Origin of the sequence: Paenibacillus radicis (ex Gao et al. 2016), assembly GCF_014641555.1 — a bacterium.
GTDB lineage: Bacteria > Bacillota > Bacilli > Paenibacillales > Paenibacillaceae > Pristimantibacillus > Pristimantibacillus radicis.
This window is the reverse complement of record NZ_BMHY01000003.1, coordinates 327,367-442,709: the sequence shown is the minus strand read 5'-3', so window position 1 is coordinate 442,709 and position 115,343 is coordinate 327,367. Positions and strand designations below refer to the sequence as shown.

At 51.8% G+C, this 115,343-nt stretch carries 97 protein-coding genes, 1 tRNA gene, 1 pseudogene and 1 riboswitch (1 of these 100 running past the window's edge); of the genes and pseudogenes, 74 read left to right on the top strand and 25 right to left on the bottom strand.

What is annotated here, in order from left to right; translation table 11 throughout:
- From IEX98_RS10585 to IEX98_RS10505, 18 genes and pseudogenes are all read left to right on the top strand, one after another.
- Window positions 1–709 carry the 3' portion of a flippase gene (locus tag IEX98_RS10585; RefSeq protein WP_188889015.1) on the top strand. It extends 689 nt beyond the left edge of the window, so the window shows 709 of its 1,398 coding nt (coding positions 690–1,398); its start codon lies beyond the left edge, outside the window; it ends in the stop codon at window positions 707–709.
- A gap of 5 nt (window positions 710–714) precedes the next feature.
- Window positions 715–1,872 carry a glycosyltransferase family 1 protein gene (locus IEX98_RS10580; RefSeq protein ID WP_188889014.1) on the top strand — a complete coding sequence of 386 codons (1,158 nt, stop codon included), beginning with the start codon at window positions 715–717 and terminating at the stop codon, window positions 1,870–1,872.
- Entirely contained in the window at window positions 1,862–3,166 is a 1,305-nt protein-coding gene (locus tag IEX98_RS10575) for a hypothetical protein (RefSeq protein ID WP_188889013.1), read from the top strand. Before IEX98_RS10580 ends, IEX98_RS10575 begins: the two co-directional genes overlap by 11 nt.
- Window positions 3,147–3,800, top strand: coding sequence for an acyltransferase (locus IEX98_RS10570; RefSeq protein ID WP_229692085.1), 654 nt, complete (start codon window positions 3,147–3,149; stop codon window positions 3,798–3,800). The genes IEX98_RS10575 and IEX98_RS10570 overlap by 20 nt, the downstream gene beginning before the upstream one ends.
- Window positions 3,778–5,013, top strand: coding sequence for a glycosyltransferase family 4 protein (locus IEX98_RS10565; RefSeq protein ID WP_188889012.1), 1,236 nt, complete (start codon window positions 3,778–3,780; stop codon window positions 5,011–5,013). The genes IEX98_RS10570 and IEX98_RS10565 overlap by 23 nt, the downstream gene beginning before the upstream one ends.
- On the top strand, window positions 5,010–6,056 hold the full coding sequence (locus IEX98_RS10560) for an NAD-dependent epimerase (protein WP_188889010.1): 1,047 nt from the start codon (window positions 5,010–5,012) through the stop codon (window positions 6,054–6,056). The genes IEX98_RS10565 and IEX98_RS10560 overlap by 4 nt, the downstream gene beginning before the upstream one ends.
- Window positions 6,053–7,108: pseudogene (locus IEX98_RS29120) on the top strand (glycosyltransferase family 4 protein); the annotation flags it as partial. The gene IEX98_RS10560 and the pseudogene IEX98_RS29120, both read left to right, overlap by 4 nt.
- A 126-nt stretch (window positions 7,109–7,234) precedes the next feature.
- Window positions 7,235–7,843, top strand: coding sequence for a sugar transferase (locus IEX98_RS29115; protein WP_268237829.1), 609 nt, complete (start codon window positions 7,235–7,237; stop codon window positions 7,841–7,843).
- On the top strand, window positions 7,840–8,517 hold the full coding sequence (locus tag IEX98_RS10550) for an acetyltransferase (protein ID WP_229692084.1): 678 nt from the start codon (window positions 7,840–7,842) through the stop codon (window positions 8,515–8,517). Before IEX98_RS29115 ends, IEX98_RS10550 begins: the two co-directional genes overlap by 4 nt.
- Window positions 8,518–8,699: 182 nt before the next feature.
- Entirely contained in the window at window positions 8,700–9,839 is a 1,140-nt protein-coding gene (locus IEX98_RS10545) for a DegT/DnrJ/EryC1/StrS family aminotransferase (RefSeq protein ID WP_308421780.1), read from the top strand.
- Entirely contained in the window at window positions 9,826–10,728 is a 903-nt protein-coding gene (gene galU, locus IEX98_RS10540) for a UTP--glucose-1-phosphate uridylyltransferase GalU (protein WP_042168343.1), read from the top strand. Before IEX98_RS10545 ends, galU begins: the two co-directional genes overlap by 14 nt.
- The gene (tuaD, locus tag IEX98_RS10535) at window positions 10,729–12,072 is read left to right on the top strand and encodes a UDP-glucose 6-dehydrogenase TuaD (protein ID WP_188889005.1); all 1,344 of its coding nucleotides are present in this window, start codon (window positions 10,729–10,731) and stop codon (window positions 12,070–12,072) included.
- Between the two features lie 170 nt (window positions 12,073–12,242).
- Entirely contained in the window at window positions 12,243–13,025 is a 783-nt protein-coding gene (locus tag IEX98_RS10530; RefSeq protein ID WP_188889002.1) for a hypothetical protein, read from the top strand.
- A 1,210-nt stretch (window positions 13,026–14,235) separates the two neighbouring features.
- On the top strand, window positions 14,236–15,591 hold the full coding sequence (locus IEX98_RS10525; protein WP_229692082.1) for an extracellular solute-binding protein: 1,356 nt from the start codon (window positions 14,236–14,238) through the stop codon (window positions 15,589–15,591).
- 179 nt (window positions 15,592–15,770) lie between these two features.
- Window positions 15,771–16,664 carry a carbohydrate ABC transporter permease gene (locus IEX98_RS10520; protein WP_188889001.1) on the top strand — a complete coding sequence of 298 codons (894 nt, stop codon included), beginning with the start codon at window positions 15,771–15,773 and terminating at the stop codon, window positions 16,662–16,664.
- 104 nt (window positions 16,665–16,768) lie between these two features.
- Complete coding sequence (locus IEX98_RS10515) at window positions 16,769–17,581, top strand: carbohydrate ABC transporter permease (protein ID WP_188889341.1); 813 nt, start codon at window positions 16,769–16,771, stop codon at window positions 17,579–17,581.
- A gap of 280 nt (window positions 17,582–17,861) precedes the next feature.
- The gene (locus tag IEX98_RS10510; protein ID WP_188888999.1) at window positions 17,862–18,614 is read left to right on the top strand and encodes a DUF5986 family protein; all 753 of its coding nucleotides are present in this window, start codon (window positions 17,862–17,864) and stop codon (window positions 18,612–18,614) included.
- A 30-nt stretch (window positions 18,615–18,644) separates the two neighbouring features.
- Window positions 18,645–19,829, top strand: coding sequence for a helix-turn-helix domain-containing protein (locus IEX98_RS10505; RefSeq protein ID WP_188888996.1), 1,185 nt, complete (start codon window positions 18,645–18,647; stop codon window positions 19,827–19,829).
- A 549-nt stretch (window positions 19,830–20,378) separates the two neighbouring features.
- Here the strand turns inward: IEX98_RS10505 and IEX98_RS10500 are convergent.
- Window positions 20,379–21,404: an acyltransferase family protein gene (locus IEX98_RS10500; RefSeq protein WP_188888994.1), complete on the bottom strand. Its 1,026-nt coding sequence runs from the start codon at window positions 21,402–21,404 to the stop codon at window positions 20,379–20,381.
- Between the two features lie 352 nt (window positions 21,405–21,756).
- Here IEX98_RS10500 and IEX98_RS10495 point away from each other — a divergent pair, with 352 nt between their 5' ends.
- The 9 genes from IEX98_RS10495 (at window position 21,757) to IEX98_RS10455 (ending at window position 30,526) form a co-directional block, all read left to right on the top strand.
- Window positions 21,757–22,662, top strand: coding sequence for an NAD(P)/FAD-dependent oxidoreductase (locus tag IEX98_RS10495; protein WP_188888992.1), 906 nt, complete (start codon window positions 21,757–21,759; stop codon window positions 22,660–22,662).
- Window positions 22,663–22,800: 138 nt separating this feature from the next.
- Window positions 22,801–23,415, top strand: a complete 615-nt coding sequence (locus IEX98_RS10490; RefSeq protein WP_188888990.1) for a TetR/AcrR family transcriptional regulator — start codon at window positions 22,801–22,803, stop codon at window positions 23,413–23,415.
- Between the two features lie 237 nt (window positions 23,416–23,652).
- Window positions 23,653–24,435, top strand: coding sequence for an ABC transporter ATP-binding protein (locus tag IEX98_RS10485; RefSeq protein ID WP_188888988.1), 783 nt, complete (start codon window positions 23,653–23,655; stop codon window positions 24,433–24,435).
- Between the two features lie 24 nt (window positions 24,436–24,459).
- A complete protein-coding gene (locus IEX98_RS10480; RefSeq protein WP_188888986.1) occupies window positions 24,460–25,458 on the top strand; it encodes an aliphatic sulfonate ABC transporter substrate-binding protein in 999 nt (332 codons plus the stop codon).
- Window positions 25,459–25,474: 16 nt separating this feature from the next.
- Window positions 25,475–26,347 (top strand): ABC transporter permease, encoded by an 873-nt coding sequence (locus IEX98_RS10475; RefSeq protein WP_188888984.1) that lies wholly within the window; start codon window positions 25,475–25,477, stop codon window positions 26,345–26,347.
- Complete coding sequence (locus IEX98_RS10470; protein WP_188888982.1) at window positions 26,344–27,162, top strand: ABC transporter permease; 819 nt, start codon at window positions 26,344–26,346, stop codon at window positions 27,160–27,162. The genes IEX98_RS10475 and IEX98_RS10470 overlap by 4 nt, the downstream gene beginning before the upstream one ends.
- 27 nt (window positions 27,163–27,189) lie before the next feature.
- Window positions 27,190–28,620, top strand: a complete 1,431-nt coding sequence (locus tag IEX98_RS10465; RefSeq protein WP_188888981.1) for an LLM class flavin-dependent oxidoreductase — start codon at window positions 27,190–27,192, stop codon at window positions 28,618–28,620.
- Window positions 28,621–29,198: 578 nt separating this feature from the next.
- Window positions 29,199–29,333 carry a DUF4023 domain-containing protein gene (locus IEX98_RS10460; protein ID WP_188888980.1) on the top strand — a complete coding sequence of 45 codons (135 nt, stop codon included), beginning with the start codon at window positions 29,199–29,201 and terminating at the stop codon, window positions 29,331–29,333.
- A 212-nt stretch (window positions 29,334–29,545) separates the two neighbouring features.
- A complete protein-coding gene (locus tag IEX98_RS10455) occupies window positions 29,546–30,526 on the top strand; it encodes a cation diffusion facilitator family transporter (protein ID WP_188888978.1) in 981 nt (326 codons plus the stop codon).
- Window positions 30,527–30,682: 156 nt separating this feature from the next.
- On the opposite strand, the gene IEX98_RS10450 is transcribed toward IEX98_RS10455, so the two are convergent.
- From IEX98_RS10450 to ytxJ, 4 genes are all read right to left on the bottom strand, one after another.
- The gene (locus IEX98_RS10450; protein WP_188888976.1) at window positions 30,683–31,885 is read right to left on the bottom strand and encodes an MFS transporter; all 1,203 of its coding nucleotides are present in this window, start codon (window positions 31,883–31,885) and stop codon (window positions 30,683–30,685) included.
- Between the two features lie 116 nt (window positions 31,886–32,001).
- Window positions 32,002–34,155, bottom strand: coding sequence for a YhgE/Pip domain-containing protein (locus tag IEX98_RS10445; RefSeq protein ID WP_188888974.1), 2,154 nt, complete (start codon window positions 34,153–34,155; stop codon window positions 32,002–32,004).
- Window positions 34,156–34,284: 129 nt separating this feature from the next.
- Window positions 34,285–35,889 carry a sensor domain-containing diguanylate cyclase gene (locus tag IEX98_RS10440; protein WP_188888972.1) on the bottom strand — a complete coding sequence of 535 codons (1,605 nt, stop codon included), beginning with the start codon at window positions 35,887–35,889 and terminating at the stop codon, window positions 34,285–34,287.
- Between the two features lie 156 nt (window positions 35,890–36,045).
- Entirely contained in the window at window positions 36,046–36,387 is a 342-nt protein-coding gene (gene ytxJ / locus IEX98_RS10435) for a bacillithiol system redox-active protein YtxJ (RefSeq protein ID WP_188888970.1), read from the bottom strand.
- Window positions 36,388–36,715: 328 nt separating this feature from the next.
- Here ytxJ and IEX98_RS10430 point away from each other — a divergent pair, with 328 nt between their 5' ends.
- The 12 genes from IEX98_RS10430 to IEX98_RS10375 all read left to right on the top strand — a co-directional run bounded on the left by IEX98_RS10430 (window position 36,716) and on the right by IEX98_RS10375 (window position 47,672).
- Window positions 36,716–37,852 carry an ABC transporter ATP-binding protein gene (locus IEX98_RS10430; protein WP_188888968.1) on the top strand — a complete coding sequence of 379 codons (1,137 nt, stop codon included), beginning with the start codon at window positions 36,716–36,718 and terminating at the stop codon, window positions 37,850–37,852.
- Window positions 37,842–38,669 carry an ABC transporter permease gene (locus IEX98_RS10425; protein ID WP_188888966.1) on the top strand — a complete coding sequence of 276 codons (828 nt, stop codon included), beginning with the start codon at window positions 37,842–37,844 and terminating at the stop codon, window positions 38,667–38,669. Before IEX98_RS10430 ends, IEX98_RS10425 begins: the two co-directional genes overlap by 11 nt.
- Entirely contained in the window at window positions 38,644–39,450 is an 807-nt protein-coding gene (locus IEX98_RS10420) for an ABC transporter permease (RefSeq protein ID WP_188888964.1), read from the top strand. The genes IEX98_RS10425 and IEX98_RS10420 overlap by 26 nt, the downstream gene beginning before the upstream one ends.
- Complete coding sequence (locus tag IEX98_RS10415; protein WP_188888962.1) at window positions 39,447–40,517, top strand: ABC transporter substrate-binding protein; 1,071 nt, start codon at window positions 39,447–39,449, stop codon at window positions 40,515–40,517. The genes IEX98_RS10420 and IEX98_RS10415 overlap by 4 nt, the downstream gene beginning before the upstream one ends.
- A 430-nt stretch (window positions 40,518–40,947) precedes the next feature.
- On the top strand, window positions 40,948–41,610 hold the full coding sequence (locus IEX98_RS10410) for an HAD family hydrolase (protein ID WP_188888961.1): 663 nt from the start codon (window positions 40,948–40,950) through the stop codon (window positions 41,608–41,610).
- A gap of 152 nt (window positions 41,611–41,762) precedes the next feature.
- Entirely contained in the window at window positions 41,763–42,935 is a 1,173-nt protein-coding gene (locus IEX98_RS10405; RefSeq protein WP_188888958.1) for a mannitol-1-phosphate 5-dehydrogenase, read from the top strand.
- A 174-nt stretch (window positions 42,936–43,109) separates the two neighbouring features.
- Window positions 43,110–43,793 (top strand): TerC family protein, encoded by a 684-nt coding sequence (locus IEX98_RS10400; RefSeq protein WP_188888956.1) that lies wholly within the window; start codon window positions 43,110–43,112, stop codon window positions 43,791–43,793.
- Window positions 43,794–43,958: 165 nt separating this feature from the next.
- Window positions 43,959–44,150, top strand: a complete 192-nt coding sequence (locus tag IEX98_RS10395; protein ID WP_188888954.1) for a hypothetical protein — start codon at window positions 43,959–43,961, stop codon at window positions 44,148–44,150.
- Window positions 44,151–44,277: 127 nt separating this feature from the next.
- Window positions 44,278–44,724, top strand: coding sequence for a Fic/DOC family protein (locus IEX98_RS10390; protein ID WP_229692080.1), 447 nt, complete (start codon window positions 44,278–44,280; stop codon window positions 44,722–44,724).
- A 198-nt stretch (window positions 44,725–44,922) separates the two neighbouring features.
- Complete coding sequence (locus tag IEX98_RS29425; protein ID WP_188888950.1) at window positions 44,923–45,288, top strand: zinc ribbon domain-containing protein; 366 nt, start codon at window positions 44,923–44,925, stop codon at window positions 45,286–45,288.
- A gap of 75 nt (window positions 45,289–45,363) precedes the next feature.
- Window positions 45,364–46,158, top strand: coding sequence for an arylamine N-acetyltransferase family protein (locus IEX98_RS10380; protein WP_188888948.1), 795 nt, complete (start codon window positions 45,364–45,366; stop codon window positions 46,156–46,158).
- 71 nt (window positions 46,159–46,229) lie between these two features.
- Window positions 46,230–47,672, top strand: a complete 1,443-nt coding sequence (locus IEX98_RS10375) for a nicotinate phosphoribosyltransferase (RefSeq protein ID WP_188888945.1) — start codon at window positions 46,230–46,232, stop codon at window positions 47,670–47,672.
- 103 nt (window positions 47,673–47,775) lie between these two features.
- On the opposite strand, the gene IEX98_RS10370 is transcribed toward IEX98_RS10375, so the two are convergent.
- Complete coding sequence (locus tag IEX98_RS10370) at window positions 47,776–48,663, bottom strand: helix-turn-helix transcriptional regulator (protein WP_188888943.1); 888 nt, start codon at window positions 48,661–48,663, stop codon at window positions 47,776–47,778.
- Between the two features lie 206 nt (window positions 48,664–48,869).
- Between IEX98_RS10370 and IEX98_RS10365 the strand changes: the two genes are divergently transcribed.
- The 6 genes from IEX98_RS10365 (at window position 48,870) to IEX98_RS10340 (ending at window position 55,655) form a co-directional block, all read left to right on the top strand.
- Window positions 48,870–50,267 carry an MATE family efflux transporter gene (locus IEX98_RS10365; RefSeq protein ID WP_374705336.1) on the top strand — a complete coding sequence of 466 codons (1,398 nt, stop codon included), beginning with the start codon at window positions 48,870–48,872 and terminating at the stop codon, window positions 50,265–50,267.
- 45 nt (window positions 50,268–50,312) lie between these two features.
- Window positions 50,313–50,798 (top strand): translation initiation factor IF-3, encoded by a 486-nt coding sequence (gene infC, locus IEX98_RS10360; RefSeq protein ID WP_188888941.1) that lies wholly within the window; start codon window positions 50,313–50,315, stop codon window positions 50,796–50,798.
- Window positions 50,799–50,977: 179 nt separating this feature from the next.
- The gene (locus IEX98_RS10355; protein ID WP_188888940.1) at window positions 50,978–52,696 is read left to right on the top strand and encodes an ABC transporter ATP-binding protein; all 1,719 of its coding nucleotides are present in this window, start codon (window positions 50,978–50,980) and stop codon (window positions 52,694–52,696) included.
- A 198-nt stretch (window positions 52,697–52,894) separates the two neighbouring features.
- Window positions 52,895–53,356: a cupin domain-containing protein gene (locus tag IEX98_RS10350; RefSeq protein WP_188888939.1), complete on the top strand. Its 462-nt coding sequence runs from the start codon at window positions 52,895–52,897 to the stop codon at window positions 53,354–53,356.
- Window positions 53,357–53,416: 60 nt separating this feature from the next.
- A riboswitch (cyclic di-AMP (ydaO/yuaA leader) is annotated at window positions 53,417–53,567 on the top strand.
- Window positions 53,568–53,689: 122 nt separating this feature from the next.
- Complete coding sequence (locus IEX98_RS10345) at window positions 53,690–54,322, top strand: hypothetical protein (RefSeq protein ID WP_188888938.1); 633 nt, start codon at window positions 53,690–53,692, stop codon at window positions 54,320–54,322.
- A 97-nt stretch (window positions 54,323–54,419) separates the two neighbouring features.
- Window positions 54,420–55,655 carry an MFS transporter gene (locus tag IEX98_RS10340; RefSeq protein WP_188888936.1) on the top strand — a complete coding sequence of 412 codons (1,236 nt, stop codon included), beginning with the start codon at window positions 54,420–54,422 and terminating at the stop codon, window positions 55,653–55,655.
- A gap of 432 nt (window positions 55,656–56,087) precedes the next feature.
- Here IEX98_RS10340 and IEX98_RS10335 read toward each other — a convergent pair whose 3' ends face one another.
- Window positions 56,088–57,896 carry a 5'-nucleotidase C-terminal domain-containing protein gene (locus IEX98_RS10335; protein WP_188888934.1) on the bottom strand — a complete coding sequence of 603 codons (1,809 nt, stop codon included), beginning with the start codon at window positions 57,894–57,896 and terminating at the stop codon, window positions 56,088–56,090.
- Between the two features lie 206 nt (window positions 57,897–58,102).
- On the opposite strand from IEX98_RS10335, the gene deoC reads away from it, so the two are divergent.
- Both deoC and IEX98_RS10325 read left to right on the top strand, forming a co-directional pair.
- Entirely contained in the window at window positions 58,103–58,792 is a 690-nt protein-coding gene (gene deoC / locus IEX98_RS10330; protein ID WP_188888932.1) for a deoxyribose-phosphate aldolase, read from the top strand.
- A gap of 243 nt (window positions 58,793–59,035) precedes the next feature.
- Window positions 59,036–60,457 (top strand): SulP family inorganic anion transporter, encoded by a 1,422-nt coding sequence (locus tag IEX98_RS10325; RefSeq protein WP_188888931.1) that lies wholly within the window; start codon window positions 59,036–59,038, stop codon window positions 60,455–60,457.
- Window positions 60,458–60,472: 15 nt separating this feature from the next.
- On the opposite strand, the gene IEX98_RS10320 is transcribed toward IEX98_RS10325, so the two are convergent.
- Window positions 60,473–61,342 (bottom strand): aldose epimerase family protein, encoded by an 870-nt coding sequence (locus IEX98_RS10320; protein ID WP_188888929.1) that lies wholly within the window; start codon window positions 61,340–61,342, stop codon window positions 60,473–60,475.
- Between the two features lie 144 nt (window positions 61,343–61,486).
- The gene (locus IEX98_RS10315) at window positions 61,487–62,626 is read right to left on the bottom strand and encodes a peptidyl-prolyl cis-trans isomerase (protein WP_188888927.1); all 1,140 of its coding nucleotides are present in this window, start codon (window positions 62,624–62,626) and stop codon (window positions 61,487–61,489) included.
- A gap of 194 nt (window positions 62,627–62,820) precedes the next feature.
- On the opposite strand from IEX98_RS10315, the gene IEX98_RS10310 reads away from it, so the two are divergent.
- The 6 genes from IEX98_RS10310 (at window position 62,821) to IEX98_RS10285 (ending at window position 73,913) form a co-directional block, all read left to right on the top strand.
- Window positions 62,821–64,851: a bifunctional diguanylate cyclase/phosphodiesterase gene (locus tag IEX98_RS10310; RefSeq protein ID WP_188888924.1), complete on the top strand. Its 2,031-nt coding sequence runs from the start codon at window positions 62,821–62,823 to the stop codon at window positions 64,849–64,851.
- A 24-nt stretch (window positions 64,852–64,875) separates the two neighbouring features.
- Window positions 64,876–66,333: an HD-GYP domain-containing protein gene (locus IEX98_RS10305; RefSeq protein WP_188888922.1), complete on the top strand. Its 1,458-nt coding sequence runs from the start codon at window positions 64,876–64,878 to the stop codon at window positions 66,331–66,333.
- Window positions 66,334–66,424: 91 nt separating this feature from the next.
- Window positions 66,425–67,417, top strand: coding sequence for an L-glyceraldehyde 3-phosphate reductase (gene mgrA / locus IEX98_RS10300; RefSeq protein WP_188888920.1), 993 nt, complete (start codon window positions 66,425–66,427; stop codon window positions 67,415–67,417).
- A gap of 137 nt (window positions 67,418–67,554) precedes the next feature.
- Window positions 67,555–71,397 (top strand): response regulator, encoded by a 3,843-nt coding sequence (locus IEX98_RS10295; protein WP_229692102.1) that lies wholly within the window; start codon window positions 67,555–67,557, stop codon window positions 71,395–71,397.
- Window positions 71,398–71,536: 139 nt separating this feature from the next.
- The gene (locus tag IEX98_RS10290) at window positions 71,537–72,277 is read left to right on the top strand and encodes a response regulator transcription factor (RefSeq protein ID WP_188888916.1); all 741 of its coding nucleotides are present in this window, start codon (window positions 71,537–71,539) and stop codon (window positions 72,275–72,277) included.
- A gap of 172 nt (window positions 72,278–72,449) precedes the next feature.
- Window positions 72,450–73,913 carry a putative bifunctional diguanylate cyclase/phosphodiesterase gene (locus tag IEX98_RS10285; RefSeq protein ID WP_188888914.1) on the top strand — a complete coding sequence of 488 codons (1,464 nt, stop codon included), beginning with the start codon at window positions 72,450–72,452 and terminating at the stop codon, window positions 73,911–73,913.
- Between the two features lie 757 nt (window positions 73,914–74,670).
- Here IEX98_RS10285 and IEX98_RS10280 read toward each other — a convergent pair.
- A complete protein-coding gene (locus tag IEX98_RS10280) occupies window positions 74,671–74,889 on the bottom strand; it encodes a hypothetical protein (protein WP_042168206.1) in 219 nt (72 codons plus the stop codon).
- Window positions 74,890–74,978: 89 nt separating this feature from the next.
- Window positions 74,979–75,620 (bottom strand): TraX family protein, encoded by a 642-nt coding sequence (locus IEX98_RS10275; protein WP_188888912.1) that lies wholly within the window; start codon window positions 75,618–75,620, stop codon window positions 74,979–74,981.
- A gap of 357 nt (window positions 75,621–75,977) precedes the next feature.
- On the opposite strand from IEX98_RS10275, the gene IEX98_RS10270 reads away from it, so the two are divergent.
- A tRNA-Thr gene (locus IEX98_RS10270) sits at window positions 75,978–76,049 on the top strand.
- 179 nt (window positions 76,050–76,228) lie between these two features.
- On the opposite strand, the gene IEX98_RS10265 is transcribed toward IEX98_RS10270, so the two are convergent.
- The 4 genes from IEX98_RS10265 to mscL all read right to left on the bottom strand — a co-directional run bounded on the left by IEX98_RS10265 (window position 76,229) and on the right by mscL (window position 80,486).
- Window positions 76,229–76,402 (bottom strand): hypothetical protein, encoded by a 174-nt coding sequence (locus IEX98_RS10265; RefSeq protein WP_188888910.1) that lies wholly within the window; start codon window positions 76,400–76,402, stop codon window positions 76,229–76,231.
- Window positions 76,403–77,300: 898 nt separating this feature from the next.
- Window positions 77,301–77,879, bottom strand: a complete 579-nt coding sequence (locus tag IEX98_RS10260; RefSeq protein WP_229692079.1) for a superoxide dismutase family protein — start codon at window positions 77,877–77,879, stop codon at window positions 77,301–77,303.
- A gap of 1,474 nt (window positions 77,880–79,353) precedes the next feature.
- Window positions 79,354–79,989, bottom strand: coding sequence for an NUDIX hydrolase (locus IEX98_RS10255; RefSeq protein ID WP_188888908.1), 636 nt, complete (start codon window positions 79,987–79,989; stop codon window positions 79,354–79,356).
- Window positions 79,986–80,486, bottom strand: a complete 501-nt coding sequence (mscL, locus tag IEX98_RS10250) for a large conductance mechanosensitive channel protein MscL (RefSeq protein WP_188888906.1) — start codon at window positions 80,484–80,486, stop codon at window positions 79,986–79,988. The genes IEX98_RS10255 and mscL overlap by 4 nt, the downstream gene beginning before the upstream one ends.
- Window positions 80,487–80,698: 212 nt before the next feature.
- Between mscL and IEX98_RS10245 the strand changes: the two genes are divergently transcribed.
- Together IEX98_RS10245 and IEX98_RS10240 are read left to right on the top strand one after the other, a co-directional pair.
- Window positions 80,699–82,468 (top strand): ATP-binding protein, encoded by a 1,770-nt coding sequence (locus tag IEX98_RS10245; RefSeq protein ID WP_188888904.1) that lies wholly within the window; start codon window positions 80,699–80,701, stop codon window positions 82,466–82,468.
- 90 nt (window positions 82,469–82,558) lie between these two features.
- Window positions 82,559–83,644 carry an FUSC family protein gene (locus IEX98_RS10240; RefSeq protein WP_188888902.1) on the top strand — a complete coding sequence of 362 codons (1,086 nt, stop codon included), beginning with the start codon at window positions 82,559–82,561 and terminating at the stop codon, window positions 83,642–83,644.
- Between the two features lie 113 nt (window positions 83,645–83,757).
- Here IEX98_RS10240 and IEX98_RS10235 read toward each other — a convergent pair whose 3' ends face one another.
- The 6 genes from IEX98_RS10235 to IEX98_RS10210 all read right to left on the bottom strand — a co-directional run bounded on the left by IEX98_RS10235 (window position 83,758) and on the right by IEX98_RS10210 (window position 88,580).
- Complete coding sequence (locus tag IEX98_RS10235; protein ID WP_188888901.1) at window positions 83,758–84,060, bottom strand: transposase; 303 nt, start codon at window positions 84,058–84,060, stop codon at window positions 83,758–83,760.
- Window positions 84,061–84,081: 21 nt separating this feature from the next.
- The gene (locus tag IEX98_RS10230) at window positions 84,082–84,225 is read right to left on the bottom strand and encodes a hypothetical protein (RefSeq protein WP_188888899.1); all 144 of its coding nucleotides are present in this window, start codon (window positions 84,223–84,225) and stop codon (window positions 84,082–84,084) included.
- 985 nt (window positions 84,226–85,210) lie between these two features.
- Complete coding sequence (locus IEX98_RS10225) at window positions 85,211–85,513, bottom strand: hypothetical protein (RefSeq protein ID WP_188888898.1); 303 nt, start codon at window positions 85,511–85,513, stop codon at window positions 85,211–85,213.
- Window positions 85,514–85,539: 26 nt separating this feature from the next.
- Window positions 85,540–86,145: a TVP38/TMEM64 family protein gene (locus IEX98_RS10220; protein WP_188888896.1), complete on the bottom strand. Its 606-nt coding sequence runs from the start codon at window positions 86,143–86,145 to the stop codon at window positions 85,540–85,542.
- A 47-nt stretch (window positions 86,146–86,192) separates the two neighbouring features.
- Window positions 86,193–87,377 carry an MFS transporter gene (locus tag IEX98_RS10215; RefSeq protein ID WP_188888894.1) on the bottom strand — a complete coding sequence of 395 codons (1,185 nt, stop codon included), beginning with the start codon at window positions 87,375–87,377 and terminating at the stop codon, window positions 86,193–86,195.
- Between the two features lie 27 nt (window positions 87,378–87,404).
- Entirely contained in the window at window positions 87,405–88,580 is a 1,176-nt protein-coding gene (locus IEX98_RS10210) for an MGDG synthase family glycosyltransferase (protein WP_188888892.1), read from the bottom strand.
- A gap of 135 nt (window positions 88,581–88,715) precedes the next feature.
- Between IEX98_RS10210 and IEX98_RS10205 the strand changes: the two genes are divergently transcribed.
- Complete coding sequence (locus tag IEX98_RS10205) at window positions 88,716–89,693, top strand: aldo/keto reductase (RefSeq protein WP_188888890.1); 978 nt, start codon at window positions 88,716–88,718, stop codon at window positions 89,691–89,693.
- A gap of 39 nt (window positions 89,694–89,732) precedes the next feature.
- Here IEX98_RS10205 and ilvA read toward each other — a convergent pair whose 3' ends face one another.
- A complete protein-coding gene (ilvA, locus tag IEX98_RS10200) occupies window positions 89,733–90,995 on the bottom strand; it encodes a threonine ammonia-lyase IlvA (protein WP_188888887.1) in 1,263 nt (420 codons plus the stop codon).
- A 122-nt stretch (window positions 90,996–91,117) separates the two neighbouring features.
- Between ilvA and IEX98_RS10195 the strand changes: the two genes are divergently transcribed.
- The 6 genes from IEX98_RS10195 to IEX98_RS10170 all read left to right on the top strand — a co-directional run bounded on the left by IEX98_RS10195 (window position 91,118) and on the right by IEX98_RS10170 (window position 96,282).
- The gene (locus tag IEX98_RS10195) at window positions 91,118–91,669 is read left to right on the top strand and encodes a hypothetical protein (protein WP_188888885.1); all 552 of its coding nucleotides are present in this window, start codon (window positions 91,118–91,120) and stop codon (window positions 91,667–91,669) included.
- Window positions 91,670–92,925: 1,256 nt separating this feature from the next.
- Window positions 92,926–93,114, top strand: a complete 189-nt coding sequence (locus tag IEX98_RS10190) for a hypothetical protein (RefSeq protein WP_188888883.1) — start codon at window positions 92,926–92,928, stop codon at window positions 93,112–93,114.
- Window positions 93,111–93,959: a hypothetical protein gene (locus tag IEX98_RS10185; protein ID WP_188888882.1), complete on the top strand. Its 849-nt coding sequence runs from the start codon at window positions 93,111–93,113 to the stop codon at window positions 93,957–93,959. Before IEX98_RS10190 ends, IEX98_RS10185 begins: the two co-directional genes overlap by 4 nt.
- Window positions 93,960–93,992: 33 nt before the next feature.
- The gene (locus IEX98_RS10180) at window positions 93,993–94,439 is read left to right on the top strand and encodes a flavodoxin (RefSeq protein ID WP_188888880.1); all 447 of its coding nucleotides are present in this window, start codon (window positions 93,993–93,995) and stop codon (window positions 94,437–94,439) included.
- A 254-nt stretch (window positions 94,440–94,693) separates the two neighbouring features.
- The gene (locus IEX98_RS10175; protein ID WP_188888878.1) at window positions 94,694–95,545 is read left to right on the top strand and encodes an AraC family transcriptional regulator; all 852 of its coding nucleotides are present in this window, start codon (window positions 94,694–94,696) and stop codon (window positions 95,543–95,545) included.
- 65 nt (window positions 95,546–95,610) lie between these two features.
- Window positions 95,611–96,282 carry an SOS response-associated peptidase gene (locus IEX98_RS10170; RefSeq protein WP_188888876.1) on the top strand — a complete coding sequence of 224 codons (672 nt, stop codon included), beginning with the start codon at window positions 95,611–95,613 and terminating at the stop codon, window positions 96,280–96,282.
- A gap of 92 nt (window positions 96,283–96,374) precedes the next feature.
- Here IEX98_RS10170 and IEX98_RS10165 read toward each other — a convergent pair whose 3' ends face one another.
- From IEX98_RS10165 to IEX98_RS10155, 3 genes are all read right to left on the bottom strand, one after another.
- Window positions 96,375–97,439, bottom strand: coding sequence for an S-layer homology domain-containing protein (locus IEX98_RS10165; protein WP_188888874.1), 1,065 nt, complete (start codon window positions 97,437–97,439; stop codon window positions 96,375–96,377).
- 248 nt (window positions 97,440–97,687) lie between these two features.
- Window positions 97,688–98,704: an electron transfer flavoprotein subunit alpha/FixB family protein gene (locus IEX98_RS10160; protein ID WP_188888872.1), complete on the bottom strand. Its 1,017-nt coding sequence runs from the start codon at window positions 98,702–98,704 to the stop codon at window positions 97,688–97,690.
- Between the two features lie 63 nt (window positions 98,705–98,767).
- Window positions 98,768–99,610, bottom strand: coding sequence for an electron transfer flavoprotein subunit beta/FixA family protein (locus IEX98_RS10155; protein ID WP_188888870.1), 843 nt, complete (start codon window positions 99,608–99,610; stop codon window positions 98,768–98,770).
- A gap of 226 nt (window positions 99,611–99,836) precedes the next feature.
- Here IEX98_RS10155 and IEX98_RS10150 point away from each other — a divergent pair, with 226 nt between their 5' ends.
- From IEX98_RS10150 to IEX98_RS10100, 11 genes are all read left to right on the top strand, one after another.
- On the top strand, window positions 99,837–102,191 hold the full coding sequence (locus IEX98_RS10150) for a (Fe-S)-binding protein (protein WP_188888868.1): 2,355 nt from the start codon (window positions 99,837–99,839) through the stop codon (window positions 102,189–102,191).
- 168 nt (window positions 102,192–102,359) lie between these two features.
- Window positions 102,360–104,816, top strand: a complete 2,457-nt coding sequence (locus tag IEX98_RS10145) for a 3-hydroxyacyl-CoA dehydrogenase/enoyl-CoA hydratase family protein (RefSeq protein WP_188888866.1) — start codon at window positions 102,360–102,362, stop codon at window positions 104,814–104,816.
- A 516-nt stretch (window positions 104,817–105,332) separates the two neighbouring features.
- Window positions 105,333–106,547, top strand: coding sequence for an acetyl-CoA C-acyltransferase (locus tag IEX98_RS10140; RefSeq protein WP_188888864.1), 1,215 nt, complete (start codon window positions 105,333–105,335; stop codon window positions 106,545–106,547).
- 46 nt (window positions 106,548–106,593) lie between these two features.
- Entirely contained in the window at window positions 106,594–108,414 is a 1,821-nt protein-coding gene (locus IEX98_RS10135) for an acyl-CoA dehydrogenase family protein (protein ID WP_188888862.1), read from the top strand.
- An 846-nt stretch (window positions 108,415–109,260) separates the two neighbouring features.
- Window positions 109,261–110,943 (top strand): long-chain-fatty-acid--CoA ligase, encoded by a 1,683-nt coding sequence (locus IEX98_RS10130; protein WP_229692101.1) that lies wholly within the window; start codon window positions 109,261–109,263, stop codon window positions 110,941–110,943.
- A 21-nt stretch (window positions 110,944–110,964) separates the two neighbouring features.
- Window positions 110,965–111,414, top strand: a complete 450-nt coding sequence (locus tag IEX98_RS10125) for a PaaI family thioesterase (protein WP_188888858.1) — start codon at window positions 110,965–110,967, stop codon at window positions 111,412–111,414.
- Between the two features lie 151 nt (window positions 111,415–111,565).
- A complete protein-coding gene (locus IEX98_RS10120) occupies window positions 111,566–111,766 on the top strand; it encodes a hypothetical protein (RefSeq protein ID WP_188888856.1) in 201 nt (66 codons plus the stop codon).
- A 204-nt stretch (window positions 111,767–111,970) separates the two neighbouring features.
- Window positions 111,971–112,159 carry a hypothetical protein gene (locus IEX98_RS10115; RefSeq protein ID WP_042168109.1) on the top strand — a complete coding sequence of 63 codons (189 nt, stop codon included), beginning with the start codon at window positions 111,971–111,973 and terminating at the stop codon, window positions 112,157–112,159.
- A 142-nt stretch (window positions 112,160–112,301) separates the two neighbouring features.
- Window positions 112,302–113,054 (top strand): type I methionyl aminopeptidase, encoded by a 753-nt coding sequence (map, locus tag IEX98_RS10110; RefSeq protein WP_188888854.1) that lies wholly within the window; start codon window positions 112,302–112,304, stop codon window positions 113,052–113,054.
- A 141-nt stretch (window positions 113,055–113,195) separates the two neighbouring features.
- Window positions 113,196–114,461, top strand: a complete 1,266-nt coding sequence (locus IEX98_RS10105; protein ID WP_188888852.1) for a molybdopterin-dependent oxidoreductase — start codon at window positions 113,196–113,198, stop codon at window positions 114,459–114,461.
- A gap of 38 nt (window positions 114,462–114,499) precedes the next feature.
- A partial coding sequence (locus IEX98_RS10100) for a sulfurtransferase (RefSeq protein WP_188888850.1) occupies window positions 114,500–115,343 on the top strand: 844 nt, incomplete at its 3' end.

Here is a 115,343-nt window from a genome sequence, read left to right as displayed (position 1 = left end):
TCCCGCCTACGAGACGCGAAGCTGGATGAGGCTGTCCGGCTCGATGATGGCCAATGCCGGAGTTTATCTCATTCTTGGGCAGCTGAACGTGTTGATGCTTGGTTTGATGGAGGGCGAGACGCAGTCCGGTATTTTCTCCGTTGCGGTCCGTCTTGCAACGCTTGTCGCGTTTATGCTCACCGCTGTTAACATGACGGCTTCGCCGCTCATATCCGAAACGTATGCAAAAGGCGACATGGATACGCTGCAAAAGGTGTGTACGTCGACCGGCAGGGTCGGATTCGTATTCGCCGCCGTAGTTGGTTTGTTTTTCTGCCTATTTGGTCATTGGACGCTGGGGCTGTTCGGCCCGGAATTTACGCAGGCTTATCCTGCGATGCTCATTCTTGTATTCGGGCAAGTATTCAACGCATACTGCGGCCAGAATGGTATCGTCGCTACGATGACCGGCGGGCAAAACGCGTTGACGAAGGTGCTCATTGTAGCTGCTATCGTTAATGCGGCGCTTAACGGCTTGCTTATTCCCTCCATGGGCATGACGGGCGGGGCGATTGCCGCTACCGCCTCCATGATGACATGGAACATCGGTGCGGTTCTGCTGGTTCGGCGCAAACCGGGCGTTCAGACGCTGGCTTGGGCGCCAGGACTTGGCCTTCGGAAGAAGGGCGCATCCGGCGACGCCAGAGAAGATCATGAATCGGGAGTGTAATGCAAATGACTCAAAAAATAAAAGTGCTGCATATCGTCGGAAAAATGCATCCGGGCGGGATCGAAACGCTGCTGATGAATGTGTACCGGAATATCGACCGGGAACGATACGAATTTCATTTTGCCGTCCAATCTCCCGAGCCGGCTTTCTACGACGATGAGATTCGGGCGCTGGGCGGGACGCTGTTCGTGCAGCCGCCGCCGAAAAACGGGATTGGTCCGTTTCGCAAGCAGCTGCTTGCGAACATGAAGAAGCATGGTCCTTATGATGCTGTTCATAGCCATGTATTTGGTTTTAGCGGCTATGTACTGAAGCTAGCGGCTCAGCTTGGCGTACCGGTGCGCATTAGTCATAGCCACAACACGAATGACAGCAAGTCATCTTCTCCAATCCGAACGCTTTATCGTGCTTATATGCGCAGCCTCATACGCAAGCACGCCACGTTGATGCTGGGCTGCTCCAGGGCCGCATGTGAATCGCTGTTCGGCAGCAGTTGCTGGAAGGATCAGCGGGTAGCCGTCTTCCCGAATGCGATATCGCTGGCGCCGTACGAGGCGCTGCCGGAAGACCGCTCGGAGCTGCGCCGCCGCTTCGGCGCGAATTCGGAAGGGCCGCTGCTCGGTCATATCGGCCGGTTCAGCCGGCAGAAGAACCATACGCTGCTGCTGGATTCCTTCGCCGCTTATTTGAAGAAGGAGCCGCAAGCGCAGCTGCTGCTCGTTGGCGACGGTCCGCTTCGCGGCGAGATGGAGCATAAGGCCGAAGAGCTTGGCATCGACAGGCAGGTAAGATTTCTCGGTCTGCGCAAGGATATCCCGGAGCTGCTCGGTGCACTTGATGGCTTTGTATTGCCGTCGCTATACGAAGGGCTTGGCATCGTGCTGATCGAGGCGCAAGCGGCGGGCATTCCTTGTCTCGTATCGGAAGAGGTGCCGCGCGAGGCCGATCTGGGTCTTGGCATGATTAGCCGCCTGCCTGCGGGAGATACGCCGCAGCGCTGGGCAAAGGGCTTTGAGGAGCTTGCAGCTGGCGGACAAGCTGCCGCGGCAAGTGCAGTAGGCGCTGCTGCTGGAGAATGGAGCGCGCGGGCTCATGCGCTTAGCGAGCGCGGCTACAACATTCAAGCCAGCGCAGCCAGACTGGAGCGGGTGTATGCGGGTTGAGCGAATCGACCTGCGTACGGTTACCGTCCTTGCCTATGCTCTGATGCTCGCCTTGACGGCGAGATGGGTATTTGCACTGGACGAGACGATTGCGATCGTCGTCTACAGCGGCTTGCTGCTGCCGGTATTCGCGCTGCTCCGCTGGCCGAATGCACCAGTGCTGCTGATGACCGGCTTTACCGCGATGCTGGTCGGCAAGCTCATCTATGGAGCGACCGTCGATCCGCTCGCCGGACCGGATGAAATTCATTATTTCGAGCAGGTGACGACGTTCCAGACGTTGAGCGATTATATGCCCTACGCGATGGAGCATATCCGAACGCAGTGGATGAATATCTCGGCAGTGCCGATATTCGGCCTCCTGTACATGCCGTTTTTCAAATGGCTGCAACTGGAGGATCCGATGGCGATTATCCTGCTGAATACGGTGCTGCTGCTGCTCATCGTCAATGCCGCTTACCGCATGAACGACAAGTGGTTCAAGTATGTGCTGCCGCCTTCGACGAAGCCGGAGCTTGACCCGGAGCAATCGCAGCGTACTTTTGCAGTCATCACCGTATTTGGCTTAATGGTCAGCCCTTCGTTGATGTACATGTCCTCGCTGTTTGCCAAGGATATTACCTGCGTGCTGCTCGGTCTGTACGGCGCGATACTCATGCTTCGCAAACAGTGGATCGTATTCGTGCTTGTCATGCTCTATGCGACCGGACTTCGGGATTACGCCATTATTTATACGATTAGCTTCTACTTGCTGTATGCACAGCGGCTGCGGGGAGCACTCATCATTATGATAGGCGCGGTAGGGCTGATTGTCCTGCAGGTTGGCCCGCTGGCGGTCATTAATGCCGGAATGCTGTCTGTCTTCTTGTTCATTAGTCCGAATCCTTCGAATCTCGGCAATTGGGAGCCGAAGCTGTTCCTTCGGACGCTGGAGGCACTGTTCATGGCCGCAATGCTGGCGATGTCCGTGTTCCATTATTTTAAATTCAAGGAGACGCGGCGCTTTTATCTGATGGCAGCAATCGTTATTTTCACCTATGCCTGTGTACTTGTCCTAGTCGGCTATGCAACGGTAACGGGAAGATCGCTAGATTATGGGCTCGGTACAATCGGTGACAATATGGTGCGTAAAAAGCTGCCTGTCGTTCCCGTGATCTATACGATAAGCGCCTATACGCTCGTATGGTGCCGCCATTCGTTCAGCATGAAACATCTGAAAATTCCGACAATACAGCGGAAAAACGCTAGTTCATCGAATGCAACAGGAGGAGATTATGATGCGGGGACGCGATAAATTCGGCAAATTCCGTCCGGTGCTGCGAGTAGTGGAGCTGCTGCTTCGGCCGCTTCCGCGCCCGCTGCTGCAATGGCTATGGGCGCTGAGCGACTGGCTTCCGGAGCTGGTCGGCGTTGCCTTCCGCTATTGTCTGCTGCGCAGGCTTGCCAAGCATTGCGGAGACAACGTGCTGATCGGACGGTCGGTGGAGCTCCGCTATCCGGAGCGGCTGTCCATTGGCTCCAATGTGAGCATTCATAAGCAATGCTACATCGATGCATACGGCGGAATGACAATCGAGGATGAAGTATCCATCGCGCATCAGTCGTCGCTCGTTTCCTTTCAGCATACATGGAGCGACGCTTCGCTTCCGATTCGCGACAACCCGGTAACGGGCTCGGCGATCACCATCAGACGGGACGTTTGGATCGGCTGCGGCGTGCGCGTTCTTGCCGGCGTTGAGATTGGGCCTCGCTCGGTCGTGGCGGCAGGAGCCGTTGTCAATAAATCAATCGGCCCAGGCGCCGTCGCTGCCGGCGTTCCGGCGCGAGTCGTGAAGCGGATTGAACTCGTTCCGCTCGACAATCCACAAGCAAATTCTAAATCAAATCATATAAGGAGGGAAAGTCATGAAGCTGCTTTGGGCACATGATCATACGTTTTATTTCAATGAATCTGGCAAGTTTTTCTCTGGCGGCAAGCTTCCTTATGCGGTATGGGAGAGGTACCTCGGTGTATTCGACCAGCTCACGATTGCCTGCCGCGGCAAAAAAACGCCGCTGGACGCTGACATGGCCGGCAAAACTTTGTCGAGCGGCGCGAACGTCGATTTTCTCGTCCTGCCTTCATTAAGCAATCCGGTAAATAAATTGACGAAGCGCGGCTATGTCGACCAGCTGCTGCGCGAGGCAATCGGCAAAGCCGATGCCGTGATCGCCCGGGTTCCGAGCGAGATCGGGGCGGAAGCCATCCGCGTTGCGCAAAGTATGGGCAAGCCATATGCGGTAGAGGTAGTGGCATGCGCATGGGACGGATTGTGGAACTACGGCAGCGTGCAGGGCAAGCTTTATGCGCCATTGGCGCTTGCTCAGACAAGAGCGCTGGTAAAGAGCGCACCTTATTCGCTCTACGTAACGGAGCAATTTTTGCAAAACCGCTATCCTTGCGCAAGCGGCATGACCGAATCCTGCTCGAACGTTGAAATTCCTGAGCCGGGCGATGAAGTGCTGACTCGCAGGCTGGAGCGGATTGCATCTTATAACGATTCGACGACGCTGACCATTGGCTTAATCGGCTCGTTGAACGGCCGGACGAAAGGGATCGACATCGCGCTGAAGGCGATTGCCAAAGCGAAGCCGCAGCTTCCGCGGGTCTGGTTCCGGGTGCTGGGTGACGGAGATGCCTCACGCTGGCAAGCGATGGCCGACAAGCTCGGCATCGGAAGTGCCGTCACCTTCGAAGGCATTCTGCCAAGCGGCGGAGCCGTATTCGAATGGCTCGACAACATTGATATCTACTTGCAGCCGAGCTATCAGGAAGGGCTGCCGCGGGCAACGATTGAAGCGATGAGCCGGGGTTGCCCGGTGCTGGGCTCAACGGCCGGGGGCATCCCTGAGCTGATTCATGAAAGCTGCCTGCACCGGCCGGGCCAAGTCGGCCAGCTGGCGGAACAGCTGAAGCGGGCCGCATCGGACCGCGCTTGGGTGAAGGAGCAGGCGGAGCGCAATTTCGGCAAATCACGCGGTTATACGAAGGTTCGGCTGGATGCGAAGCGTCAGGCATTCTGGCGTTCGTTCGGTGAATATGTACGCTCCGGCGGAGCGGTAAGAACAACCTATACCAATGAGAGGGTGGAGGCACTATGACGATTTTAGTAACCGGGGCTGCCGGATTTATCGGCTATCATCTATCCTCCCGCCTTTTGCGGGAAGGACAGCGCGTAATCGGCATCGACAACTTCAACGACTATTATGAGGTGCAGCTCAAGCGTGACCGATTCGCGCAGTTGCTGCCTGATCCGAATTTTACAGGTGTGGAGCTGGACATTGCCGATTACGACAAGCTGTTTGAGCTTGTTCGTACCGAAAAGGTAGAGGTAATCGTTCACTTGGCGGCGCAAGCCGGCGTGCGGTACAGCTTGACCAACCCATTTGCTTATCTGGAGACGAATCTGAAAGGCTTCGGACATGTGCTGGAGGCGTCCCGCCACGCGGGAATTAAACATCTAATCTATGCTTCGTCCAGCTCCGTGTATGGAGCGAATGAGAAAATGCCGTTCTCCGTGAGCGACAGTGTCGACCATCCGGTCAGCTTGTATGCCGCGACGAAAAAAGCGAATGAGCTCATGGCTCATACGTACAGCCATCTCTACGGCTTGCCGACGACGGGGCTGCGGTTTTTCACGGTATACGGACCTTGGGGCCGGCCGGATATGGCGTACTTCAGCTTTACGAAAAAGATCATGGCGGGCGAGCCGATCGATGTGTTTAACGAAGGCCGGATGCTGCGCGATTTCACTTATATCGACGACATTGTTGAGGGTATCTACCGGCTAATCGGCCATGTGCCGCAGCCTGACCCATCCTGGGATCGCAGCCGTCCGGACCCGTCCGGAAGCTATGCCCCTTACAAGGTTTACAACATCGGCAACAACAAGCCGGTTGAGCTTATGCATTTTATCCGTACGATCGAGAAATCATTGGGCCGCGAAGCGGTCATTCAATATAAGCCAATGCAGCCGGGCGATGTGCCTGCGACGTATGCGAACATCGATGGGCTGATGAAGGATGTCGGCTTCAAGCCGGATACGACGATTGAAGAAGGCATCGCCCGATTCGCCGAGTGGTATCGCGCTTATTATGGCGAGGCAAAGGAAGCGGAGCAGCTGGCAAAGGCGGCGAGCAAATGACGAAAGTAGCCCATATATGTACCTCTGGCATCAGCCACAAAATTATGGGCGACAAGCTTCGCTTGCTTCAGCAGCAGGCAGGCTATCAGGTGACCTTCATCTCGTCGCCGGAAGGGGCAGATGAGCAGGCGATGCAGGCTTACCCTTTCGAATGGAAGATGATTCCGATGGAGCGTTCAATTAAGCCCGTTGCCGATCTGCGCTCGATCTGGGCGATGTACCGGCTGTTCCGCAAGGATCGCTATGACATCGTGCATACGCATACGGCAAAAGCAGGCATTATCGGCCGTGTCGCAGCGATGCTGGCCCGGGTGCCGACGGTCATCCATACGAGTCATGGCTTGCCTTTCTATGAAGGGCAGCCGAAGCGGGCTTACCAGCTGTACCGGACGCTGGAGAAGGTTGGAGCCCTCTGCTGCCACGCGCTGGCTTCGCAAAATGCGGAGGATGCAGAGGTGCTTAAGCGCCTTGCCCCGTGGCGGCCGGTGTACATCGAAGGCAACGGCGTAGATAAAGAACGGCTGGAGAGACGGGCATTATCCGTAACGCCGGAAGTACTGGAGCAACTGCGCAGCAAGCATGGTATCGCCAAAGGCAAGCCGCTCTTGCTAATGGCTGCACGATTCGAATCGGTGAAGGATCATTTTCTGCTGATGGAAGCTTTGCTTGAATTGAAGCGGGCAGGCCAGCTTAACTGGGTGACGGTGCTTGCCGGCCAAGGGCCTCTGGAAGCTGCCGTGCACAGGTATGTGGAGAGCAACGGTATGGAGGAAGATGTGGTCTTCCTCGGCCAACAGCCTTCGATCGTGCCTTGGATTATAATGGCGGACGCCGTCTCGCTCACCTCAGAGAAGGAGGGCATCCCAAGATCGCTCATGGAAGCGATGGCGCTAGGCAAGCCCATTGTGGCAACCGATGTGCTTGGCACGAGAGAGCTTGTGGCACATGGCGAGACGGGGCTGCTCGTTCCTTATCGGGATGCGGCGATTTTGAGCGAATCATTGGCTAAGGTTATGGGAGACGCTTCAGTGCGAGAGCGCTTCGGAGAAGCGGGCCGCCAACGAATTGATGCAGAATTCACGGAAGCTCGCGTAGTCGAGAGGCTGCAGCGGCTGTACCGGGAGACGGCGCGCAGAGCTGCGCGGTCCCGCAAAGCCAGCGTGAGGCTGAGCGCTTTCGTGAAGCGGCTGTTTGACCTGGTGCTTAGTGTGCCGGCTGCGCTTCTGCTGCTGCCAGTTATGGCGGCTGTAGGTTTGGTGGTGCGGTTGAAGCTAGGGTCACCGGTACTGTTTAAGCAGCAGCGGCCGGGCAAATACGGCAATCCGTTCCATGTGCTGAAGTTCCGTACGATGCGGGACGCGGTCGATCGGAACGGCCAGCCGCTTCCTGACGAGGCACGTATGACGAAGGTTGGCCACTTGCTTCGCAAGCTGAGCCTGGACGAGCTGCCGCAGCTGTTCAATGTTATTCGCGGCGATATGAGCCTCGTTGGACCAAGACCGCTGCTGATGGAATATTTAACGCTGTACACCGAGGAGCAGGCTCGCCGTCATGACGTTCGGCCGGGCATTACCGGCTGGGCGCAGGTGAACGGCCGCAACACGGTGTCGTGGGAAGATAAATTTAAGCTGGATATCGAGTATGTGGTGAAGCAATCACTAGGTTTTGACCTGCGGATTCTGGTCAAGACGGTCGTGAAGGTGTTAAAGAGAGACGGTATTTCCCAGCAGGGGCAAGCAACCGTCCATAAATTTACCGGCAGCCGGGAAATGGGGAATGCGTCATGAATTACCGGGACAGCCTTTACGGCGGGACGGAGCTGGAGCCGCCGGTCCGGCGTCCGCTCATCGTCGTCGGCATTGGCGGCCATGGCCGCGTGCTGATGGATATCGCACGGGTATCGCCTTCCTACCGGCTGGCTGCTGTGCTGGATGACCGGTTCGCGGCGGTGGAGCTGCGCGGCGGGCTGCCTTACGGCCCGATTAGTGAGCTGCACAATTTTCTAGCCGATGAGCCGGAGATGCATGTTGTCATCGGCATCGGCGACAACCGGACGCGCCGTGCTATTGCGGAACGGCTGGCGCTGCCGGAAGCGGCATACGCCGTGCTGGTCCATCCGGCGGCTTGTGTGGCCGAGGATGCCCGGCTTGGTCTTGGCACCGTCGTGATGCCAGGTGCCGTGATCGGTCCTGGCGCTGTAATCGGCGCGCATGCCATAGTGAACTCCGGCGCAGTTGTCGACCATGATGCGATCGTAGGCGCATTCGCCCACGTATCGCCGAATGCGACGATGGCTGGAGCGGCTGTTGCAGAAGAGGGTGCCCATGTTGGCAGCGGTGCGGTGCTTATCCCGAGCGTACGGGTCGGAAGCTGGTCTGTTCTTGGTGCAGGCGGCATTGCTGTCCGCGATGTGCCCGACGGCGTGACCGCTGTCGGCGTGCCGGCGAAAGCGATTCGATGAGTCGTGAATGCCGGAAACGGACGGATAACAAGCTGGAACAAGCAGGTAATTAATATTTAACCCTATATATGGAATGCGAAACGCGCGCTGCCGCCACAATAGCGGCGGACAGCCGTTTACGCCTGCAAACGAAAAGGAGCTGCTTCGACGTGGATCAACGGATATTATTATCCCCCCCTCATATGGGGTCGCTGGAACGCGAATATGTGGAGGAAGCGTTCCGCACCAATTGGATCGCGCCGCTTGGTCCCAATGTGGATCAATTTGAGCGTGAGCTGGCCGAACATGTTGGTTCGCGAGGCGCTGTGGCGCTGTCATCGGGTACAGCGGCTATTCATATGGCGCTTCGGCTGCTCGGAGTGGAAAGAGGCGATCGCGTTTTCGTATCGACGTTGACCTTCATTGCCAGCGTCAACCCGATTCTATATGAAGGCGGCGAGCCGGTATTCATCGACTCCGATCGCGACAGCTGGAATATGTCGCCGGCCGCTTTGCAGCGTGCGTTCGAGGATGCGCAGCGTATCGGCCGTTTGCCAAAAGCGGTCATCGTTGTGAACCTTTACGGCCAAAGCGCCGACATGGATGCGATCAATGAAATTTGCAGCCGCTATGACATTCCGGTCATCGAAGATGCTGCCGAGTCCCTTGGCGCTACTTACAAGGGTCGGGCAAGCGGCACGTTGAGCAAGTTTGGCATTTACTCATTCAACGGCAACAAGATCATTACGACATCCGGAGGCGGCATGCTCGTATCCGACGATCTGGAGGCGCTGGGCAAAGCCCGTTTTTATGCCACGCAGGCGCGGGAGCAGGCGCTGCATTACGAACATACCGAGGTTGGCTTCAACTATCGGATGAGTAATATTTTAGCTGGCGTTGGCCGAGGTCAGCTCAAGGTGCTGGAGGAACGGGTGAATGCCCGCCGCGCCGTATTTGAACGGTATGCGCATGCACTCACGAAATTTGACGGTGTGGAAATGATGCCGGAGGCGGATTTCGGCCGGGCGAACCGCTGGCTGACGACTTTGACGCTTAAGCCCGATGTGACGGGTTTGACGCCAACAGAACTCATCGAACGTTTGTCGAAGGCCAACATCGAAGCGCGTCCGGTATGGAAGCCGATGCATATGCAGCCATTGCTGCAGCAATACGCTTACTACCCGCATCAGGATGGGGAGAGCGTCTCAGAAAGCTTGTTCCAGCAAGGTTTATGCCTGCCTTCCGGCTCCAGTCTTACGATTGCGGAGCAGGATCGGGTCATTGAAGTGATACAAGAAAGCTTATACCAAACGACTAGGAGGATGTCTCATGAAAGTGCGTAAAGCGATTATTCCAGCCGCGGGTCTCGGTACCCGGTTTTTGCCGGCAACGAAAGCCCAACCGAAGGAAATGCTTCCGATTGTAGACAAGCCGACAATTCAATACATCATCGAGGAAGCAATCGCTTCCGGCATCGAGGACATTCTCATCGTCAGCGGCCGCGGCAAGCGGGCAATCGAAGACCATTTTGACAAAACGTTTGAGCTCGAAGACATGCTGGCCAAAAAAGGGAAAACGAAGGAGCTTGACCAGATTCGTCACATTTCCGAAATGGCCAATATCCATTACATCCGGCAAAAAGAGCCAAAAGGTCTCGGCCACGCGATCTGGTGTGCCCGCAGCTTTGTAGGCGACGAGCCTTTTGCGGTGCTGCTTGGCGACGATATCGTGCAATCGGAAGAGCCGTGCCTCAGTCAGCTGATTCGCGTCTATAACCGTTATTCGTCCTCGGTCGTTGGCGTTCAACGCGTGAGCGATGACGATGTGTCCAAATACGGCATCATCGCACCGCGCGGCTCCTCGATTGAGCCTTCAGTATTTTTCCTGGATGGCCTTGTGGAGAAGCCTTCTCGTAAAGCAGCGCCTTCGAATTATGCGATCATGGGCCGTTACGTGCTGACACCGGAAATCTTCGATATTTTGGAGCATCAAGCGCCGGGAGCAGGCAATGAAATTCAATTGACGGACGCGATCAAGAAGCTGAATGATTTGCGTAATGTGCTCGCCTACAACTTTGATGGCGTGCGTTATGATGTCGGCGACAAGTTTGGTTTTATTAAAGCGACGCTCGATTTCGCCCTGCAGCGTGAAGATTTGCAAGCGGATGTGCTCAATTATGTGCAGAACGTCTACGAGAAACATTTTCCCATTCTAAATAAGGTGGCGAAATAGATGAAGAAAATAACAGTAATCGGAACAGGTTATGTCGGGCTCGTATCGGGTGCTTGTTTTGCAGAAATCGGCAACCGGGTTATCTGCTGCGATGTCGATCAGCGCAAAATCGATTTGCTTAACCGGAACGAGATTCCGATCTATGAGCCGGGCCTGCAGGAAATGGTAACCCGCAACAAGGAGCAAGGAAGGCTGCTGTTTACGACCGAGGTCGGCGAGGCGATCGAAGCTTCGGATATCGTATATATTGCGGTAGGCACGCCGATGTCGGAGACAGGTGAAGCGGATATGCGTTACGTCATGTCGGCAGCTCGCAAAATCGGCGAGCATCTAAATGGGCATAAAATCATCGTCAACAAAAGCACCGTGCCTGTCGGAACGGGCGAGCTTGTACGCGAGGTTGTACAGGCGAATAAGAAATATCCGTGGATTGGCTTCGATATCGTCTCTAATCCGGAATTTCTGCGCGAGGGCTCAGCACTTTCTGACTGCATGAACATGGACCGTGCCATTATCGGTTCGGATAATCCGGAGGCGGCTTCCGTTATCGAGGAGCTTCACGCGCCGTTCAAGACGAAAGTGTTCAAGACGGATCTGGAGAGCGCCGAGATGATCAAATACGCGGCCAATACTTTTCTGGCTACGAAAATATCGTTCATTAACGCGATCGCGAACATTTGCGAAAAGGTAGGCGCCGACGTGGAGGACGTAGCGGCAGGTATGGGCTTGGATAGCCGAATCGGCGGAAAATTCTTGCAAGCCGGTATTGGCTATGGCGGCTCTTGCTTCCCTAAGGATACGTATGCTCTGGCTCATATCGCGGATAAAGCGGGCTATGAGTTTGAATTACTGAAATCGGTCATTCGTACGAACCAGAAGCAGCGTTTTGTCATTATGGACAAGCTGCGGGAAGCGCTCGGCGGCTTGGCTGGCAAGCAGGTTGCCGTGCTTGGTCTTGCGTTTAAGCCGAATACGGATGATATGCGGGAAGCGCCTTCGCTGTCCATCATTCCGGAGTTGCTGAAGCTTGGCGCTACGGTGCGGGCGTATGATCCGATTGCAGCGGAAGCGGCTTCGAAGCTGCTTCCAGGCGATGTGCAGTATGCAGCGTCGGCGGAGCAGGCGGTTGCGGGCAGCGATGCTTGCGTTATTTTGACCGAGTGGGCGGATGTCGTATCGATGGATCTGGCTCAAATTCGTGAAAGCATGAAAGTGCCAGTCGTTATCGACGGACGCAACTGCTTTGATACTGCAGAAATGGAGCGTCGCGGCTTTATCTATTACTCCATCGGACGCAGACCGGTCAACCGGCTTCAGGAAGGACGGAAATCGGTCAATTTGTAGCGGGAAACGATCCGGGAGAGGGGGTGAATCATTCGTTGACGGCGCGCGTCGCCGTTTTGGCCGTTAGGCTGGCGACTGGTGAAGTCGTGCTGACGGAGTCTAGCCGGCAGTGCGCGCGCCGCTGAAATCGGATTGATGAACCGTTATAAGTTTTGAGAGGAGAGAAGTCAATGAGAAGGAATTTTCGCGTATTGGCCATGACGCTGATCGTAGCTTTGATGGTGCCGGCGATTGCTGCTAACGCATCCGCTGCATCCAAAGTTTCGTTCGGCGGTCAAACCGCACCTGGGTTTTCTCTGGGTTCCAATTCGAATTCCTCGAATTCGAATAGCTCGTTCAAAGGGTTCGACAACCAGTTGTTGAACAAAATTTTGGACAAGCTCAAATCGGATCTGGAGAAAAACGTAGGAAACGGAAAAGGCAACGGCAACGGAAATGGCAATGGTAATGGCCATGGAAACGGGAACGGCAACAACGGCAATAATGGCAACAATGGCAACAATGGGAACAACGGTAACGGTGGCAACAACGGCAACAACGGCAACAACGGAAACAATGGTAACAACGGCAACAACGGAAACAACGGTAACAATGGCAATAATGGTAACAACGGTAACGGTGGCGCTGCGGAGATCGAGAAGGCGGTTCAGAAGATCTACAATGACACGTCTGCAAAGATGTTCCAATTGCGCAATACTTGCCAAGCTGAGCTGACGGGTTATGCAGTAGAGTTTACGACGCTGACCTCGACTCATGCCAAGACTGAATTGTACAAAGTTGCGACTTCCGCATTTAGCGGCTGCACGGGACAATATGCCACTGTCTTCAACGCAGCAGGCAATTCAATTGCAGAAGCCGGCGGCAATCCAGTAATCCTGGAACCAATTCAAACACGTTACGAGCAAGAGATCGTTGCGGGCCGCGCACAGCTTAACGCAATTGTCGGCAAATAATTTATACTTACACAAGCATTTGGCTGCAAAAGGGCCCCGGTATCTGCCGGGGTTCTTTTGGCGTTGATGGCGTTTTTTGGTGTTCCCGCAGGGTCACACCTCCTAACGTTGCACTGGGTGAAAAACTTCGCTATTACGTCGATTATTGCTCTATTTGCAAGCCGTAATCGTTGAAAAAGTAACCTAAGGTCTATTTCTTCACACCAGCGGAAATTGATTTCCGTATAGAGAAAAAACTGCACTTATTGGGTCAAAAAGCCCCGAATTCGCGCAAACTGGCTGAAATTAAAGAAAAAAGGTTAGTTAACAGCGAAAAAAGTTGCATTAGCGGGTTGGAGGTACACGAGCATAATGAGCTAGGGTAGCGATAATGTGGTGTCTGGCAAAAAAACTTCGCTATTACGTCGATTATTGCTCTATTTGCACGCCGTAATCGTTGAAAAAGTAACCTAAGGTCTATTTCTTCACCCCAGCGGAAATTGATTTCCGTATAGAGAAAAACTGCACTTATTGGGGTAAAAAGCCCTGAATTCGCTCAAATAGGCTGAAATTAAAGAAAAAAGGTTAGTTAACAGCGAAAAAAGCTGCATTAGCGGGTTGGAGGTACACGAGCGTAATGAGCTAGGTTAGCGATTACGAAGGTTTAGCCAGCTGCGTGATAGGTGAGCAGAGTTTGCAGCAGGAAAGCTGACAATTCAGCGGGGCGAATAGTTAAACCTGACGGATTAAACCGGTTTTTACGATTTTCACTAGGGAGCAAACTTCACGTTTGCGTTCCGCCCTTACCTCGTGCTTATAGCTGAGTGAAACAATCAAATATGTGATTTTATCGCTCAAAACAAGCAATTAACCAGTAATAATTCCAGCATCAGCCACATATTACTACACCGTATAACAACTATATTTTACGTTATATTATCTCACATAGATAATTAACCAACTAAAGTGAAGCGCATACATACCATAAAGACAACGCTTACAAATTATTATTTTATGTATTGACATTTTTTGAAAGCGGATATATGATTGTTTTCAGTCGAATACGTAAGAAAACATGACGTGTTACCGCAAGGGCATGAGTTATGTAAGCAGCATTATGCTTATATCGCTCATGCCCTTTTTTGCGTGCTCGTAAGAGCCTCGACACGACATGATATCGTTACGGAAATCGATCACATTACGAAAAACAGGATAAAGGGGAGACTTGCGCATGTTGAAAAAAGGACTCATGGTTTGCGCTGTATTGCTGCTCGCTTTGACGGCTGCCTGCGGAGGCGGAAACAGCGGGAATAACGGCAACAAGCCGACGAATGCTCCGGAACCGACGACCGATAATAGCAGCACGACGGAACCTGCTGCTCCAGCCGGATTAAAGGGCAATTTCGAGATTCAATACTTTGTCGGCGGCTATGGCGACGCATGGTGGAAGGAAGTCATCGAAGAATTCCAGAAAGCAAATCCCGATCTGAAAATCAAACAATCCGCTGGACCTGAAATTAACGATCAAATGAAACCGCGCTGGATTCAAGGCAACCCGCCGGATGTCGTATACATCGATGGTAAAGGCTCCAATGAACGTCAAATGATCGACGACGGCCAGCTTCTGGATTTGACGGATTTCCTTGCTTCGGCAACGAACCCGGATGGCGACAAAGTGAGCGACATCCTCATTTCCCAACCGACTGCATATGACGGCGGCAAAAACTTCACACTTCCGCTCGTATTCGGATCATGGGGCATTTTCTACGACAAAGCGCTCTTCAAGGAAAAAGGCTGGGCGGTTCCAACCGACTGGGCTAGCTTCCTGGCTGTAAGCGAACAAATCAAAGGCGCTGGAACCAGCCCGCTCATTCATACAGGCGTATATCCTTACTACATCAACGGCGGTCTGATCGACTCGGCTATGGTGGCAGCGAATGGCGGCGACGGTTCGATTCTGACGAAGCAAGCGGCGCTTGAAGCAGGCAGCTTCTCTTCGGACGCTGTGAAAACCGCACTGAACCAAATCGTCGAGCTGCGCGACAAAGGCTTTATCGACAAAGGCGCGGTATCGCTGAACCATACGGACTCGCAATCGCAATGGCTGCAGCATAAAGCGGCATTCATCCCTAACGGTCTCTGGCTGGAAAATGAAATGAAAAAAGATATTCCTGCCGGCTTTGATTTCGGCTTCATTCCTTCGGTCGCTCAAGCGGCAGGCGCGAACAGCATCGTTATTCCATACACGAATACGATCGCAATCGCGAAGGATGCGAAAAACCCGGATGCAGCAAAAGCATTCCTGCAATTCGTCTTCACGAAGCAGCATGCTGTCCGCTGGGCAGAGCTGACAGGCGCAATCATGAACGTCAAAGCGGATCTCGATTCTTCTTCCGCAGGCAGTGTCGTGAAGGATGCAATGAAGTTCTTTAACTCAGATAAAACAACAGTTGCTCCTGTAGCTGTCCTGAACGCTGATGTTGAGAAAGCGAAACAAGACGCAACGCTGGCTCTGACGGTAGGCAAAATTCAGCCGGAAGAATGGATGAAACGTCTCGAGGACGCAGCGGCAAAAGCTAGAAAATAGCCTGCTAATAATTAACCCGCTAATTATTTTTCGCAATATTTTTTCATCATAACAACCGCCAACCAGACCGCCAACGAGGAAAAGCCGGGCTGCCCGGTCTGATCCTTGCTGGTGGTTCTGGTTTTAAAAAAGTACAAGAGGAGTTGGCCGGCTGGCCGGCTTGAAGGAAGGTGACGGTCTTGTCGCAACGGGCAAAACGCAAGTTTTTCATTGCCGCATTTATTATTCCGACGTTGGTTTTCTTCTGCGTCTTTACGCTTTATCCGATATTTCGCGGCATTTATATTTCATTCTATGACTGGTCTGGAAGCGCGAAAAATATGGATTTCATCGGACTCGATAATTTCCGCGAGCTGTTGAAGGACCCCATTATATGGACCGCTATTAAAAATGACTATTTTCTTGTGGTTGGCAAAGTGATCGGCATTCTGCTTCTGGCGACGCTTTTTGCGATTGCCATTACGAGATTGAATATAAGAGGCTCGTCATTTTATCGGGTGATTTTCTTTATTCCGAACATTATTTCGGTCGTCGTCATCGGGGTTCTGTGGCGCTACGTCTACAATCCGAATATGGGCTTTATTAACTCATTTCTTACTCTATTCAAGGGTGAACAAGTGCAGACGGCATGGCTGGGGCAGGAAAATACAGCGATGTGGTCGCTTCTGTGGCCGTCGATTTGGGCGGGTATCGGCTTCTACATGATTTTGCTGATTGCTGCCATTCTCAGTATTCCGTCGGAGCTGTACGAGGCGGCTGATCTGGACGGCGCTTCGCAAGGCAGACAGTTCTGGAGCGTGACGGTTCCGCTCATCTGGGAGCAAATGAAGGTTAGTATTCTGCATATCGTTATGACGACTTTGAATGGTTCCTTCATTATCGTCTGGATTATGACCGAGGGCGGGCCGGATAATTCAACACAGGTTATGGGCTCCTATCTGTATCAGATGGGCTTCCGTCAATATCATATGGGTTATGCCGCAGCCATTGGCGTCCTCATTCTGATTCTGTCGTTCATTACGACAGTTGTGCTGCAACGCCTGCTTCGCAGGGAAACGATTGAATTGGCCTAATAAGAGTGAAGGTTACTAGGCTTTAAATTGCGAAGCAGGTTTTGCTGAGCTTAACGTTTAGGGGTGATCAAGTGTCTGCGACGAAACAACATCCATTTTATAAAATGCTAACCGTCCTTGTGCTCGTTTTCTGGACTGTTGCTGTTCTTTACCCGCTCATCTGGACGCTGCTCGGGGCGCTGAAGGATAATCAGCAGTTTATGCTGGGCAAGCCGTGGGCGCTGCCGAAATTTCCGCTCTTATGGTCGAACTTTACCTACGTCTGGGAAACGTACGGATTCGGCAGCTACTTCTTGAATTCGACGATCGTGACGGGCGCCAGTACGTTGATTTCGCTGCTTCTGGCGGCGACGTCAGCCTACATTTTGGCCAGATTCGCCTTTAAGGGCAGCGGTGCGCTGTACAATCTGTACTTGTCGGCCATGATGATTCCGATGATTTTGGGCCTTATCCCGCTTTTCTTCCTATTAAATGATCTTCACCTCATTAATAAGCTGTTTGGCCTTATCGTCGTGTATACGGCGAGCGCTTTGCCCTTTGGTATCTTTGTACTCGTCGGCTTCTTCAAGACGCTGCCTAAGGAGCTGGAAGAGGCGGCGTCTATCGATGGCGCGGGCTACAGCCGAACGTTCTTTACCGTCATGCTGCCGCTGGCCAAGTCTGGCCTAGTCTCAGTAGGCATTATGAACGCGCTCAATATTTGGAACGAGTACATTATGGGGACCGTCTTCATCAACGATCCAAGCCAATATACGCTGCCAGTCGGTATTGCGATTATGCAATCAGAGATGCAATACCGCACGGAATGGGGGCCGCTGTTCGCGGGGCTGCTGCTGTCGATGATTCCGGTTATTATCATCTACATTGTGTTCCAGCGTCAGATTGCCGAGGGTGTAACGGCGGGTGCAGTGAAATAGGTGGATGGGTAAATAAGAGTGCCGTCGTTACCCCTTTTAGGGGCTATGACGGCGCTTTTTGCTGTAAAAAACAGGTGAGGGGAAGTGCAAAATATGCTACAGATGATACATTTCAATAGTGTGTTTTTCGGGTGAGGTATGAACAAAAGTTGCTCGAAAAGAAGTTAATGAAATGTAGTTGCATTTCGGAGATTAAAGTCAACAAAAAGAAGTTATAGGTTTACTTTTTTTGTTTTTATGTAGTATAATTAAATTAAAATATAGAAATGATGATCTGGGGGTGGAAAAATTGTTAAGCCGTTTAGGGTTGAATGATACTAAAGCGGAATTATTGGTCAGGTCTTTTACGCAAGAGACGGCGAGTGTTTTGAATGATATTAAAAAGGAATATGGTTTGGATACCGGAAACTTCAGAAATGGTGGTTCTTGGGATAAGCGGTTTGGTCGTATTAAAGATGTAGCTCTTCAAAATGATTTAGTTGTGCTTACTAGGAGCAGAGGTATTTGGGCCTTTGTTTGTGTTTTGGATATAGCTTCTGGTAGCTTGTATATTTTCTCAAAGGAAAAGAACTTAGATGTTGTAATAAAGAATTTTGGGAAGAAGAGTATACACTACTTTCATGCATTTGTGTCATTAAATAGCGGTCCCTTAGAATTCTCCAACCAACAAATGACGTTATTCGATTCATTGACTGACGATTATGAGAATAAAAGGCTGTTAGAAGTACAGAAGATATTAGGTGAAGAGTATCCTCTGGTCAAGCAGGTAGTATTCGTGGTTGGTCAGGAAATCAATAAAAAAATTGTTGGTGTTGAGGCCCGTCTATTTAATCGATATTTTGAATTAATTGATAAAGTGGATTGGACGGCGTATGTTTCTAAAGATGAATATAGCGACGTAGCTGTTCTGAATGAGGACGTAGAAGAGAGTATGGGTGTTATACCTAAAATCAAACCTTTGGTTAAAATGCGAAAAGAGAGAATTGTAAAAGAGAAGCTTCTTGAAGAGAAAAAAGAGGAAGATAACGGGTAACATTCCTCTCGATATAAGGAGGAATTTTGAATGTTTCAACGACAATTTAACGGAGCGAGACTAAGAGAGGGAAGAATATATCGCGGCCTTACTATTACTGATCTAGCCAATGAACTTGTTGTTAGTAAACAGATGATTTCCAAGTACGAAAATAACAAGGCTATTCCAAACCTAGACTCGTTACTGCATATAACTAATATTTTGAAGTTTCCTAGAGAGTACTTTTATGAAACATCAGTTGAAGTGAAAACGGGAAGCACATACTTTCGTTCATTGTTAACTACCGGAAAGAAAGAGAGAGAGATGCAGTACGATCGGGTGAAGTACTTAACGATTATTCGTGCGTTGCTTGAGGAGTACGTTGATTTCCCAGAGCTTGATGTTCCAGACTTCTCTGAACGGGATATTGAAAGTGTTGAAGAAATTGCCCATCAAGTCAGAATGGCTTGGTCGCTTAGCGATAAGCCGATTAAGGATATTATATACTTGCTTGAAACTAAGGGTTTTGTTGTCTCTTCATTGAAGTTAGATAATAAGATGATTGATGCTTTTGGTTCTCAACATGAAATACAGGGAAAGTTGTACTACTCTATAGTTTTAGGTAATGATAAACGTTCTTTTTACAGACGTCAGTTTGACGTTGCTCATGAGTTAGGTCATAAGGTTTTACATGATCCATATCTAAATATAGAAGACTTAAGTAAAGAAGAATTTAAACAAATTGAGCAAGAAGCGAATGATTTTGCCGCAGCATTTTTACTGCCTAAAGAAAGTTTTCTTAGGGATGTATCCATTCATCCTAGCGATTTAAACTACTATAAATTGCTTAAGAAAAAGTGGTGTGTATCTATTGGGGCGATGGTGATGCGAGCCTATAAATTAGGAGCAATCAATGAAGGAACATACCAGTATATGCAACGTTCTCTGAGCCAAAAGGGTTGGAGAACAAAAGAGCCACTAGATGATCTAAAAGATTTGAAAGATCCTGTTTCGATGAAGCAAGCTATTGAATTGTTAATTGAGAATGATTATATCAGCGGTGAAGGGTTTATGCAGAAATTATCGCAGCATTACGGTTTAAGTTTGTTGCGGGAAGAAGTTGAAGAATTATTAGGATTGGAAGAAGGTTATCTGAGGACAGAAATCGCATATACAGGTAACATAGTGAGTATTAAGGATAAATTAGAATCAAGATCTAAAGACAAAACTAGTTAGTTTTGATTTTTACAAAGGTGCCCTTAAAAATGGCCCTTTTTTTGTTTTTCTTTATTGTCGATTTATCTTTCGCTCTATAATAATCTAACCTAAACAAGAAGATATCTTCACTTTATCAGTAAAGGTAGATAAGGTCATCAGCAAGTACCAAAGCAAAGAGCTTTTTTGGACTGAGGGTTTATTTTATGCAAAATTTTTAGATGAGAAGAAAGAGGGGCACAGCCACGATTCTCTGTAAAATCAGTGAATAAAAACAAGAACTATTCAATTGAAGATTTTTATACTATTAGACGGATGGTTGTAAGAATGCAAAAAGAAAGAAAAAATATGAGGTTAAAAGTAGTTTTAACAAGACACCATTGGTGCTTGGCAATATTAATGATAACTATGTACAGTGGACAATGGAGCGATTGATAGAAATGTGTACAACGGTTACCGATACTCACCTGCTATCGACAGGATTGTCATAAGGGAGAAGGGCCTCTTAACGAAAAGGGCCCTTACTCCGAACATATCACCAAATGCTTCGAGTTTTATAGAATAAAAATGTTAGCCTCCAGCCGGAGCTTGCTGCTGCATGGCAGGCTTCTCCTTGGGACGGCCAAAGCCGCCTGGGCCTAGGAATAGCTTGCTCAAAAGCTGCGATTGCGACATAAGCCAAGCGATGCCTAGCGGGATGATGACGCCGACGGCGGTAAAGACAAGTGTGCCGTATTTTAAGCCTAAGCCGAACTCCAACACGATATTGATCGGCACATGCAGATACATAATCGCAATGGTGACGGTACCGAGAAATGCCAGCACATTGGAGGCCTTGTATCGGGAGAGCCAGTAACAGAGCTGGAGCACGACAAGTACGCAGGCGACAGGCACGATGAAATCGAGTACCGGCTGATTATACAGCTTGGCTTTCATGTCGATGCGGAGCTGCCACAGCCCCCCGATATTCAGTCCGGCTGCAATAAACCAGATCATCAGCGACGGAATAAAGGCGGTGCCGCGTTCCAGCAGGCCGGGCAGTATCGTTTTACCAGCATAGCCGAGGAAAAAGAACACGATGGCCATTAAAGCCACATCGGCATTCCAAGGAATGTCCCATTTCGCCATCGGCGACATGCTGACCACATGGGCGGCCGCGTAGCAGACCGCGACGGCGATTGCTGCCGTCTTGAGGCTGAAACGGGATAAATAGCCCATCAGCAAATGGACGACGAGCAGGCAGGTTATAAACCAAAAGACGCCATACCATCCTCCCAAAACCGTTCCGCCATATGCCAATAGAAGCAAGTCGTGAGGAATCGACATAGGGTCCCTGAGCCTCACAGCAACAAGGAGCGCGATACAGATGCCGTAAGCGCAATACGGAATCATGAAGAACTTGATTCTTCGCCAAGCCCAATGCCAATAGGTTCCGGCAGGTACCTCCTTGAACAGCAGTCCGCTCACCAAAAAGAACAGCGGCATGCGGAACCAGCCCAGATAGTGATTGATGACATCGTTGCCGGCATGTCCCATCACGACAAGAATGATGCTGAGGCCGCGCGCGACATCAATCCATTTTTTGCGTTCCTTCACAAATTCCCTCCATCCTAATTGTAAAATTTCCCTTCTCCTTAACGATAATCAATTCGAAAAAGCTCGAACATAGGCGAATACGTTCAAATCTATAGGACTTGTGATTGAAAGCTATTTTCATGGATATTTATTCCAATAAATACTAAAATCATAAATAGTAGTAAAGGAGGAGGTAGCCGCCTATGCGACTTGGAAAATGATAGAACTATCTCCAATACCGTATTGGCAGTAAGGTCAAAGATGCCTGAGCAGGCTGTTTTGGCCTTTTTGTGATGTGCGTTGCACGCTTAAGTGAATGCAAGGCATCAAAGGGAGCCATACTGATGCAAGATATTAAAGGAGGCTTGCCGCAATGCGATTGGATTGTGCAATTATCGGAGGAGGTCCGGCTGGCCTGAATGCCGCTCTGGTACTGGGAAGAGCACGGAGAAAGATCATGCTATTTGATGAAAATAAGGCCAGAAATGCGGTTACTCGCGAATCACATGGATTTATTACGAGAGACGGCGTGAAGCCGGCTGAATTTCGGGCATTGGCGCATCAAGAGTTGAGCAAATATCCGTCTATTACGATAACACCGGTCAAGGTGACAACCATTGAAAAACAGGGCGAGAATTGTTTTGTCGTGACTACGGAGGCTGGAGAACGTTACGAAGCGCGTACCGTTATTCTGGCAACGGGTCTTAAGGAGCAGCTTCCGGCGATTCCCGGAATAGCAGATTATTACGGCCGTTCCTTGTTCAGTTGTCCGTATTGCGACGGCTGGGAGCTGAGGGATCAGCCGCTTGTCATTATTACGGATACGGCGGAACACGCTTTTCATATGGGAATGACGGTCTATCAATGGAGCCGGGATCTCATGATCTGCATGAATGGCGGTGAAAAACTTGAAGTCGAGCAGGCGGAGAAGCTGCGGTCGAAAGGGATACAAGTGTTTGAGCAGCGGATCAAAGGGTTGACGGGCAGCGAGGGGAGACTGGCTTGCGTCATTCTTGAGGACGGTGTTGAGCTGAAACGAAGCGGGGGCTTCGTTACGTCGACATGGGCGCACACACTACCTTTTGCTGATATGCTAGGCTGCGAGCTGAATGAGCATGGCGGCATTGCCGCCGATGACTTTGGGCGGACGAATATCGACGGCTTGTATGCCGCAGGCGATGCGTCCGTCATTATACCGGCCCAGCTTATTGCAGCAGCCGCAGGGGGGAGCAGAGCTGCGATGGGCGTGAATACGGAACTAATGCACGCCGATTTTTAATCCTTCCCGTCTTGGACGGCTTTCGGTATAATGGCAACATTCGCGAAACGAAGCGCAAACGAAGTAAGTTTTGCTTCGCAAAACTAAGCGTATGCTTACGAAGTAGTTTTACTACGTAAAACTTTTAGGAGGATTCAAGTGTCGCCGAGAAATGTTGAGAAAGACCAGTTGCTGAGAGAAACAAGACGGGAGCACATTCTGGATTGTGCGCTCCAAGTCATTGCAAAACAAGGGATTGATTCCGCTAATGTGAAGGATATCGCCAAGGAAGCGGGACTGAGCGTCGGCAATGTGTACAATTATTTCAATTCCAAGGATGACATATTTAGCGCGGTGCTGCAGCGGGGGCAGATTAATTATGGCCGCAAAATTTCGGATCATGCGTTGCTTGAGCTGGATGCCCGTGACAAACTGCATGAGATTTGCGAGAGCTGGATTGCGACACCGGAAAACTGGGCGTTCACGATCATGCTGCAAAGTATTCGCACCAATGAGACGGTTAATCCCGAGCTGCGGGAAGCCGCTACTCGAAGATTTACGGCCAATCTGGAGCCGATGGCTGAAATTATGCGGCAAGGGCAAGAAGCGGGCGTTATTGTAGAGGGCGACCCGAAGCAGCTTGCATTCTATTTTGTCAGCTTGATCCAAGGTTTGACGCTGCAATTGGCGCCTGGTTATGAAATTCCGGTAAGCATTCAAGCGAAAACGATCGTGCGGTTATTCAGCCAGCCTGAAAATAGCCGAAAAAAATAGTTTGACAATTGATTCCGGCAATTGCTATTATTACGATTAACAAAACGAACCGCGGTTCAGTTTGTAAGTGGAGCGGATGGAAAATTGAATATCGTCAAATCGACCAGACAACTGGAGATTGACCCGGCAATAAAGCTTGTAGCGATACAGGCGTCTATTTTCCGTGGCATCTCTTTTTTTTATACCTAAAACCAAGTAATCAGGTAAGTTTTGTAAAAATAGAGAGGAGGAGGTTCGATGGCAGCCGACACGCTCGTAATTGAACGGTTGAACCGAACTTTCACATCCCCTGCAGGGGATGTTACGGCATTGAGCAATATTGCGCTGAAGGTGAAGAAAGGCGAGTTAATCACGCTAATCGGTCCAAGTGGCTGCGGCAAGAGCACGCTGCTCAAAATTGTGGCGGGGCTCGACTCCGACTACAGCGGAACCGTGCTTCTGAATGATAAGCCCATTGAAGGGCCAAGCATCGAGAAAGGCTTTATTTTTCAAGAGCCGCGTTTGTTTCCGTGGTTGACTGTGGAGAAGAACATTGCCGGCAACTTATCGCTCAAAGATTCGAAGGTTCGGGCCAGAGTCGATGAGCTCATTGCACTGGTTAGGCTGAAGGGGTTCGAGAAGTCTTACCCGCGTGAGCTATCGGGAGGGATGGCGCAGCGGGTGTCGATTGCAAGGGCACTGCTGCGGAATCCGGAGGTGCTGCTGCTCGATGAGCCTTTTGGGGCGCTGGATGCTTTTACCCGGGCGCATCTGCAAGAGGTGCTTCTCGATATCTGGCAGAAGAACCGGACGACGATGCTGTTTGTGACGCATGATCTGGATGAAGCGGTTTTTCTCGCGGAGCGGGTCGTCATTATGAATCCTCGGCCAGGACATATTCGCACCGTGCTGCCGATCGATCTTCCTTTTCCGCGGAAAAGAGCAAGTCAGTCGTTTCAGGAGCTGCGGCGCAAAGTGCTGAGCGAGTTTGAGAAAGTAGAAGAGCCTGCCGTTGATCGCGATCATGGTGCAGGTATATAAACCAAATGCGGGGAGAGATGGACGATGAAATCTTTTAAAATATGGGCAGCGATTCTAATAGTAGCGGTGTTAGTCGCAGGCTGCGCGAACACGGAGAAAAGCGGCGGCGATAATACAGGCGGCAACAAATATGAAGGACTGACTGTGAGACTGGGTGTGCAGGGCAGCGGCGGCCTTAACGGTAAAGCGCGCGAGGCGAAGTGGTATGAGGATGAGTTCGGGAAGCTGGGCGTTAAGGTGGAATGGGCGGAGTTTCAGAGCGGGCCTCCGATGACGGAAGCGATAGCGTCGAATCATCTTGATTTTGCCGGCCTTGGCAATATGCCGATTGTAGCAGCGCAGGCAGCGGATATTCCGTTCAAAGTGATCTCGCAATTGCTTGAAGGAAAGAACAACGTCGCAATTATTATTCCGAACAACAGCACGCTTAAGACGGTTGGGGATTTGAAAGGCAAGAAGATCGCTGTAGCGAAAGGAAGCAACGCCTACAACTTCCTGTATCGGGGACTGGCCGAAGCGGGAATTAAGGATTCCGAGGTCCAGATTATTCAACTCCAGCCGGATGAAGCGCAGCCGGCATTCGAGACGGGTGCTGTAGATGCATGGGCAACATGGGACCCGTACATCACGCTGAATACGTTGACAGGCAAAGCGAAAGTGTTGACCGATGGCGAGCAGCTCGGCGTATTGTCGCCGTCGTTCCAGATCGTGCGGAAAGATTTTGCCGACAAATATCCAGAGCTCGTGACGCTTTACTTGAAAGTATTCGAGAAAGCCCGGCTATGGGAAGATCAGAATTTGGATGAGGCATTGAACCGCTATGCGACGGAACGCAAAGTACCGGTTGAGGTTATCAAAGGAACGATTGTGCGCTCCAAAACAATCAACACGCCGGTAAGCGATGCCATCATTGCCGAACAGCAAAAAACGGCTGACTTCCAATTCGAGATCGGAAATATCCGCAAGAAAATCAACGTGTCTGACGTGTTCGACAATCAGTATGTGGAAGAAGCTTTGAAATAGACGATTCGATAACGAAATGAACGGAAACGAGGCGGTACTTATGGAGAAGGCGGCAGCAACGCCGCTCGTGAAGGGGAAAGCGGGCACGCGGCGCAGGTTGAATATGAGACGGTCCATTCAGCTAAAAAATATTTTGCTGGCGGCCGCGCTGCCCATCGCCATTCTTGTGATCTGGGAGGTCGCAGGGACGATGGGCAAGCTGAATCCGATCTTATTGCCGACCCCCAGTAAAATTTTAGAGGAATTCGTCAGCCTGACTGCTTCTGGTGAGCTCGCACGTCATTTGGGCATCTCGGCATGGCGGGCTCTGCTTGGCTTCTTGCTTGGAGGAGGGCTGGGATTGGCGGCTGGCATTTGGGTCGGTTTTTCCTATAAAACGGAGCGGCTGCTCGATCCGACGCTGCAAATGCTGCGGACGCTGCCGCATCTCGCTATCGCACCGCTATTCATTTTATGGTTCGGCTTTGGGGAGATGTCGAAAATTTTGCTGATCGCCAAAGGTACGTTCTTTCCCCTTTATGTGAATACGTTTCTGGGCATCCGCTCGGTAGACGGCAAGCTGTTCGATGTAGGGCGGGTGCTTCAGTTCAGCAAATGGCATATGATCACGAAGCTGATCGTTCCCGCCGCGATGCCTAACATTTTGCTTGGCGTGCGGTTGTCGGTTGGCGTTGCGTGGCTGGTTCTCGTCGTTGCGGAAATGATGGGCTCCAGCTCTGGCATCGGCTTTTTGATCAACGATGCTCGATCATTTTCGCTCACTGCTGTAGTATTTGTCGGCATTATCGTATTTGCTCTGGTAGGCAAACTGACCGATTCGCTGGTGAAGCTGCTGGAGCGCCGATTGCTGCGCTGGCAGGACAGCTACAAAGGAGACGGGACGTTATGAGCGGGCAAGTGTTGGGCGATAAGAGGACGAATCTCTCGCAGGAAGGCTGGCTTCGCAGTATCCCCAAGCCGCTCCACGCCTGGCTGCTTCCAGTGGCAATCTTAATCGTCTGGGAGGCGGTTAGCCGGCTGGAGCTTATACCGGCAACGATGCTGCCGGCACCGACGGCGATCTTGAAGCAATTTGTGGAGCTGATCGTTAGCGGTGAGCTCTATAAGCATCTGAGTATTAGCGTTTATCGGGCGATGATGGGCTTCCTCATAGGAGCGGGAACAGGATTGCTGCTTGGTCTGGTAACGGGATTAAACAAACTCGCTGAAAAAACGCTCGATCCTTCACTGCAAATGATGTGGACGATCCCGTTGTTATCGCTTATTCCGTTGTTTATATTGTGGTTTGGTGTCGGAGAATTTTCGAAAATACTTATGATTTCGCTAGGCGCTTTTTTTCCTGTATATATGAATACGTTTCTCGGTATCCGCAATGTGGATGTGAGGCTGTTTGAAGTTGCGCGTATGTTTCAATATTCGCGGCTGCAGCTCATAGCGAAGCTGATCATTCCGTCGGCGCTGCCTAATATTTTGCTCGGCATTCGCCTGTCCCTCGGTATTTCGTGGCTGGTGCTTGTCGTTGCGGAGATGATGGGAGCGAGCGCCGGCGTCGGCTATATGATTCAGGATGCAAGAGCTTATATGAGGACCGATGTCGTATTTGTCGGTATCATCATTTTTGCCCTAATTGGCAAACTGTCCGATTCGGGTGTCCGTCTGCTGGAGAAGCGGTGGCTTCGCTGGCGCGATACGTTCAAAGGGTGACTAACACCAAAGCGGGAGGGACTTACGATGGGGAAAAGAAACGAGCAGCTTCATTTGGGAGCATTTATTTATTATAGCGGTCATCATCATTTCGGCTGGCGTCATCCGGAATCGGGAGCGGAAGGGCTGTTTGATTTCAAATTTTACAAAAAGCTGGCGCAAACGGCTGAACGCGGCAAGTTCGATATGATGTTTCTAGCAGATCTCCTCTATGTACGAGGGGTAGAAGACTCGGCCTCGGGCATGCTGGAGCCCGTACAATTGTTAGCGGCTTTGTCGACAGTAACCGAAAAGCTTGGGCTTACGGCAACTGTATCGACAACTTATAATGAGCCCTACAATGTGGCGAGAAAATTTGCATCGCTGGATCATCTTAGCGAAGGGCGCGCAGGCTGGAACATCGTCACTTCACAGCTGGATGTTGAAGCTTTCAACTACGGCAAGGATAAACACCCGGAGCATGGCTTGCGCTATGAGATGGCGCGTGAGTTCGTTGAGGTTGTCACCCGGCTCTGGGATACGTGGGAGGATCATGCGCTCGTCATCGATCGTGAGGCAGGGATTTTCGCCGACGGGTCGAAGGTGAAGGAGGTCGAATACAAGGGACAGTGGTATTCGACGAAGGGGGCGCTGAACGTGCCGCGTCCACCGCAAGGCTATCCGGTGCTCATCCAAGCGGGTTCATCCGGTCCGGGACAGGATTTTGCCGCTGCGTTTGGGGAAGTGATCTTTACCGCGCAGCAGTCGCTGGAGGCAGCGCAAGCGTTCTACCGCAGCGTAAAGGGCAAGCTTGCTTCGTACGGAAGGTCGTCAGGCAGCATGAAAATCATGCCGGGCCTATCGCCGATCATCGGAGCAACGGAGGAGGAGGCGCAGCGGAAGTATAAGGAGCTTCAAGCGCTGATTCCGTCCAGTATGATTGTGGGAATGCTCTCGGCCATGCTGAACTTCGATCTGTCCGGCTATCCGGTTGAAGGGCAGCTGCCGGAAATCCCTGATCCGGTAGAGGCGACCAACGGTATGAAAAGCCGCGTGCAGCTTATCATGGACATGGCACGCAATGAGCAGCTCTCCATTAAGGAGCTGGGCGGACGCTTGCTCGGCGCGCGGGGCCATATGCAGTTCGTCGGTACCTACGAGCAATTGGCCGATTTCATGCAGCTCTGGTTCGAAGAATACGGCTGCGACGGCTTCAACATTATGCCCCCGGTATTGCCGGGCAACCTCGATGAATTCGTCGACCATGTCGTACCGATCTTGCAGCAGCGGGGGCTGTTCCGTACGGAATACGCCGGAAGCACGCTTCGCGAGCATCTCGGCTTGGCGCGCCCGGGCCTCCGCCATTTTCAGGCGAGCCATGAGCGTGCGAAGGAGGCAGCGGGTGCTGCAGACAACGCTTGGAACGGTTTAATTGGCCAAGAAGCAGTTGGCACAGCTGAAGCAGGAAGCGCAGGTTAAATAAGAAGTTTGCGATGCCGCAGTTGCTTGGGTTTCGCAGAATGCAGGTTAAAGGCGAGAGTAAAAGGTTTATTGCGGAAGATGCAAAGCGACCATTTCGGAGGGGATTCCCCTTTCGCGATGGTCGCTTTGCGTTCCGGCAACTGTAGAGCGTTTGGTAATTATGCGGCTGGTTGTGTTCACGCTATAGTTAGAAAATGGCTCATATGGCGCAGAAATTCAAAGTAACCTTAGATTCTATAGATCAAAATGCAAAAGTACATTTTGAATGGGCCAATTTAAGCAATTTAACCCATCAAAATGTAAAAGTGCAGGTTGATTGAGTGATTTAAGCGATAATCGGTCATTTTGGTCTATTTGAAATGCACTTTTACATTTTGAAGGCATAAAGAGGGGATTTTCAGCTCATCAAAATGCACTTTTGCATTTTGATGACCGGCAGTCGGCAGAAAGAGTCGGCATATTGCGCAATAATGGTCTGCAAGCGACTATAGATGGGCACGGCAAAGTGGGGTAGACGACGAATAAGTTTGGAGCGTGCGGAAAACCTACTTAATGGTAAAGGAGGGAGTGTCCGCATGAGCGATTCGACGAATGAATTCGTAGCTAAGGTTCAGGAAACGCAGCAAAAGCAGCAGAAAAACAAGGAGCATTTCGGTAAGGGCAAACCGACTGAAAAGCTGGCAAACAAGAAGCATACCAATAATCCATAACGATCATGTTAAAGCTTGTCTGACCGCTTGAGAATGAAGCGGTCAGACAAGCTTTAGTTGGCGGTAGATGTGACACATTGACAACAGATGAAATGTAAGGCATTATTAACATATGAACAGTTGCTCATATGTTAATTTTAATTATTAGATCGAAATTCAAGAGCTTCTATATTACATTGCATGCGGAGAGCTGTAGGCAGGGGGAATGGACGATGGCAAAGGATCAACACAAATCAGGAATTAGCGGTAGTCACGATCATAATCACAATAATCATGATCATCATGGCCATAGCCATGGCGGCCATAATCATCATCATTACGATGCGAATGGCAATAAAACGGGGTTAATTATTGCGCTCGTCATTACGGGCGGCATTATGTTTTTGGAGTTTTTTGGCGGTCTCATAACGAACAGCCTGGCGCTGCTTTCGGATTCAGGGCATATGCTCAGCGATGTCAGCGCGCTGATTCTCAGCTTAGTTGCAGTCTGGTTCGCCTCGCGTCCGGCTTCTCCTGACAAAACTTACGGCTTTTACAGGTTTGAAATATTAGCGGCATTATTTAATGGCATTATGTTATTTGTCATTGCCGGCTTTATTGTTTATGAGGCAATTGGCAGGTTTGCCGAACCGCCTGAAGTGTCCAGCTTGCCCATGATGCTGATCGCCATTGTCGGTCTGCTGGCTAACCTGGCAAGCGCATGGGCGTTGACGCGCAAAGGCGACGTTCATAACAATCTGAACATCAGAAGCGCTTATCTGCATGTGCTTGGCGATGCTTTGGGATCGGTTGGCGCGATCATTGCAGGATTGCTCATGCTTCTGTTCAATTGGAACATTGCCGATCCGATCATTTCCGTCGTCGTTGCGCTGCTGATCTTGAAAAGCGCATGGAGTGTGATCAAGCACACTCTCCATATTCTAATGGAAGGCACACCCGCTGCTGTTAATCACAAAGAGGTGAAGGCGGCGCTCAGCAGTATCGAAGGTGTTGCCGATGTGCATGATCTGCATATCTGGACGATCACATCCGGAATGGATTCACTGAGCTGTCATTTGCTCGTCGAGGATGGCGTCAACTGCCAAGCAGTTCTTCAAGCGGCGATACGTCTCGTCGAGGAAAAATTTGGCATTCAGCACTCCACTATTCAGGTGGAGAGTTCCGTCATTCGGCACATGGAATTGAAGGTATAAAGCAATCCATAACCGATGAATATCAAAAACAACAAATTGAAAATCGACGATTGTCAAAAGATCCGCTCAAATTCAAATAAGCCCTACAATCAACATCGCATATATACGCGAGGGAGTCGATTGTAGGGTTTGTTTTTTATTCTGATGAAGACCAGCTTAGGAGCCGCTAGGAGCGTGGAGCTTCTCCTCCATATGCTGTCTGCGGACGAGCAGGGCAGCGGCAATTAGCATAATGCCGTTGATGACGAACACCCACCGGATCGGAATGACGCCGCCGAGCACGCCGCCGATGACGGGACCCAACATGGTAGCGAACTGGGTGGACGATTGATTGAGGCTGAAGGCCCGGCCGCGAAATGAAGATTCCGTCACCTTCACGATCATGGCATTAACCGCAGGGTAGACCCCGGCGAAGAATAGGCCATAAATGAAACGAAGGATACCAAATTCGGCAAAGTGACCGACGAAAAATTGCAGACAGTTGCCGATACCGCCGCCGAGCAAGCCGATAAACAGCACCTTGGAGAAGCCGATGCGAGAGCCGATCTTGCCCCATTGGGGGGCGGCGATCAAGGTGGCGATGCCAACAGCGGAGAATACGATGCCCGATTGAAGCGAAGCTTCATTGCGGCTGGCTCCAAGCTGCAGTACGTATACGGTCAACAACGGCTCCAAAATCATAACCGAGAAGGTAGCCAGTCCTGCAAGGATGAGCAGTGTCATAAACGTCCGGTTTTCCATAGCGTGCTTGAGGTCCTCCCGGACGGACGAGCGGGGAGCCGAGCGGTTGAAGTTTTTCTCATGGGCGAAGAAGGTCGCAATGAGAGCAGCAACAAGTACAACAAAGCCGGAGAAAATGAATGATTCCCGGTTGCCGATGAAGTGGCTGACAATGCCGCCGACGAGCGGTCCCATAATGCCGCCAGTAGCGCCAGCTGTCGCCATGATGCCAAGCGCATAGCCGGTTTTATCCTCGGGCGTATTGGTTGCGACCATTGCGATTGCCGCTGGCACATAGCCCGCAAGCAGTCCTTGGAAAATACGAAGAATAAGAAACAAGTATGGATCATGAATGAAATAAGTAAGGAAGTAAAGCGCCGCCAGGCTGAAGCCGGAGCGCATGAGCATGGGCTTGCGGCCGTATTTGTCGGCAAGCGAGCCCCAATAGGGTGAGATCAGGGCGCTGGCGAGAAACGTAATGCCGAACGCGATGCCAGACCACGTCTCCAGATGGTTCTCCACGCCAAGCTCGGTGTTCAGAAAAAGCGGGATGAACGGTATTGATATTGAATAGGCCGTACTGCAGAAAAAGACACCAATCCACAGCACGATTAAATTGCGTTTCCACGAAAACTCCATTGTCGTCACTTCCCAGGGGGCGTTTGAATTTGGTCATTAGTGCCCCTCCATTGTAAACCTATCGACACAGAATCTCTATGTTTTTGAGAAAAATAGGCAAGCAGCCCTGCCGCGCTTTAATGGATCAGATCGCTTTCCTTCACTTTACGGAGGAAGCCGGCGGAGGCTCGGTTGATCACTTTTTTGAGCGCCAATCCGATAACAAGTGCAATACCGGCGATAACCCCAAGCCAGAACAAATCGCGCCAGACGATGTCCCATAAAATGCCGCCTACCGCTTCTCGCATAATGCTGATTGCGTAAGTGAACGGCAAATACGGGTGAATGGCTTGAAAGAACGGAGGCGTCACCTGAATCGGGAACGTTCCTCCGGAGCCGGCCAGCTGGAGGACGAGCAATACGATGGCAAGCGCCTTTCCTACATTGCCGAAAACCGATACAAGCGTGTAGACGATCACCATAAAGACGACGCTGATGAGCAGTCCGAATAGAATAAAGGCCAGCTTGTCTACAACATAAGTGCCAAGCACCCAAATATCGCCGGTCGTAATCAGAACGGATTGCAGCAGCGCTATCGTCAGAAAGGTGAGGTAGCGGCCGAAGTATATTTGATAGCTTTTCAAGCTTTCTCCTTCAGCGGGATGCGGATCAGCCGACAGCAGGGAGACGAGCAGCAGCGCCCCTACCCAAATTGACAGCGTCGAGAAGAAAGGGGACATTGCCGACCCGTAGTTCGGAATCGGATACAGCCGGTTTTCGTTCAAGACGACAGGCTCGGCGAAAAAGGCGCTCTCTCGCTGCGCGTTGTTGCGAAGCAGCTCGATGACCTCGTCCAAGCTGCCCTCCTTCTCAAGCTGACGGATACGATCGGCCAGCCCTTTAATTTTCTGCTCTGCGTTAGGCATTCGTTTTTTAATTTCTACGAGCGCTTCTTTGCCGAAGGTCAATCCTTTGGCGGCGTCCTTCAATATCTTCTCGACATCCGGCATGTCGGCTGCCGTTTGCTTCAATACGCTATTCGCTTTCTGTGCGGCGGATTGCGCCTTGGCAAGCCCTTGCTCGATGCCCGGCACGATTTCGCTGTCATATTTGGCAAGAATGCCATCCAGCAGAGAAGAAGCTTCAGCTGCTGCGTCATGCAGCTTGGTGACAAGCTGCGCGGCGGGTTCCTCGCCGCGGTCGATAGCCTGTGCAATTTGCGTTACCGTTGTCTTCGCCTGTGCGAAGCGGCTTTGTGCCTGCTTCAGCTTGCTTCCGACCGATGCAAGCCTGCTGCTGCCCGTCGTGTCGGCAAGCTGGCCGAATAAGGAAGCGGCGCTGCCCGCGACCCGTTCCGCCGTAGCGAGCTTGCCTGCGATGGCGTTCAGCGCTGTTTTTGCCTCTTCAGGGTCTAACTCTCCGTTTTTCAGCGCATCCGCTAGATCCACCGCAGCTTTGGCGGTCTGGCTTAGCAATTGAAGATCCTGCTTGATAGAGGGGGCAGCCTGTGCCAGAGCCTTGGCGCTATCTGTCAGCAGGACACCCAGTTTTCCCGACAATTGCTGTCCGTCCTTTACGAGCTTAACGGCATCCGGCAGCGCCGCCTGCGCTTTAGCTACGATCGTTTCCGCTTTGCCTGCGTCTGTGGAAGCCGTATTTACGGCTGCGTTAATTTCCGGGAACAGCTTCTCCAGCTTTAGCACGAGATCACGGGTATTCTCGATCGTTGGCCGTTCCTGCTCGAGCTCCAAGCCAACCTCATTCAACAGGCTGAAGATCGCCCCGTTTGCCGTTTTGATGAAGGTATTGCGTATTTCTTGAATAATGCCATTGGCGCCTGAGGCAGCGATTTTCGGCGAAACGGCATTGATTTTCTCATTGACATAATATTCGATCGCGGATTGTTCAGGCTTGTCATTAAGGACGGTTGCGATTTTAGCGGAGAAGTTCGCAGGAATGACGATACTCGCATAGTAGTCGCCGTGCTTGACGCCTTTAAGCGCCTGTTTCTCGTCAACGAACACCCAGCCTATTTTATGGTTTGACTTCAAGGAGTCGATAACCTCAGCCCCGGCGTTCAATGGCGTACCGCGCAGCGTTGCGCCTTCATCGTTGTTAGCAACCGCAACGGCTAAGCCGCTAGTATTGCCATACGGGTCCCAAGAGGCTTCGATATTGAACCAGGCGTAAAGGGAAGGGAGACAGATGAGTCCAAGCAGCGTAATGATGGCCGCCCAATTGCGGACGATGCCTGATAAATCACGGGCGTATAAGCGGAAGATTGATTTCATGCCGGCCTCCTGGCGTTATTTTCCGGTTAGTATGGCTGATAGGCGGCTGTAACATACGAGCGCAGACATGTGGAGGCAAATAAAAAGGGCTGTCCGAAGGCGGGAGCCTAGCGAACAACCCTGTATGGATCATTTGGATAGTAAAAGTGCATTCATCTTGCTGTGGATGACCGTACGGTTTCGGCCTTCGTGCTTAGCCTGATAGAGCGCTTTGTCCGCGTAGCTGAATAGGACAGTCAATTCCTCTGCATCGACAGGATAAGTCGCCACACCTAGCGAGAGAGTTACTCGTTGAGAAATGGGCGTGATCGCATTCTCCATTCTGCTTCGGATCCGCTCCGCCGCCAAATAGGCTTCTTGGCTTGTTGTATGCGGCAAGAGCATCGTAAATTCCTCGCCGCCGTAGCGGCAGCAATAATCGGAATCGCGCTTCTCGCTCTGCAAAATTTCCGCTAATGCTCGCAGCACCTCATCGCCCATATGGTGGCCGTGAACATCGTTGACGCTTTTGAAATGGTCGAGGTCCATCATAATGATCGAAAAAGGAACCTGCTCTTCCTGCCATAGAGCAGTGATTGCATTCAGCGTTCTGCGATTCATCAGCCCGGTTAACGGATCGGTCTGGGCTTCCAATGACAATTCGGCTGTCTTTTGCCTTAGTTTGTTGAAGGCGAGTGCCACCGTGTTGTTCAATTGGTTCGCTTCGTAATTCCAGAACACCACAGGCGGCAGAGGCATCAGCGTGTCATCGCCATGGGACAGATGCGATGCGTAGTTCGCCAGACGGTTCAATGGCTCAGCCAGCATTCGGGACAGCCATAGCGATGCGATGAGCAGAATAATAAGAAACGGAGCCGAGAATAAGAGCATCTGCTTGATGACGTTTTGGGCGGTTATGGCGACATAATCGACAGGCGTTTGCGAAACGATGCCCCAGCCGACCGACGCGACCGGCGCATAGCCGGCAAGGAAGGTAATTCCCTCGGAATTCGTTACCTTTTGCTGGCCAGCTTCGCCCGCCATCAGCTTCTTCACGACAGGGTTTTCGCTGACAACCTCTGCAATCCGTTCTTTATTGGGATGGAAAATAAGCTTGCCGGAAGCGTCGACGACATAATAATAGGAGCCGCTGCTGTTCTGCTCCTGTACACCTAATATGTTCTGAAAAATATTTTTTTGCTGCAGATAAATCGAGCCGCCTACAAATCCCCGATATTCGCCCTTCGAGTCGAAGATCGGATGGCTGACGAGTACAATCATCCGTTTCGTCATTGCCAAATAGGGCTCGGAGATGAGAGGCTTTTTCTGCTCCAGCGCCTGCCTTGCGGCGGCCGAAGTAAGCTTGCTCCCGATCAGTCCGAGATTGTTGGGCGAGGTCGATATAATGACGCCGTTGCTGTCCGCAATGGAGAGCGAGTTGAAGTAAGGGCTCGTTCCCATGAAGAAATCCAGCTGGGACAACACGGCTTCATCCGTCAACGGCACATCGGAGAAGTAGCTGGCGGTAACGCTCAAGCTTTCTCTCATCTCATCAATTAACGATTGCGTCGTATTGCTGAGATTGGTTGCGGAAATTTGATTCAGTTCAATTGTATTATTGAACAAAGAGGTTTTCTCGGCGTGATAGCCGACCCTGGTGCTTATAACTAGAGTAATGATGACGGACATTATGACGACAAATGAAATAATAGTCGACAGTTTAAAGCCTTTTCGCGGCCGGATCGTAGGGATCATGACAGACTCCTTAGGTTATCATCGGATACCATATCTCTCGTAAACTTCCAATAGTGTATCATCTTTTGTCGAAAGTTTCGATCAATCGACCTAAATAGTTCAATAGGCAAAAAAAAGCCACGCAGGCCATTGGCCTGCGTGGCTTTCGTCTTTTTATTAATCCAATACAGCTGTAATATGCTCTTTCGTAATCGCCCAGTGGGAAGTCGTCCATACTTTTTCTTTGTTCTGAACGAGCAGAATTTGCGGGGAAGCGTGTGTTACGGCCGTATCTTCGGCAATTTGATTCGAAACCGGACGGGATTCGATAACTTTAACGAGGACATAATCGGCATCCTCGCGCGCATTGCTATCCAGATACTCTTGAAACTCGCGGTGCGCATTCGCGCTGACCGGACATGTAGTGCTGTGCTTGAATACGACAAGCGGACGCTCAGTCGAACCTTTCAAAGCCTCGTTCCATTGCTCAATGGAATCTATTTCACGATATTGTGCCATCGTTAACACTCCTTTACCGTCTGTGGTGTAATGTAAAAAGCAACTTCGTGCTTGTATTTATTATAGCGCTACGCCAAGCAAAAGTCACTTATATGCGATCGGATTAATCAAGGTAACTATGCGCATATGGAAGCAAATTCATGCAAAATCTTTGCGATAAAATAATATTTGAACAACAGGATGAATTTTCCCCGTTTTTTATATAAAATTGTCGTTTGCAGATGGTATTCTTCATGTATAATCAAATGCTGAAAGTAAACGTTAGTGATATCAGAAGTGCTACATAGGTTTAATATCCTATTATTCCATAGAAGTGAGGTGCGGGAGGATGCAGGAGCAATCCATCATTCGATTTGAAGGAGTAACCAAGCGATATGACGATGAGACGGTCGTATTGAAGAACGTCAGTTTCGAGATTGAGAGGGGCAAATTTTACACGCTGCTGGGACCGTCGGGCTGCGGGAAAACGACGATATTGCGGCTCATAGCCGGTTTCATCGAGCCGTCGGCAGGCCAAATTTATTTTAACGGGAAAGTCATTAACCGTGTTCCAGCCAATGAAAGGCAAGTGAATACGGTGTTTCAGGATTATGCGCTGTTCCCGCATTTGAATGTGTTCGAGAACGTGGCATTTGGCTTGCGCATCAAGAAACTGAAAAACGATGTCATTACGACGAAAGTCAAAGAAGCGCTGCGGTTTGTCAATCTGGAGGGCTATGAGACACGGGAGATTACGGAAATGTCCGGCGGCCAGAAGCAGCGGGTTGCGATTGCCCGGGCGGTTGTGAACGAGCCGGAAATTATCTTGCTGGACGAGCCTTTATCGGCGCTTGATTTGAAGCTGCGGACAGAGATGCAGTACGAGCTTCGGGAGCTGCAGCGCCGTCTCGGCATTACCTTCATTTTCGTTACGCATGATCAAGAGGAAGCGCTGGCGATGTCGGACGAAATATTCGTCCTGAACAACGGCATTATCGAGCAGAGCGGCACTCCGAACGATATTTACGACGAGCCGATTAACCGTTTCGTCGCTGATTTTATCGGGGAATCCAATATTGTGGCGGGCCGGATGAAACAGGACTTTGAAGTCGAGTTTGCAGGCAAGTCATTTGAATGCGTCGACCAAGGGTTGAACCCGAACGAGCCGGTTGAAATTGTGATCCGCCCGGAAGATTTGGAGATTACTTCTCTGGATCAGGGCAAGCTGAAGGTGCGGGTCGATTCGCAGCTGTTCAGGGGCGTTCATTACGAGATCAGCTGCTATGACGAAGCGGATAATGAATGGCTCGTCCATTCTACGAAAAAAGCGTCTGTCGGCGAGCAGATCGGCTTGGTATTTGATCCGGAAGCGATTCACGTTATGCGATTCAACGAGACGGAAGAAGAATTCGACAAACGGCTCGATGCGTATAGCGACAGCGAGCATGACGACGGTCTAAGCGGTGAGGCTCGCGATGAACGCTAGAACGCGTAATTTTTACCTCGTACCGTATTTGCTATGGATCGCCTTGTTTGTCATTGCGCCAATTGTGCTGATCGTTTACTACTCGCTCTTTAATGTGGAAGGCCAATTCACCTTCGGCAATTATGCGAAGTTTTTCACGCCTGTCTATATGCAAATGACGCTGAGCTCCTTCTGGTATGCTTTTCTCATTACCGCCTTTTCCTTGCTCGTGGCCTATCCGGCGGCTTATTTGCTGACGAAGACGAAGCATAAGCAGCTATGGCTGCTGCTCATTATATTGCCGAGCTGGATCAACTTGCTGTTGAAGGCCTATGCTTTCCTAGGGTTGTTTGGCACATACGGTTTTGTGAATAGTGTGCTGGAGCTGGTCGGCATCGGCACGCAGCAAATTTTGTTTACCGATTTCAGTTTTGTATTCGTATCGGTATATATCTTTATCCCGTTCATGATTCTTCCGATCTTCAATTCATTGGAGGAGCTGAACCCGTCGTTGATCTATGCGGCACGCGATCTAGGCGCTTCTCCGTGGACGACGTTCCGCCGTGTCGTATTCCCGCTCACGCTTAGCGGGGTGAAGTCCGGCTGCCAAGCCGTATTCATTCCGGCGCTGTCGCTCTTTATGATTACGCGGCTTATTGCCGGCAACCGGGTTATTACGCTCGGAACGGCGATTGAGCAGCATTTTCTCGTGACGCAGGATTGGGGGATGGGGGCGACGATTGCCGTATTCCTCATTATAGCGATGGCGGTCATTATGCTGCTGACGGGAAGCAGAAAGCGAGGTCTGCAGGATGATAGCAAGAAGAAAGCTGTCTAATCTTTATTTGGTCGCTGTATTCGCTGTGTTGTACGCGCCTATCTTTTATTTATTGTTCTACTCGTTTAATTCCGGCGGCTCGATGCGCAATTTCGAGAGCTTTACGCTGGACTGGTATAAGGAAGTATTTACGGATACGCGGCTGCTGATCATCGTGCTCAACACGTTTGTCATCGCGCTGTTATCGTCGGTCATCTCGACGATACTCGGCATCGCGGGTGCGCTCGCGATCCACTACATTCGCAAGCATCAGCCGAAAAACACGCTGCTGGCACTCAATAACGTCCTGATCGTCAGCCCGGATGTTATTATCGGCGCATCGTTCTTAATACTATTTACGATTATCGGCATTAAGCTTGGCTTTACGTCGGTGCTGCTGTCGCATATCGCGTTCAGCGTGCCAATCGTCGTTATCATGGTGCTGCCGAAGCTGCAGGAAATGAGTCCGACGCTGATCGACGCTGCTCGTGATCTCGGCGCAAGCAGCTGGAATGTGCTGACGAAGGTCATTATGCCGTACATCAAGCCAGGTGTATTCGCCGGATTTTTCATGGCGTTAACTTATTCGCTGGACGATTTCGCGGTAACCTTTTTCGTGACAGGCAATGGCTTCTCGACGCTGTCGGTTGAAATCTATTCGCGGGCCCGGCAGGGGATTTCCTTGTCCATCAACGCCCTGTCGACGCTGATCTTCTTGTTCACGATCGTTCTCGTAATCGGCTATTACTTCGTGAATCAGCGCAATAGCCGCTCTACGAACGTAGGGGAGGGAAGAAGATGAAGCAGCTGGTGCGGCTTTTCGCCGCTGTTCTTATCGTCTCTGCGGGGATGATGTATCTAACCGCATATTTGAATTCCAGCCAAGGCTATTCGAGCGGCAACACGCTCACGATTTACAACTGGGGCGATTATATCGACCCCGAGCTGCTTAAGGAATTCGAGCAGGAGCAAGGAATGAAAGTCATCTACCAGACATTTGATTCCAACGAAGCGATGATGACGAAAATCGAGCAAGGCGGCACGACGTTCGACGTCAGCATTCCATCTGAATATGCGATCAGCAAAATGAAAGAGGAAGGGCTGCTGCTGCCGCTGGACCATTCCAAGCTCCCGAATTTGCAGTATATCGACCCGAGCTTTCTGGATTTGTCCTTTGACGAGGGCAATAAATATTCGATTCCTTATTTCTGGGGAACGGTCGGCATCGTGTTCAATCCCGAGCTGACGGACTTGAAATTCGAGAGCTGGAACGAGTTATGGGATAAAAGCCTGCGCAATCAGATTCTGCTGCTCGATGGCGCTCGTGAAGTTATCGGCATGGGCTTGAACAGCCTGCATTATTCGCTGAACGATACCGAAGAAGCCCATTTGCAGGAGGCCAAGACGAAGCTGAGTACGTTAACCCCGAATGTGAAGGCCATCGTGGGTGACGAGATCAAGATGCTGCTTGCCAATGAGGAAGCGGCAGTTGGCTTAGTCTGGTCGGGCGACGCTGCAGAAATTATGAGCGAGAATGAGAAGCTGGATTATGTGGTGCCGAAGGAAGGGTCGAATCTGTGGTTCGACAATATGGTCATTCCGAAGACGGCTAAAAATATTGAAGGCGCGCATGCCTTCATCAACTTTATGCTCGATCCGGAGCATGCCGCGCAAAACGCCGAATATGTAGGCTATTCCACGCCAAATGCAAAAGCGCTGGAATATTTGCCGGCGGACGTTGCGGGCGATGAGCGGTTTTATCCGGGCAAGGAGCTGACCTCCAAACTGGAGGTTTATGAGAACCTGGGCAAAAGAATGCTGTCGCATTACAATGAGCTGTTTCTAGAGTTTAAAATGCATCGCAAATAGATGCGGTTGAGCCGCCGTATGCGGGCAGGAGAAAAGAGTGTATTCAACCCTCCTGCCCCGTATCCGGCGGCTTTTTCTGTCCGTGTGCCAGGTCGGTCCTGGTACCCACGAATTTGCTGCCCGGAAGCTTCTCTTTTCTCCAGCTTTGTGCCTTTGGAGTCTCAATATAAGCGTTTGCAAGGTGCCGCTTCAAAAAAATTATCAGAAAATTTAAAATAGCGGCCATTAAATCGCTTTATCCCAGCAGGGGCAAGGGATCGGCGATTTTTCCTTGAAAGCAGGTAAGCGTTTGCGTACTGGAGGCGGATAGGCTGTCGCCCTTGACTAAAACTTTTGATCAATGTTACGGTTTTGTTAGGATAATTCACATTCCTAAGCTTATGCCCGAGGGGAACAGTCGCCTCGCACAAAAACTTAAGGAGATGATGGTATGGTTAAAGCGATTATTTTTGATTTTGACGGAACGATTCTCGATACGGAGACGGCATGGTACTACGCCTTCCGAGACGCATACAAGAAGCATGGCGTTGAGCTGTCGCTGGAGCTTTACTCCAGTTGTATAGGCACAAGCAACGATCACTTCAATCCCTATGACTATTTAGCGACCGAGCATGGCATCCAGTTCGACAAGCAGACGTTCAAGGAAGCGATTCACTTGGAGCACACAGCGATGATGGAGCGCGAGCAAATACGTCCCGGAATTCGTGAATTGCTGGAGCGTGCGAAGGCGGAAGGGCTGCGGATTGGTCTGGCTTCCAGCTCCTCCTATGAATGGGTGGACAAATATTTGAACCTGCTTGGCATCCGTGACTATTTCGAGTGCATCCGCACTTCCGATCATGTTGCCCAAGTAAAACCCGATCCTGAGCTTTATCTCCAAGCGCTGGAGGCTCTCGGCGTAGAAGCCAATGAGGCGATCGCCATCGAGGATTCCCCCAATGGTGCCAGAGCAGCAATTGCCGCGGGCATGCACTGTGTAGTCGTGCCAAATGAGTTGACGAAGACGTTAGCCTTCGACGCCGCCCCCCGTTATTATCACGCCGATAGCTTAGCTGAGGTCGATTGGAACCAGTTTGCAGCCAGTTCTCGTTAAGCGCCCGTCTCATTTCTATTCCAACAGCGGTTCGTTCGTCTTTAATGGCAAAGGACACCGCTGCTTTGCAACTGATAAATTCAGAATATTCAATCAATTATAAACGAACTGCTCATGCTCATGTACATGGGAAAATAAAGGGGGTTCGGCTTATGAAAGCTGTTCATTTCGGAGCGGGCAATATCGGCCGCGGCTTTATCGCTCTGCTGCTGTCTCATTCCGGGTACGACGTCACGTTCGTTGCTCGCAATGAGAAGCAAGTAGCACTGTTGAAGCAGCGCTCACAATATGCCGTTACGCTGGCTAATGAAGCCAAGGACACCGTGCTTGTCCAATACGCCAATGCGATCAGTGTGAGCAATGAGCGGGCTGTAGCGGAAGCGGTAGCTGCCGCCGACATCGTGACAACGGCTGTTGGCGTCAATTCTTTAAAGCAAATCGCCGAATCCATCGCCCGCGGCATCACGCTGCGGCTGAGGGACGGGGATGACCGGCCGCTTCATATTATTGCTTGTGAGAATGCAATCGGGGGCAGCTCGCTGCTCAAGAAGAAAGTGTTTGCGTATTTGCCGGAGGACTGTCGTGCCGCCGCTGCCGGACGTATTGCATTTCCGGATACGGCAGTTGATCGGATTGTTCCGCTCCAGCAGCATGACGACCCGCTTAAGGTAACGGTAGAGCCGTATTATGAATGGATCGTCGAGAGCTCTGCAATGCTGGATGGCTTTGATGGCGTTGAAGGGATGAAATACGTGGAGTCCTTGAAGCCTTATATCGAGCGAAAGCTGTTCACGGTCAATACGGGGCATGCCGCTGCTGCCTATCACGGTTACTTGAACGGCTGCGAGACCATTCAGGACGTCATGGAAGACCCGGTGCTTAAGAAAGAGGTTTCGAACGTGCTGCTGGAGACAGGGAGCCTGCTTACGGCCAAATATCATTGGGATGAGTTGAAGCATCGCAAATACATTCATCAAATGATGAGCCGGTTTATGAATCCCCGTCTTAGCGACAAAGTTGTAAGAGTAGGGCGATCGCCGCTTCGCAAGCTGTCGCTGCATGACCGTCTCATTCGTCCGACCCTTCAAGCCCATGAGCTGGGGATGGAGACCAGGCATTTGACCGCGGTTATCGCCGCTGCCCTTCAATTTGATTATGAAGAGGATCAGGAGGCGGTGGAGCTGCAGTCTATTTTACGTACGGAGGGCATTCATCATGTGATCCAGCAGGTGATGGGGATATCCCCGCAGCACCCGGTTCACCGGCAAATCGCTTCCCGGTATGGGGAAAGGGAGATCCGCCGTTTGAAAATCGGGGGTGAATAGGCAATAGTCCTCATTCCTGCCGCAAGATCACCCTTTTGGAACGCAGGACGACGCCATGCACCGCTGGTTAATTGTTTATGGGACCGTAGTTTAGGGGTATGATAGGGGAATGCAGCCATTCTCTTTTCATTTCCGAATTTCACAACCATACACAATTGATTGGAGCCTCTGAACATGGATAGCGAGCTGATTACCGGATTATTGAAGCTAATTCTTATCAATATCTTGCTTAGTGGCGACAATGCGGTTGTTATCGCGCTTGCCTGCCGGAATTTACCGCCTCAGCAGCAGAAGAAAGCTACGCTGTGGGGCGGGGCAGGCGCCGTCGTGCTGCGTATCGGTTTGACGTTTGTCGCCGTATGGATATTGAAAGTACCGTTCGTACAGGTTGTCGGAGGCATCCTATTGCTTTACATAGCGGTTAAGCTGCTGCTGGATGACGGCAGCGAAGAGAAGCTGAAGCCGGGTGTTGGACTGGCTGGAGCCGTGAAGACAATCATTATTGCCGATCTCGTCATGAGTCTCGACAACGTGCTAGCTGTTGCAGGTGCTGCACAAGGTAATATACTCCTCATCATTATCGGACTCGCGATCAGCATCCCTCTTATCGTATGGGGCAGCCAGCTGCTGATGAAAATTATGGAGCGGTTCCCCATCATCGTCTGGGGCGGTGCGGCACTCCTAGGTTATACAGCAGGCGAGATGCTGGAGAATGATAAAGGAATCGGACAGTTTTTCGAGCTTCCGGTTGCTGGAGGGCATTACGTTGTCCCGATTTTGCTCGCTATACTAGTTGTTGTGTTAGGACGAGTACTAGGGAAAAGACGCGCGGTACATCACGCTCCGGAAGGTTTATAGGAGCTAACCGGTCAGAGATTGAAGCACATAAGTGTCCATTCAGAGCGTATGATAAGCTCATTGGGAATAAGATTTCCAGCTTCTACGTGCAGAAAACAGTACTGTGCACACGGTTTTTCGGGTATAATATATGTATAAGAAGCCTCAAAGAAAGTAGGCGATTTCATGACTCAACCTGTAGCAGTAATGGTCGAAGCCGACATTGATTACGCATTTCGCAGCTCAAAAGCGTCTTTGGAAATTGAAGGTAAGACTTTGCCAAAGGGTGGAGACGATCTTATCGTGAGCAGCCTCAGAGGAGAAATTACACAAGAAGAGTTTCTAAAGCGTGCACTCCAACTAGCCCGGAGTGTATAAAGACAGTTCTAGTCAGTCACGGTACTGCTACCCCGATACTGACGTACTGATTAATATTCCTGGTTTAAGGGATCCGAATCAACTGGAAGTTTATGAGTCTCTTGTTGCTACACAGCGAGGTTCTCATTTGCATCAGAATCCCTGCCTCGGATCCTTTGATTTAAAACATCTAAAAGCGATCCACCACTATATTTTTCAAGATATCTATCCTTTTGCAGGGCAGATTAGAGATGAAGATATATCTAAAGGATTCTATTTTGCTCCTTCTCAATATATTCTTCTACAAGCCAAAGAAATATTTAGAAAATTAAGGGAAGAGAGCTATCTAGTCGGGTTAGATCTAGAGGAGTTTTCTCAAAAAGCAGCAGAGCTCATGGGGGATATAAATCATCTGCACCCATTCCGTGAAGGAAATGGACGTACACAACGAGAGTTTATTCGTTGCCTTGCTTTAAGGGCCGGATATAAACTCGACTGGTCGCGCGTAAGTACGAAGGAAACCCTTGACGCTTCTATTCGATCAGTAGTAGACGATACCCCTCTTGCGGATGTTATTCGTCGTTGTATCATCTGAATTTATGCAATAATTAATACATAAAGTAAAAAAAGGGCCGTCATCGACGCCCTTTTTTTTATTTTAATCCAGGTTACATAAATGTCATTAAGGATACGCGATATGCGTTGTGGCACAGCTTTTTGCGTTGAAACATCCATATGGAAACTTTTACAAGTCTCATGCGTTTAACAGATAAAGAGAGGGGAGTTTGCAAATATGATATGTCCTTGGTGTCATGAGATTGTGGAGCTCCGTACAGACGGAACCTGCCCGGAATGCAAGAACGAGGTGAATGAGGAGGGAGAGGGCGGACAAGAACAAAGCCTTCCGCGCTCGACTGAGCTTATCGATATGTTCCATCATAAGTTTCGTTGCGCCAAGTGCGGCGATGGCGAGTGTGACGTGAAAGAGGTTGCGATGACGGGAACGGGACTGAGCAAGCTTTTCGACATCCAATACAATCATTATTTATTCGTCTCCTGCTGCAACTGCGGCTTTGTGGAAGTCTATAACCCGGACGTTATTAGGGGAAGCAAAACAGGTTCTGTAAGTACGGTGCTTGATATTATATTTGGCCGCTAGATGAAATTGCAAATATAAATTGCTGGTATAATGCCTATAGAAGTCTATCTTCCGGGAATAGCGAGGGATATAACGATGACGAATGATACGCAGCAGTGGACGCATTTGCAGCCGGACATTATCGCTTATTTGCAAAGAATCGGATTCACGGGGGACGTTGGCGTCAATGCCGATACGTTATCCCGGCTTCAGGAATGTCATATACATTCCGTACCCTATGAAAATTTGGATATTTTGCACGGCGTACCGATTTCTCTGGAAATTCCCCGTTTGTTCGATAAAATCGTGACGCGGCGGCGAGGCGGCTACTGCTTCGAATTAAATGCCTTGTTCGGTTGGCTATTGGCGGAGCTTGGCTTCGAGGTTGTCCATTATTTCAGCCGGTTCTGGCGGGATGAGACGGATACGCCGCCGAAGCGGAGGCATCATATTTTACAGGTAACGCTGGACGGGGAACGCTATTTATCCGACGTTGGCGTTGGCGGCATCGTACCTAGAAGACCGCTGCGGATGATGGAGCTTGAGGTGCAGCAGCAGGGCTCCGAAATCTACCGGATGGAGCGGGATGCCGAATTCGGCTGGCTGCTCTGCGAGCAGAAGGGTGAGACGTGGCATCGAATCTATTCGTTCACAGAGGAGCCCCAGTTGCCCAAGGATTATGTGATGGCTTCATTCTGGTGCGAGCATGCGCCGGAGTCGATTTTTAAGCAGCTGGCAATAGCCGCTATACGAACGGAAGAAGGACGAAATACGATAGCAGGCGAGGAGTTTAGAATATTCACAGCGGATGGGGTGCAGGTATTCAAGCCGGAAACGGATGAAGCCTACCGGGAAGCTTTGAAGACCCATTTCGGGATCGAACTTCACTAAAGCCTTCCGTTTACGGCGCTACAAGCTGGACATGCTGTTAAGATGGAATTGAACAAGAGAGGTGCTGCAACATGACGGATTCCGGCTTAACGCTGCATACCGATAAATATCAGATTAATATGATGTATGCTCATTGGAAAAATGGTACGGCTGATACCGGCGCGGTGTTCGAGGCCTACTTCCGTAAGCTGCCGTTTGGCAACGGCTATGCTGTGTTCGCCGGGTTGGAGCGAATCGTCAATTATATTAAAGAGCTCCACTTTAATGAACAGGAGCTTCATTATTTGTCGCAGCAGGAGGAACAGTATGAGCCTGCTTTTCTGGAATTGCTCCGGCAGTTTCAGTTCAAAGGAACGCTCTATTCGGCGGAAGAGGGAGCAATTGTCTTCCCCAATGAACCGCTTATTCGAGTGGAGGGCACGGTATTTGAGACGCAGCTTGTCGAGACGGCGCTGCTTAATTTTATGAACTACCAGACGTTGATTGCAACGAAGGCATCCCGCATTGTGCAGGTTGCATCGGGCGATACGCTGCTGGAGTTCGGCACGCGAAGGGCGCAAGAGGCGGACGCCGCCGTATGGGGCGCACGGGCGACCTATATTGCGGGTTTTCATGCCACCTCGAACCTGCATGCCGGTATGCTGTTCGGCATTCCGACGAAGGGTACGCACGCCCATTCTTGGGTGCAGGGACATGACAGCGAGGAAGAGGCGTTTCTCAACTATGCGAAGGCGCTGCCGGATCAGGTTACGCTTCTGATTGATACCTACGACACGCTCAAAAGCGGGCTGGAGCATGCCATTCATACCGCTCATTGGCTGGAGAGCATCGGTAAACGAATGAGCGCTGTACGCCTCGACAGCGGCGACCTTGCTTATTTGTCCAAGGAAGCGCGCAAGCGTCTCGATGCGGCGGGGCTGCCCTATGTGTCTATCGTCGCGTCGAATGATCTCGACGAGACACTTATTTTCAACCTGAAGGCGCAAGGGGCGAAAATCGATACTTGGGGGGTCGGCACACAGCTCATTACAGCCGCTGATCAGCCTTCACTTGGCGGCGTGTACAAGCTGACGGCCCGCGAGCGGGAAGGGCAGTGGATACCTGTGATTAAGCTGTCGAACAATCCGGAAAAGGTATCTACGCCCGGGCGCAAAGATGTCTACCGGATTATCGACCGGAGCACTGGCCTTGCAGAAGCCGATTATATCGCGCTTAGCGATGAGGACGAGATGGTGCGAGGCGAGCCTTTACGGCTATTCGATCCCGTACATCCCTATATTTCCCGCGTCGTTACGGATTACGAGGCCGTGCCGCTGCTGACCCGGGTTATCGATAAAGGGGAGCTGGTGTACGAGCTTCCAAGTTTGGAGCAAATCCGTGCTTTTCACCAGCGGGAGCTGGCAAGGTTCAAGCCGGAGGTGCAGCGCAAGCTGAACCCCGAGCTTTATGTCGTTCATCTGAGCGAAAAGGCGTGGCAGCTGAAGATGGATTTGATTCAAAGCAGCAAACGTTAGAGCAAGCGTTAGCAGCGCGGGAAGAGCCTGCTGATCGAATGTTCAATTGGACCTAAGCTTCCCTTATTACCGTTACCGCCAGATGCGACAGAGCGACGCGGCTTCAGCCGTGTGCGAAGCGCTGGCGGTATTTGCGCGGAGAAATCCCTTCATGCTTCGTGAAGCTGGACGCGAAGTAGGCGGGATGGCTGAACCCGACCTCCTCGGCGATCCGGGCGACAGGCTGATCGGTTTGCAGCAGAAGCAGCTTGGCGCGCTCAATCCGAAAGCGTGTCAAATAATCGATCGGCGAGCAGCCGAACACCTTTTGCATGCAACGTGCAATGTATACCGGGTGAAAGTTGATGCTCTCGCCAAGCTCTTTGGCCGTTACGGCTTCCCGGTAGTGCTGCCGCAAATAAGTGGCGGCTTGCTCGGCACATAGGGCAGCAGGCGATGAGTTGTGCATTTCAAAGGATGCCGAGAGCTGCTCCACGAGTTCCTGGAACAGAAGCTGCTGCTTCCAGCTCACGCTGCTGCGATGATTATGACGGTCCAGTTCCGTTAACTGACGAATCGTTTCGGTTACCTTTGCCGGCTGAAGCAGCTTCGTAAATTGCGGTACTTGCTTGATGAACGTCTGAGTTGTGAAAATCCGGGCGGCGGCTGCCGCCGAAGGATCTGCATCGGCCGGTTCGTACTCGGAATAATTGCTATCATGGATACTCCAGCCTCCTGTCGTCTGAAAATGGAGCCAGTGATAACAGGTTTGTACCTTACAAGGCTGCCATCCATGATGATAGGCATCAGGACGGAGAATGAGGCTATGACCGGCTTCGATGTTAAAGCGCTGCTCCTCCTCCCCGATATACAGGCAGCCTTCCGTGACGACTAGCAGATCGAATACTTCGATCCTCCGTCGCCCTGGATGCTTGAAGCCGGGGGCATTGATCGTGAAGCCGCTGGCCATGTAATGCGGCAGTGGCGGTATCGTAAATTGAAAGAGTGTCACGGGCAAGGAAACCTCCTGTCGGTTCATCGGAATGAAGGTTGGAATCGTGAAAGTTTCGGTTTTGAATCTGATACACTGCTTGCAGTATAGCATCTATAATTTGAAATGACGATTTTGATGCTCAGACAGTAAGCGGACCGTATATTCCCGATGTTCCAAAGTTTGGGCAGCAAGCTGCAGTCGGATACAACAGGAGGTTTCAAATGATGAATTCGCAACCGCGCAAGTTTACGCTCTGGATGCTGGCTTGGCCTATTTTTATCGAATTATTTCTGCAATTTTTACTGGGAGCGGCGGATACGCTTATGGTCAGCCGCATATCGGATGATGCGGTAGCCGTTGTAGGCTTTTCCAACCAGCTGTTCATGGCGTTGACCACGTTGTTCATAACCGTATCAAGCGGGGCGGGTATTCTGATCGCGCAGCGTATTGGCTCCCGCAAGAACGAGGATGCGCGCACAATTGCGATCATCGCCGTTAAAGTAACCGCGCTGATCGGTCTCGTTCTCAGCTTGATTTTATATATCATGCCGACACAGATTGCGGCTGTGCTCCAGCTTCCGGATAAGCTGCTGCCATTGGCTAAGGTGTATATCTCCATCGTCGGCGGGAGCATGATTCTGACTGCTATAATGGCAACGCTCAGCACATCCATTCGCAGCACGGGCAATACGAAAGGTCCGATGTACATTGCCATTGCGATGAACGTTGTTCATGTTATATTGAATTATGGCTTTATATTTGGCGAGTTTGGTCTTCCGCAGTGGGGCCTTACCGGTGTCGCCTTGTCGACCGTCATTAGCCGTCTGCTCGCAACGATCGTGCTGTTGTTCATGTTCTTAAATGCTTTCGAGCGTAAAATCAATCTGGCCGATTTCCGCATCTTCGATAACAAGCTGTTTAAGGAAGTGCTGAAAATCGGCTGGCCGCTGGCCGTCGGGCTGTCGGCATGGGTGTTCTCGCAGCTCGTTATTTTCAGCTATATTGCAATGCTCGGTGCAAGCGAGCTAGCAGCGCGGACGTATATGAATACACTGGAATCGTTTTGTTTCATGCTGGGACAGTCGATTGCGATGGCCTTGCAAATCCAAATTGCCCATATGTATGGCGCAGGGGAATACCGGAAGGCGTACAAGAGCGTATTCCGCGCCTTATGGATTGCAGAGCTCATTGTACTGATGAATGCATTCGTCATCTATCTGTTTGGCGGAAAAGTGCTCGGCATCTTTACGAAGGAGCCGGAAATTATCGCAATGGGCGTTTCCTTGCTGGGGATGAATCTGGTGCTGCAGCCGGGTAAAATGTTAAATATGGCGTTCGGCAACTCACTGAATGCTGTCGGAGATACCCGGTTTATTATGATCATATCGCTTACGGTGACGACCACCGTCGGCGGATTGATGCCGTATGTTGTTGGTATCCACTGGGGCTGGGGGCTTCTGGGCATCTACGGCTGCATGATTGCTGACGAATATATTCGGGGCGTTCTAGTATGGCTGCGATGGAAGCAGCAGAAGATGATCCGCCGCGCCGAGCAGGGAACTGCGGGGCAAAGGGAAAGTATAACCGCAACAGGGGGCAACGCTTCCGTTGCCAAAGCTTAAGCTTTCACAATTAAGCGCATGAATGATTAATGGAGGTAACTAAAGATGATTTTGAATGAAAAAATAAAAGCGTCCGAGCTGCTGCTTACGGGCTTGGACGGCGAGGAGCTCGGCATCGTGTCACGAGCCGAGGCGCTGGCAATGGCAAAGGAGCTGAAGGCCGATCTCGTCTGTGAATCGCTGATGAGCAGCCCGCCGCCTTGCAAGCTTATGCGAAGGGGATCGGCGAAGGATGCGGCCAGCAAGCAGAAGCGGGAAGAGAAGGTGAAGGAGCAGCCCGCGAAGGTAAAGGAGCTGCGGCTGTCCGTCGACATCGAGCAGCATGATTACGAGACGAAGCAGCGGCAAGCGGAGAAGCTTCTCGAATCGGGACATGCTGTGCTGCTTGTCGTTCGAATCTCGGGCAAGGAAGGACCAAAAGCGAAGGCTCTGTTAGAGCAGCTTGTCGGCGATTTGAAGCAGCACGGGCAGAAGCAGACAGGTATTCAAGTGAGCGGCAAGCAGGCTGCTGTGCAGCTTAACCCAAACTAAATTGGACTGAATTTGGCTAGGATTGCTGCTCCAATTCAGCTCAATCTTAGCTAGATTAAACGCTAAATGAAGTTCTAAATGAAGCGCGAAATATCTCCTAACAGCAATTGACACTGACTGGAAGTTTGGGTATGCTTTTAATTGAAAATCATTATCAATGACCCAAAAGGAGATTGCAGATGCTTCGCAGATTTTTCAGCTATTATCAGCCTTATCGTAAGCTGTTTTACCTTGATTTCCTAAGCGCGGTCGTACTAGCTATTCTAGAGCTGTGTTTCCCGCTTGCCGTCAGTTACGTCATTGATACTTTGCTTCCTGACGGGAACTGGATGTATATCATTACGGCCTGTTCGATTCTCTTTGTGATCTACGTCATTAACACGCTTTTGCAATATGTCGTCACCTACTGGGGGCATATGCTTGGGATCAATATTGAGACGGACATGCGCCGGAAGCTGTTCCAGCATGTGCAAAAGCTGTCCTTCCGGTATTTCGACAATACGAAGACCGGCCATCTGATTTCCCGGCTTACGAACGACTTGTTCGAGATAGGCGAAGTGGCGCATCATGGACCCGAGGACATGTTCATCGCAGTGATGACACTAATAGGCGCTTTTGGCATTATGGCTTACATTAATTTGGAGCTGGCTATCTTAACTTATGTCATCGTTCCCATCATCATCTGGCTCGTTATTTTCTTCAACAAAAAGATGACAAAAGCATCGGATCGGCTGTTCAGTGAAATGGCTGATTTCAATGCCCGTGTTGAAGATACAGTTGGCGGCATTCGCGTCGTACAAGCATTCGCTAATGAGAAGCACGAAGGCAAGCAATTTGCGGAAAACAACAACCGTTTCCGTATTGCCAAACTGATTTCGTACAAAATCATCGGGATGAACGCTTCGATCACTTATATGCTCATGCGTTTTGTACAGCTGTTCGTGATGCTGTGCGGCGCCTGGTTCGTTATTCAAGGCCAGCTGCACTACGGTGAGTTTATCGCTTTTGTTCTTATGACTAATATCTTCTTCAAGCCAATTGAGAAAATTAATGCCGTTATTGAGAGCTATCCGAAAGGGATTGCGGGCTTCAAGCGCTACATTCAATTGATGGATACCGATCCGGACGTAGCTGACGCGCCAAACGCCCGTGACATCGGTCACGTAAAGGGCGATATTCGCTATAACAATGTATCCTTTGGCTACGAGGGTGAAGCGAAGGTGCTTAACGGCATTAGCCTATCCATTAAGGCAGGCGAAACGGTTGCATTTGTGGGACCTTCCGGCGCAGGGAAAACGACGCTTTGCAGCCTGCTGCCCCGGTTCTATGAGGTGGATGGCGGCAGTATTTCCGTTGACGGTCAAGATATTCGCAAAGTGACGATGGAATCGCTGCGCAAGCAGATCGGTATCGTGCAGCAGGATGTATTCCTGTTCCATGGCACCATTCGTGAGAATATCGCCTATGGCAAGCTGGATGCCTCCGAAGCGGAGGTTAGAGAAGCGGCACGCAGAGCCCGGCTCGAGGAATTCATTGCCGCGCAGCCGAATGGGCTGGATACGGTAGTGGGCGAGCGGGGCGTGAAGCTGTCCGGCGGCCAGAAGCAGCGGATGGCGATTGCCCGGATGTTCTTGAAAAACCCGCCGATTCTTATTTTGGATGAAGCGACTTCAGCGCTTGACACCGAGACGGAAGCGGCGATTCAGCAATCGCTGGCCGAGCTGTCCGTCGGCAGAACGACACTAGTCATTGCGCATCGCTTGGCAACGATTAAGAATGCCGATCGCATCGTCGTTGTGACGGAAGAAGGCATTTCCGAGCAAGGCCGGCATGATGAGCTTGTCGCAACTGGCGGCGTATACAGTCGTCTGCACAAGGCACAGTTCGGCACAGCCTAATTCATTAAATGCAAAAAAGCCTGTTCTTATCGCTTCCGTTTCAGGGGGCGTAAGGAGCAGGCTTTTTCATTATTCAGTAGCAATCATTCATTTGACTGACCGTCATTTGACTGACCGTCGTTTGACGGTTTCTCGACATTCGGTATAAAATTTGAAGCAGAAACAAAGCTTTAGAAAGATACTGGGAGGAGAGATCAAATGAGCAATACAGTAAAACAGCTGTCCCCTTTGGTCGAGGCTTTAGGGTTGAAGCCGCATGTAGAAGGCGGCTGGTATAAAGAGCTTTGGAAAGCATCCTTCGAAATTCCTCAACAGGTGCTCGGCGAGCCTTATTCGGGCCCTCGTTTTGCAGCTTCTTCGATTTACTTCCTGCTGCATCCCGAGGAATTCTCCGATTGGCATAAAGTACATTCGGACGAGCTGTGGTTATGGCATTCAGGCGGCCCAATGAGGCTTACGCTTGGAGGCACAGAAGATGCGCCGCATACACGCCAGGAAATTATTTTGGGCGGAGACGTTCTGAACGGTCAGCAGCCGCAAGCGCTGGTTCCAGCGGGAGAATGGCAAATGTCGCATCCGCTGGGGGACGAGCCCGTATTCGTGTCCTGTGTCGTAGCGCCGGGCTTCCATTATGACGATTTCAAGCTGATTCAGCGCTAATTCATAGGCTTTGGCCGGAATTTGCCGGATTGTTTGACAAATGGTTTGGGCATCTTTTAAAATTAGAGTACGCTTAATTTCCGGCGTTATGCTGGAAAGCGGGGGAACCAAATGCAAGTGGGGCGAATAGGTCTTGATGTCAAGCATCAGCCTTAGGGTACCATCTACCCGAGTCCGTCAGCTAACCTCGTCAGCAGTGGATGGGTCATCTAGTTATGAATACGAATGTTTATGACCCTTGCAAACTTTAGGATTGTAAGGGTCTTTTTGTGTTTTTATCGACCCCCGCTGGTGAAGCGTGCACCACAAATTCTTTTTTAAGGAGGAGTTTGTATGCCGCAGCCCAAATATTCGGTTACTTTGAACAATGGAAATCCGATAGTGCTGGAGGAAGATGCTCAGCTCGCAGAGCTGATTCATGCCCGCAGCAGGGAGGAATTCCCGGCCGATACCCGCATTCAAGTGACCACGCAATTCAACCGTCCGAGCGATCTGACGCCGGAGGCCCGAGCCAGCCTGGAGGAGCTTCATCAGGCCGGTGCCATTCTAGTCAACCACACCCCTATTTTGAAAGGCATCAATGATGACCCGTTTCTATTGTCGCATATGCTGAATCAACTGGCCTGGATTGGTGTAACGCCATCCCTGGTGTTTATTCAGCATCCAGAGAGCAGTGATAGAGGGGTATCCGTTCCCTTGAAACGCGCATTTCAAGTGGTGGAGGGTGCGAAAGCACTCATTTCTGCCAACGGAAACCCGCTGAAGCTCGTCATGTATCATAGTTCCGGAAAGATCGAGATCGTATCGATCGACAACGGCAAAGCTTATTTGAGGTATCATCATTCCAAGTACGGCCGTGATGGACATTTTATGATGCTGGATTGTCCGGACGATGCCATCTGGTTTGATGAATTGCCGGGCAGCGAGCCTTACGGCAGGGTAGGCGATGGAGCCGCATTCATGTAAAACGATTGATTTACAGCAAGTTCAGGCTGCGTTATGATGGTCATTAACTGGAATACGTCATCCAAATTCATAACGAAAGTCGAAGGGATTTCACAGCATGCGCGAGTCCTTATGGACGAAAAACTTCATCTTATTGTCTTGTTCGAATTTATTTCTTTTTTTAGCGATCGAAATGCTGCTGCCTACCTTGCCAATTTTTGCGGCAGACCAAGGCAGCACGGAGTCGCAAATCGGTTTATTACTGGGCTTCTTTACATTTGCCGCCGTTTTGTCCCGTCCATTCACAGGGGCGGGCGTGAAACGGCTTGGGAAAAAAGGGCTGCTGCTCGCAGGCGTCATCATCTGCTTAATTGGCATGGCCAGCTATTATGTAGCAGGAACGCTATCTGTCTTGCTGCTGCTCCGTATCGTGCACGGTATCGGATTTGGACTTGCGACAACGATGTTCGGAACGGTCGTATCCGATGTCATTCCGGCTTCCCGGCGTGGCGAGGGAATGGTTTTTTTTGCGACCGGTAATGCCATTTCCTTTTCATTAGGTCCGTTTCTGGGCATTTGGGTGCTGGAGCATTACAGCTACGGCGGTTTGTTTGGTTTCGGCGTCGTTATTTTGCTGTTGTCGCTATTCTTTACCTTATTTGTCCGGCTGTCTCCCGAAGGACAGGCACAGATCAAGGCTAGCGCCAAGGAGAGGGAAGCTGAAGCGGCGATGAGAGAGGCAGCTGCTGCTCGCAAGCTGTCATGGACGCATGATGTCGTGGAGCGGAAAGCATTGTTCCCGGCTGTGCTTGGCATGATGGTAGGTTTCGCATTTGGCGGGTTACTCAGCTTTATTACGCTGTTCGGCATCGAGAAGGGGCTGGCCAATATCGGCTATTTCTTCCTCGTCGTTGCGATCAGCGAGGTGCTGATCCGGTTCGTCAGCGGTCCGTTGTTTGACCGGAAAGGACGGTTCTGGGTGTTGTTCCCTTCAGCCATACTGTGCATCGTTGGCTGTGTGCTGCTTTACAAGACCGAGACAACCGCTATGCTGCTTCTAGCTGCCGTGTTCTATGGGTTAGGCTTCGGAGCTTTGTTCCCAGCTTTGCAGGCATGGGTCATTAACAGAGTCGAGCCGGAACGGCGGGGTGTCGCGACGGCGACCTATTATAATTTGTTTGATATCGGTATTGGCTCCGGCGCTATCCTCTTAGGTTTTGCGGCGATGTGGACCAATTATGCGACCATGTTTCTATTCTCCGGATTGTTCTTCGTTCTGTACCTGATTCTTTATCTCGTGTATGAACGGAAGCAGAGCATCCAAGGAAGAGAGCAGAGCAATCAAGCAGCTTAATATTAAATGAAAAAATGGCGGTGCAAGGGTAGTTTTATCCTTGTGCCGCCATTTTTGGTTTTTAATCGATTGCCGTTCCTAGCGAAGCAATCGGCTTGTGTGGAGATCCGTTGTCTCATCATCGCAGATGCTATTCTCTTTTTGGTATCTTATGAGCCTCTATCCGGGGTCTAACCTCGTTCTTAGATGTCATCTAATGAGTCCAGTAGGGCTCAAAATGTAAATCTACATTTTGATAAGCCTCTTAAGGTGTCCAAACCGCTATCAAAATGCAAAAGTGCATTTAGAATTCAGCTATTTTGCCTTATTGTAGCCTTTTAGGGCGATCAGCCTGCACATTTGCATTTTGATGATCTAAATTGACGCGAAAACGGCTGACAGCCTGCACATTTGCATTTTGATTCTTAGTTTTCCCTGCTCAGCTTCTAGAAACTAAGCCGAAAGCTTAATTTTTTGCCCCGGGTGAATGAGATTCGGGTTCTTTATACCGTTGATATCGCGAAGCTGCTGCCAAGTCGTTCCGTGCGTTCTAGCAATCGACCAAAGCGTGTCTCCTTTTTTTACTGTGTAATCCGGTTTAGCCTCAGGTTTAGCCTCAGGTTTGGGTTCCGGTTTTGGTTCGGGTTTGTGCTCGAGCTCCGGCTTCGTTGCCGGCTCTGCTGGCTCAGGTTCGGACGTTGCAACCACTTCTTGCGCGACAGTGGCAGCAGCTGTAATACGCCCCTCCACCTTCGGCAGCGTGCCATCTAGCTTCTCGATGTAGGCGATGAGCGCCTCATCGAGCGAGCCATACATCCCGGCTTGCGGATAATGGCCGAGCATCACGTACTCGTCTCCACCCGCTGCCATGAAGTCATTCGTCGCTACAACGTATTGCTTCTTAACGTCAAGCGGCTTGCCGCCCACAGTCACCGAATGAACGCGTTGGCCAGCCGGCTTGGCTGCATCAATCTTAAATGCTATGCCGGAAACTTGAGGGAATGCACCTTTCGGATTCGGGTAATCGGATACGCCATTTTCAAGTGCAGCCTTTAAGTCGGCTCCAGTTACCTTCAAGGTTACGATTTGGTTGCCGAAAGGCAGTACCGTGATGACGTCTCCTTTCGTAATGACGCCTTCGTTAATGGAGGCGCGAATGCCGCCGCCATTCGTCAAACCGATGTCTGCCCCGGCTGCATCGCGAATCGCATCGGCGATAAGGTTGCCCAGATTCGTCTCGCTCGCCCGCACGAGTTCGCGAGTTCCTTCCAGCTTGCCAGTCGCCTTGCCAACCTCCTGCGACAAGATCGTTTCCTGGCTCTTCTGAATATCTGCAACTAGCGCAGCCACTTCGGCATTGGGCTGAATAGCCGCAGCTTCTTTCTGATCGATGAGTGCAGCTTGCTTTTTGATTACTTTGCCGTTATCGAACCACAGGTCGACAACACCTAAATATTTCGTATACTCACCAGCGCTGACGAGGAGGGTTCCGTTGCCTGCGACAAGGCCGTCCTTCAATACCGTATGACTGTGACCATCGATAAATACGTCAATGCCGGATACCTCCTTCAGCAGCTTCAAGCTTGTATCTTCACTGGCGGCATCTTGTCCAATATGACCTACGGCAACGATGATGTCCGTTTTGTCTTTTAATTCCTCTACAATGGCTTTCGCTTCCTTCGTTGGATCAGTAAAGGTTAGCCCTTTCACATTATTGGGATGCGTTTTGTATGCCGTCTCCGGCGTTGTCAGACCGAATATGCCGATTTTTACGCCATCTACTTCTTTAATGATATACGGCTTATACAGAAGTGACTGGTCTTTGGTTACGCGGGTATTTGCGCTAAGCAGCGGGTAAGTCATGGCATTCTCCAGCTCCAGCAGCCGTTCATAACCGTAATTATATTCATGGTTGCCAGGTACTGCCGCGTCATAGCCCATTTTGTTCATGACCTGCACGACGCTCTCACCAGTTACCAAAGTAGCGAAGGTCGTCCCGTGTACAGCATCACCGCCGTCAAGCAGAAGCGTATTGGGATTGGCTTTGCGATAACTGTCGATGATACCGCTGAGCTTGGCGAAGCCCATTTCACCGCTTGTGCTTTCGACCGCTCGGGCGTGCATATCGTTCGTGTGCAGCAGGGTAATATGTTTTCCGGCCGCGGTCGTTGCTGCTTCGGCTGCAGTGACGGTGCCTGTCGAGGCGGCAATCAGCGACACAGCCAACAAGGCAGCGCCTAACCACTTAAACCTCTTGAACATAGACCTCTCATCCCTCCATAACCTATATTTTCCAAGCACTTTCCCTATTCTAGGTTTGCAAATGAATTCCTGTTTAGTTTTCTTTAATTTTCTGAAAATTAAAACTTAAGGCATACTAGTAGGGACATATTGCGCAGGCCGCCTTATTGCTCATGACGCATACGGTTTCGTATAATGGGAGAAATGACTAGGAGGGCGATTCACTTATGAAGGATGGGCATAACTTGCCGGTTGCAGATATTGCTGCGGCAATCGATCATACCGTATTGAAAGCAGACGCGACAAAAGCTGAAATCGTACAGCTATGCGAAGAAGCGAAACGTCACGGCTTTGCGACCGTTTGCATTAATCCGGGCTGGGTGAGGCTGGCGTCGGAGCTGCTGGCAGATTCGAAGGTTGGCGTGACGACGGTTATCGGTTTCCCGCTGGGAGCGACGACAACGTTTGCGAAAGCGGCAGAGACGCGGGATGCAATCGCAAATGGTGCAACTGAGGTGGATATGGTGCTGAACATCGGATTGCTCAAATCCGGCGATGACGAGGGAGTCAAGCGGGATGTAGCGGGCGTCGTTGGGGCAGCGGGCGGACAAGCAGTCGTTAAAGTGATTTTGGAGACGGGATTGCTGACAGATGAGGAGAAAGTGCGGGCATGCTTGATCTGCAAGGAAGCGGGGGCGGATTATGTCAAGACGTCAACGGGATTCGGCAAAGGCGGAGCTACCGCCGCTGATATCGCACTGATGCGGCGCACCGTTGGTCCTGAGATGGGCGTAAAGGCATCCGGGGGCGTTCGGGATCAGGCTACAGCCCGGCTAATGTTGGCTTCGGGAGCAACGCGGATTGGTGCCAGCGCCAGCGTGGCGATTGTGTCCGGAGGAACGGGAGAGGGTTACTAGCGCTTGGACGAAAGCGAAATCCACACTTGCATCAAGGTGCAGATGTTGGGGGATTGACCCTATTTTTGAATCGCGTTATGATGAACGAAGGAACCGCCCGGCTCTGTGGAGCCGGTTTTTTTATGGCCTTAAAGCAATTTGCACGTAGAGGACGAACTGTCTAAGCGGCTGATTTTCAGACTCGGTGCCGCTTTGCGCAGATTCATATAGATCGGTAATTTAGAAGAAAAGAAGAGGTGAAGTATGCTCCAGAAAGCTTCCTGGCGCCAAGAGTGGACGACTGATGTCCGCGCGAATGTGCTGGCGGGCATGACAGCGACGCTGGCGCTTGTGCCGGATTCGCTCGCTTTCTCTTTTATGGCGGGTGTTCCGCCGGTGGTCGGCATTTACGCGACGATTTGCATTTTACTCGTCGTGACGTTTATGGGAGGCCGTCCCGGCATGGTATCCGCAGCTGCGGGCTCGATGGCGGTGCTGATGCTCTCGCTCGTACAGGAGCATGGCATCCAATATTTATTCGCAGCAACGGTATTAACAGGAATTATTCAGTTTTTGATGGGCGTGTTCAAGCTCGGCAAGCTAATGCGCTTCGTCCCGCAAGGGGTGCTGACCGGATTTATCAATGCGCTGGCTATTATGATCTTCATGTCCCAGCTCAGGTATTTCAAAGGCGAATCCTGGCTCATGTATGCTTTGGTCGGCCTGACTCTTGCTATCATTTATTGGCTGCCGCGTTATTTCAAAGCGATCCCATCGCCGCTGGTAGCTGTTGCTGTGCTGAGCATCGCGGTGTGGGCGTTTGGCTTTGGCGATGTGACTCGTATCGGAGACATCACAGCGATTGACGCTTCACTGCCGTCTTTTTTCCTGCCGGACATTCCGTTTAGCTGGGATACGCTCGCGATCATCGCCCCTTATTCCTTGTCGCTGGCCGTTGTCGGCTATACCGAAACGATGCTGACGCATAATTTGCTTGATGAGATGACTGGAGAGCGGACCGATAAAAACCGGGAGATGCGCGGTCAAGGCATTGCCAATGTCGTTGCTGGCTTTTTCGGAGGGATGGCGGGCTGCGCGCTCGTAGCGGAGTCGGTACTTAATGTGAAAATGGGCGGGAAGCGCAGGCTGTCAACGCTTGTTGCCGCGCTGTTCCTGCTGCTGCTGACCGTTCTGCTCGGCGATGTGCTGGCGATGATTCCGATGGCGGCACTCGTAGGCATTATGCTGATGGTCTGTGTCTCGATTTTCGATTGGTCATCGCTCTTTAAGATGAAGCGGCTTCCTGCGGGAGAGACGTTCATCATGCTGTCGACGGTTGCCGCCGTGCTGCTTACGCATGATTTGGCAATTGGGGTAGGCGTAGGGGTATTGTTCAGCTTTATCGGATTTGCGATCAAGGCATCGAAGGTGCAGATCGACAGCGAGTGGAACGGGACGACTAGAACGTACCGGGTTCATGGACAGCTGTTCTTCGCATCGGCCTCGGAGCTGGAGGAGCAGATCGAAACGCAATGCGAGGCCGAGGAAATTCACCTCGACCTCACGGGAACCAAAGTATGGGATCATACGGCAAACCTTGCCGTCAAACGAACGGTGGAGAGACTTAGAGACAACGGAAAGCAAGTTACCGTACTGCGCGCCTCCGCCGATCAGGCTGCGGTTTAGCCGAATGATTTATTGTTAACGCTGGTAGCTAATCGTCAGGTTGGCTTCCAGCTTCCCTTTAGGCTCAAGCATAACGAGCTCTTCTTGACGGTTCAGTTCGCTGTTCATCGCCATCCATGGCTCTACGCATACGAATGGCTTGCCGTTAACGGACCATAGCACCATATATTTGAAAATATCGCTGTAGGACAGGCGTACGGTTGCGCCCCCGGCAACCGGGAAGGATATTTCACTCTTCTTCGTATCAAGCAGCGTTACGGACTCCACGAGGCCTTCCAGATCGAACACACCTTCAAACGGCTTTTCTACCATATCGTTGTAATCCAGATAACGGGTTGCATCGGTATCGTAGGAAAGCTTTTTGCTGTCTACATTAAAGTAAGGATGGAAGCCGGCATAGAAAGGCATAGCCTGATCCGCAGTCAAGTTGCGGTATTGCTGGCGGGTATGCAGCTCGCCGTCTTTCAGAGCGTAGGTGAACTCGAGCTCAAAGTCGAACGGGAAGGACTGCTTGGTCGTCTCATCACTGCGAAGCAGCAGAGTGATGGAAGCTTCACCGTCCGTATTCGTTCCGATAACTTCCCAGGCTGCCGTTCTTGCAACACCGTGATTTGCCATTTCATAGGTTTGGCCGTTCCATGTATAAGAGCGGTTTTCCAGCTGGCCGCTAATCGGGAATAGAATCGGGTTGCCGCCGCGAATATTCGCCGTCTTGTTCTCGAAGGTTTCCCGGTCGAGATAGAACAGCTCCAGTCCATGCAGCTGGCAGCCGATTACGATGCCGCCTCTCTCTGGACAGACTTGAACGCGGGAATCCGTACCCGGCTCGGTTAATTCATAAATCGTATACGTTTCCTCACGGCTGGTAACTTGATATTGACTCATAATCGCTTGTAACCTCCAATATGTAGATCGTTCCTCATAAGCATCGTATTCAATCATAGCATAATAATCAAGCGTCCCGCTCAGGGGGATAAAAAGAAGACGAACGAGCTGATTACCAGCCGTTCGCCTTCCTGGTTATGCTTATTATTTCGCCGCCGTTGCCGGCGCCTTTTCTTTTTCAAGATTGTTCTCGATTTTCGCGCTGCTGTGCAGCTCTTCCATCCAAGCGCCCGAGAGCTCCTGAATTTTTTGATCGATCAGCTGCTTGCGAACATCTTCCTTCTTCTCTTCGAAAGTCGGGTTCGTCGCTGCTTTAACTTCCGTCTTTTTAATAATGTGGAAGCCAGCAGACGTCTGTACGACATCGCTCAATTCGTTGAGGTCAAGAGCAAATGCGGCCTTGTCAAATGCTTCATCGCCCGAAGCGCTGCTTTGGCTGATAAAGCCAAGGTCGCCTCCGTTTGGACCGGATTGCGTATCCGTCGATTTTTCCGCTGCAAGTTTAGCGAAATCGCCGCCATCTTTCAATTGCTTCAGGACTTCGGCTGCTTCTTCTTTCGTTCCAAGCATAATGTGCGAAACGCGAATTTGCTCTGGCGTAGCGTAGGAAGCTTTATTCTCGTCATAGAACTTCTTCACGTCTTCGTCGGTTACTTTCGTTTGCGGCTCCAGGATTTTGCGGATTTTAAGCTGCATGCCCGCATCCTCGCGAAGATCATCCATCGTCATGCCGTTCTGCGTCAAAGCTGAATTCAAGGCTTCTTCCGAGCCAAATTGCTTGATCAGCGAATCGATTTCGCCGGTTACGTCTTCGTCCGTGATCGTAACACTTGCTTTTTCCGCTGCTTGGTCGATCAGCTCTTTCGTAATCAAGCCGTCCAGCGTAGAAGCACCGCTTTGCGGAAGCAATGCATGATAAAGCTTGTCCTGCGTAATTTTAACGCCGTTAACCGTTGCGACCGCTTTGCCGCTGCCCGCGAACGGAGGCTTGATCAATACGATGATCAGCACAATTGCAAGCACGGCAGATATGGCAATCCATGCTTTGCTTCCGCCGCTGGATTGGGCAGGAGCTTGAATTTCAGCCGGAACAGCGAGTGCAGAAGCGGCTGCTTGCTCTCCTTCAACGGTATCGATTTCTTCATTCACTTCGTTGGCAGCCGTCTCGTTCTGAGCCGATTCTTCTGGTGGAATCGATTGTTGCTCAGTCGTTTCCGGCTGCTCTTCCGTCGCAGCTTTTTTTTGCTCTTCGTCTCTAGGCTGCTGCGGGTCTTTGTTTTCCATTTTTTATGAGCTCCCTTCAATAATACGGTGCTAATTTGCAATCTTCACCTACTATAACAAAACATTTTACAAAAAACCTTAATCTAAAATAAAAAAATGTTGCATCCTAGCCCATTTCGTATGATTGTATAAGTAGAGATACAGATGAAAAATTTAGCAAGCGCCCAGTGATTGCGCTGGAGCGGAGGGAAAATATGTTTGCACTAACTGGAGATTATAATGGCTGGATCGTTGCGTTGTCTTTTATCATTTCTATTCTGGCTTCGTATTCGTCTTTGAATTTAGTTTATAAAATATCCCATTCTCGCGGTAAAGCTCAGCAAGGCTGGATGGCAGCCAGCGCTTTTGTCATGGGCAGCGGCATTTGGACGATGCATTTTATCGGCATGATTGCTTTCCATGTCGGCGTGCCGATGACCTATAACATTCCGATAACGCTGATTTCGATCGTTGCGGCGATTTTGGCGTCCTACTTTGCGTTTCTATTCTCGCTGACGAAGAAGAACAGCCGGTCGCGGCTGGCCATAGGCGGAACCATTATGGGTGCTGGCATCGTGACGATGCATTACACCGGCATGGCGTCGATGCAATCACCAACCGTATCGATTACTTATAATAACGTCTTATGGGCGCTATCAGCCATTATTGCCGTACTGGCCTCCTGTGCTGCTCTTTATTTGTTCCATAAATTCCGGAACTCCGCCCGTGCCGGTCTCTCCAAATGGTCGGCAGCCGGGCTGATGGGCTTTGCGGTCTGCGGCATGCACTATACAGGGATGGCTGCAGCTTCGTTCTGGTGCGGCAATCCGGAGGTTGTCGTTCAATCGGCGCCAGTCAATTTATTTCTGCTGCTCGGCGTCACCTTCACAACGCTGGCGATTATGATCGTCACCTGGGGGGCTATTCATTTCGACCGTACCGTCCTGGAGCGGATGGCATACAGCGATCCCTTGACCGGGCTTTCAAACCGGCATGCTTTAAGCCGTTACTTTGAGGATGAATTAGAAAATGCCTCGTCATTCACGTTATTTTTCCTCGATTTGGACCGTTTCAAAGTCATTAACGACACCTTGGGCCATGACATCGGTGATTTGCTGGTGCAAGAGGCCGCCTCACGACTTCAGACATTCAACGATCAACAATCGGAAATATTTCGTCTGGGTGGCGACGAGTTTCTGCTTATTAGCAAAGGCATTAACGCCGCAGAAGCCACTCATATTGCATCTGTCATATTGGAGCATATCCGCAAGCCGTATTATTTGGAAGGCAACGAGCTGTACATTACCGGCAGCATCGGCATCAGCAGTTCGCCCGAGCATGGGACGGATCGTTCCAAGCTGCTCATAGCAGCGGATACTGCAATGTATCAAGCAAAGCGGCAGGGGAAAAATCAATATTTTGTCTATAACATGGAACTGGATAAGATGGCTTCCCGCAGAATGGAGCTGGAGAAGGACATGCAGCTGGCTCTGACGAAAGGGCAGTTCGTTAACTACTATCAGCCCAAATGGAATGCGGATACGAACTATCCGACCGGATTTGAAGCGCTGTTGCGCTGGAAGCATCCCGCGTATGGAATTATATCGCCGGATGAATTTATTCCGATTGCCGAAGAAACGGGCATGATCGTATCCATGACACGATGGGTGCTGGAACAGGCATGCCGCGATTGCGTGCAGTGGAATAAGCATGAGCCTGAGCCGCTTACCGTATCGGTTAATCTTTCAGTTAAAGTATTTGACAGTAAAAATCTGATGGATATGGTCCTGTTCGCGCTGGAGCGATCCTCGCTTCCCGCCGAGCTGCTGGAGCTGGAAATTACGGAGACGATCGTCATGAACAATGTGACGGACGTCGTTAATCAGTTAAAGCCGTTGCAGGATATGGGGATTACGATATCGATGGATGATTTCGGTTCCGGCTATTCCTCGCTCGGCAGCCTTGATCTCATTCCATTCCATACGCTGAAGATCGACAAGCTGTTTATGCAGCAGAGTCATTCCCCAGCCAAGCGAGCTGTCGTTAATACGATCATTACGCTTGCCAGCCAGCTCAACCTTCAAGTGGTGGCGGAAGGGGTGGAGACGGAGCAGCAACTTGATTTTTTGAAGGCTTCCGGCTGCCAGGTGATGCAGGGCTTTTACTTCAGTAAGCCGATGCCACGAGATCAATTGGATGAATGGATGGCGGCACTGAATCGTGCTCATATACAAGGGATCTCGTAATCATATTAAGGGGAGGATTCGGTCATGCGTATCACACATCGGGTTTACGGCTGGTTTGCTTTGTCTATGGCATTGCCGCTGGCCATCTACATCGGTTTGCGGAGCACGTCTCCGCTGGATGCCGACATTCACTCTCCACATGGACATTTCTACATTGTAAGCATTGTCTCCCTGATTGCCTTGGTTGTTGCCGTAGCGATCGGAATTTCCGCTATTCGGATTCGTAATTTGAAAATCAGTTTCCTGTCACTCGCATATGTCTCGCTAGCTGCTTTGTTTACCTTACACGGCATGTCTACACCCGGCTTCCTCAGCCATCATTCCAACATATCCGGGTCTGCGGCTCAGATTAGCATTCTGCTGGCTGTGCTATGGCTTTGGCTGTCTTCCATGTCCTCGGATCGTCTTGTCATCCGCTGGCTGTCCCGCTGGCAGCGCTGGCTTGTTCCGGTGTGGTCAGCTGCACTGGTTGCGCTCTGTCTGCTCTTATGGAACGTGCCTCAAGTGACGGAATGGCTGCATTTGAAAGAAAACCCAATGCGCTGGATTGCGACGGGCATCATTATCGGTCTGAATCTATGGACGATGATGCGTTACTGGCAAACGTACGCATCCTCCCGCTTTCCGCTTCAGCTAGCTATCGTATATAGCGCCGGCTGGATGATTCTGGCGCAAGTAATTATCGTCACCGGAGAATCGTGGAAGCTGAGCTGGTGGCTGTATCATATTTTGCTGCTGGCCTCGGTCATTGGCATGTTGGCGGGCATTTTACTGCAATATAGAAGCACAGGCTCGTTAACCTCCTCCATGCTGCTCTTGCTTCGCAGCAATCCGAGAGAATGGATTCAGGCTTATATGTCACCGGCTATTAAGGAGCTTATTCGGGCGACTGAGAGCAGAGATGCCTATACGGCCGGACATAACTACCGGGTAGCGATCTATGCTCTCAAGCTAGGAGAAGAAATGGGTTTATCCTCCAATCAGCTGCGGGCAATCGCCCAAGGGGGGATCGTCCACGATATCGGCAAATTAAGCATTCCCAGCCATATTCTGAACAAACCCGGCAAGCTGGATTTAGAGGAACGGACCATTATCGAGGAGCATCCGTTGACCGGCTACCATTTGTGCCGGAGGCTGGGCTTCATGCAGGAAGAACTGGCTGTTATCCGTTCCCATCATGAGCGCTGGGACGGCAGCGGTTATCCAAGCGGTCTAAGCGGCAGCCGCATTCCGCTGCTCGCTAGAGTGATCGCTGTTGCGGATGTCTATGATGCGCTCACTTCTTCGCGATCCTATCGCCAAGCTTTGTCTCATGAGGAGGCGCTGGATCATATCCGCGGGGAAAGCGGCAAGCATTTCGATCCATCCTGCGTGGAGGCCTTCTCGTCTCTTGCTGCGGAGCAGCGTGATTTTTTCGATGAAACGATCAGATCAAGCCGGGAGTTCCAGTTAAAGTGGATCGACGGGGCGGCGCCAGCCTAGCTTTTACAAAAGCTTCTTGGGCTGGAATAGCATTGGCGTTTCAGCTCGGTTACAATAGAGGAGTAGTCTATACATAGGAGGATGAACATCGATGGCTTATTTACCGGAGCAAAACCGTTATGAACAAATGAAATACAACCGGGCAGGACGCAGCGGATTGAAGCTGCCGGCCGTATCACTTGGCTTGTGGCATAATTTCGGAGGAAATGACCGGTTGGAGAATGGCAGAGCTATGGTTCGCCGGGCGTTCGATTTGGGCATTACCCACTTCGATCTGGCTAACAACTATGGACCGCCGCCAGGTTCAGCCGAAGAAATGTTCGGACAAATCTTACATCAGGATCTCGCGGCTTACCGCGATGAGCTTATTATATCGACAAAGGCCGGCTACTACATGTGGGAGGGGCCTTACGGCGAGTGGGGCTCCCGCAAATATCTAGTTTCCAGCCTGGATCAGAGCTTGAAACGGATGGGTCTAGAGTACGTGGACATTTTCTACCATCACCGCCCGGATCCCGATACTCCGCTTGAAGAAACGATGGCTGCATTAGATCATATCGTGCGGCAAGGCAAGGCGCTTTATGTTGGTCTCTCCAACTACAGTGCAGAGCAAACGGCCAAAGCGTCGGCGATCTTGAAGCAGCTGGGCACGCCTTGCCTCATTCACCAGCCGTCGTATTCGATGTTCAACCGCTGGATCGAGGACGGCTTGCAGGATGTGCTGGAGACGGATGGAATCGGCTCGATCGTATTCTCTCCTCTGGCTGGAGGGCTGCTGACCAACCGTTACTTGAACGGTGTTCCGGCCGATTCCCGCGCAGGAGGCCCTAGCGTCTTCCTGAAATCGGATCAGATTACGGAAGACAAGCTGGCGAAGATCCGCAGTCTTAATGAGCTGGCGTCGGAACGGGGACAATCGCTTGCTCAAATGGCGCTGGCGTGGGTGCTGCGAGGCGGAAAAGTAACGTCCGCATTGATTGGCGCAAGCCGTGTAGAGCAAATCGACGACAATGTTGCCGCATTGAGCCGGCTGGACTTCTCAGCTGAAGAGCTGCATGCGATCGAAGAAATTCTTGCAAAATAATAGCTTGGAGACTAGACGCCTAGACGGGGTGGAATCCCTGTCCGGGCGTTTTTTTTCGCCATATCGCCATTTGGCAGTCTTGGACGGTATAATACAAGAAATGACATCGCTCGGAAGGAGCAAGCGGGTTGAATAAAATGTCGCTCAGAACAAAAGGACTGCTGCTGATCGTGTTGATCTCCATCATTCCGTTATTGCTCGCCGGGGTCAGCAACTATATGACCGTACGTGAGCAAATGATCGATTCGGCGAAGGAGAAAACGATGAGCAGGCTGCAAAGCGGGGCGAGCCAGCTGGCGGCCTGGCTTGCTATCCGGCGCGCTGAGGTGCTGGTTATGAGCCGCACCGACGTTGTCCGTTTCGGAACGGACGAGGAGCGCCTGCGTTATTTCAATCGTGAACTCGTGCGATCCGGTTTTACCTACCATGCGATCGGATTCGTTCATCCCAACGGTTTTGCGATCCGGACCAACGGACCAACGATTCCCATGGGCGGCCAATCCTTCTTCTTGGATGCTATCGAAGGCAAAGTTACGATTACCGATCCGATGATTCCTTTTTTCGAGAATGACAAGCAGTCGTTTATCGTCGTTCCGGTCTATGGCGATCAGAACAAAATTATCGGTGTCGTCTATGCTTCCATGCAGTTGTCCGTGCTTGAGCCCTATCTCCGTCAAGAAAAGCAGGAAACAGGCGTATTCCGGATGTTCAACCGTGAAGGCGAGATGATCTATTCGGCTGCACCCAATCAGGAGCTGGATGAAACAATTGGATTCAAGGAAGCGATGGAAGCCAAGGCCAAGGGTGCAGGAACCGCTCAGCAGGAGCAGTCGGGAACCTTCCAGCAGAAAAGGGGAACGCATAAACACATCGTCTTTTACGAAAAAGTGGATTCGGTGACCGGATGGCGCTTCTCGCTGGAAATGCCAAGCTCCAGCCTGAACGAAGGGCTGAACCGGGTGTTCCTGCAGACTTTTGCGACCATTGCGCTGGCGGAAATTGTCGTCGTTATTTTGTTTTTTATCTTTTTTGCAACGATCGTCCGCCGTCTCGAAGGCATTCTTGCTGTAACGGAGCAAGCGGCGGACGGCAGGTTCGATGCCGAGCATTTGAACGAGCTGCCAAGCGATGAGGTAGGCAAGCTGGCGGCATCTGTCAATGGCATGATGGTGCACTTGAAGGATATGTTCGAGCAGCTCGGCGCGATTATTAACCAGAACCAGTATGCGTTTATCGTGCTGGATGAACATTACCGCATTTCCTATATGAACACGGCTGCCGAGCATTTAATCGGCTATAAGCTGGAGGAGGTGCGCGGTCATGCGACGCCGCTGCTGTTCATCGATCCGGAGGAGATTCGCGAGGAAGCGGAGCTGTTGTCCGATCGGCTGGGGAGAACCGTTGTGCCAGGGCTGGAGCTGTTCCATGAACTGAGGCTGGAAAACTTCTCTTACGAGCGGGAATGGACTTTCATACATAGAAGCGGAACTAGAATTCCGGTGCGCCACAGCAGCAACGGACTGCGTGACCATAACGGCAAATTTACAGGAACCGTGGGCATGGCCTATGACATTTCGGAGCACTTGCAGATGGAAAAGATGCAGAACCGGCTGCTCGATATCGTGGGCTCCGCGCAGGATTTAATTGCCTCTGTTGATCATAGAGGGCGCATTATTTACATGAATACGGCAGGCAAGGAAATGCTGGCGCTGGACGCATCGGCGAAATATACGACATTAAAGCGTCATTTGGAACCGCCTGCATACCAAGAGCTGATTAACGGCGCTAGAATAGCAGAGCGCTTGGGCTTCTGGGAGGGCAATGCGGAACTGCTCACCTGCGAGGGCAAAAAAATATTTGTATCGATGGTCGTTGTTGCCCATGCCAACAGCCGGACGGGTGAATTGTTCTACTCCTGTATAGCTCGTGATGTATCCGAGCAGCAGCGTATCCAGGAGGAGCTGATCCGGGCTACGCAAGAAGCGGAGGAAGCGAATACGGCGAAGAGCAGCTTCTTGGCGCTGATGAGCCATGAAATACGCACACCGCTCAATGGCATTATCGGCTTGGCGCAGCTTATGCGGCGTACGGGGCTGTCGGCCTCGCAGAAGGATTATATGGATAAGATCAACACGTCCTCCGACACGCTGCTTCGCATTATTAACGACATCCTCGATTTTTCCAAAATCGAGGCCGGCAAAGTTGAACCGGAACGGCTGGCATTTAAGCCGGAGGAGCTGCTTCACCGGTTGGCCGATCAGCTCAGCATCTTTATGGGCGGCAAAGAGCAATTCGAATTTATACTGGATTCACCGAAGGACTTGCCGATTACGCTCGTTGGCGATCCGCTGCGCTTGGAGCAAATTTTGCTCAACCTTTGCATGAATGCGATTAAGTTTACGTCACAGGGCAGAGTGATGCTGAGGCTCACGGTTCTGGATCAGCAGGAGGACAGCCTGAAGCTGCGCTTCATGGTAGAGGATACTGGCATCGGGATGTCGCAGGAGCAGGTGGACAAGCTGTTTGTGCCGTTTACGCAAGCAGACAGCTCCACAACCCGCAAGTTTGGCGGCACCGGTCTCGGCCTCGTTATCTCCAATGCTTTCGTCGAAATGATGGGCGGCAAACTGCAGGTTGAGAGTGAACTTGGAGCCGGCAGCCGCTTTCAATTCGAGCTTCGATTTGCGCTGCTGCCAAATTCAGCACCTGTGAATTATTCCATTGAAGGAGCTGAGCAGCAGAAGCCGATTTGGATCGTCGAGGATAATGATGAAATGCGGCTTCACTGGTATAAAGTTGTCGATTCCTTTGGGCTGACCCCTGTACCGTTCTATTCCTGGAAATCGGCTAGGGCACGCTTGAAGCGGGTGAAGGCGGCGGAACGGCCGAAGCTTATTATGCTCGATATGGAGATGCCGGATATGTATGGGGCGGAAACGTGGCTTGCCTTCCATAAGGAAGCGGAGGCCGCAGGCGTTCAGACTGCTGTGTTCACCACTTCCTTCGGAAGGGATGAGCTGCTGCAGATGCCGGAATCAGAGCGGCCGTCTGCGCTGCTTACGAAGCCGGTTACGCGGCAAGCGATGTATACGGCGCTTAGCCGGCTGATGATCGATTCCGCCAGCACAGAGCAGCGGCGATTTGCAGATCATGCGCTGAGAGAAGCTGCCGCAGAAGCTGCCGTTTCGATGGCAGCGGGGCCGGCAAGCGGCGTGCGCATTTTGCTTGCGGAGGATAATGCCATTAATCAGATGGTAGCCCAGGAAATGCTGAAGGCTTACGGCTTTGAGGTTGGCGTGGCGGCGAACGGCAAGGAGGCGCTGCAGATGCTGGAGCAGGAAGAGTGGCAGCTCATCCTGATGGATATTCACATGCCGGAGATGGATGGAATGGAAGCGACGCGGATCATTCGCGACAACATTCTATACCGGCATATTCCGATTATTGCAGTGACGGCCAATACGCTTCGATCCGATCATGAAACGTACATGCGGATTGGTATGAACGGAGTTGTTACGAAACCAATTAACGCGGAGCAGCTGTATTCCGCTATTGCTTTGTCGCTTCATCTGCCGCTTGCCCGCTCGCTGCAGGACAAGCTGCCGGGGGCCCCTGCATTGATCGAGCATACGATACCGGCCGTTGAAGGAATTGATCTGGATGCGGCGCTTGCTCGTGTGAACGGCAAGCAAATGATTTTGCTGCATATGCTGGATCAATTCGAGAGCGATTACTCGGATTTCATGGATAAGCTTGAAGCAAACTTGCAAAGCGGACAGCTTAGCACGGTCAAACGAATGCTGCATACGTTGAAGGGCGCTTCCAGTCATTTATCGGCACATTCCATCGCTTGCGAGGCTGGGGCGCTAGAGGCGGTTGTCAAACGAGAGCCATTCGAGGAGCAAGGCTGGGAAGAAGCTGCCGGACGGCTTAGACAGCGGCTTGACGAAACACTATTCGCATTGAAAAACAGAATGTAGCAAATAATTGTTTGCTAGTTCGACAAATATTCCTAACATTTTTCTAACAAACGATTGTCCCTCTGGGAGCGATATTGTATATTATGGATATAATATCGAATTCGACAGAAATCTCCAATCCCAATGAGGGGTGGCGCCAGTGTATAAAGTTTTAGTCATAGAAGATGACGTCATGATGAGTGATATGCTGTCTATGTATTTGTCGGAAGAAGGCTACTTGGTGAAGCAAGCGGGACTTGCGGAGGAAGGGCTGCGGACGGCGAATGAATTTGATCCCGATATTGTGCTGCTGGATTTAATGCTGCCGGATCGGGACGGCATGGAAGTGTGCAGTACGCTCAGAGAACGGTCTAATGTGCCGATTATGATTTTGTCCATGAAGAGTGAAGTGTCGGAACGTGTGCTGGCCTTAAAGGCCGGAGCGGATGACTATATGTGCAAGCCCTTTAGCATGCATGAGATGACGGCAAGGGTGGAGGCGTTAATTCGCCGTTCCCATATTGCCGCTCCGGAACCAGAGGCAGAAGCGGAACAGGCTCTACCCGCGTTGAACGGCTTGCCGATTCAATTGGATTTGGAACGCCGTTTACTGCTCGTAAGAGGCAAGCTGGTAGAGACGACTTTCTCCGAATACGAGATGATGAAGCTGTTTCTTGCCCATCCGGGCAAAGTATTCAGCCGTGAGGAGCTGATTAACGCGATAAGGGGATTCGATTCCTTTGTCACGGATCGGGCGATTGACGTTCATATCGTAAATTTACGGAAAAAAATCGAGCATAATCCGAAGGAGCCCCGTCTGATTCGTACGGTCTGGGGATTCGGCTATAAGTACACGGCTGACTATTCGGAAGCCGGAAGAAACGCAGGAGTCGCTGATTAGACAGGCATTCATTGTGATGAAGGGAAGGCCGCCTTGCTTGCGCAGGGCGGTCTTCTTTATTTATGTTAGGCGGAAGTTGCTCCTCTTAGCATCTTGACAGATGAATCTAACACTCTTCTAAACAACCATCCTAAATTTTTCTAATACTTGTATGGGATGATAGAACTAATTAATGAGGATAAAGGATGGTGTCAAACAGGTGCAAGCAGTCATCGAAACTCCGGCTCGCGCGCAAGCGTTCGCCCAATTGGAACTGGCGCTTTATCAGGCCCGCGCATCCGGAAAACGGCTCGTTGTTGCTGTCATTCATCTGGATTGGTTTTATCGCATAAATGAGACAAAGGGCATGGCATACGGAAATGAAATGATTCGTGCGGTCGCAGAACGACTGGCCGCAGGAGGACAAAGGGCAGCAAGTGCTTACCCCGAGCAGGGGGCACAGTCTACCGTTGAATCGGCAAATCGCAGGGAGAAGGAAGCCTCCCGGCCGGGCAGCGGAGGTGAGGCTGCGCTTGAGGCAGACAGCAAGCATGCAAAGTCACATCTCTCGCGGGGAGCCATTCGAGGTGCCGAAATGTTAGCTTGCCAAATCGGCGAAAATGATTTTTTGCTCGCGCAAGAGCTGGACAGAAGCCAGCCGGACGGCGGACTCGCTGTCGAGGCTATGAAGTATGCCGTGGAGTCGGCATGCGAGCTTGAAGGTATGGAGTCCCGCCTGACGGCAAGCGTAGGGGCGAGCATATACCCCAATGATGGCAGAACGAGCGAGCAGTTGCTCAGCCGGGCAGAGACAGCCCTGTCGCGGGCTAAAGCACAAGGCTGGGGAAAAATCTGTTTCTATTCGCTCGAGGATACGGAGCGGTTGAATCGCTGGGTCGCCATTGAAGCGTCAATGCGAACAGCGTTGTATGAGCGGCAATTTTCATTAAGCTGTCAGCCGATTTACCGGATTTCAGACGGTAAGCTAAGAGGATTCGAAGCGCTGCTGCGATGGAATCATCCGGAGTTCGGCAATATCGCGCCTTCCGAATTTCTTCCCGTGGCGGAGCAGAACGGCTGGATCGTACCGATTGGAGAATGGGTGCTGCGGGAAGCATGTCAGATGCTATCCAGCATGCAGATCTACGGTCTTGAGCAGCTAATCGTTACGGTAAATGTCAGCCCGCTGCAGCTAAAGGACCCCGCATTCCCAAGTATGGTGGCGAATGTGCTTAACGACACCGGGCTTAGCCCGGCATGTCTGGAGCTGGAAATCAAAGAAGACAAGCAGAATCCTTGTGAACAGCCGCTGGAAGTGCTGACGCAGCTGCGTGCTCAGGGTGTGCGGCTCGTCATCGACGAATTCGGCACCGGCAGCTTCTCGTTGGCTAGTCTGAAGCAGCTGCCCATCAACGGCTTGAAAATAAGCCCGGCATTTACACAGCATATCGACATGCCTTCAGCCGAGCGCCATATCGTAGAAATGGTCATTGCACTCGCTCACAAGCTGGGGCTGGAGATAACAGCAAGCGGCGTTGAATATATCGAGCAATACCGGCTGCTCCAGGAATGGGGCTGCGACTATGTTCAGGGCTTTATGCTCGGCAAGCCGATGAAGCCGGATGAATTGGATTTATCTTCGCTTAGGCAATCATAAATAGGGGGAGGCTGCCGGTGGACGTATCGGTGGCCTTCTTTGTTGATGCGATCCGCGATGGGGCAGGGATGTGGGTGCATCAACCCCGGGTTCGCTGCGCGTTTTGGTTCATGCTGCCGTTCTTGATTCCATTGTCTTCATCGAAGACAACAGATAGAATCTGCAAAATGTCAGCATGAACTCAAAACACTCCGCTCACCCTGTCCCTGCTCAACCCTAATTCTAAACGCTCCTCTTTCCCTAACTCAGTCCGCTCTGCTCTCCTATTTGCGGCAAATGAAGGCAGCTTCTGTTGGGAGGAACCAGAACGGGTCCGGTTATCGGCTCCTCGCATAAATCAAAATGTAAAAGTGCAGGTTTTTAGCCGTTATATCGGCAATTTATCGCATCAAAATGCAAATGTGCAGGCTGATCAGCCTGAAAGGCTTCGAAAAGGAGAAATGGGTCGATTTCAAATGTACTTTTGCATTTTGATAGCGGTATGGGGTGCTTTAGAGGCTCATCAAAATGCAGATTTGCATTTTGTTCCTCGTAGCGTGGCGTGGTTTGATGTAGAGCGAAGTGGAGTGGGGACAGTTATGAGCGGAGGCAATCAGTCCGCGGGGTTGCGGCAGGAGGAGACATCGTCCCGGCGCTTACTCGGAGGGGCGTGAGTCGGAACGCAAAAAGCGCCGGAACGAGAGCAAATGGGCTGATGCCGCCTTGATTGCTGTTGTTCTGACGCTTCTCTGTTGCCTAAATCAGTTGTAAACGGGAATTAGCTGACTTCCAAATAAAGCTTGGTACCATCATTGTATTGGAAAATGGCGACGTCTCTCACGACATCCACTTTTGAAATACGTTTCCACTTTTTGCGAAAATCGAAGTTATACTCCATCTCTTTTAATTTATGATGAAGTTGTTCAACAGATGTAGTAGGTTCATTAGGAAAAAACACAGGAACGGATCGATTTTTAAAGGTTATGATTTTCATCATGACCGGTTGCACCTCCGATCGTTTTTTTCCATTTTACCGTTAAATATTTAGTAGGTTATGAAACGCTAGTCAGAATAATGTTTTGTTTGCTAACGAATTTCTAACAAGTTGGAATAATCAATGGCTGCGATTAGCGCCAAGTGTAGCGGATAAAAGCTGCGCCATACGACACGAGGAACCCGTATACGGTCGACCGCGCGTAAAAAGACGGGCATATAGACGAGAAGCAACGTAGCTAATACGCTGAAAAGCTGGACGGTCCACCCCTTGTAGAACATAAAAACCACATTCAGCGCAAAGTGCAGCGGAGCCATCGATCCGGCAGGCAAATAGCGATAAATGATGATGAGTACGGGAAGATAAGCGCCGTAGCTGACGGGTACCAACTCAACGAGAAGGATTGTGACAGCGGCGATAGCGACTTGCAGCGCATGCTTGTCTTTTAGCTTGTCCAGCGCCCATAACATCAGCAAACAGATGAACAACGTGCCAACAGTGTTGATTTCCAGCGTTCGGAAAGTCAAAGAGTACGGAATCTGAGAAATGACTGCGATGGCAAGCATTCTCCAGATGTAAAGATTCACGTTGCGTGTGCGCAAATAGCCGATCACAAGCGCATAGGCGTATAAAGGTAATGCCAGCCTTCCGATCATGCGCCATGTCGAGTCACCTGGGAACCAGACGACGCCGATATGATCAAGCAGCATTGTAACCATTGCAATAAACTGCACGGATTCACCTCATCCATACGGGGATGCGGCTATTATAGCATACGAGAAAGACTGCGCCGAGCGGCAATTGCATGGTTAAAAATTTGATATTAGGCTGAGTATCACTACTTGATTTTGCTTGATCTCTGTCCACTATGCTCTAGATGGCTTTTCTTGCTAGGGAGCTGTCTTATTTTGTATGTCTAGAAAGGTTCTCTCATAAATATGAGCGGGAGATTGAACCTATGCCGCGACGCGCAAATAAGGAGCAAGCTGGGGGTGACAGCGGCGACATCAAACCGTCACAAAATTGGCGGACATAAGCAGCTCGGCAATGCTTGACTAATCGCTCAAAAATTCGTATTATATAAAAATCATGCTGATGTAGCTCAGGGGTAGAGCAACGCACTCGTAATGCGTAGGTCGGGGGTTCAATTCCCTTCATCAGCATATTTATTAAATAACCGCGCGGGTTCCGTTTGAAACGGAATTCGCGCTTTTTTGTTTTTATTTGCCTTATACCTGGCTCTTTATACAAGAAGGACCCATCGGAATGGGTCCTTTCTCTACAAGTTTATTAGGGCAGTTAAGCTGCATATTCAATCGTATATTCGATAGCGCCATGGATATTAGTAGCCTTTAGGGCCAACTCCAAGGCCGCCGACGTTGCCATACCCAGGGCCGTAGCCACCGCCGCCAAAGCCGCCCCCAAAACCGCAGCTACAAGCAATAATCACGAGCAGGATGAACAATACAAGGATTACGCCAGTGCTGTTAAAAGCACCACCAACGAAACCGGACATTCAAATGCACCTCCTTTACGTGTTAAGCACTCTGTAAGTTATGTACAAAGCGGGGAGAGTGATTGGGTGTTTGTACGCAAGGCAAAAAATCCGCGCCAAACATCCCGATTCAGCGAAAACGGACGACGTTGCCGCGACTGAACGATAGTGCATTTGTTTCATAAAAGAACGAACCACACCTCGCTAGCTAGCGTACGGTTCGAAATGTTACTACTCAAGCCATAGCGAACCCGCTTCACAAAAGAACGAAGCAAAGTTCGCTGCACGCGGTTCGGATTGCGATGTCTTTGGCCATAGCGAACCTGCTCAATGTTGGCTACAAAGGTTCGAATGAGGTGACTTCGGCCATAGCGAACCTGCTTCGTTAAAGAGTGAATCAAAGTTCGCTGCACGCGTTTCGGATTGCGCTGTCTTTGATCATAACGAACCTGCTTCGCTAAAAAACGAATCAAAGTTCGCTGCTCAAGTGCATAATGGGGTGTTCCATGGCTGCAGCGAACTAAATTTCGCATTTCGAGAACCTAGCTTCTCCAAAAGCGAAATGCTCTTCGCTAATGCTCGACAGTATCGCTAATCTGCACATTTTGGGTTAAAATTACGAACCGTTCTTCGCAAAATAGCGAAACAGGTTCGTTATTGGTTAACATCATAAAATTTTTTGTGAGTAGGCATTGTTTGAGGCTCGATTAGGGTGAGCGGAGTGGTTCGAGTTCGGGATGACTTTTTGAAGATTCTATCCATTTTTTTATCGTGCTAGCGATGGTGAAAATAGAATCAAGAATGGCAGCACGAACCGAACTACGCAGCGCCCCCGGGGTACGCTGAACCTCTAAGCATCGCACCAAACTATACTATACAAAGAAGAGCGGCCCCTACACGGAGCCGCTCTTTTAATATTCTACTTAATAACCCCACAAGCAATCCGATTGCCGGAGTTGCCGGAAGGATCCGTTTTATAATCATCAGCCTTCTCATGAATCACGAGCGCCGTGCCGCCTTCTTTCAATAAGGAATTGGCAGCGTTTTTCGCCAGCGTTGCGTTTTTCGTTACGATTTCGGTGCCTACCTTGCCGCTGGCATCGACCTTAATGTTCGGCAAGTCACCGTCATGAAACCCTTTCGGGTTGTCAAAGCCATGCTCTTTACTGGCTGGATTGAAGTGAGGACCGGCCGATTCAAAAGCAGGGCCTTCGCATTTTCCAACGTTGTGGAAGTGAATGCCATGTTCGCCCTCTGGCAAGCCGCTTGCCTGCAAGAAAATATGCAGCCCGTCGTTTTTTTCCTGGAGCAGTGCTGCGCCTATTGCCTCGCCCTTGGTGTTTACAATTGATACTTTTACTTCAGCCGCTGCTGGTGGACTAGGGTTAGCGGGGGTTGGTCTTGGTTTCGCTGCCGCAGCTGTCCCTGCTAGCGCTCCATTCCACAAAACACCCGCTGCGAGCAGGCTGATCATTCCGTAAGCCAGTTGTTTTCTCATCGGTTTATAAAGCCTCCTATCTGTTGTCACCTTAGCTTTTGCCAACTTTATGAAAAACATACAAAGGAATGCGGTCTCCTATCAACTAGCAGGCAACAAGCACTGCCGTCCTTCACTCGGAGGTTAGCAATAGGCAGAGTTCCTCTCATGACGTTTACTCCTATAACCTCGGGCCTAGCGGCAGATTCAGCCTTTTAGGATGTGTCTTTAAGGCGGTCATCTTGTCCATCCCCTTCTGTCGTACAAGCATAGAATGTAGTAACAAAACAGGAGAGGGGGGAATCAAGTGTCCGCAAAACGTAATTTGACGATCAAAAATGTGAAAACCGTAAGCAAAACGAAAAAAAGAGCGGGGATCTCATCCAACTGCATCTGTGAGAGAGATCATCGAGATCATCGAGATCATCGGAATGATCACCAAAACTGCGACTGCCGCAGAGATTCAGCAGTTGATGCTGTGCAGCATGCAGGTAAAGAGCTGAGCGAGATTTTCTCACAATTGAGATGCGAGGAAGTTGCAGAGCAATTGGTACGTGCTATCCGTTGTCGTGATGCCCGTACGATTCAAAGAATTATCGGATGTGATTGTAGAGTCGTACACTTCTTCTGCACAAACTGCTCCGACTGTGTGAAAATTTGTTGTTCATTTGGACGAAACCGCGAAGTAACGGTATCCTTCGATATTTGTATTAAACGCAGATTTGACGGCTGCCACCGTCGCTGGTAGTTTAACCTTCAACTAGTCAAATAAAATGCAGGCCATTCAAGGGACAAAGAACGATTCGTTCTTCTGTCAAGCTGAATGGCCTGCGCTTTTTTATATGGTTATCTCTCGTGATTGTCGCACCCGCCTACACTTCCCAAGGCTTATTTGCATAAACTGTGGCATCTGCCATAGGCGAAAATGGAGTATGGAGGCGAGCTCAAGTGCCGGTAATTCCGAATTTTCCAAGAGATTGGCTGCAAGAGCATCAGGTGTGGCATCATCAGCATCACGTTACACCGGGAACGATTCCGCCCCGGGGTTTTGGGGAGCAATTTATGCGATTTCACCGCTATTTCATAAACAAGGTGTATTCTTGGTATCAGAATCAAGGCTACGACATGCGCTACATCGAGGGTTGGAAGGAAGTGCCGCCCGCGATACGGAACGCCCCGTGCTACAATCGGGCCGCAGAGGCGCGAATTATCAACAATCCCCGTTCGTTTGCGACGTTGGATGAGTTTGGCCGGTTTATCGAATCCAGCGGTATTCATGGCTGCATTCACGCAACGGCAGCGCGAATCTACAATCAGCCTGAAATCGATAATTTTGATCTTGCTCCCCGTCAGACGGTTTTCTACAACATCCATGGGCTGGTTGATCAATGGTATCGCAATTGGGAGGCGGCTTGGGGTGCACAGGGACGTGGAGGGAAAGCGGTAATTAAGTCGGAGGAAGTTGCGAAAAAAGACGGCCCGAAGGCCGTCAATGTCACGTACAAGCGCGGAGCGCGCGCATTATTTCGGCGTAACCCTCGCGCGGCACGAATTCGCCGGAGCGGACGATTCGCCGTCCCGTCTGCTGGAGGCCGCCGGTCAGCGGGTCAACAACCTCGACGCCTTCGGCGGTCAATTCCGGCAACTCTCCGTCGAACAGCCGGATCAGTTCTTCAAGGTCGGCTTCATAGACGCCGGCCACCTCTTCAGCTTGGAGCGTTAGCGAGGTTAGCGGCAAGTCGCATACGCAGCCAAAAACATCACTGACTTCACGGTCGATAAATGGTACGCCGTTCACTTCGCCAACTCCCTCTTCCCGAAGCTGACCGATTGGAATCAGCTCCTCGAAGGCGACAGAAATGCCGATTTCTTCTTCAATCTCGCGTACCGCATCACGAATCGTTTCGCCGGCTGACAGATGGCCGGCGACCGTGATGTCGTAATGTCCGGGATGTGTATCCTTGCCGTCCTGACGCAGCTGGAAACGGACGAAACGCCGCTCTCCTTGGCGGCGCGTCAGCCAGCAATGGAAGGAGCGGTGCCAATACCCGCGAGCATGTGTCTCTGAACGGGTAGCTGTACCAATGGGGTTCAATTGCTCGTCATAAATATCGAATAATTCCTCGGTCATGCGCTGGTTGCCGGTACTTCAAGCTGCGATGTGCAATGCTTGCATCGGGTCGCCTTGATCGGCACCTGGGACAAGCAGTACGGGCATTCCTTCTCGGTTGGCTCCGCTTCAGCTTCTTCCTGCCCGGGCTTCAGTCGGCGCAGCACATTAATGAATTTGACGAGGAAGAAAATACATAAAGCTACGATGAAGAAGTCCAGCAAAACGTTGATGAACTGGCCATATGCTATTACGGGGATGCCGTTATCGGTCATATACTTAAGAGTATGTAGCTGATCTTTGGTAGCTCCAAGCCGTTCTGCCTTCTCCGGGTCCAAATTAATAAACAGGCCCTTAAAATCCGCGCCGCCAAGAATGCGCCCGATCGGCGGCATAATGATATCGTTGACGAGTGACGTTACGATTTTCCCGAAAGCAGCACCGATAATGACACCGACTGCTAGATCGATCACGTTGCCTTTGACGGCAAACTCCTTAAACTCCTGAATGATCTTCATAATACGATCGCTCTCCTTTAAATCTAGTATACCCATATTATTCGTAAACTACTCTACCATTTTAGTCGATTTTCGCTAGATTCGGAAGTACAGAACATGTGATAGGAAGCGCAATTAATTTTGTTTTTTCTACCGGGCAAGCCGACAGGATTTTTTCCAGCATTGTCGAATTTTCTAATGACAGCCACAATAATGGAAGATAAGGGAGCCGTATGAACCACGATCCTACGATAGGTAAATTCTACTATATGTTATTATCGCTGCTCATCATTGTATTTGCTTGTTATACAATGTTCAGCATGGTGGGGCAGCCGCGTACGAAGCAGAGGTTTTCGCTTAAAAACTGGATTGTTGGCGGGTCTCTCGTACTGGGTTTAGGACTCTGGACGATGCATGTCGTATCGATGCTGGGTTCCGATTACCTCATTGTATTGGATATGAAAATGCTGTACGCGCTGATAGGCTGTTCCGCGCTTACTTATTTCGGCATCATGAATCTATGGTCGAAATGTGCGCTTAACATCCGGCTCTTAACGAGCAGTATTTATATATCCGTTGGAGCGGCTGCATTGCATTATGTGACGATGCTCTCCGGGGAAATACGGAATTGCGAAGTCGACTACCCGCTGCTGATTCTCTCCTTTATCATCATTTATTTAGGCACGTTCTTTTCACTCTATCTATTTATGCTCAAACGGCAAACCTATAAAATGATCAGCAGCGCTGTGCTTGGCGCTTCCGCAATGGCGTTGCATCAGATCGGCTTAATGGCGTTGAAGATTGAGCATGTCGAGGTAGTCACGACTGATCGACTGAACAACTACTTGCTGCTGCTCGCTTTTCTGCTAGGTATCGCGACGCTTCTAATCTTCAGCTTCACCTTCACGACCTGGTATGCGGCACGCAAATACAATGAGATGAATGTGCAGTATAAGCTGCTTGTTGAAAACTCGCTTGATATGATCGCTATGATCAAAAACAATAAATGGACCTTTATCAATAAAGCCGGCCTTCGTATGTTCGAAGCGAAGCAGGCGGATGAACTGATTGGCAAGCCGGTCCGCCAATTTCTTCACGTCAAGCATCATGAACAGCTCAGCCGTTGGCTTCACGACGAGGAGAGCGAACCTAATGAAGTTCAGCAAAAACCGATGGAGCTCGAATGGCAGACCGTAAAGGGAACCCAGCTCTATACCGAAATTGTACGATCCAGCACCAGCCTGTCCGGAGAGTGGATTATTCAAGTCATCATTAGAGATATTTCTGAGCGGAAGAAAAACGAAGAGCTGATGATCAACTCTGAGAAGCTCTATATCGCCGGCCAGCTTGCTGCTGGAATTGCGCATGAAATCCGTAATCCGCTTACCTCGTTAAAAGGTTTTCTACAGTTGATTACCACTGGACGTGCCGATAACCGCAACTATTATGACATTATGAAATCGGAGCTCGTACGAATCGAGGCAATCGTAAGCGAGCTATTAATGCTGTCCAAGCCCCAAGTATATGATCTGGCTGAACAGGATATCCGCAAAATGCTTTCCGAGACCGTAGCATTACTGGAGACCGAAGCGATTTTGCACAATATTGAAATGGTGCTGCAGATGGATCAACAGCCGCTTTGGGTGATGGGCGTAGAAAATCAAATTAAGCAGGTTTTTATTAATGTGATAAAAAATGCAATTGAAGTAATGGCTCACGGCGGCCGGATTACGATTCTGGCGGATTTGGAGGAGGGGCGCACCGTAACGGTCTCGATTCACGATGAGGGTCCGGGAATGGAGAAGGAACAGCTGTCTAAGATCGGCCAGCCTTTCTACACGACCAAAGAAAAAGGGACGGGCCTTGGCATGATGGTAACCTACAAAATCGTGGACAACCATCACGGCCAAATTAACGCCTACAGCCAGACTGGAGAAGGAACGACCTTTTATATTCGTTTTCCGAGCTCCCGAGCGCAGCCGGTTTTGCCTGCCATCTCTTAGCTGAGAGAGCAGCTTCTAGGCACGGACAAGACTGCGGCGCTTAAATGTGGCATAATAGGAAGCACAAGAGCTGGTAGAGGAGAAGGACGTATGACGATTGGAGCGCGGGTGCTGAAGACAGGAATGGCTGTCGCACTGGCGATTTATTTAAGTGGTTTATTCGGATTTCCATCGCCACTTATTACGGCGGTAGCGGCCATATTGACGATTCAGCCGTCGATTTATCGTTCGTGGCAGCAGGTGCTGGACCAGTTCCAGACGAATCTTCTCGGGGCTGCGATGGCGCTCGGGGCGATGCAGTTGTTCGGTCAAACGCCGATTGCAGTGGGACTCGTATGTATACTCGTTATTCTAGTCAGCATACGACTGAAGATGGAGACGACGATTGGTGTTACGCTCGTCACCGTTGTGGCGATCATGGAGGCGCATGGGCAAAATATTACGGTTGCGTTAGACCGGTTTCTGATGGTGCTGACCGGTATCGGGGCCGCATTCACGGTCAATGTTCTAGTCTTCCCGCCAAGGCCCAGAAAGCAGTTCACGGAGCAGGTGCATCACGCATATGGGCAGCTGTCGCTGCTGCTTCGCACGGCGATCTCCAACGAGATGAAGGAGCAGGTGTACCGCAAGGAGAAGGAAGCGCTGCATGCTACGCTGCGCAAGCTGGAGGATCGGTATACGCTGTTCGAAGAGGAGCGGAAGGTGCTGGCCCGGACGAAAAAAAGCCATGCCCGCCAGCTGCTCGTATCCAAGCAGATGATCAAATCGCTGCAAAAGGGCTCTGAACTCCTTGACGTTGTAGAGGAGCATTATTTTGCCTCGCCGGGAGCGGAGCAATGGGCTCAGCAATTTGACCGTCAGATCGAGGATTTGACCAAATATCATGAATCGATCTTGCTCAAATTTGAGAATAAAATGAAGCCTCATGCGGCGATTGAACCGGAAGAGGACCGTGAAGTCAAGCTGGTCAAAGAGCTTACCGATTATTTGAGGGAAGACCCGGACGAGCATAAGCGTCTCGTCTTCGTGGCTTCTGGGTTGTTCGAATATGCTTACCATCTGCGGCGGCTGGAAAAGCTGGTTGACCAGGTGCAGCAGCGGGGCGCGGCCGAGGAAGGCCGGCATGAGAAGGAAGAAGCGGTTGAGAGCTTGGCGGATAAGCCTAGCAAGGGTTAGGAACAGGTTAGGTACCCTTCATGCAATCCACTCTGGTTAATGATAGTGAAAAGGAACGGCTGCCCATGTTTGGTTGTTATCAACCGAACATGGGCAGCCCGTTTTTGTTTTATTTAATTATCGGTTTTATTGCTGCCCTTATGGCGGCGGGGATGCTGCATATGAGCCTCGGGATCGTTGTCGTCGTCCTTCGGAATAAGCCGTGGATCAGTACGCCCTTCATGGTGGTTGTCGAAGTCAAGCTCGACTAGCTCCCATTCCGTTGAGCCCAACTGCGGGTCCTTTGGAAATACATCTCCGCGTTCAAGCTTTTCGACGCGGCCCCACTCGTTTTCGTAGACGCCGTCTACGTCGACATTTTCGCCGGAGATGGGGTCCATATCGTTTTGCCGGTTATCATTATCATGCTCGTTCATCGTACTCGTCCTTCCGTTTGCTTATTGTCCGTGCTTCGGTACCGCAGCCGTGTCGGCCTCGGACTGCAGTTCGCTTGCCTTCTGCTTGCCTGCACCGGTACGGTCGGCTTTCGACTGGGCTTTGCTTGCCGCAGTTTGTTTGTGGGATGGCTGTTCACCTGACAATTGCGTCTCCTCCTTTCGGCTGAGGATGCTCCAACAGTTTGCCACAAAAGGAAGAATTGTATGAGTTTGAAGCGAAGGAGGGGATCGTTGGGTCATTGAATACGACGAGGTAAGGGGAAGAAGCGCGGGAGGGAGATAAGACCCTGCGAGGGTCTTAAAGGAGTGCAAAGCAAGAATAAAAGTGCGAATAAGACCCTGAAAAGCCTTTAAACCTAGAAAACAATCAAGAAACAGGCGGTATTCCGCATGGCGGGAAGGCGTTAAGACCCTGCGAGGGTCTTAAAGGGGTGCAAAGCAAGAGTGAAAGTGTGAATAAGACCCTGAAAAGCCTTTAAACCTAGAAAACAATCAAGAAACAGGCGGTATTCGGCATGGCGGGAAGGCATTAAGGCCCTGCGAGGGTCTTAAAGGGGTGCAAAGCATGAGTGAAAGTGCGGTTAAGACCCTGAAAAGCCCTTAAACCCGGAAACCAACCAAGAAACAGGCGGTATTCGGCATGGCGGGAAGGAGTTAAGGCCCTGCGAGGGTCTTAAAGGGGTGCAAAGCATGAGTGAAAGTGCGAATAAGACCTTGAAAAGCCTTTAACCTAGAAAACAAACAAGAAACAGGCGGTATTCGGCATGGAGGTAAGGCGTTAAGGTCCTGCGAGGGTCTTAAAGAAACACAAAGCAGGTAAGAAAGTGTAGTTAAGGTCCTTTGAGGGTCTTAAGTGAAGCAACTTAGTAGTCGGCAAGAGCGAGCAGAGCAGTCAGGTGGACGGGATAAGCGGCCTAAGAGGTGGGAGACCGAATAGTCAGTGTGCAAGCATCAAGGTGTGGGGACGAGTAAATATGGTGAAAAGGGCTAATAGGCAATGTGGCGGCAGAGATGAGCAGCGAGGGAGCAGAAGGGTGCAGAACAGCAGAACAGCAGAACAGCAGAAGAGAACAAGTTTCCAAAGTCAAGGGACTGCCACCCGCCGGCCACAAGAAGCGCTCGATACGTGTTACATCAAGCGCAGCCCGCAGGACGGGCAGTCGATGTTCTGCTCCGTGACGGTCTCGCTGCAGGCGGGGCAAAGCTCCGTGAAGGGCTGCGCCGAGGCGGCAGCGGCCGCTTCGGCATTACCCGGCTGCTCGCCCGCGCCAGGGCGAAGGAAAGCAGGCGTGCCGAACAGCGACTCCACCATCTCTTTCCACTCCTTGTATTTATCTGAATCGTCCGTGGAGATCCGGATAAAAAAGAACATGGCGCCAAGAAGCAGCGCCGCGAAGAGCAGGACGATTAACGTGGCTCCGATATTGAACATTCGGGAAAAGCCCCTCTCCGATGTAGTCAGCTAATTTGATAGCGGGCTTCCAGCCGTTTTCCGCCGAACCACATCACAAGGATGACAGCGATGGTGACGAAGATACGCCAAGGCTCTTGGCGGAAGCTGCTAATATCGAAGCTAATCAGCGAGATGCTTAGAATCATAACCGCCTTGCCGAGCACGGTAGCGATGGCAAAGGTACGGAACGGGACGGAGCTTAACCCCGACACGATGTTAATGAGTGAGGAAGGGGAGAAAGGAAAGCATGCCAGCAGGAAAAGCGGCGTAAAGCCTCTGCTTTCGATCCATTTGAAAAACTTCTGCGAACGCGGGAACCGGCGTTCGATGCGCGCCCTGACGTTATGCCCCAGCCGGCGGCTGATCCAGAATACACACAGCGCGCCAATGGACACGCCAATCCAGGAAAACAGGAAACCGAACCATAGCCCAAATATGTTGGCGTTAGCAGCAACAATAACAAGCAGTGGCAGAAAAGGCAGAAACGCTTCCAATAGCGGCAGCGTGATTCCTAGCAGCGGGCCAAATTCCGCATAGCTCTCCAGCGTACGCTGAAGATGCTCAAGATCGATATTTTGGAGCAGATGCAGCCAATTTTGAATCATTGTCATGAACTCGTAATCCCCACTCTTTCCCTATCCTTACGGAGCTTACTATGTTATCCCGATGCTCGTCCGCTCAATGCTCTCGACGGGAGAAATAAATAGAACAATCCGATTAATCCGAACAGTATAGCGCTAATCCATACAACCGATGGCTCCCCGTAAGAGGTAGCGATAAATCCTCCGGCCAGAGGTCCGACCATAACGCCAATGCCTTCAAAGGTGGATAAAATGCCCCAGCCAAGCCCTTCCTGCTTCGGCGGCACGTAAGCGGCCAACAAAGCGTTCCACGCAGGCAGAACGGCAGCATAGGATAAGCCCAGCGCCATTGCGATGATTAAACAATACCAGAATGGAAGCTTCCATGCCAATAAATATAAACTGACGGCGAAAAAAATAAAGCCGACGACCAAAAATCCCTTTTTGCCGCCTAGCTTGTCCGTTAAACGGCCCATCGGAATAAGGCCTGCGGCAGCACATATTCCTCCTAGCGTGAGAAGTAAGGAGTATTGAGTGCCGGGGATGCCGAGATGCTTCTCGGCGAAGCTCGGCAGGATCGGGACGAGCATGCTGGCGCCTGCGGTCTGCAGGATCATACCGGGAAGCAGCAGCCGCATTTGCTTAAGCTGCGAGCCCAATACCGCGAACTGATCGCGAATCGGCACCGGCTTCAGGTCGTTAGCGCGCTTGCCGCTCATGAAGAAGGAAAGCACCCAGCTGACGAAGGCCAGGGCAAGCAGCAAGTAGTAGGTGCCGACAGCGTTATAGTCGAGCAAAATGTTGCAGACAATCGGTCCGGAGCCTAGTCCGACGAACCAAATCGTGTAGAGGAAGCCCATTTGTGTCGCCCGCTGCTCCGACGTTACTTTGGTCAGGCAGACGATCCAGATCGGCGACATTCCTATGCCGTACAGGGCGGAAGCGGCAATGAACACCCATGGAAGCTGGGCGAATTGGAACAGGAACACGCCAACCAGCGAGAGGAGCAGGCCAATTTGAACGACGAACCGGATCGAAAACCGGTCGAGCAAATAACCGATGGCCATTTTCAGAATCGTATCGGTCAAGTAATGTGCCGTAATGGCGACGCCGATAATATCGAGCGATAAGCCGAGCGTTTTTTGCCCGTAGATGGGCAGCAGGCTGATCAGTACGGCGCCGCGGACAAACTCGACGATGAACAAAATGATCGAGATGAGCCGCAGCTCCGCTCCAAACCAAGGATTATTCGTTAATTTCACAGGCTATAAAACCCCTTTATCATTGAATTACACCGTTGAAAATAGCGATCTCCCGGACTGGATGCGGCTTAAAATATCACGTGCGATGCTCTCCGCAGCCGACTCCGTAAATTGCAGGGAGTTCAAGCAAGCCTTGCTGCTGGAAAGGCGCTCCGGGTCGTTAATGACGCTTAGCAAGCTAGCGATCAACTGCTCAGGCTTCCGGCAGATGACGGCGGCTCCCTTTGACTGCAAATAGACGGCATTTTGCTTCTCTTGGCCAGGAACAGGCCGGTAGATAAAGATAGGCAGACCTGCGGCTATGCCTTCCGAGAGTGTGACGCCTCCAGGCTTCGTAACAAGGCAGGTAGAGATCGACATCAGCTCGTGAATTTGCTCGACGTAACCGAACAGATGCAGGCGCGAGCCATGCGGATGATGGGCAAAACGCCGCTCCACCGTATGGCGCAGCTTTTCGTTGCGCCCGCAGACGAGTGCAATCTGAACAGACGGATGCTCTTCAAGCAGGCCGGAACATAGTTTACCGATATGAGGCATGACGCCTTGTGCGCCTGCCATGAGCAGGATCGTCGGCTGAGCGGGGTCCAGACCAAACTTTCGGAATATCTCCAGATTCGGAGCGACATTGTGGAAGCCCCGTTTGAGCGGGATGCCGCTGACATGAACACTGGTGCTGCGAATACCCAGCATGCCAAGCTCCTGCTTCAGGTCATCGGTTGCGACATAATAGCGCTCGATATCGGGATGTACCCACCGCCGATGCAGGTCAAAGTCGGTAATGACCGCATAGGAGGGCGGGTTCCCGAATAAGAGGGAGCGCCGATTGAGCGATGGCAGTGCGAATAAAGGGAACGTATGAATAACAGCATCGGGTTTTTCTTGCGCCATTATGCGTTTGATTTTGTCGCGGCCCAAAGAATGCAGCAATCCCCCGAATAAGGAGTTATGCTTCATAGGCCGCGTAACGCCGTAGACCCAGCCGTAAAGGGCGGGCAGGCGCGTATAGCTTTGCTGATAAAACTTGCGGGTCATTTCATTGAGCCAAGGGTGAGACTCGGCCATCAGATCGATGAGCACGGTCCTGTAATTGCCTTGCTCCTCCAGCGCGTCACGAATGGCGCGGGCGGCCTGCACATGTCCTTCTCCATATGATGCGTACAAAATGAGCAGCTTGGGCTGACGGAAATAATCATGCTTAGCCATGGAATGGTGCACCTCCTGCCGCAAGTATAGCGGGCAATTGTCATGCCATTGTGAACATAGTTTGGTACGTATTTATTATTTTTGTATAATGGGTATTGTATCCATAAAAAATTGCGAGGCAGAGGAGAATGATTCATGGAATATACGTACTTGGGACAGTCCGGACTTAGAGTAAGCCGTTTATGCTTGGGCACGATGAACTTCGGTGTCGATACCGACGAGAAAGAATCGTTCCGCATTCTAGATGCGGCTCTTGATGCCGGGATCAATTTCATTGATACGGCCAACATCTACGGCTGGGGAGAAAATTCAGGCCGCACCGAAGAGATTATCGGGCGCTGGTTTCAGCAAGGCGGAGGCCGCCGAGAGCGCACAGTGCTCGCTACCAAAGTATACGGCGACATGCATGATACTTATGACGGTCCAAATCGTGAACAAGGTCTGTCGGCTTATAAAATTCGCCGCCATCTCGAAGGTTCGCTGAAGCGTCTGCAAACAGACCACATTGAGCTTTATCAAATGCATCACGTGGACCGGAATGTTAACTGGCGCGAGCTGTGGTCGGCATTTGAGACGGCGGTTGCGCAAGGGAAGATCGGTTATGTAGGGTCCAGCAACTTTGCTGGCTGGGATATTGCAGTGGCGCAAGGAGAAGCGAAAGCGAGAGGGCATCTGGGTCTGATCTCAGAGCAGCATAAATATAACTTGTTATGCCGTTTGCCGGAGCTGGAAGTATTGCCGGCTTCGAAGGCGCTCGGCTTGGGCGTTATTCCTTGGAGTCCGCTTGACGGCGGTCTGCTGGGCGGTAATCATCGCCGCGGCGATGCCGGGCGCAGAAGCGGGGATAACAAACGTCTGGAGAAGCACCGCGAGCAATTGGATGCTTACGGAAAGCTTTGTGATGAGCTTGGCGAACCGGAGGATCTGGTATCACTTGCATGGCTGCTTTCGAACCCGGCCGTTACAGCGCCGATTATCGGAGTGAGAACGCTGGATCAATTTGAGCGCTCGCTGCGTGCAGTAGAAGTGAAGCTGGATGAGGCAACGCTCGCCCGGATCGATGAAATATTCCCGGGACCGGGCGGAGACGCGCCTAAAGCTTACGCTTGGTAAGTAATTAAACTTGATAAGTATTTAATCAGGTTTAATGAATCAAATAAGCAGGTTGAACAGGACAGGATCTTTGTTCAACTCGACGAACTGAATGCCTTTCTTCTGCAAACGGCCGATCAGCTCGGCATAATCGTCGCGATGCTTCAGCTCGATGCCAACAAGGGAAGGCCCATTGTCCTTATTATGCTTTTTCGTATATTCGAAGCGGGTAATGTCGTCGGTCGGGCCAAGTACATCATCAAGGAATTCTCGCAAAGCGCCTGCGCGCTGCGGGAAGCTTAACATGAAGTAATGCTTGAGTCCTTCATAGATAAGCGAACGCTCCTTGATCTCCTGCATCCGGTCGACGTCATTGTTGCCGCCGCTGATGACACAGACAACCGTCTTGCCGGCAATCTGCTCGCGCAATTGCTCTAGTGCCGCAATCGGCACTGCGCCTGCGGGTTCAGCAACGATCGCATTCTCGTTATACAAATCGAGCAGCGTCGTGCAGATTTTGCCCTCGGGAACGGCAATGACATCGTCAAGCAGTTCGCGGCAGATGGCAAAAGTCATGTCGCCTACGCGCTTGACCGCTGCGCCGTCGACGAACTTCTCGATCTGATCCAGCGAGATAACCTCTCCTGCATCCAGCGATTCACGCAGGGACGGAGCGCCTTCCGGCTCAACTCCGATGACTTGAGTGGTTGGTGACACTGCTTTCACATAGGAAGCGACACCGGCTGCGAGACCGCCGCCGCCAACTGTCACAAGCACGTAATCAGGAACTGTCTCTGCGGCTTCCATCAGTTCTTGACCGACGGTTCCGTTGCCGGCGATGATTTTGAGGTCGTCGAACGGATGAATAAAGGCCATTCCGCTGCGATTGCTCTCTGCGACTGCTTCGGCATAGGCATCGTCAAAGGTATCGCCGGTCAATATGACCTCGACGAAGCTGCCGCCGAAAAACGATACTTGATTCACCTTTTGCCGCGGAGTTGTGCTAGGCATATATATTTTGCCCGGAATGCCGAGCGTTTGGCAGGAGTAAGCGACGCCTTGGGCGTGGTTGCCGGCGCTGGCGCAAATGACACCGAACGCAAGCTTTTCGGGAGCCAGAGAACGCATGGTATGATAGGCACCGCGAATTTTAAAAGAACGGACGATTTGCAGATCCTCCCGCTTGAGCAGTACGGTGCAGCCGTAGCGCTCTGAGAGCACACGGTTGTACTGGAGGGGAGTGCGGGTAATGACATCCTTCAAATGCATTTGCGCGTGAACGATTTCTTCTAATCCGATTTTTGGAGCATAGGAAGCTTCCATGTGCAATCACCTCTTCAATTATCAGTTGCTAACAACTACGAATGATTCATTATAGCATCCTCGTTCAGAACATGCAGTGTAAATCGATGGCTGCTGGTCTGATGGACGGGGAAGGAGGCACTATGGGGAAGTTTTTCAAACGGCTGCTGACGACAATTGTCATACTGGCCGTACTGCTCGTGGGCGGCGGTCTGTGGCTGAAATCTTACGTCGCCCCTCAGCAGGATTTGGATATGCGCTACGAGCCGATTGATCTCAAGGCCAAGGCGCTGGATATGGTGAAAAGGCTGTCGCCGGAGCTTGTCCTGACAGAAGCCGACGTCAACAATTTGCTCAAAATGCAAATGGGCAGCAATCAGGAGGATATCTATCCCGACATGAAGCTGAACGGCGCGGCCTTTGAACTGAAGGACGAGCGTCTGCTGGCGCATCTGAACGTAACCTACCGGGACAAGATTCCGGTTGGACTGCTTGTCACCTACAAGCTCGTCTGGAAAGCGCCAAACGTTGTGCTGGAGCCAATTCAGATGAGCGTACGAGGCGTTAAGCTGCCGCATGGCTCGATGGAGAAAATCGTCATTCCGCTTGGCTTGTCCGCGGATGACATTGTCGGCGTAGGCGACGTCCGTTTCGAATCGGATAAAGTCATGATCCGGCTGAAAGTGAACTTATAACGGGATATACAATAAGGTATATGCAATACGCAGGACGCTTCCGATGATGAATTGGAGGCGTCTTTTTTGCGTGTTGCTGGACTGCCGGTCAGACCTGCACGGAGTTCGGATAGTTCGCCAGAGGGAATAACGGACTGAACGAACTGATTCCACTGATAGCGCAAATAGGTGCGCTGCACACAGTTTGTATGGAGCGTGAAGCGTGTTCCTCAAAGAATTAGCGAACTGATTCCGCTGATAGCGAAAGTAAGTGCACTGTAGGCAGTTTATATGGAGCGCGCAGTGTGTCCATTAAAGAATTAGCGAACTGTTTTCTCTATTAGCGAAAATTAGATGAAATCAAACCTGCAGCGAACCTGATTCGCAAAATAGCGAAGTCAAGTTCGCTGCGCGGAGAACAATAGAGGCTGATTCAGCCTACAGCGAACTTAATTTCGCTATCCGTGAACCTAGGTTCATGAGTAGCGAAGCTAGCTTCGTTATGGTGAGGAGCGTGCTCGAAGCAGGCTCAAAACGCTGGAAAAAGCGAAACGAAGTTCGCAAAATAGCGAATCCGGTTCGTTGTGCATGTTTTGGATGGTGTATGAAGGATGCGACTAAGGAATTAGCGAATCGCTCTCTTTATTAGCGAAAACAAATTCGCTGTATGAGTGTAAATTAGCAGATCAAAGCTACAGCGAACCCGATTCGCAAAATAGCGAAGTCAAGTTCGCTGCGCGGAGAACAATAGAGGCTGATTCAGCCTACAGCGAACTTAATTTCGCTATCCGTGAACCTAGGTTCACGGATAGCGAAGCTAGCTTCGTTATGGTGAGGAGCGTGCTCAAAGATGGCTCAAAACGCTGAAAAAAGCGAAACGAAGTTCGCAAAATAGCGAATCAGGTTCGTTGTACGTTTTCTGGATGGAACATGAAGGTTGCGGCTAAGGAATTAGCGCATCGCTTTCGCTATTAGCGAAAACAAATTCGCTGCAAGTATTTTGAATGGTAAATAGTAATGGTAAACCATTTAGTTTAGCGAAGCCGGCTTCAAGTAAACGGATGTCAATAATGTGGTTGACACTTTTACTGAGAATGGTTATCATAAATACGAAAGTGATAATCATTATCAATTAATATAGCTTAATTAACCTCATGTTGCAACGACTCACTTGCTGCGGTACGAACGAATACAGCGGCAGTCTATAAATCTGTTGTTTACATTAATCAAAAATATAACAACGCTCAGTTGTCACATAGATACAGGAGGAAGCGGAAATGGGATTATTGTACGAAATGGTTCTCAAAAAGAAACAATCGGCACTGCTCGCCTTAACCTATAAACGCATGAACAATTCGGAGGCTCAGCTGTCCCCCGCGGAGAGAGTGCAAACACTTGCGGCTCTCCATGGACTTGACCACAAGAGCGCTGCAAGCTTGAACCGGGTGGAGTTGATGCAGTTATGAAGGAGCATTCCTACGATAAAAGCGAGCAGCTTGGCAGCACGGAGACAGGGCGCCCATGGAACTGGATGCTGTTTCCGTTCTCTTCGATTATAGCAGCAGGGGAATCTCTCTATGCGGCTTCGTCGGGCCACGGTATTTATGAAATTAGCGGTTCAGGCCAATGGGAGAAACTGAGCGCAGGGATGCCAGAGCAGGCCAATACAAACCGGCTCCAGATGCATAGCGGACTTCTTCAAGCTTGTACGAACTATGGCTTGTTCCAATTCGATAACGGCAAATGGTCGGACACGGGACTGGCAGTGCCGTGCTATCAATATCGGCTGCTGGGCGGTACGGGTTATGCAGCCACCGAATACGGACTATGGATACATACGCAGGACAAATGGGAGCAATCCTCATGTACCGATAGACGGGTCTATGATTTCCTTAACCTGCCTCAATATCTCATAGTCGGCCATGATCAGGGAATATCGCTATACGACCGCTTTATGGACAGTTGGGCGCAGTTTGAGCTGAATCGGGCGGTAACCAGTCTGAGCGTATTCCGCGGGCACTTGCTGGGCTCAAGCGATAAGGGCGAGCTGTTGGTCGGTGATAAGAAAGGCCAATTCGACCGGATACGGTTTGGCAATCATTTTATTTTCGGCATAAAAAATTTCAATAAAGAAATATACGTATGCACCGACCATGGCTTGTTCCGGCTTGGTTATATCAAAGAAAGGCTGATGCTGCTCTCGGTAAAGCTGGGCTTCCCGGTGACGGATGTCGATCTGCAGGGCGGCCAATTTTATATGGCGACGTTGTTCAACGGTATTCAGACGCTGGACGTACAGCCACAGCTATAACCTATAAATACGGGTGCGAGGGGAGAGAGGCTGTTGCCGAAAATTATCGTGCTGTACACAAGCTTGACTGGGAATACGGAAGAGATGGCGGAGTCCATCACAGCAGGAGCGAAAGAGGCTGGCGCGGAGGTCGTGGCGAAGGAAGCATTCGACGCTTCACCGGAAGAGCTGCTGACCTATGACGGTATCATAATTGGAGCTTATACCTGGGGCGACGGGGAGCTGCCGGATGAATTTCTCGATTTTTACGAGGACATGGACAGTCTTAATCTGGCCGGGCGAAAAGCGGCGGCGTTTGGCTCCGGCGATTCGTCATATCCGATCTTTTGCGCATCGGTCGATATTATTGAAGAGAAGCTGAAAGCGCTTGGTGCTGAAATTGTAGCCGAAGGGCTCAAAGTGGAGTATAGTCCGTCCGGGGATGAGAAGGAAACGTGCAAGGCGCTCGGACGGCAGGTAGCCGAAGCTCTTCAAGCATAGTTGGTTTCGAAAATAAGAAATCCGCATTTGAACGGACTCATGTCGTTCATAATGCGGATTTTTTCCATTTTAGATGAGGTTTTTGGCGTAATGGAAGGGAGAAATAGGAGGATTGTCGAGTCTTGTAGACAAACGGTGACGATTTATGTAACATGGCAGTAGATTTAAGATTGAAGCGTGAGATCGGGACTATTTTTCAGAGATTAACAATCGCTAGAAACCCCGGAGTTTACAGCTATAGGGAGAGATAATCATTGCAAGAGGACTTGCTGCTAACCTTTCGTTCGCCGCCGCTGCCATTTTTCATAGAATCGAACCGCAGAACCTACACCGCTGGGCAGGAGCATCCGAACCGGAGCAATATTGGCGTGTTCGACTTGCTCTTCGTACAGGAAGGCTCCCTGTATATCGCCGAGGAGAACAATAAATGGACATTAAAGCCGGGTGACGTGCTCATTCTTCGTCCGGACCGCTGGCATTGCTCGTTCAAACCTTGCACGGAGGAGACGACATTCGACTGGGTGCATTTCCAGACCGTTGGCGCCTGGGAGGAAACCGAAGGAAGCCATACGGGGTCGCTAAGAGGCGATTACTACACCTACGCCATTCGTCTGCCGAAAAAAATGCATCTGTCCTTCCCGGACGAAGCGAAGCTGATCTTCTCGCAACTGCATGAGGCCGCGAGCAGCTCCTCGCATGGCGCCTTCTGGGAACGTCAGCAGCGCTTTCTTCATCTGCTGCAAATGCTGGATGAAGGCTGGCGCTCAGATGCAGCCCGAGCAGGTGTATCTGTCGCAGAACGTGCCGCCGCTTATTTGAAGATGAACTACCGCAGCGTCATTACCAATACGATGCTTAGCGAGGCGCTTCAGCTGCACACGAACTACATTACCCGCTGCATGACGGAGGTGTTCGGCTGCACGCCGCAGCAGTACTTGCTGTATTACCGTCTCGATCAGGCCAAGCTGCTGCTTATTAAGACAGATTGGACGATTGCTAAGATAGCGGAAGAGACCGGATTCCGGCAAACTCCGCATTTCTCGCGGCTGTTCGCTGCACAGACGGGTATGCCGCCGCTGCGTTTCCGCAAACGTTTTACAAACTAACGAATAGCCCAGCCCATTTTATGCAAATACTTGAAACAGAGGAAAGCAGAAGGGGCTGGGCTAACATGATTGAACGGTATTCCATTACGGCGGATGTCGGCGATATGGTCGAGGCATTCCAAATTAAGAAGCTGCTTCATTGCTATACGAACCGGTTCAACGTTGCGCCGACGCAAACGGTGTCCATCGTGATGAACGATAAGTGGGAGCAGCGCACGATGCATGACGCAAGATGGGGGTTGTTTCCCTTCTGGGCCAAAGATTCGCTTAACGCCGATACGGCGACGCTGTCGGACAAACGTTTCTTTGACCGGATGCTGCGCAGACAGCGGTGCGTCGTGCCGTGCAGCGGATTTTTCGGCTGGCAGCAGGTCGGCAAAGAGAAGGAGCCGCGGGCGATGCATATCGTTGTGCCGCAGCAGCGGCTGCTTGGCGTTGCAGGCTTCTATGACGAGTGGCGCAATTACAGCGGTGAGCTGGTTCGGGCTTTTACGATGCTGACCGCATCGTCTTCGGGTGCAATGTCGCAATGGCAGCCTCGTGTGCCGATCGTGCTCGATGAGGAAGGGCTTGAGGACTGGCTTAATCCGCGCGTACAGGATTACCGGTCGCTGCGCAAGCATCTGGAGCCGCTGGAGCCCTATCAAATGCGCGCTTATCCGGTCACGAACGCAATTGGCGACGAAGCGTATGAATCGCCGGATTGTATCCGGGAGATTCGGCCGGACTTCGCTTAGGCAAGCATGAGAAGATAGCACGGATGAAAAAAAGACAGTTTCGAGAGGAAGGCGTTATGGCCCCTATCGAAACTGTCTTTTGTCTTTTTTGGCTAGCTGCCGGGATTTGCACTTTCGCTTGTGTAGAAGGCGTAAATTTTCCACGCGTCGCCGGTCATCTTTTTAAGCAGATAGACGCCTTCATTCGACTGTGTCTCTACCGATTGGTTGTCGCCATCGGTCATCGTAATTTTATAGCTGCCGCCGGTCGACTCTACAGCTGCGAAGCGGTCGGTCTTTTGCAATACACGCAGCTTTTGTTCAACGGCTTTTTCCATTTTGAGCCCGTAGCCCTGTTTGGTCCATTTGACGACATCCGAGGCGTAAGCATTGCTGATCGTCAAGTAATAGCCGGTGTAAAATTTCGCAAAAGCATCGTCAAGCTGGTCGAAGTTTTTGTCCTTAAAGATTTGCAGCTCCTGCTCTTCTGAGTCCAGAACCGGCTGCGTGAGCTGACTGTCCTGAGGCAAAGCGCCTTTTTGCAAATCCAATGCTCTCTGCAGCATCACGACGGCTTCGGCGCGCTTGGCATTCGTAAAAGGCCGGAACATGGATACGCTGCTGCCTTGAATAATGCCCGCTTGGCTAGCTTGCTGAATAAAAGGCCTTGCGAAATAGTTCGGTACATCTGAAAAGTCTACCGCTTTGCCTTCGAATGAAATCGAGGATTGAAAAGCTCGAACGACGAGCACGGTCATCTCGCCGCGCGTAATGATCTGGTTAGGCCCAAATCGATTGCCGCCAACGCCATTCGCAATATTTAAAGCGGCTGCTACTCGAATCGGCTCGGCATACCAGCTGCCCGGTTGGACGTCGGCAAAGGTGACGCTGTTGTCCTCACTCTTTAAGTCCAGTACACGTACCAACATAGCAGTGAATTCCGCGCGGGTAACAGGAGCTTCTGGTTGAAGGGTCATATTACCTTTGGGATCAGTGTAGCCCTTCAATAAATCGGCGCTTACGAAGTTTTCTAATTGCGCATTGGCCCAATGCCCTTCGATATCTGTGGGATTATACAAATCCAGGGGATTGGCCTCGGCCGCTTCGATGGACGACGAATGGAGCGGATAGAACAAAGCTAAAGATAGAACAAGAACCAGGAAAAGCGATTTCTTCATTGCTGTGATACCTCTTTCTATACGAGTAGTCCAATTTAGACGATACCAGAACCAAGTAGGGGGTTCTATAGGGAAATGGTGGTATCGGGCGTGGGAGATCTGGTGATAAGTGCAAAAAGCAGCACCGTGAGGTCTGGTGGAGAAGACCTTGCGGAGCTGCTTTTTTTGTTGCGATTACGGACATTTAGTATTAATGGAGTGAAGGATTAGCGGCATGAAGAATCGCATGCGAACACTGGTAATTATAGTTAGGCTTCGGGCGAAGCCAGCGTTCGTTGCAGCTCAGCGGTCAGCAGCGGCACGACCTCGAACAGGTCCCCGACCACTCCGTAATCGGCAACGCCGAAGATGGGGGCGTCGGGGTCTTTGTTAATGGCGACGATGACACGCGACTGGCTCATGCCAGCCAGATGCTGAATCGCGCCGCTGATGCCGCAGGCGATATAGAGTTGCGGCGTCACGACCTTGCCGGTCTGCCCGATTTGCAGGGCATAACCGCAATAGCCGGCGTCGCAGGCGCCGCGCGAGGCGCCGATTGCGCCGCCGAGCACGCCGGCGAGCGCCTGCAGCGGCTCGAAGCCCGCTGCGCTGCGCACGCCCCTGCCGCCGGAGACGACGACGTCGGCCTCGGCGAGATCGAGCTGGCCGCCGGTGCGGCGCACAAGCGAGCGTACGGCGGTGTAGAGCGCGGGCACCGTGAACGGCAGCGGCTGCACGGTGCCTTGGCGGCCACCGTCAATCGCTTCCGCCGGCGGCAAATTGTTCGGGCGAATCGTGATGACCGATGGCCCGCCCGTGTTTGCAGCAGCGGCGGCAGCGGCGAAGCTGCGCCGCTCCAACGCCTTGCCGGCGTAGAGCGGGCGCGTGAAGACGGCGTCATCGCCTGCGCCGTCAATAGCGGTCACGTCGGCGATATGGCCGGCGTTGTATTTGGCAGCGAGGCGCGGAGCTAAGTCGCGCCCCGCAGCGGTATGGCCGAGCAGCAGCGCATCCGGCTGCACGGCATCGATGGCTGCGCCTATAGCGGCGAGATACGCCTCAGGCGCATAGCTTTGCAGGGCGGAATCGTCGGCGACATGCACGACGTCCGCCCCGCGGACGGCAAGCGCGTCCGCTTCCCCGGACACTGCGCCGGAGCCGGCAAGGACGGCATGCACCTCGCCGTCGCCGCCAGCAAGAAGCCGCGCTGCGCCTAGCGCTTCCAGAGCGACACGGCGTAATTTGCCATCACGGCATTCGGCAAATACGAGAATCGTTTTAGCCATTGCGAATGTTCATCTCCTCCCGGATGGGTTTTATAGGACGATAGATTTAGAGTTCGAAAGCTGCTAACCCAATTTTACGGCAGTCTGGAGCAGCTGCGTCAGCGCCGCGGCCTGCTCGGCAGGCGAGCCTGGGAGCCGTTTGCCAGCTGCCCGCGGCTCCGGCGGGAATAAGGCTGTCCGCACCGTTCTTGCTGCCGCCGCCGTTAGCCACTCGTTGCCGAAATCGGCTGGATTGACGCGGACGAGCGGTTTTTTCTTCGCCTTCATAATGCCTGGCAGCGAAGGGTAGCGTGGCTCGTTCAAGCCCTGCTGAGCGGTGACGAGTGCAGGCAACGGAATGGCGACGGTCTCGGTGTCCCCTTCTACGTCTCGCTCCACGATGGCGAAACGCTCGGCTGTCTTCGCTCCTGCCGGGATAGCGCCAGAAGCGGCAGCGCCCTCCGCTCCGGCAATGTCCAGCTTGACCGCCGCCGAAGCATGCGGCAGGCTAAGCCGCTCTGCGACCTGAAGCGCAACGCTGCCCGAACCGCTGTCTACGGCGAAGAGTCCCGCCAGCACGAGATCCGGCGCAAGCGGGCGCAGGATTTCGGCAAGCGCTGCCGCAATCGTGTGGCTGTCGCCCCCAGCCAGCAGAGTGCTGCCTTCGCTTTCCAAGCGGACCGCTTCATCTGCGCCCATGGCAAGGGCTGTCCGCAAAGCCTCTTCGGCCTTTTCTGGGCCCGATGTAATGACATACACCTTTCCGCCATGCAGCTCGCGCTGGCGCAGCGCCTCCTCCAAAGCGTACTCGTCATAAGGATTAATGACGAGCTTCGCCTCTCCGCTCGAAATGCTGCCGTCCGGCGTGACGACTATTTTTTCCTCCGTATCAAATGTTTGTTTAAGTAGAACGGCGATATTGAGCATGCAGCTCCATTCCTCCCCCGTTGATGTGAAAGTGGTGTAACAGCTCGGCTTATGGGACTTCCCATCAGTGCTACGATATGAGCGGAAACGCCGAAATAGACCCTCTAAGGCTGTCGCCCCGGCGGCATGTTCGCGTTCTTCGGCTCATATACATGGAGCACTGCGGCTTAATGAAAGCGCTATTAAAGCTTGTCCGAATCAGGCGGAGGGAAAGGGGGCGAAAAATATGTCGGCAGCTTTGAATTGGCTCGCTGAGCATGGGGCGGAGTTGGCTAGATGGATAGCTTTTGCTGCTGCGGTAGCGGTTGCGGGTTTGGCATCCGCGGCTGTCGTGCGGAGGCGGGCCTTGTACATAGGGCTCGGCGTGCCGGTGAAGCTTGACTGGCTGCCAGGCAACAAAGAAGGGGACATACGGGAGAGGAAGAAGCGAAAGCCGTCCTTTGCCGGGCAGGTGCTGGGCCATCGCAAGCTGCTTCACGATGTAAGAAGCGGGATTATGCATTTGATTTATTTTTACGGCTTTATCGTGCTTCAATTCGGCGCAGCGGATCTCATCTGGAAAAAACTAAGCGGACATCCTATTCCGTTTCCCTACTACGACGGCTTCGCCTGGAGCCAGGAGCTGACGGTATCGCTAGTGCTGCTTGCTGTACTATACGGCGGCTTTCGCCGCTATGTGGAGCGTCTTCCACGGCTGAAAAGAGGCTGGAAGCCTTCGCTCGTTCTATGGTTTATCGGCGGTCTGATGGTGACGGTGCTGTTCACGCTGGCGTTTGAACGGCTGGCGAGTTTAGGTGCGGCGGGTACGGGTACGGCAAGTGTGACAAATGCGTCCGTGCATCTCGTTGCCGAAAAGTACGCGCCGATATCTGCTTTATTGGCTGATGGACTCGGTGCGCTAGGCGTTTCTATTGGGAGCTTGGCCGCAGTTATCGGATACGAGCTGTTCTGGTGGCTGCATTTGCTTGTGCTTCTGTCGTTTCTCGTCTATGTGCCGCAGTCTAAACATTTTCACTTGCTAACGGGGCCGGTCAATCTATGGCTTCACCGCAGAGCGCCAGTCGGCAAGCTGTCCCCCCTGGATTTGGAGAATGAAGAGGCGGAAGCTTTTGGCGCGGGGAAGGTGGAGCATTTCACGCAAAAGCAATTGGTTGATCTATACGCATGCGTCGAATGCGGCCGCTGTACGAATGTGTGTCCGGCATCGAATACCGGCAAGCTGCTGTCGCCCATGCATCTGATGGTGAAGCTTCGTGATCATTTGACGGAAAAGGGGGCGGCGATTACGTCCAAGTCGCCGTGGATTCCTAAGGCGATGGGCGGAAGGATAGCGGGGGCGCATACGATGGGAGCGTCGCTCCCGGTGTGGGAGGACGGCTTCGAGGGCAGCGTGACTTCCATCGCACCAACGATGGCCGCGCAAGCGCAAGCATGGAGCGTACGGGCGGGATTAAAAGCGGAGGACGCCGAGCTCATTGGCGACGTTATGACCGAGGAGGAGCTGTGGGCTTGCACAACCTGCCGCAATTGCGAGGAGGTGTGCCCCGTCGGCAACGAGCATGTCGACAAAATTATCGATATGCGCCGTTATCTCGTACTGATGGACGGTAAGCTGCCGGCTGACGGCCAACGGGCGCTTCAGAATATCGAGCGTCAGAGCAATCCGTGGGGACTGCCCCGTGCAGAACGGGCGGCTTGGATTGAGGAATGCGAGAGCCGCACCGGCGTGCGGGTGCCAACGATGCAGGAGTTCAGAAAGGAAGCGGCGCTGCGGGTTGCGGAGTCTACCGGGATGGAAGAGAAGGGCGCTGCTGTTGCTGTTAAGGCTGCTGTGCCGGAAGTGCTGCTATGGGCGGGCTCCATGGGCGCCTACGATACGCGCAGCCGCAAGGTGCTCTACGATGTCGTACGTTTGCTTGACCGGGCGGGCGTATCGTTTGCGACACTGGGGCTGGAGGAACGAAGCTCAGGCGATACGGCGAGACGTATCGGGAATGAGCTGTTGTTTCAAGAGCTATGCCGCGAGAACATTGCGACCATTGCGAAATATGGCATCACCCGTATCGTCACCGTTTGCCCGCATACCTATAACGCTTTTAAAAAGGATTATCCCGATTTTGGACTTCCGGATTCTGTCGTAGTTGAACATCATACCGAGCTGCTGGCTGAATTGCTTAGCGCGGGCCGATTGGAGCCTCAACATGCGCTGAAGGAGCGAGTCACCTACCATGACTCCTGCTACCTGGGGCGCTATAACGAGGTTTACGACGCACCGCGCCAATTGTTGAAAGCGATACCCGGCGTTCAACTGGAGGAAATGGCGCGTTCGCGGGCTAACGGCATGTGCTGTGGAGCGGGCGGCGGATTGATGTGGATGGAGGAGCAAAGCGGCGTCCGGGTCAACATCGCGCGTACGGCGCAGGCATTGGAGGTGAGGCCTTCCGTTATTGGATCGGCATGCCCGTATTGCTTAACGATGATGGAGGATGGATTGAAGTCACTGGAGGCCGATGAACGGGTGTCGGCGCGCGACGTGGCGGAGCTGTTGGCGGCAAGCGTGTTCGGCTCAGAAGGCAGGTAGAGAGGCTGGCTAAGCGGAGTATTTGGGCATTGGACTGAGTGGGTTAGGGAGTAGGTAGACATAACGGGAGAGTGTCAAGGAGCTCAGAGTTATAGCCGAGAGAGAGTTAGAATTCGCGAAGGGCTGGAAGTTTAACAGAATTGTTTTCGAGAAAAGGGGTTGGTGCTTATGTCGAATCATCGTGCGGAATCGGTGCGCCGCGCTGCGGTTATCGGCTCCGGCGTTATGGGGGCGGGAATAGCGGCCCACCTTGCGAATGCGGGCATGCAGGTGCTGCTGCTCGATATTATTCCCCGGTCGCTGACAGAGGAAGAAGAGCGGATCGGGCTGACGCTTCATCATACACAGGTGCGCAATCGTCTCGCACAGAACGCGCTGCAGCGGCTGCGAAAGGCGCAGCCTGCAGCTTTGTATGACGCTGCTTTTGCCGAACGGATTACGGCAGGCAACTTAGAGGATGATCTTGCCGGACTCGCGGATGCCGATTGGATCGTTGAGTCCGTGGTGGAACGGCTGGATGTGAAACGAAGCCTGTTCGAGCAGATCGAGAAGGTTCGAAAGCCCGGAACGCTTGTCACGACCAATACGTCAGGGCTGTCCGTTGCGGCGATGGCGGAAGGGAGGAGTGAGGAGTTCCGGAGACATTTTGCAGCGACGCATTTCTTCAACCCGCCACGGTATATGAAGCTGGTAGAGGTTGTGCCAACGACGGATACTGACCCCGCTGTCGTTGGCAAATTGACGGACCTGTGCGAGAAAAGGCTCGGCAAGGGCGTCGTGCTGGCCAAGGATACGCCTAATTTTATAGCGAATCGAATCGGCACATACGGCATGCTTGTGACGCTGGAAGAGGTGCTGCGCTACGGACTCACTGTGGAGGAAGCAGACGCTCTGACAGGCCCGGCGATGGGTCGGCCGAAGACGGCGACATTTCGCATGCTGGATATCGTCGGGCTCGACACCTTGCTGCATGTCGTGGATAACGTTCGGGAGAGAAGCAGCGACACGGAGGAGCTTGCCGTGTTCGCCCGGCCCCCGGTCTTGGAGGCGCTGGTTGCATCGGGGCGGCTTGGAGAGAAGTCGGGCGGAGGCTTTTATAGGAAGAAGAGGGTTGCAGGCGGTGGGAGCGAGATCGAATCGCTTCATCTGCAGACAATGGACTATGGGCCGCGCAAGCAGGTCAGCTCTACTGTAATCGATGCGGCTAAGGCGGCAAAAGGCGCGGCGGGCAAAGCGAAGGCTCTGCTGGCGGCCGAGCCGGGCAGCCGGTATTCGCTGTTTGCTTGGCAGACGATCAAGCGGACGCTGCTTTACTCCGCGAAGCTGACCGGCGTCATTGCCGATTCCATCGTAGAGATCGATCGGGCGATGAAATGGGGCTTCAACTGGGAGCTGGGACCTTTTGAGCTATGGGATGCGATCGGACTTCGGAGGTCCGTGCAGCGTATGCGCGATGAAGGCGATGAGGTGCCGGGCTGGGTGCTTCAATGGCTGGAGGCGGGCAATGAAAGCTTTTACCGGAGTGCCGCTCCTGAAGCTGGTTCGCCACAAGGTACTGTCGCCAAAAGGTTCTACGCAGCAGCCCGCTCGGACAGTCGTTATGAATTCGCAGAGGAGGAGCAGGGTGCAGACGATATTTCATTAGCAGCGTTAAAAGAATCCGGACGTACGGTGCTGAGTACCTCCGGCGCGAGCTTAATCGACCTAGGTGATGAGGTCGTCTGCCTGGAGTTTCACTCGCCGAACAATGCGATTGGCGGCGATATTTTGACGGCGATTCAGCGGAGCACTGACGAAGTAAGCCGTAATTGGCGGGGGCTCGTCATTGCGAATGAGGGCCGGAATTTCTGTGTCGGCGCGAATCTGATGCTGCTGCTCATGGAGGCGCAGAGCGGCGACTGGGAGGAAGTCGAGGATATTATCCGGCTCTTCCAATCCAGCATGCTGGGGCTAAAAAGACTCGATCGTCCCGTCGTGGCCGCACCGCACCGGATGACGCTGGGCGGCGGGGTCGAAGCCTGCTTGCCGGCGGATCAAATCATTTACTCGCCGGAGACATACTTCGGCCTGGTGGAAACCGGAGTTGGACTCATTCCGGCGGGAGGCGGCTCGAAGGAAGCGGCTGTGCTGGCTGCTCAGCGAGCAGAAGGCGGCGAGCTCCAGCCGCATTTGAACGCGCTATTTGAGACGTTAGCGCTTGCAAAAACCTCCACGAGCGGCTATGACGTTGGCCGCATCGGCTTGAGACGCCCGCAGGACCGGGTTATCGCGCGGCAGGACGCGCGGATTGCCGAGGCGAAGCGGGCGGTGCTGGAGCTGGACCGGGCGGGCTATGCACCGCCGCAGGAGAAGCGCGTCCGCGTGGCCGGCCGCGAGGGCAGGGCTGTGCTGCAGCTTGGCGTGCAGAGCTTGCAGCTCAGCGGGCAAGTGAGCGCGCATGACGCCTTGATCGGCGCCAAGCTGGCCCATGTGGTGGCCGGCGGCAACGCTGCGCCGGGCGCGGAGGTGAGCGAGCAATATTTGCTCGATCTGGAATGCGAAGCGTTCCTCAGCCTCTGCGGCGAACTCAAAACGCAAGAGCGGATGAGCCATATGCTCGCGACCGGCAAGCCGCTGCGGAATTAGTTGGATGGGCTCGTTCGTGTGGGGAAAGCACAGATTGCTAGACGGAACTCGATAGCTTTCCTTAAAAGTAACTTTCAATCGGCTGATCGCTGCGCTTAACGGTACGGGGACCGCACAAACTGCAAAAGTACATTTTGATTTGCCGTTTGGAGGCCGTATCGGGCTTCAAAATGCAAATCTGCAGTTTGTTTGGCTGGATTGGGCACAAAAACGACGTTTTAGCCCAATTCACCTGCACTTTTACATTTTGAGCAGCAAAAACGGTCGTTTTGAGGCAATCAGCCTGCACTTTTGCATTTTGAGTAGACAGTGCGGCGCTCGCGGGATGAGATTACTGTTCTGCTAGCAGTTAATGAGGCGTGCGGTTGAGGTTACTGATCTGCCAGCAGCTACTAGCGCGAAGTGATTAGTTAGTTTTATTCGTGCGAAAACGCTGCGACGAGCTCCCGATCAACGTGGGATAACGAGTTTGTGCAGTTGAATTAAACGGGCTTGAAACAAAGGAGGGGAAGGCCGATGGGGACGGCGGGCAAGCGATTTGCCGAGGATGACCGTGACGCGGTAATCGTATCGGCAGTACGAACGGCGGTCGGCAAGGCGAAGAAGGGGAGCCTTGCCGATACGAGGGCGGAGGATCTGGGGAGGGCCGTACTGCGGGCCGCGTTGGAGAGGGCTCCGGGGCTTGCGGCGGAGGAAGTGGAGGATGTCATTATCGGATGCGCGATGCCGGAGGGTGAGCAGGGACTGAATATGGCGAGGGTTATCTCGCTGTATGCGGGTTTTCCCGTGACGACGCCGGCGGTCACGGTCAACCGGTTTTGCGCTTCGGGGCTGCAGGCGATTGCTTATGCAGCCGAGCGTATCCGGCTTGGCGAAGCGGAAGTGATTGCCGCCGGAGGTGTGGAGAGCATGAGCCATGTACCCATGACCGGCTTCAAGATGGCGCCGCATCCCGGCATCGTCGATTCGATGCCGGAGGTGTACATGGGCATGGGTCACACTGCCGAGGAAGTAGCCCGCCGCTATGGCGTGAGCCGCACAGCGCAGGATGCTTTTGCAGCGTCCAGCCACCGCAAGGCGGCTGCTGCGATTCAGGATGGCCGCTTCAAAGAGGAGATCGTGCCGGTGACGGCTCGCCGATCGGGCGTGAACGAGGCGGGGCGGCCGTGGGAGAGCATGATCACTTTTGACACGGACGAGGGTGTCCGACCTGATACGACACCGGAGGCGCTGGCGTCGCTCAAGCCTTCTTTTGCCCGCGAAGGTACGGTAACGGCAGGCAATGCTTCGCAAATGAGCGATGGAGCTGCAGCGGTGATCGTTATGAGCCGCGCGCGTGCCCGGGAGCTTGGGCTGCAGCCGCTAGCTGCGCTCCGTTCTTTCAGCGTTGCGGGTGTTGCGCCGGAAGTGATGGGCATTGGCCCGATTGAGGCGGTGCCCAAAGCGTTAGCGAAAGCAGGTGTCGAGCTGGGAGAGGTTGATTTGTTCGAGCTAAACGAAGCATTCGCGGCCCAATGTGTGCCCATTATCGAACAGCTCGGCATCGATCCCGACAAGGTGAACGTTAACGGCGGCGCGATAGCGCTTGGACATCCGTTGGGCTGTACGGGGACGAAGCTGTCAGTGTCGCTCATCCATGAACTCAGGCGCCGGGGCGGGGGGCTTGGCGTTGTGACGATGTGCATCGGCGGCGGTATGGGGGCGGCCGGGCTGTTCGAAGTCTATCCATAGGTAATCCGAAGGACTTATATCTGCAAGGGGAAGGGAGATTGGCGGCATGACGGATAAAAAGCGATTTGGCGGCCGGTTTGTCGTAGAAGATGCTTTGCCTTCGGCGACGGTGACGCCTGAGGATTTCAACGAGGAGCAGCGCATGATGGCGCGCGCAGCGGCAGAGTTTGCCGAAGGAGAGATCGCGCCGCATGACGAGCAGCTGGAAGGGCTGGACTATGGTTTGACGGTGAAGCTGATGCGGCAGGCGGGCGAACTGGGGCTCCTTGGAGCAGATGTGCCGGAAGCCTACGGAGGCCTCGGACTGGATAAGGTGAGTACAACACTCCTATCTGAGACGCTGGCGCGGGCTTCTTCCTTCGCATTGTCGGTAGGTGCGCATACGGGCATCGGCACGCTGCCGATCGTCTTTTTCGGTACTCCGGCACAAAAGCGCCGCTACCTGCCTAAGCTGGCTACTGGCGAGCTGATCGCCGCCTACTGTCTGACAGAACCGGCTTCCGGCTCCGATGCGCTTGGCGCAAAAACGACAGCGAAGCTCTCGGCCGACGGCCAGCATTACCTATTGAACGGCTCCAAGCTGTACATTACGAACGCAGGCTTTGCGGATGTGTTTATCGTGTATGCGAAGGTGGACGGGGAAGCTTTTACCGCGTTCATTGTGGAAAGGGATACGCCGGGGTTCAGCATTGGTCCTGAGGAGCACAAGATGGGCATTAAAGCTTCGTCGACATGTCCGCTTTATTTTGAGGATGTGGCGGTACCCGTTGAAAATGTGCTCGGCGAAATCGGCAAAGGGCATCATATCGCCTTCAACATTCTCAATATAGGTCGGTTTAAACTGGGGGCGGGCTGTCTAGGCGCAGCCAAAGAAACGATTGAGCTCGCTTCCCGATATGCCAATACGAGGCAGCAGTTTGGACGCGCGATTTCATCCTACCCGTTAATCGGTGCGAAGCTGGCCGATATGAACATTCAAACTTTCGTTATGGAGAGCATGGTGTATCGCACGGCAGGCTGGATCGACGGTACGCTCCAAACGACGGAAGCGGAGGCCGATTCACCTGACGCGGGAGTGCTGGCGGCAAAAGCGATCAGCGAGTATGCCATCGAATGCTCCATCGTAAAAGTGTTTGCCTCTGAGGCGCTGGATTTTGTCGCTGACGAAGGGGTTCAAATCCACGGAGGCTACGGCTACATCCGTGAATACAAGGTGGAGCGGATTTACCGCGATTCGCGGATTAACCGGATTTTTGAAGGGACGAATGAGATCAACCGGATGCTCATACCGGGCACACTCCTCAAAAAAGCGCTAAAGGGCGACATACCTCTCCTGCAAAAAGCAAAAGCGCTGCAAGGCGAGCTGCTCCAGCCGCTGCCAGTACCAGCCTTTGATGAGCCGCTGGCGAAGGAGACGTATCGAATCGCTCAAGCGAAAAAAGCGTTCCTCGCTGTTGGAGGGCTGGCTGTGCAGAAGCTGGGAACGAGGCTGGATCAGGAGCAAGAGGTGCTCTGTGCGATGGCGGATATTATGATTCAGATTTTTGCCGCTGAAAGTGCGCTGCTGCGTACGAAAAAGCTGGCTCAGGAAGGCGCGGCAGGTGTTGCGGCGGCAGCCACTGCTGCGATTGCCATCACGCCGCGCACCGAAAACGCGATACAGATGACGGAGGTTTTCGTTCAGGAGGCAATGGATCGCATTGAGTCTTACGCCAAGCTGGCCCTTGCTGCACTGGAGCGTGGCGACGGTTTGCAAATGCAGTTGTCCGTGTTGAAAAAGCTGATGCGGGCTCCGCTGGCCGACAACGTAGCGAAGAAAAGGGAAATTGCCGCCCGCGTCATTCGAGGGGAGCAATACATTGTGTAGGAGGGGGAACGCTTTATGGATCCGTCAAAACCGGAACGGCCGCTTGTACCCGAAAATCGGCAGGAGCCGAATCAATCCGCACCCGATGAACAGACATTGTCTTCCCAGGAGGAGAATACGGAGACGGAGCAGCCGGTAGAGGCTGGCTCCTCCACCGAGACGGCAGACGTCTCAATTGAAGCAACAATCGAACCGGAACCCGAGCTCGAAGTTAGTCCAATTTTCTCAAACGAGGGTGAATCTGAATCCGATATCGAGCCTGCCGAGCAGGAGCTCGAATCCGAGGCTGGACCGGAAACCGAGCCCATACTCGAAAATGAGGCCGGGTTGGAGTCTGAGCAAGAGGAGGTTGAGCTTCAAGCAGAAAACGGAATAGTGCCCGCAGAATCTGAGCTTGCACCCGGGGCACAACTAGAGGCGGAGTCAGAACCCGAGATCTTAAATGTGCCGGAACAAGAACAAGAGCAAGAACAAGAGCAAGAGCAAGAACAAGAGCAAGAACAAGAACAAGAGCAAGAACAAGAACAAGAGCAAGAACAAGAACAAGAGCAAGAACAAGAGCAAGAACAAGAGCAAGAAGCAGTACTCCAGCATGAACATGTACCGGAGATTGAGCCTGGCGACGGGGATTCTCAACTTGCCCATGAGCCTGAGCATGAGCCACAAGAAGAACCCGAGCTTTCTAATGACCCGGCAGCTGAGCCTAAAGAAGAAGTCCAAATTGCAAGCGAACCGGAAGCTGAGACAGAACCTGAGCAAGCAGAACCCCAGCTTACAAATGAGCATGAGGCCGAGAGCCAGACCGAACCCCAAGCCCCCTCGTCCGAGGAACGCCCGCGGCCGTGGCTGGGCAGCTACCCTGAGGAAATCCCGGCTTCACTGGATTACCCGAACCACAGCATTGCTTGCCTGCTGACGAAGGCGGCCGAGAACTATTCGAACAATGAAGCGATTTACTTCATGGGCAAGTCGATCAGCTACCGCAGCCTGCTTCAAGATGCAAACCGCTTGGCGAATGGTCTGATTTCCCTAGGAATCAGCCAAGGGGACCGCGTCGCGATTATGCTGCCGAATTGTCCGCAAGCGGTAACTGCTTATTTTGGCGTCCTGCTGCTTGGCGCTGTAGTCGTTCAGACGAATCCGCTGTATGTCGAGCGCGAGCTGCAGCACCAGCTGTCCGATAGCGGTGCAAGCGCGATTATAACCGCCGATCTGTTTTATGCCCGGCTGGCGCGGGTGCGCGGCGAGCATCCAGAGACGGGGCCGCTGCCGAAGCTGCGTCATGTCATCGTTACTTCAATCAAGGACGGCCTGCCTTTTCCGAAAAATCTGCTCTATCCGCTCAAGCAGCGCAAAGAAGGCTTTCGAGCCGATATTCCTTACGGCAGTCTAGGAATTGTCGCGTATAAAAGGTTGCTTGGAGCAAGCTCCGCACTGCCGGTCGTTACAGACACAACTGGAGACGACCTTGCGCTGCTGCAATATACCGGCGGCACGACGGGAACGCCGAAGGGCGTTATGCTGACGCATCGCAATCTCGTGGCCAACACAGTGCAGACGGCGGCTTGGTGCTATAAAGCGAAGGATGGCGAGGAGAAATTCCTGGCGGCGCTGCCGCTTTTCCATGTATTTGGATTAACGGTGTTAATGAACATGTCGGTAATGAAGGCAGGGTCGTTGCTGCTGCTTCCTCGCTTTGAGGTTCCGGCGGTGCTGCAGGCGATCGACCGGCTGAAGCCGACGATTTTCCCAGGGGCTCCAACGATGTATGTCGCGCTCATCAACCATAAAGTTGCCGTCCACAGCGATCTGTCCTCCATCGAGGTATGTATCAGCGGCTCTGCGGCATTGCCTCTTGAGGTGCAGGATCGTTTTGAAGAGATGACGGGCGGGCGTCTGATTGAAGGCTATGGCTTAACGGAGTCTTCGCCGGTGACACATGCGAATCCGATCTGGGGCAAGCGCAAAATCGGCACGATCGGCCTGCCTTTCCCGGATACGGAAGCGGCGATTGTTAATGCCGAGGGCGATTTTTTACCGGTGGGCGCAATTGGCGAGCTTGTTATTCGGGGACCGCAGGTGATGAAGGGATATTGGAACCATCCGGAGGAAACGGCGTATGCGTTAAGAGGAGGCTGGCTCCATACCGGTGATCTGGGGGCGATGGACGAGGAAGGCTTTTTCACCATTGTAGACCGGATGAAGGACGTCATTATTGCGGGTGGCTTCAACATTTATCCGCGTGATGTCGAGGAGGTGCTCTTCGAGCATCCTGCCGTTATGGAGGCTGCGGCTGTCGGCGTGAAAGACGCCTATCGCGGGGAAACGGTAAAAGCTTTTATCGTATGCAAAGAAGGGGCGGAGGTGTCGCCGGAGGAATTGGATCAGTGGTGCAGGGAGCGGCTTGCCGCTTTTAAAGTTCCGCATGTATATGAATTCAGGAGCAGCCTGCCCAAGACGATGATCGGTAAAGTGCTGAAGCGCAAGTTATTGGAGGAGGAACATACGGATACAGAGAAGCGGAGTTGACGAAGCTAAGGGGGAATGCGCGTGTCGGTGGAGGAAGGGTATGAACAGAAGCAGTATGCCGACCCGGCTAACTTTTTAGCCATGCTTGCGGAACGGGCCGAGGATTCCTTCTGGGGAGAGCTGGGCTGCGAGATCATCCACGCGGAAGCCGGCAAAGCCATTATTAGTATGGTAACGGATCGGCGTCATCTCAATTTGCTCGGCATTGTGCACGGGGGCGTACTTATGTCGCTTCTGGACAATGCTATGGGGCTGGCGATTATGCTTGCTTGCCGGGATGAGAAGACGGTGACGGCCACGCTGAATACGCATTTTCTAGAGAGTGCCAAGGCAGGCCCGCTAAGATGCGAGGGAGAGATTATACACCGGATCGGGCGGACGATCACACTTCAAGCTTTTGTCAAAGATGAGGACGATCGGCTCATTGCGTGGGGCAGCGGCACGTACCGCATTGTTACAAAAACGAAATAATTTGTCCAATAAATGATACGAACGTACGGTTGCCCAAATATATCCAATTGAGCTATAATCTAACCTATATATGGAAGCGTGATAATTTTTCGAACGACTGAAATTCAAAACAGTAAAAGCCGATAAACATGGTAGGAAAGGAGGCGGAGATATGGTTAACAGCTGGGTAACATATATTATGCTAGCATTTGGAATATTGGTTGCTGTTATTGGTGTTTTTGCGTATTTGCGGATGTTCTACAAGGAGAAGAGCTTGTCCTCATCCCCAACTGCGATTGATATCCCGCCTCCGATAAACGCACGCGTTGCACCGCAGGAGGACAAGGTTTCTGCCGACGAGCTAAAGCAATGATTTAGATACTCTGGACAGGACTTACAATTGAATGCTTTCGCATTCGGTTCTGAAATGTTATAATAGTAAGAAAAATGCAAACATTGTGACTCATTCACCATGGAGTTGCCTGCACCGATCGGGGGTTTTGCGGTGTGAGAGCCGCATCCGTTCTCGGATTTTGTTATTTAGGACGACCATCCAACGTATAGGGGAGGAGATTTCATGGCGAAGCATAGCCAGAATGAGGTCAAGGAAAGCCTGAAGGAACTCACGAGAATCTTTCAACCGAAGGATCCGCGTAAATTTGTACGCGATTATATTCGCAAGTACCGGATTACTGGCGGGTACGAGGATGAACTGACGATGTTGGTTGAGGATGAGATGGACAAATTGAACTCCTCGGTCGGATAACAGCAGGATAATAACGGTCTTACATCTGTGGCAATATAGATGTAGGGCCTTTTTGTTTTTCCTTTTTTCACAAAATAGATACCACTCCGTGTTATGTTCCGTCTCCTTCCCGAATAGGGTGATCATAGGGGGGATGCCTCACATGGCGATGGAATTGAAGTCCAAGGACGAGATCCGGTCCATTCGAAAAGCAGGGCAAATATTAGCCGCCTGCCACAAAGCGATTGCCAAACGAATCGCTCCCGGAGTCACAACGCTTGAGATCGACCGGTTTGCTGAACGTTTCTTGCTGGAGCGGGGAGCTGTTCCTGCTCAAAAAGGGTATAAGGGCTATCCCTATGCGATTTGCGCCTCGGTTAATGAGGTCGTGTGCCATGGCTTTCCCGACATGGTACCTCTGTCTCAGGGAGATATCGTCACTATCGATATGGTGGCGGATGTGAATGGCTGGAAGGCGGACTCGGCGTGGACGTATGCGATCGGCGCACCCACGCGAGAGACGGCAAGACTGCTGCGGGTGGCGAAGCTGGCGCTTAGCCGCGGCATAGCGGAAGCGGTTCCGGGCAAAAGGCTCGGAGACATCGGCCATGCCATCCAACAATGCACGGAACAATCAGGTTATAAGGTCATTACGAGCTTTGTCGGCCATGGCATTGGACGGCTGCTGCATGAGCCGGAGCTGCCTCAGGCTAAGTCTGGCGGGCGTGCTGGCCGGGGAGAGCGGCTTCGCGAGGGTATGGTCATTACGATCGAGCCGATTGTGACAATCGGCGATGCAAGCGTATATATCGGGATGGACGGCTGGACGGCGAGAACACTCGACGGCAGCCTGTCGGCGCAGTTTGAACATACGGTAGCGATTACTGAAGCGGGGCCGGTTGTTTTGACCCGGTAGAGGTTGTGTATGATGCGGACAGCTTGACGGCTCAAGGAACACCCTGCCTCGTGGCAGGGTTGTTCGTCGTTCAGCGGGATTGCTATAATAAGGGAAGAAAAGCAGGTCACCGCCACGGAGGCGGAGAGGAGCGAACATACGATGAATGGGCTGACTAAACTGCGCAAAGGGTATGGGAAGAAGCTCGTAAGACTGCATGCATGGAACGGCTGGATCGTCGTGATTTTGGCCATATCCGGATTGGTACTGCTCGGAGGCTTCTGGAGAGGCATTCTAGGCGAAGGCCGCGTATGGCTAAAGGGACTGCACATCGTTGTCGGTATCGCTTCGATTATGCCAGTTATCTACTATCTGCTGCTGGCGGGCAAGCATTGGAAGCAGCTGAGGGAAAAGCCATGGCAGCGGTTCAATGTGCTGGTGGTGCTGGGATTGCTTCTTGGCTGGTTTATTTCCGGGGTGCTGCTCTGGCAGTTTCGGGCTGTCGGCCCGGCTTGGGCCAATGCTGCTCTCGTCGTGCATGACCTGTTGACATGGATCGGACTGCCTTATATTATTTACCACTCCATAACTCGGGCAAAATGGCTCAAAGAGCCGCAGCGACGGACGATTCGTGACGAATCGACGGCTTCTGGTGGAGAAGTTACGGGTGCAGGCCAGCGTGGCATTCATCCTGCGGCGGGGCCGCAGGCAGTATATAGCCGGCGTACTGTTATTAAATGGTCAATCGGCGCCGGGCTTGCCGTCGTGATAGGACCTTCGTTTCTGCAATGGCTGGGGAAATCGCTCGGATCAGGCCTTGGAGGAGGCTCCATTGACGAGATCGTAGCGAGAGACGGCAACCATCTTGCTCCGCCGCCGGAGCCGCTGCCTGCATCGCTGCTGCCAAGTGGTGGAGGGGCACGGGGTAATTTTCGAATATATACGGTTACGCCAATCCCGACCTTCAACAATGATAATTGGTCTTTTACCATCGACGGTCTCGTAGACAAGCCTATGAAGTGGAACTGGGAGAAGTTCGTGGCGCTTAAGCGCAAGGTGCAGGTGAGTGATTTTCATTGCGTTACGGGCTGGTCGGTTTACAGCAATACGTGGGAAGGCATTCTGCTGAAGGATTTTTTGCGGGAAGCGGGCGTTCAACAGGCTGCCAAGACCGTGAAGTTCTACTCTGGTGACGGTGTGTATACGGATACGCTGACGCTGGAGCAGGCGGCACTGGATGATGTCATGATCGCCGTGCTGCATGACGGGAAGCCGATACCGAGCGATCTCGGCGGACCCGTGAGGCTGATCGTGCCGAAGATGTATGCGTACAAATCGGTCAAGTGGCTCAACCGGATTGAGCTGATCGAAGGCGAGCATGTCGGCTATTGGGAAGAACGCGGTTATGCGAACGATGCTTGGGTGTAATTGTACATAAATAATGGTGTAGAGGAGACGGTTTAGATATGGTGCAATATATTACAGTACAAGAATTAGCGGCGAAAACAAAAGGGGAAAACAGAATCGTCATCGCAGATTGCCGTTTTCTATTGAATGATCCATCGGCAGGCGAAGCGGCTTATGAAGCGGGTCATATTCCAGGCGCGTTCTATCTCCACTTGGAGCGGGATCTGTCGGGCCCAAAACAACCCGGCGGCCGTGGCGGACGCCATCCATTGCCTGAACCAGGCCAGTTGGCGGACAAGCTTGGCTGGATTGGGGTAGGCAATAAGACGATGGTCGTCGCCTATGACGATCAAGGCGGTGCTATGGCATCGCGTTTGCTGTGGCTGCTGAAATGGCTGGGTCATGATGGGGATACAGCTATTTTAGTTGGTGGCTTTGCTGCTTGGCAGGCGGCAGGCGAGGCAGTGTCGTCAGAGGCTCCTGCGAATGTTAAGGCGTTGCAATTCACGCCTCAGGTGCAAGAAGGAATTGTGGTGGATGCAACGTATGTGCGGGAGCGGATTGGTCGCGATGATGTTACCATCATCGATTCCCGCGAGGCTCCGCGATATCGTGGCGAGGTCGAGCCAATCGACCCGGTTGCTGGACATATTCCAAGCGCGGTGAACCGCTTCTGGAAGGACGGCTTTGAGGAAGCCGGCGCTTTGAAGCCAGTTGAGGCGCAGCTTGAGCGTTTTGCAGGATTGCAGCAGGACGATGAGATTATCGTTTACTGCGGGTCGGGTGTGACTGCGACGCCGAACGTGATCGCGCTGGAAAGCGCGGGGTTTAAGAACGTGAAGCTTTATGCTGGGAGTTGGAGTGATTGGAGTAGCAACCCGGAGAATCCGGTTGCCGTGGGGG

Coding starts and splice junctions, on each gene's coding strand:
- IEX98_RS10295 (WP_229692102.1), top strand. CDS start 67,555: ATGTCGCTCAGAACAAAAGGACTGCTGCTGATCGTGTTGATCTCCATC.
- IEX98_RS10165 (WP_188888874.1), bottom strand. CDS start 97,439: ATGAAGAAATCGCTTTTCCTGGTTCTTGTTCTATCTTTAGCTTTGTTC.
- IEX98_RS10350 (WP_188888939.1), top strand. CDS start 52,895: ATGAGCAATACAGTAAAACAGCTGTCCCCTTTGGTCGAGGCTTTAGGG.
- IEX98_RS10285 (WP_188888914.1), top strand. CDS start 72,450: ATGAGGATAAAGGATGGTGTCAAACAGGTGCAAGCAGTCATCGAAACT.
- IEX98_RS10565 (WP_188889012.1), top strand. CDS start 3,778: ATGAAGCTGCTTTGGGCACATGATCATACGTTTTATTTCAATGAATCT.
- IEX98_RS10495 (WP_188888992.1), top strand. CDS start 21,757: ATGCGATTGGATTGTGCAATTATCGGAGGAGGTCCGGCTGGCCTGAAT.
- IEX98_RS10505 (WP_188888996.1), top strand. CDS start 18,645: ATGTTTCAACGACAATTTAACGGAGCGAGACTAAGAGAGGGAAGAATA.
- map (WP_188888854.1), top strand. CDS start 112,302: ATGGCGATGGAATTGAAGTCCAAGGACGAGATCCGGTCCATTCGAAAA.
- IEX98_RS10425 (WP_188888966.1), top strand. CDS start 37,842: ATGAACGCTAGAACGCGTAATTTTTACCTCGTACCGTATTTGCTATGG.
- IEX98_RS10225 (WP_188888898.1), bottom strand. CDS start 85,513: ATGTTCAATATCGGAGCCACGTTAATCGTCCTGCTCTTCGCGGCGCTG.
- IEX98_RS10525 (WP_229692082.1), top strand. CDS start 14,236: ATGTTGAAAAAAGGACTCATGGTTTGCGCTGTATTGCTGCTCGCTTTG.
- IEX98_RS10140 (WP_188888864.1), top strand. CDS start 105,333: ATGGGGACGGCGGGCAAGCGATTTGCCGAGGATGACCGTGACGCGGTA.
- IEX98_RS10235 (WP_188888901.1), bottom strand. CDS start 84,060: ATGAACGAGCATGATAATGATAACCGGCAAAACGATATGGACCCCATC.
- IEX98_RS10305 (WP_188888922.1), top strand. CDS start 64,876: ATGCGTATCACACATCGGGTTTACGGCTGGTTTGCTTTGTCTATGGCA.
- IEX98_RS10280 (WP_042168206.1), bottom strand. CDS start 74,889: ATGATGAAAATCATAACCTTTAAAAATCGATCCGTTCCTGTGTTTTTT.
- IEX98_RS10325 (WP_188888931.1), top strand. CDS start 59,036: ATGCTCCAGAAAGCTTCCTGGCGCCAAGAGTGGACGACTGATGTCCGC.
- IEX98_RS10575 (WP_188889013.1), top strand. CDS start 1,862: ATGCGGGTTGAGCGAATCGACCTGCGTACGGTTACCGTCCTTGCCTAT.
- IEX98_RS10440 (WP_188888972.1), bottom strand. CDS start 35,889: ATGATCCCTACGATCCGGCCGCGAAAAGGCTTTAAACTGTCGACTATT.
- IEX98_RS10195 (WP_188888885.1), top strand. CDS start 91,118: ATGGGGAAGTTTTTCAAACGGCTGCTGACGACAATTGTCATACTGGCC.
- IEX98_RS10355 (WP_188888940.1), top strand. CDS start 50,978: ATGCTTCGCAGATTTTTCAGCTATTATCAGCCTTATCGTAAGCTGTTT.
- IEX98_RS10410 (WP_188888961.1), top strand. CDS start 40,948: ATGGTTAAAGCGATTATTTTTGATTTTGACGGAACGATTCTCGATACG.
- IEX98_RS10115 (WP_042168109.1), top strand. CDS start 111,971: ATGGCGAAGCATAGCCAGAATGAGGTCAAGGAAAGCCTGAAGGAACTC.
- IEX98_RS10345 (WP_188888938.1), top strand. CDS start 53,690: ATGCCGCAGCCCAAATATTCGGTTACTTTGAACAATGGAAATCCGATA.
- infC (WP_188888941.1), top strand. CDS start 50,313: ATGATTTTGAATGAAAAAATAAAAGCGTCCGAGCTGCTGCTTACGGGC.
- IEX98_RS10420 (WP_188888964.1), top strand. CDS start 38,644: ATGATAGCAAGAAGAAAGCTGTCTAATCTTTATTTGGTCGCTGTATTC.
- IEX98_RS10560 (WP_188889010.1), top strand. CDS start 5,010: ATGACGATTTTAGTAACCGGGGCTGCCGGATTTATCGGCTATCATCTA.
- IEX98_RS10365 (WP_374705336.1), top strand. CDS start 48,870: ATGAATTCGCAACCGCGCAAGTTTACGCTCTGGATGCTGGCTTGGCCT.
- IEX98_RS10415 (WP_188888962.1), top strand. CDS start 39,447: ATGAAGCAGCTGGTGCGGCTTTTCGCCGCTGTTCTTATCGTCTCTGCG.
- IEX98_RS10160 (WP_188888872.1), bottom strand. CDS start 98,704: ATGGCTAAAACGATTCTCGTATTTGCCGAATGCCGTGATGGCAAATTA.
- galU (WP_042168343.1), top strand. CDS start 9,826: ATGAAAGTGCGTAAAGCGATTATTCCAGCCGCGGGTCTCGGTACCCGG.
- IEX98_RS10335 (WP_188888934.1), bottom strand. CDS start 57,896: ATGTTCAAGAGGTTTAAGTGGTTAGGCGCTGCCTTGTTGGCTGTGTCG.
- IEX98_RS10550 (WP_229692084.1), top strand. CDS start 7,840: ATGAATTACCGGGACAGCCTTTACGGCGGGACGGAGCTGGAGCCGCCG.
- IEX98_RS10245 (WP_188888904.1), top strand. CDS start 80,699: ATGAACCACGATCCTACGATAGGTAAATTCTACTATATGTTATTATCG.
- IEX98_RS10340 (WP_188888936.1), top strand. CDS start 54,420: ATGCGCGAGTCCTTATGGACGAAAAACTTCATCTTATTGTCTTGTTCG.
- IEX98_RS10220 (WP_188888896.1), bottom strand. CDS start 86,145: ATGACAATGATTCAAAATTGGCTGCATCTGCTCCAAAATATCGATCTT.
- deoC (WP_188888932.1), top strand. CDS start 58,103: ATGAAGGATGGGCATAACTTGCCGGTTGCAGATATTGCTGCGGCAATC.
- IEX98_RS10320 (WP_188888929.1), bottom strand. CDS start 61,342: ATGAGTCAATATCAAGTTACCAGCCGTGAGGAAACGTATACGATTTAT.
- IEX98_RS10475 (WP_188888984.1), top strand. CDS start 25,475: ATGAACGGAAACGAGGCGGTACTTATGGAGAAGGCGGCAGCAACGCCG.
- IEX98_RS10430 (WP_188888968.1), top strand. CDS start 36,716: ATGCAGGAGCAATCCATCATTCGATTTGAAGGAGTAACCAAGCGATAT.
- IEX98_RS10265 (WP_188888910.1), bottom strand. CDS start 76,402: ATGTCCGGTTTCGTTGGTGGTGCTTTTAACAGCACTGGCGTAATCCTT.
- IEX98_RS10515 (WP_188889341.1), top strand. CDS start 16,769: ATGCTAACCGTCCTTGTGCTCGTTTTCTGGACTGTTGCTGTTCTTTAC.
- IEX98_RS10450 (WP_188888976.1), bottom strand. CDS start 31,885: ATGGAGTTTTCGTGGAAACGCAATTTAATCGTGCTGTGGATTGGTGTC.
- IEX98_RS10485 (WP_188888988.1), top strand. CDS start 23,653: ATGGCAGCCGACACGCTCGTAATTGAACGGTTGAACCGAACTTTCACA.
- IEX98_RS10445 (WP_188888974.1), bottom strand. CDS start 34,155: ATGAAATCAATCTTCCGCTTATACGCCCGTGATTTATCAGGCATCGTC.
- IEX98_RS10255 (WP_188888908.1), bottom strand. CDS start 79,989: ATGACCGAGGAATTATTCGATATTTATGACGAGCAATTGAACCCCATT.
- IEX98_RS10465 (WP_188888981.1), top strand. CDS start 27,190: ATGGGGAAAAGAAACGAGCAGCTTCATTTGGGAGCATTTATTTATTAT.
- IEX98_RS10105 (WP_188888852.1), top strand. CDS start 113,196: ATGAATGGGCTGACTAAACTGCGCAAAGGGTATGGGAAGAAGCTCGTA.
- IEX98_RS10185 (WP_188888882.1), top strand. CDS start 93,111: ATGAAGGAGCATTCCTACGATAAAAGCGAGCAGCTTGGCAGCACGGAG.
- IEX98_RS10405 (WP_188888958.1), top strand. CDS start 41,763: ATGAAAGCTGTTCATTTCGGAGCGGGCAATATCGGCCGCGGCTTTATC.
- mscL (WP_188888906.1), bottom strand. CDS start 80,486: ATGAAGATCATTCAGGAGTTTAAGGAGTTTGCCGTCAAAGGCAACGTG.
- IEX98_RS10455 (WP_188888978.1), top strand. CDS start 29,546: ATGGCAAAGGATCAACACAAATCAGGAATTAGCGGTAGTCACGATCAT.
- IEX98_RS10190 (WP_188888883.1), top strand. CDS start 92,926: ATGGGATTATTGTACGAAATGGTTCTCAAAAAGAAACAATCGGCACTG.
- IEX98_RS10470 (WP_188888982.1), top strand. CDS start 26,344: ATGAGCGGGCAAGTGTTGGGCGATAAGAGGACGAATCTCTCGCAGGAA.
- IEX98_RS10530 (WP_188889002.1), top strand. CDS start 12,243: ATGAGAAGGAATTTTCGCGTATTGGCCATGACGCTGATCGTAGCTTTG.
- IEX98_RS10480 (WP_188888986.1), top strand. CDS start 24,460: ATGAAATCTTTTAAAATATGGGCAGCGATTCTAATAGTAGCGGTGTTA.
- ytxJ (WP_188888970.1), bottom strand. CDS start 36,387: ATGGCACAATATCGTGAAATAGATTCCATTGAGCAATGGAACGAGGCT.
- IEX98_RS10150 (WP_188888868.1), top strand. CDS start 99,837: ATGTCGGCAGCTTTGAATTGGCTCGCTGAGCATGGGGCGGAGTTGGCT.
- IEX98_RS10400 (WP_188888956.1), top strand. CDS start 43,110: ATGGATAGCGAGCTGATTACCGGATTATTGAAGCTAATTCTTATCAAT.
- IEX98_RS10240 (WP_188888902.1), top strand. CDS start 82,559: ATGACGATTGGAGCGCGGGTGCTGAAGACAGGAATGGCTGTCGCACTG.
- IEX98_RS10205 (WP_188888890.1), top strand. CDS start 88,716: ATGGAATATACGTACTTGGGACAGTCCGGACTTAGAGTAAGCCGTTTA.
- tuaD (WP_188889005.1), top strand. CDS start 10,729: ATGAAGAAAATAACAGTAATCGGAACAGGTTATGTCGGGCTCGTATCG.
- IEX98_RS10545 (WP_308421780.1), top strand. CDS start 8,700: ATGGGGTCGCTGGAACGCGAATATGTGGAGGAAGCGTTCCGCACCAAT.
- IEX98_RS10315 (WP_188888927.1), bottom strand. CDS start 62,626: ATGGAAAACAAAGACCCGCAGCAGCCTAGAGACGAAGAGCAAAAAAAA.
- IEX98_RS10155 (WP_188888870.1), bottom strand. CDS start 99,610: ATGCTCAATATCGCCGTTCTACTTAAACAAACATTTGATACGGAGGAA.
- ilvA (WP_188888887.1), bottom strand. CDS start 90,995: ATGGAAGCTTCCTATGCTCCAAAAATCGGATTAGAAGAAATCGTTCAC.
- IEX98_RS29425 (WP_188888950.1), top strand. CDS start 44,923: ATGATATGTCCTTGGTGTCATGAGATTGTGGAGCTCCGTACAGACGGA.
- IEX98_RS10210 (WP_188888892.1), bottom strand. CDS start 88,580: ATGGCTAAGCATGATTATTTCCGTCAGCCCAAGCTGCTCATTTTGTAC.
- IEX98_RS10260 (WP_229692079.1), bottom strand. CDS start 77,879: ATGAGAAAACAACTGGCTTACGGAATGATCAGCCTGCTCGCAGCGGGT.
- IEX98_RS10375 (WP_188888945.1), top strand. CDS start 46,230: ATGACGGATTCCGGCTTAACGCTGCATACCGATAAATATCAGATTAAT.
- IEX98_RS10460 (WP_188888980.1), top strand. CDS start 29,199: ATGAGCGATTCGACGAATGAATTCGTAGCTAAGGTTCAGGAAACGCAG.
- IEX98_RS10310 (WP_188888924.1), top strand. CDS start 62,821: ATGTTTGCACTAACTGGAGATTATAATGGCTGGATCGTTGCGTTGTCT.
- IEX98_RS10380 (WP_188888948.1), top strand. CDS start 45,364: ATGACGAATGATACGCAGCAGTGGACGCATTTGCAGCCGGACATTATC.
- IEX98_RS10120 (WP_188888856.1), top strand. CDS start 111,566: ATGGTTAACAGCTGGGTAACATATATTATGCTAGCATTTGGAATATTG.
- IEX98_RS10580 (WP_188889014.1), top strand. CDS start 715: ATGACTCAAAAAATAAAAGTGCTGCATATCGTCGGAAAAATGCATCCG.
- IEX98_RS10145 (WP_188888866.1), top strand. CDS start 102,360: ATGTCGAATCATCGTGCGGAATCGGTGCGCCGCGCTGCGGTTATCGGC.
- IEX98_RS10570 (WP_229692085.1), top strand. CDS start 3,147: ATGATGCGGGGACGCGATAAATTCGGCAAATTCCGTCCGGTGCTGCGA.
- IEX98_RS10135 (WP_188888862.1), top strand. CDS start 106,594: ATGACGGATAAAAAGCGATTTGGCGGCCGGTTTGTCGTAGAAGATGCT.
- IEX98_RS10170 (WP_188888876.1), top strand. CDS start 95,611: ATGATTGAACGGTATTCCATTACGGCGGATGTCGGCGATATGGTCGAG.
- mgrA (WP_188888920.1), top strand. CDS start 66,425: ATGGCTTATTTACCGGAGCAAAACCGTTATGAACAAATGAAATACAAC.
- IEX98_RS10395 (WP_188888954.1), top strand. CDS start 43,959: ATGACTCAACCTGTAGCAGTAATGGTCGAAGCCGACATTGATTACGCA.